A 110,618-nucleotide genomic window follows, 5' to 3' on the forward strand; every position below is an offset into this window, starting at 1 on the left:
CGATCCAGATGCTTCAACGCCGTGCGGAGCTGATCAATGACCAGCCGCAAGCGTTGGAGGATGACGCGACAATGGGCGACGCACGCGTCGGCAACGCCGGGCGCGACGATCAGCGGCGTGGATCGCAACTGTTCCAACAGGGTGTCCGCGGTCCAGCGCCGGACCTTGGTGCGCTTGAGCAGCTTGGCCACGGTCTCGGGCCTCACGGTCCTGGCCCGCGCCGGCGTCGGGATCAGATCCCACAGGTCAAGAATCCAGAGGCTGGCCCAGTCTTCGGCCAGATCGATGACCTGGGGAAAATACCGCCAAAGCTGATGCCGGAACCGATTGGCCAGTCGATTGCGCTCGGCCGAGAGGTCCTCGGTCATCCTGGACCATTCTCGCAGTTCGATGATGGTCGGATGCATCGGTTCCAGCAGTCGGTAAGCCTGCCGATCGGTCCGCAGGGCGTCCGCGAGCACCAGGGCGTCGCGCCGATCATCCTTGGCGCCGGCGACCGTGAACCGGTCACGGAAGCGGTCGAGTTGCTTGGGGTTGAGGGCATAGACTTGGAAGCCCGCCTCCATGAGGCTCTCCACGACCGGTCCGTGCGGAACCTCGATGCCGATCGCCACACGGCCCGGTTCGACGGCCGCAGTGCGCCTGATCCACTCCACAAGCTCGGCCAAGCCATCGCCGCTGTGGACGAAGCCCTTGTACCCGAGCTTGCCGCCCTCGGGATCGAGGGCGAAGGCATAGTGCGTGACGGACGCCCAATCGACGCCGACGTAAGTTGCTATTCCATCTGTCATCACCTTCTCCGTTCCAGGTCGGGCGGCCGTAATCCTCGCCGGCCCTGTTCTGGCGCTCGAAGGCGCAAACTCCCCACGGGGCGTCGATCACGGCCAATCCGTCGGGGCACACGTCCCCTCTGGGCGCTCGAAGGCGCAGGATCGCCAGGTGACTCCCGACAGATCAGCCCGTGGGACGATCCTAGACGCGCCCGCGAGGAGCGTCATGAGTGGAACAGGGATCGCCCGACCTGCACAAGCCTGACGCCAATGCCAATCATGACGATCCTCGCCGGCGCGGAAGGTCGGGGAGACCGGCCGGTCCGGCGGCGCAGCCGCTTCACCCTGGCGCGCGCGAGGGCGGAGCCCTTAGCTCTGCAAGCCCGACGAACCGTGCATTCCGTCGTCAAAGTCGACCGCTAAGAACCGGAGCTTATCGGTCACTGGCCACGATACCCAGTTGCAGCGAGGAAGGAGCCTGAAGAAGGCGGCGCCCATCCTGCGGTGCGGGATGACCGCGGCGGAGTGACTGGGATCGGTGACCCGTCGACTAAGCGACCGGGCGTCATCAGACGACGTCTGCGCAGACGGTGCTGAGAACCGTAAGACCAACACCGCGGGCCTGCGTGTTTTCCCTGCGGCATCTTTCGGTTCGAATCGACCCGAACGAGGAGATGCATCATGGGACAGACCCATTCGCCCCTGCCACGGACGATCAAGAAACCGGAACTGCGCCAGATGGTGCCGCTCGCAGACAGCACCATCTGGGAGATGGAGCAGCGCGGGGAGTTCCCCAGACGCTTCCGGCTGACGCCGCGATGCGTGGTCTGGGATCTGTCGGAGGTGCAGACCTGGCTGGAGAAACGCCGCCGCACCCCCGTCACGCCGGCCAAGGCTCCGGATGTGCGCCTGCGCCGATCACGCCCCGTCCACGACGGGCCGGGCGCCTCCCGACCGCACCTGTAAGCCGCGCCTCGCTTTAGAAAACGGCGAGCGGATTATCGACTGCTTCAGCCGGGGATGGCGGAGGCAAGGGGGACGGGACACGGGCTTCCAGGGCCGATAATTGATTTCTTCACCCCCGCGAGCTATATGTCGTCCCGAGGCCAGATCGGTTGAAACAGCCTCACCCGCCTCTTCGGAGGTCCACGCGTGAGCGAGATAGGGATTTCGATCCCGGAAGCGGCTACCGAGTGACTTCTGATAAGGGCGCCTCCGGGCGCCCTTATCTTTTCCGGTGGAACTTCAGCTTTTCGCCCTTCAGCGTCTTGTCGATCAGAACGGCGAAGCGAACCTTGCTCATGTGCGCAATAGCGAGCGCCTGCGCCGGCTCCGGGCTGTAGGCGCTTTCCACGAAGAGCTTGAGATCGACGCCCGCGTCGGCGCCGCGCTTGACCCGGAAGAAAACCCTGTAGTCCCCTGCTCCGCCGTCGTTGCGCACACCGATCCGCAGGAAGTTCGCCTCCGGGGTCTGATAGACGTGCGCCGTCGGCAGACCCTTCAGGATATGCGGGAGCGCCTGCGACAGCCCATAGCGGATCGGACAGAAGACGCGCCGCCTCGGACCATCCCAGACCGCGACCGCAGTTTCGTCGTGCTGGGCGGCGTCGAAGGTTTCACTGAAGCAGTGGTTGCTAAACCGGACATCGATCTTCACGCCGTTCGGACGCGACTGGGTGGCCATCTCCAGCACGAAGGGCTCGAGATGGTCGAACGCGAGCGTCTGCCCCGCGACTTCCAGCGGCGGAAAATACGGCCCGGCCATGGCCTACAGTCCCAACAGGTCCGGCGACCGCTTGCGCAGTCCCGGCCGGACGGCCGTGCGCTTGGTGGCGGCAGCCTTATCCCGCGCGTCGATCATGTCCTTGTCCCTGCATTTTCTGCTGGCATCCCGACGCATTTCAAAATTTCGGATCAAAACGCGGTGCGCTGACCTCTGACACGGTCAGAACCGGCGTGTAGGCGCGGCCCGCTTCCCAGGCGTCCACGGCGTTCGACCATTCCTGCGCCATGTGGCGGCGCTGGGTCTCGAACTCCGCCTTGTTGTAGACGCCTCGCGAAGATCGCTCTTCGTGAGCGAGCCCTTTCTCGATCCAGTCCGAGTTGAAGCCCATCTCGTGCAGCAGGGTCGAGGCCGTCCGCCGCAGGTCGTGCACGGTGAAGGGCTCGAGCGGAAGGTTACCCTTTCCGGCCCTTTCAGCGATCGCACTGGTGACGCGGTTGAAAGTCGCCCGCGACATCGGCGCATCGGCGTCATAGCGCGACGGCAGGATGTATTTCGAGTTGCCGGCGCAGGTCTTCAGAGCGACCAGGATGTCGAGCATCTGGGTGGAGAGGTAGACGTTGTGAGGGCGTGAGCGCTTCATGCGCGCAGCCGGGATCGACCAGACCGCATTGTCGAAATCCACCTCGGTCCACACCCCGTCCTGAAGTTCGCTCTTCCGAACCATGCTGAGGAGGATGAACTTCAAGCCGAGCCTGATGGTCGGCAGGGTCGCGACCTCACCCAGGAGCATCAGCATGATCCGGATTTCGGCTGGGGTGAGTGAGCGATCGCGCGGCCGGAAGGTGGCGATCGAAGCCGGACCCACGTCATCCGCAGGATTGTCGATCTTCTCGCCGTGGAGGATGGCCCAGCCGTAGATTTGTTTGACGATATCCCGGACATGGATCGCCGTGGCGGGCGCCCCGCGATCCACAATCGCCTTGCAGTGGGCCCGCAGATCGTCGGGTGTGATCTCGCTCAGCAGGCGGTTCTTCCACTTCGGCAGGATGTCCCGATTGAAAATCGCCCGGCGCATGTCGCGGGTGCTGTCCGCCATCGGCGCGCGGTCCATCCAGCCCTGGGCGACCTGTGCGAAATCGTGAGCTTCCTTCAGGCGACGTTTGGCGCGCTGCTTTTCAACCGCGGGCGACACCCCGTCCGCGATCGCCTTCTTCACCTCGATCAGCCGCTCACGGGCTTGGGCCAGCGTCAATCCGGCGCTGCCGTAACGCCCGAGCGTCAAGGTCTCTCGACGGCCGTTGAACCGATAGTCGTAGCGGAATGAGATTGCGCCGCCCGTCGAGACATAGACGTACATGCCGTCCCTGTCGGTACTCTTGTAAGCCCTTGCTTTCGGTCGCAAATTCTTCAGCGCAGTGTCGGTAAGCACGGTATAATCGCCTCTCTCCGTCGGTCCTCGAAATCGGTCCCGCCAAGACGGCTTTTTCTCATTCATCTCAATGACTTGCTGGAAATGAATACCGTCAGACCGCGGCCCGATGTCAGGACGGTATGAGCCCGAGTCCGCCAGATCAATGCAGCGGCGTACCGTCGGCCAGTCCGACAAAACGAAAAAAGACCCTCCGAATGGCTCCGAAGGGTCTCGACAGAATTCACAATGTTGTCAGGCCTTTAGAGGCCGCTTCGGAAGCGATACCGAATGCTGCCGAAGGGTCGGGACTATTCCCACTCGATCGTTCCCGGCGGCTTGGACGTCACGTCGTAGACGACGCGGTTCACGCCGCGGACTTCGTTGATGATGCGGGTGGCGGTTTTGGCCAGGACGTCCCAGGGGAACTGGTAGAAGTCGGCGGTCATGCCGTCGGTGGAGGTGACGGCGCGCAGGGCCAGGACTTTTTCGTAGGTGCGGGCGTCGCCCATGACGCCGACGGTCTTGACCGGCAGCAGGACGGCGAAGGCCTGCCAGATGTCGTCATAGAGGCCGGCCTTGCGGATTTCCTCCAGATAGATGGCGTCGGCGTCTTGCAGAGTGGCGACGGCGTCGGGGGTGATCTCGCCGGGAATGCGGATGGCCAGGCCCGGTCCGGGGAACGGGTGGCGGCCCACGAAGGCGTCGGTCAGGCCCAGTTCACGGCCCAGGGCGCGGACCTCGTCCTTGAACAGTTCGCGAAGCGGCTCGACCAGCTTCAGCTTCATATAGTCCGGCAGGCCGCCGACATTGTGGTGGCTCTTGATGACGTGGGCCTTGCCGCTGGACGAGGACACGCTCTCGATCACGTCGGGATACAGGGTGCCCTGGGCCAGGAATTCGGCGCCGTCGATCTTGGCGGACTCACGGTCGAAGATCTCGATGAAGACGCGGCCGATGGTCTTGCGCTTGGTCTCGGGGTCCGACTGACCGGCCAGTTCCCCGAGGAATTCCTTCGCCGCATCCACGTGGATCAGGGGGATGTTGTAGTGCTCGCGGAACAGGGTCGTAACCTGTTTGGCCTCGTCTTTCCGCAGCAGGCCGGTGTCGACGAAGACGCAGGTCAGTTGGTCGCCGATGGCCTCATGGATCAGCACGGCGGCGACCGACGAATCCACGCCGCCCGACAGACCGCAGATCACCTTGGCGTCGCCGACCTGTTCGCGGATCTGGGCGATCTTTTCATCACGATAGGCCGCCATGGTCCAGTCGCCCTTCAGGCCCGCGATGCCGTGGGTGAAGTTCTTCAGCATCTGATGGCCGCGCGGGGTGTGCATCACCTCGGGGTGGAACTGGACGCCATAGAAGCGGCGCGCTTCATCGGCGATCACCGCATAGGGCGAACCCTCAGACGAGGCGACGACGTCAAAGCCCTGCGGAATGGCGACGATCTTGTCGCCATGGCTCATCCAGACGGTTTCCTCTTCGCCGACGGGCGCCAGGTCCGCCAGCAGGGGCGAGGCCTTCTGGACCGTGATCTCGGCGCGGCCGAACTCACGGGTATGGCCGCCCTCGACCTTGCCGCCCAGTTGTTCGCACATGGTCATCTCGCCGTAGCAGATGCCCAGCACCGGCACGCCCGCCTCGAACACGGACTGGGGCGCGCGGGGGCTGCCTTCCTCGTGCACGCTTTCGGGGCCGCCCGACAGGATGATGGCCGCCGGGTTCATGGCCGCCAGGGCGGCCTCGGCCTTCTGAAAGGGGTGGATTTCGCAATAGACGCTGGCCTCGCGCAGGCGTCGCGCAATCAGCTGGGTCACCTGGCTGCCGAAATCGACGATGAGGACCTTCTGGTGGTCTTTGGGTGCGGTCATGGCGTGATCGAATCCGGGGCGGGAAGTTGCGCGGGGTCTTGGCCGGGTAAGGCCGAAAGTTCAAGGGCGGCGAGGCCGTCGACCTCAAGCACCTCGATCAGGCGGTCCAGCGCGATGGCCAGATTCTGATCGACGTGATGCAGGGTGGAGGTCCAGTCCTCCAGCGCCTTCAACTCGGCGCGGCCGTCCGACACGCCGCGAAGGGCGATCAGAGGCAGGCCGAAGATCTGGGCGGCGCGGACCAGGGCCCAGGTCTCCATGTCCACCATCTCGGCGTCGATGGCGTCATAGGCGGAGCCGGACACGACGTTCCCGCCGGTCGACAGGCGCGCGACCGGCACGCCGGGAATGGGGCACGGCAGGGGCAGGACCGCAGGCTGGCCCAGCAGCGGCGTCACCCCTTTGGGAAAGCCCAACGGGCTGGTGTCCATGTCGCGATAGGCGACGGAAGAGGCCTGATAGACCACGGCGTGCTCCAGCACCCGCGATCCACACGACCCCAGCGACACGATCAGGTCCGGCAGGTCGCCCGCCGCCTCCAGCCGCGCCAGGGCGGCGCTCAGCACCACCGCCCCCTCGACCGGACCGATGCCGGTCATCAGGGGCTGGATGCGGGCGCGCAGGTCTTCGCCGTACTCAGCCGGGGCCGCCATGACGCACAGGACCGAGACGTCGCCGTATCGCTCCTGGCGCCCAGCACTCACGCCGTGCGCTCGTAAACGGCGGCGAAGAAGCCGTCGGTGTCAGCCGAAAGGGGCGACAGCCGCAGACGCGCGCCATCGGTCAGTTCGTTGAACCTGGCGCGCGCCGCGTCGGTCAGTTGCCCCGCCGACAGCAGTTCGGCGACGGCGACAGGCCGAAAATCAGTGTTGGCGGCCTCGAAGGCGTCCACGCTGGCCTCGTTCTCACGCGCCAGCATCGAGCAGGTGACATAGACCAAACGCCCGCCCGGCTTCACCAGCTTGGCGGCCTGACCCAGGATGCGGACCTGCAGGCCGTGCAGCTTCTCAACCTCTTCCGCCGTCAGACGCCAGGCGTCCTCGGGGCGGCGACGCCAGGTGCCGGACCCAGAGCAGGGCGCATCGACGAACACCAGATCAGCCTGCCCGTTCAGGTCCTCCAGACCGCCGCCGTTCTGACCGATCAGAACCAGATCCGCCTCGACGCCTGCGCGTTGCAGACGGGGGCGGATGTTCTCCAGACGCTTGTTCACGACATCAGACGCGACCAGCTTGCCTTGCGCGCCCATGGCCTGGGCCAGACCCAGGGTCTTGCCGCCGCCGCCCGCGCAGTAGTCCACCACCGTCGTGCCGGGTTCAGCGCCCGCCAGCCAGCAGACGACCTGACTGCCTTCGTCCTGAATCTCGAACTTGCCGGCCTTGAAACCTTCCAGCGCCTGGATGTTGGGCGGCGGCTCGGACGGCACGCGCAGGCCCCATTCGGACCAGGGCGTCCGCGAAACGTCCAGACCGGCCTCGCGCAGTTCGACCTCGACCTCCTCCACCGTGGCGACCGCGCCGTTGACGCGCAGGTCGATGGGCGCGCGCGGCGCCATCAGGGCATGAGCTTCGTCGGCCCAGCGCTCGCCGAAGATGGCCTTGAAATCCTCGACCACGAACTCGGGCAGACCGGCGGCGACCCAGCCGGGCAGTTCGCCCTGCCCTGCCGTGATGCGGCTGCGCTCCTGTTTCGACAGCGGACGCGGGCCATAGCCGTCGCCTGCGTGCAGGACTTCGATCTCCTCCAGCGGCAGGCCGTCGATGGCGTGCAGCGAACCGATGACCAGGGCGCGGCCATCCTCGCGTCCGCCCATGATCCATGACAGACGGCCGCGCGCGCGCAGCACCTTGTAGACGCGGTCGGCGATGGCGCGCCGGTCCTTGGACCCGGCGTAGCGGTTTGCGCCGCCCCAGGCTTTCAGGACGGCTTCAGCCGGTTGGCGACCCTGGGCGATGGAGTCCAGGATGGAGGCGGCGGCGGCGAGACGGGCGGCTGGGGTCACTCAGATCTTTCAGACGAACAGGGCCGCAATGACCATCACTAGTCCCGCAAGCGAGACCAGCCAGACCAGCGACCGGACATAGGGCACGCCAAGGGCGTAGAGCGGCACATAGACGACGCGCGCCCAGAAATAGAGGGCCGTCCCCCACGCGGTCAGAACGCCGTGCGCTCCGGCCACATGGGCGATCAGCACTGCGCCGATGAACAGCGGCAGGGTTTCATACAGGTTGGCCTGCGCGCGCTCGAGGCGACCCGTCAGCGGTTTTCTCGCCTCCGGCGTCGTGTCTCGTGCGCCCGCATTCCATTTCGAACCGAACTCGACCGTCCGCGCCGCTGCGGGCAGCATCACCTGAACCAGCGCCAGAAGCAGCGTCAGAGTCAGATAGGTCAGTTCGGTCGTCATGGCCTTATCCCTGTCTGTAGTTCGGCGCCTCGCGCGTGATCATCACGTCGTGGACGTGGCTTTCCCGCAGGCCCGCGCCGGTGATGCGCACGAAGCGCGCCCGGTTCTGGAAGTCGAGGATGTTGGCGCCGCCGACATAGCCCATCGAGGCGCGCAGCCCCCCGACCAACTGGTGCAGCACTGGTGCGATCGGTCCCTTGTAGGCGGTCTGGCCCTCGATGCCTTCCGGCACCAATTTTTCGGACGAAACTTCCTTCTGGAAGTAGCGGTCCGCCGATCCGCGCGCCATGGCGCCGACCGAACCCATGCCGCGATACGACTTGTAGGACCGGCCCTGGTACAGGAAGACCTCGCCAGGGCTTTCGTCGGTTCCGGCGAACATCGAACCCATCATGGCCACCGAGGCACCCGCTGCGATGGCCTTGGCCAGATCGCCCGAGTATTTGATGCCGCCGTCGGCGATGACCGGCGCACCGCTGTCGCGGGCCGCGCGGGCGGCGTCCATCACGGCGGTCAGCTGCGGCACGCCCACGCCCGCGACGATGCGGGTGGTGCAGATGCTGCCCGGACCGATGCCCACCTTCACCGCATCGGCGCCCGCGTCGATCAGGGCGCGCGTCGCGTCATAGGTGGCCACATTGCCGGCGATGATCTGGATGCGGTTGCTTTCGCGCTTGATGCGCTCAACCACCGCCGCCACCGAGGCGGAGTGTCCGTGGGCGGTGTCGATCACCACCACGTCCGCGCCCGCTTCGGCCAGGGCCATGGCGCGTTCGAAACCGGCGTCGCCGACGGTCGATGCGGCGCCGACCAACAGGCGGCCCTGCTCATCCTTGGCGGCGTTCGGGAAGGCCTGGGCCTTCTCGATGTCCTTCATGGTGATCAGGCCGACCGCGCGGTAGTCCTCGTCGACCACGATGACGCGTTCGATCTTGCGGGTGCGCAGCAGCTCGCGCGCCTCTTCACGGCTGGCGCCTTCGCGCACCGTGATCAGGTCGCCCGTCGTCATCAGCGAAGCCGCCGTGACGTTCAGATCGTTCTCGAACCGCATGTCGCGGTGGGTCAGCATGCCGACCAGCTTGCCGGTGTCGGGATCGACGACGGGGAAGCCGGTGATCTTCTTGGCGGCGACGATCTGGCGGACCTCGCCCAGGGTGGTCTTGGGCCCGACCGTAACCGGATTGACCACCATCCCGCTTTCATAGCGTTTGACGGCGCGGACCTGATCGGCCTGCTCCTCGATGGTCATGTTCCGGTGCAGAACGCCCAGACCGCCGGACTGGGCCATGGCGATGGCCAGGCGGCTTTCCGTCACTGTGTCCATGGCGGACGACAGCAGCGGGATGTTCAGTTTGATGTCGCGCGTCAGCTGGGTCGAGACATCGACTTCGGCTGGCATGAACTCGGACGGACCGGGTTCGAGCAAAACATCGTCGAAGGTGAGTCCTTCGCGTATCTCCATGGGGGAGTCTCCGTTTTGCGGGCCGCGTATAACGGTCTGCGGGGGGCGACCGCAAGGGCTGGCGGGCCACATCTTCCACCTTTCGCGATCACGCTTGGCGACAGATTGCTGAAACCGCGCGGGCGTCGGCATGGTCGTGCCTGTTTCCACCGCCAAACCTCAGCCTATGGCGCGGATAGAAAAATCCGGTTTGCAACTCATTCGCAGGACCACCATTCTAACGCCATGGTCGGCGTCATCCTCAGCACCGCGCGCAAACTGGCTTTGAAGATCGCCAGCTATGGCGTCATGCATCTGGTCGTGGCGATCCTGGTGGCCTTCGCCATCACCCGCGACTGGCGGCTGGCACTGGCGGTCGGGGTGGTTGAGCCGATTTTCCAGACCATCGCCTATTCGATCCACGACCGGGTCTGGCACCGGGTCGAGCGCCGCCGACTGGCCTCCGGCATCGAAGAGGCGACCGAGGCCTTCACCGCCCGCCTCGACATCATGTCGCCCGCGGAGCAGCAGCGGTCCCATGACGCCCATCGCGGTCACAGCCACGCCCTGCCCCGCTCGCTCAAACAGGTGGCGCTGAAGACCGTCACCTATGGCGTCATGCATTTCGCCGTCGCGGTGACGGTGGCCTTCGCCCTGACGCGCGACATCACCACGGCCCTGGCCATCGGCATGATCGAGCCCTTGGTGCAGACCGTCTTCTTCACCCTGCACGACCGGATCTGGACCCGCATCGAGGCCCGCCGCGCCCGCGAACAGGCGGCCGCCGCCTGATCGTCCTATGGCGTGCCCCTTGACGACTGGCGAAAGAGGCCTGAAAACTGACAACTGTTCAATTCAGCGAGCCATTCATGCGCAACCTGTCGATCGCCGCCCTCGTCCTGCTGACCGCAGCCGCCTGCAGCCAGTCTCCTGCCGAAAGCGCGCCGGTTGACGCCTCCGCTGCGGCCGTCCCCATCGAAGCCGCCCCCGCGCCTGCCCCGGCTCAACCGACGCCAAAGGCCGCCGCAAAACGGGCGGAGCCGATCGCCGTGTTCGAACGGTCCGAGCCCACCCGCGCCAGCATGGACCTGATCAGCGAAGGGGAACTTCTGCGCGTCGTCTTCCGCGCCGCGCCGCCTCGCAACAGCGCCCTGACGCCCGGCGATTGCGAACTTCAGGCGGTCGGGCCTCAGGACTCAGACGATGTCATCACCGCGCGTCTCGTGCCGTTCGACGGCGATCAGAACGTGCTGACCGCCGCCAATATCGGCCCCAATCCCCCGATCATTCAGGTTCGCGTGGGACCGGAAGGTATCTTCGTCACCGACAGCGACGCAGCCTCGCGCTTCTGCGGTCTGGGTTCGGACATCGACGGCTTCTACCGCCGCACCGGCGACGACGACTGATCCGCCTGCCCCAGGCCTAAAGCCGCCACGCAATATCCGCCCCGTGCGGTTGGCTGATCGCCAACCGCCGGGTTTCGCCGCCCGGCCAGAAGGTCAGGTCCAGCGCAGGCCTGCGGTCCACGCTGCCCGACGCCGCCTCGAAACTCAGCCAGGCCAGCGGCGCATCCTGCGTCGCCCGCGCGCCGACCCTGGCCAGATGATCACGGATGCGCGCCTGCGCCTGGGGCGGAAAATACTGATAGGCGATGGTGTGCATCACCACCCGGCACACGCCCGGTTCAGGCTCGACCGCCAGCGTCGCCTCCAGCCAGTCGGCGGCATCGGCCTGCGCGATCGGCGCCGGGTCAGCCGCCGCCAGCTGCAACGCCGCCTCCAGCCGCGCCAGCCGCTCCCGCTGATCGGCCCAGACGTAGGCGCTCAGCCGTTCACGCGTCGCCGGGTCGCGCATGTCCAGCGGATTGCGGTCAACCGCCGCGCGCCGCACCACCCGCACCTCGGCCTGCGGCGGGGACGCTCCCGTCCACACGGGCGTCAGGCGCACGGGCGAACCCGCCGCGCCCGCTTCCGTCTGGCCCAGCCTGAAGGAATACCGATCCAGCACCGTGTTCAGTCCGGCGCTGGCCCCCATCTCATAAATCGCGAACGGCAGGCGTAACTGATCCGCCAGCACCAGCAAACCCGCCATCAGGGCCGCCGACCGCCCGACCTCATTGGTCTGCGGCGGTCCGTCCAGCCACGGCGAAAGAAACCCGGCCTGTTCGACTAAAGCCCGCGCCACGACAGTCCAGACAGTCTCGTCATCCGGCGCATCTTGCGGCGGATAGATCGTCGTCAACTCCGGCGCCCGGCCCGACCGCGCCAGCGCATGCAGCCCGCCCATCAGCCTCAACGGCAGAGCGTCGTCCTGATGCGACGGCGCACCGGGCCAGTTCAGCACCCGCCGCCCGATCTCGCCCTCGTCCGTCAGACGTTCTCCGACCAGGCGACAGAGCCGCCCCGTAAACGGCGCCCCCGCTGCGGTGCAGATCACCGCCTGATCCAGAAACGCCTGTCGGACGACAGCCTCAGTCATCGTTTATTCAGCGCCACTAGGAAGACTTCGGCGCTGTTCTTACGGCTCGATTCCGGCTTGACGTATTTCACCGTCTCGAACTCGTCGCGCAACCGCGCCAGAACCCCGCCCGCGTCGCCGCCCTGGAAGTTCTTGGAGACGAAGTTTCCGCCCGGACGCAGGGTCCGAATGGCGAAGTCAGCCGCGATCTCGATCAGGGCGATGATCTTCAGGTGGTCCGTCTGGCGGTGGCCGACGGTGTTGTGCGCCATGTCCGACAGCACCAGATCAGGCGGACCGCCGATGGCGTCCAGCAGTTGCTGGTCCACGCCCGGATGGGTGAAATCGGCCTGGATCACCGTGGCGCCCGGCACCGGCTCGATCATCAGCAGGTCCACGCCCGCCACCGCCGCCGCGCCGCGATCAACCGCGACCTGCAGCCAACCGCCCGGCGCCGCGCCCAGGTCGATGACCCGTGATCCGCGCTTGATCAGGTGGAACCGGTCGTCGATCTCGATCAGCTTGAAGGCCGCGCGCGAACGCCAGCCCTCCGCCCGCGCACGCTCCGACCACTTGTCCGAAAGCTGGCGTTTGATCCACTGCTGGCTCGACATCGACTTGGTGTCGGCCGTCTTCATTTTCGTGCCCATGCTGCGTCCGGCGGCGGTCCCACCCGTGGGCGGCCGCACCATCCGTCTGCGTTCTTGAGGCTTTTCGTCTTCACTCATCGTTCCCACATAGCCCCGACACGCGTTGCGGGCTATGTCCCGCCTCAAATCAACCCCCAAAAGGACGACCGAAATGGCCGAAACCCTGACCTTCACCCTGGACACCGGCGACGGCGAAGCCCGCGATGTGGTCATCAAGCTGCGCCCCGACCTGGCCCCCGGCCACGTCGAACGCATCACCGAACTGGCCAAGGAAGGCTTCTACGACGGCGTTGTCTTCCACCGCGTGATCCCGGGCTTCATGGCCCAGGGCGGCGACCCCACCGGCACCGGCACCTCGGGCTCCAAGAAGCCGAACCTGAAGCAGGAATTCTCGGCCGAGCCCCACGTCCGCGGCGTCTGCTCGATGGCCCGCACCTCCGATCCGAACAGCGCCAACTCGCAGTTCTTCATCTGCTTCGACGACGCCCGTTTCCTGGACAAGCAATACACCGTCTGGGGTCAGGTCGAGTCGGGCATGGAGCACATCGACGCCCTGCCCAAGGGTGAGCCGCCGCGCGCACCGGGCAAGATCGTCAAGGCGACCGTCGCCTAAACACAATCTTGACGCCCTTCGCCGTTTCCTTTCAGTTGCATGCTGTAGAGGTGCGTCGGGGGGCGTCATTTGCGCGTACTACTGGTCATCGAACCTTCCGGCGGCGGCTCTGGCCGCCACGTCATCGACCTGGCCCGGGCCTTGGTTCAGCGCGGACACGAAGTCTCCCTGATCTATTCGCCGACCCGCGCTGAGCCGCGCTTCGAGGCCGAGGTCGCCGCCCTTCCCCTTCATGCCCTGCACCGCCTTCCGATGCGTCGGGCGTGCGGCCTGTGGGACATCGGCGCCTTTCTCAGGCTTCGCAGCCTGATCCTCAAGATCGGGCCGTTCGACCTCATTCATGGCCACAGTTCGAAGGCCGGCGCCCTGGCACGGCTCGCGGCCCCCTTCGGCGCCGCGCGGGTCTATACCCCGCACGCCCTGGTCACCCTGAACCGTGAAAAACGTTTCCGTCGCCTGTTCGGTCTGATCGAAAGCCTCTTGGCCCGCACCTCCAGCGACGCCGTGATCACCGTCTCGGCGGAAGAAGCCGCCACGGCCCGACGCTGGAAGTTTCCCGATAACCGCCTCTACATGATCCCCAATGGCGTCGATCTGCCTGACCCAGCCGACCGCCAGGCCGTCCGCGCCGCCCTGAACCTGCCGGATGACGCGGTCGTCGCGGGCTTCATCGGCCGCTTCGTCGATCAGAAGGACCCGGTGCGCTTCGCCGCCGCCGTCCGCATCGCCGCCGGGCGCGATCCCCGCATCCGGGGCCTTATGATCGGCGGCGGACCGTTGCTGGATCAGGCGCGCGCGGCGGGCGGCGACGCGGTTCGGCTGCTGACCGATCATGACGCCCGCGCCCTGCTGCCCGCGCTGGACATGCTGGTGACGCCAAGCCGTTTCGAGGCCCTGCCCTATGTCGTGCTGGAGGCGGCCCTGTCAGGCCTGCCCCTGCTCAGCACCGCCTACGGCGGCGCGAATGCTGTTCTTGAGGCCGGCGCCCAGGGCCAGGCCCTGCCCCTCGACGCCTCTGCGGAACAGTTCGCCGACGCCATCATCGACTGGGCCGACCGCCCGCGACAACCCGTCAGCCCCGCCTTCGTCCAGGCCTTCTCGATCGGGCGGATGGCGGACGAAACAATCGCCGTCTATCGCAAGGCCTTCACCGTGCGCCACCTTGCCGGGGCCTGAGACGGTCTATCTGAACGGGCGCTTCCTGGCCCAACCAGTCAGCGGCGTACAGCGCTATGGGCGTGAGATCGTGCGCGCCCTGGATCGCCGCCCGAACGCCGCCGACTATATGCTGCTGGCGCCCGGCGACGCCGCCTCGTTTGACCTGACGTCCATCCCCATACGCCGCCTGCCCGGCTCGGGGCACGTCTGGGAACAGACTGTGCTGGCCCATGCCGCCCGGCGCGGCCCGTTGCTCAGTCTTGGCGGCGCAGGCCCACTGCTTCACCCGCGCCAGACGGTGGTGATCCACGACGCCGCCGTCTTTCGCCACCCTGAGCATTTCCGCCCCGGATACGCCCGCCTTCATCGTATGCTGGGTCGTGCGTTGGCCCGGCGCGCGAGATTGGCGACAGTCTCTCATTTCTCTCGCGCCGAGTTGTCCGTCGTGCTGGGAACGCCAGCCGGCGCCATCGCCCTGGCCCCCAATGGCGCGGACCATTTCGCCCGCCTAACGCCGGACCTGCAGGCTCCGGCGCGGCTCGGGCTCGAAGGCCATCCCTTCTTCGTGGCCCTGGGCAATCTGGCGCCCAACAAGAACATTCCGGTGATGACCCGCGCTCTGGACCGCCTGGCCGATCCGGACGTGCGGCTGGTTCTGGTCGGGGGCCAGGACGACAAGGTGTTCCGCCGCCTTCACGCCGACGATCCTCGCATCATCTTCGCCGGACGGCTGGGCGACGCCGCCGTCGCCGGTCTGCTGCGACAGGCCCGCGCCCTGATCTTCCCCAGCCTGTATGAAGGGTTCGGCATTCCCCCGCTTGAGGCCTTCGCACAGGGATGCCCGGTCCTGGCTTCAAACACTCCCGCCGTGCACGAAGTCTGCGCTGGCGCCGCCCTGTATTTCGCCCCGCACGACGACGCCGCCCTGGCCGCCCTGATGAGCGCCAGCATGGCTATTCCTCCCGATCCGCAATGGCGCGCCATCGCCCGCCAACGCGTCGCCGCCTACAGTTGGGACGAGTCCGCCGCCGTTCTGGACGCCCTGGTCAGAACCTCGCGATAGAGGGCCAGATGCGCCTCAATCACCGCTGCCTCAGTCCACCGCGGCGGCGTGCGGCTGTTGATCATCGCGCCGAACCGCCAGTCCTCGCGTCCATCCAGCGCCCGCTGCATCGCCTCGGCCAGACCCGCCACATCGCCAGGGTCGACCTGCATCACAAACGGCGCATCCCCCGCCGCTTCCGGCAGGCCGCCGATGTGTGAGACGATCAGCCCCCGCCCCTGCGCCACGGCCTCCGCCGCCGACCGCCCGAACGGTTCACCCCACTGGGCAGGCGTCACAACCACATCGACTGATCGGTAAAACCCCTCCGCCTCGACCTGCCCCAGCCAGTCGATGCGCGGTTCATCGAACCGCTGCTTCAGGTCCGCGACATAGGCCGCAGCGCCACGCCCTGCGATCTTCAGCCGCCAGCCGTGGCCCAGCCGCATCGCCGCCTGCAACAGAATCTCGACACCCTTCTCTGGCTCGATCCGCCCGATGAAGCCGAACACCAGTTCCGGCGCCTGATCGAACCCCGGACGGGGCGACGCCTTCACCGTCGTTACGGCATTGCCGATCACCCGGCCCGGCACGCCCTTGAAATAGGCTTGCGCCTCATGCGCCCCGGCCAGACTGGCGCTGACGGCGACCCAAGCCTGCGCGCGTTGCGACGCCCGTTTCTTGTTTGTCGTCAGCAGCACGCAGTCATCGCAACGCCGACCGCACCTGCGTCCCTGTCGGAACATCGCCGCCCGCGCGCACATCAGCGAATAGTCTCGCACCGTCTGCACCACGGGCCGGCCTGCGCTTCTGGCCGCCCGCGTCACAGAGGTTCCAAACCCTGTCGTCACCTGGGCATGGACCAGGTCGGGCTGCGCCTGCCGGATCACCTCGGCCACTGCGCCGTCCATCGTCCGCCCGAACGCCTCTATGGCGTGCCAGCCCCGCCGCAAAACCGCCGACCGCGCGGCGCCGTCATAGGGCCAGTACAGGTTCCGCATCGGCGCGCGCCACACCGTCTCGGCGCCCTTACGCTCTATGCCGGCCGTCCCGTCCGCCTTCAGCGCCAGCACCATCACATCAACGCCTGCGACCGCCAGTCCATGCGCCAGCTGCGCCACGCTGCGTTCGGCCCCGCCCTCGTTGTCCGGCGGATACAGGGTGTTGACCAGCAGCACCCTCATGGCGCGCGCCGCCGAAACGCCAGCGCCGCCGTCAGACAGGCGACGAAAATGAAACTGGCCCCCTGCGTCAGATCCTCGCTGCTCATCATGACCAGAACGAACACAGCCAGGGGCGCGAACACATCCAGCTTCAGCGCCGAGCGGACATGCAGCGCCAGCAGGGCCGCAGCCGCGACCACGCCCACCGTCCTGGCCATGAACAGATAGCCGTTATGGCTGACCGTCAGCCCGCGAAACGGCCCCAACTCCTGCGGCGAGGACCAGCCCACGCCCAGCGGATGGTTGGCGATGAACCCCAATGCCCGCACCCAGGTCTCAACCCGCCCGCCGATGTTCTCATCCAGGGTCGACGCATCGAACCGCGCTGCAAACCGCGCGATATCAACCACCCCGCCTATGACCTGATCGACCAAAGCGGCGCCCGCCAGCAGACAGGTCAGGATCAAAAACTCCAACGGATTTCGCCCGTCGGCCCGTCTCGCCCGGATCAAAACCCAGACCAGCATCGCCAGCGCCGCCGCCAGCGTCCCGCCCCGCGACAGGGTGCAGACAAAGCCCGCCAGCACCATGCCGGCGCCGACATAGGCCAGCAACCGCCGCTCCATCGTTGTCGCCGAAGCCGCCAGGCAGGCCGGAACCGCCAGACCGATAAGGGCCATCGCGGCGTTTGGATGTTCGGCCACCGTCGTGATTCGCGCCTGCGCCGCCGCCGTCGTCAGGGCTGCGCGCGGCGACGCCAGCCCGATCGCCTCCAGCCCGCCGCGCCCCATGATCTCCAGCAACCCATAGGTCGCCAGATGACAGGCCGCGCCCGCCGTCATCGCCAGAAAGAACAACCGCCTGCGTCGTCGGTCCGCGACCACCGCATGGGCCGCCGCCGTCGCCGCCACAGCCGCCGCAATCCAGCGGGACCAGAAGACGACATCGGGCAGATTCGGCGTCTGGCCGATCCTCACCATCTGCAGCATGGGGGTCAGCAGCAAGACCACGACGGACGCCGCACAGAACCCCCTCAGCCCCCGTCCCAACCGTCGCCATCGCGCCACGATCATCGGCAAGGCGAACACCAGACCCAGGTCCGACAGACGCGGCGAACTGAGATGGCCGGGCGCCAGGAAGATCGGCAGGGTCACGCCAAATCCCAACAGCGCCAGCGCCGCCCGCTCGTGCAGTCTGGACAGCTCCTCCACCGTCACGGGCGGGGCCAGGGCGCGGAACCGCCCCTTGCGCAGCACCCTCACCGCGCTTCGCAAAACTCGACCTCCGGATCGAAGCCCAAGCCGTCGATCACCCCCGCCAGCAGCACCCCCGCCTTGCGCCATTGCCCCCGCACAGCCAGCCCCGCCGCCATTCGGACCCGCGATGCGGCATAGCGCGCCGCCGACGCTCGCCCCTCGTGCCGCCGCTTGGTCAGGATCACGTTGCGGGTCAGCAGGCGATGCAGCCTGATCCGCCCCGGCTCAGTCTCATGCGCAAGGCTCAGCGCCCCCGGCGCCGCCCGCACATGCACGGCCCGGCTGTCGCCCACGACAAACCCCGGCCGATCCTTCGACAGCCGCAACGTATATTCCGTATCGTCGCCCCAGATGAACATGGGCGCCAGCGGCAGGCCACGCGCCAGCACCTGATCGCGCGACGCCAGCAACGACACGAACGTCGCCTGCCGCGTCGCCATCAGCCCCAGATCCAGATGCTCGCCCCAGGCCGCATACCCCAGATCATTCAGCCGCCCATCCACCTCGGCCACATTAGTCAGGGCTCCCTGCGGCGTCCGCACCGTCGAACACAGGAAGGCCGCCTCGACGCCCCGCGCCGCCAACGCCTGCTCCGCCGCCAACAACCGCTCCAATCCCTGCGGATCGGGCAGGACATCGTCGTCCATCAGCCAGACCCGGTCCGCCCCGCCCTGCACCGCCGCCCGAACGCCCGCGCTGAAACCGCCCGCCCCGCCGGTGTTCCGATCCAGCCTCAGCACCGTGATCCGGTCGCCCCATGCGGCCAGCCGTTCGGCCGTTCCGTCGTCGCTGGCGTTGTCCACCACCAGCACCCGGTCACAGGCCCGCGTCTGCGCCATCAAGGCCTGCAGACACTGCTCCAGCAGCACCCGCCGGTTCCACGTCACCACCACGGCCCAAACCCCGCCGCTCATGCCGCCGTCCGCTCCAGCGCCGGAGCCAGCTCCTTGTCCACCAGGCTCAGCGCCCGCCCGACCGCCTGATCCATGTTGTAATACCGATAATCGGCCAGCCTTCCGGCGAACCAGACCCGCCCCGCCAGCGCCTGCGCCATCTGCCTGTATGTCGCCGCCAGCGCCCGGCTGTCTGGTGAGGGCACGGGGTAATAGGGCTCCGTCACGCCCGGCTGGTGCGCCATCGAATATTCGGTCAGCAGCGCCGTCGTCGTCCCTCGTTCTCCGCTCAGATGGCGGAAGTCGGTGATGCGGGTGAAGTCGAACTCGTTGGGATAGTTGACGGTCCCAACCGGCTGGCCATCCGCCGCCTCAACCACCTGATGTTCGAACCGCAGACTGCGGTACGGCAAGGCGCCCGCCGACGCTCCGAAATACTCATCCAGCGGCCCGCAATAGATCATGCGCTCGAACCGCGCCGCCTCGACGTCCGTGTGCTCGGTCTGCAGCGACACATGGATGTTCGGATGATCGACCATTCGCTGGAACAGGGCCGCATAGCCGTCGCGCGGCATGGCCTGATAGCGGTCGGCGAAATAGCGGTCGTCGCGGCTGACCACCACCGGCACCCGCGCGGTGACCGAGGCGTCCAGCGCGTCAGGCCCCACGCCCCACTGTTTTGTGGTGTAGTTCACGAACACCCGGTCATGGACATAGTCCGCCAGGAACTTCAGATCGGCGTCGTCCGCCTCATGCCGCAGCGTGTCGATGCTGGGCCGCGCGCCGAACCCGTACCGCTGGATCAGTTTTTCCGACAGCCGCTCGGCCATTCGCGCCGGGAAAAGGGCCGCCATCGAATCCAGATTGAACGGCACGGGAACCAGACGCCCGTCCACATGGGCCAGCACGCGGTGGAAGTACGGTCGCCACTCGGTGAACCGGCTCAAGAATGTGAAGATGCGCGCACTGTTGGTGTGGAAGATGTGCGGCCCATAGGCGTGGACCAGATGGCCGCCCTCGTCGCGCCGGTCCCATGCGTTGCCGCCCAGATGCCCGCGCCGGTCGATCAGCAGCACGGTCTGACCGAAATCCTCCGCCAGACGCCGCGACGCCGTCGCCCCGGTGAAGCCCGCGCCCACGATCAACCAGTCATACCGCTGCGGCATCATTCCCCCGCAGTCCAGACTTCAGATGCGTCCAGTGCGCCCGCAGGCACAGGACGCAGGCCGCGACCACCGCCGCCTCGCCGATCACCCGCGCCCAGGCCATGCCCATTGCTCCAGCGTGCGGCGCCATCACGGCGGCGGCGATCAGGGTGACCCCGCACCCGATCCCGACCACGATGGCGAAGGCTCGATCCATCCGCAGCGGCGTCATCAACTGCGGCCCCAGCACCTGACTGACGGCGACCAACGGCAGGATCAGCGCCAGCACCCTCAACACCTCCGCCGCCGGGGCGAAGGCGACGCCGAACAGCAGACGGACCGCCAACGGCGCGCACAGGATGACGACCAAGGCCCCCGCTCCCGCCACGCCCGGCGTCAGGATCAGGCTCCATCGTGTGGTGCGATAGGCGGCGTCGGGATCATCGCGCATCAGGCCGCTGATCCTCGGCCCGACCAGTCCCGCCAAGGGCCGCAGGAAGGAGGTCGCCGCCAGCACCAGCCGGTCCGCCACGCCATAAAGAGCCGCCTGAGCCGGTCCCGCCAGCGCCGCCACCACATAGGCCGACGCCCCCGTATAGGCCACGATCAGCCCCCGGCTGACGAACAGGGCCAGATCACCGCGCAGCACCGCCAAAACCTCTCGCGCCGTGGGCCAGATCGGGCGCGCCTGGCGGATCATCAGCACCGCCCCCGCCGCGATCCCGCCGCCCAGCCCCAGCGCCTGCACCGCCAGCGCCCCGCCAACCGACACGCCGGTCCAGCACAGAATCACCGCCATGGCAGCACCCTGCCCCAGCATCTCCGCCGTCGCCGCCACGCCGGGCCTCCGTACGCCCTGAAAGAACCACAGCACGCTTGACCCCTGCGCCACGCCCAGCGCCAGCGCGCCAGCAATTGCGCCCGGATCGCCCCTCACCACCGGATTAATCAGGGCCAGCAGTCCGCCCAACAGCAGCCCGATCGGCGCCAGCCACAGCCGTGCGCCCAACACCCGACCGACCACGCGCCCGCGCTCAGTCACCTTCGCCTGCGCGATGTCACGCGGTCCCGACAGGCCGAACCCGTATTCAACCACCGCCGAAACCATCAGGGCCAGCGACAGGCCCGCTGCATAATGACCGAACGCCTCCAGCCCCAGCCGACGCGTCAGAACCGGGTACAGCAGCAGGGGCGCGATCAGGCGAAAGACATGCGCGGCGTAAACCAGCGCCGCCTCCGTCAGCCCCCGCGCTGACAGCAGCCCATGCCGCCCGTCCCCCAACCTCGCCCCCACAAGATCAACCCAGGCGCGATGTTAAGCACGTTGGAATGGTCGCGAAAATAGCAAAGCTGGGAAGCCCCAGGGTGCGGACGATGACGATGGCGGTGATCGCCAGTAAAAATTCTCCCCCCTTGCAGCGCCTCAGACGAAACGCCCGTCAGCCCAGCGTGCGGCGAAGTATCCGCCGGTCGCCGAAACAGCCGTCAGCACCGTGCCCCACGCCATGTCCACAAGCGTCAACTTCGTGCTCCACGTCGCCAGAGTCGCCTGATTGGTCAGGTCGTAGGTCGCATAACAGACGAACCCCAGCACCGCCCCGGTGATGGCCGCCCGCGACCAGTTTCCATCCTTCAGCGCGGGCGCAATCGCCAGGAAGACCGTCCCCGCAATGGAGATCAGATAAAAGGCCGCCGCCGCCCCCATGTCCGGCTTGTCCGCCAGCATGGGCCCGATGATCGGGCGATAGAAGCGGTCGGTCATGGTGGTCAGCCACACCGCGTCCATCACCGCAAAGGTCAGGCCCGCGCCCAGATAGGCGGCGACATATTGGATCATGGTGATCTCTCCCGACAGCCTGTGCGTCAAAAGACATACGGCCGAACGCCAGTTTCGGATGCATCGCAGTTGTCGTCATCAGCCCTTGCCCCTTAGATCGCTTCCAGACTAAGAGCGGTCCGACGCCGCAATATTCATCAGACGGTGAAAAGGGAGACCGATGGGAAAGATCTACGCTGACGTCACGTCCGCGCTCGAAGGGGTGACCTTCGACGGGATGATGGTCATGTCGGGGGGCTTCGGCCTGTGCGGCATTCCGGAGAACCTGATCGCGGGCCTACGCGATTCCGGGGTGAAGGGCCTGACGGTCGTTTCGAACAATGCCGGCGTGGACGGCTTCGGCCTGGGCCAGCTGCTGGGCACCCGCCAGATCGCCAAGATGATCTCGTCCTACGTCGGCGAGAACAAGGAGTTCGAGCGTCAGTATCTGGCCGGCGAGCTGGAGCTGGAGTTCAACCCGCAGGGCACCCTGGCCGAGCGCATCCGCGCAGGCGGCGCAGGCATTCCGGCCTTCTTCACCGCCACTGGCGTGGGCACCCTGGTCGCCGAAGGCAAGGAGGTGCGCGAGTTCGACGGCCGCAAATACGTCATGGAGACCGGCCTGGTCGCCGACCTGTCGATCATCAAGGCCTGGAAGGCTGACGAGCGCGGCAATCTGGTCTTCCGCAAGACCGCCCGCAACTTCAACCCGATGATGGCCACGGCCGGCAAGGTCACCATCGTCGAGGTCGAGGAGATCGTCCCCGTCGGCTCCATCGACCCGGACCAGATCCACACGCCAGGCGTCTATGTTGACCGTCTGATCCAGACCGTGTCCGAAAAGCGCATCGAACAGCGCACTGTCCGTCAGCGGGAGGCTTAATCCAATGGCTCGTACTCGCGAACAACTGGCTGAACGCGCCGCCAAGGAGCTTCAGGACGGCTTCTATGTGAACCTGGGCATCGGCATCCCGACCCTGGTGGCCAACTACATCCCGCAAGGCATGACCGTCACCCTGCAGTCGGAAAATGGCATGCTGGGCATGGGCCCCTTCCCCTATGAGGGCGAAGAAGACCCCGACCTGATCAACGCCGGCAAGCAGACGATCACGGAAATCCCCGAGTCGTCGTATTTCAGCAGCGCCGACAGCTTCGCCATGATCCGCGGCGGGCACATCAACCTGTCGATCCTGGGCGCGATGGAGGTGGCCGAAAACGGCGACATCGCCAACTGGATGATCCCCGGCAAACTGGTGAAAGGCATGGGCGGCGCCATGGATCTGGTCGCGGGCGTCAAGCGCGTGGTCGTGGTCATGGAGCACGCCAACAAGCACGGCCAGTCCAAGGTGCTGAAATCCTGCACCCTGCCGCTGACCGGCACGGGCGTCGTCAGCCGCATCATCACCGACCTTGCGACGTTTGACGTCAAGCCGGACGGCGGCGGTCTGGAGTTGATCGAACTGGCCGAAGGCGTCACCCTGGACGAGGTCGCGGCCAAGACCGAGGCGACCTATTCGGTGGCCGCCGGACTGCAATAGCCCGCACAGAAAAACGTCCCCTCAAGCCTGGCCTGAGGGGACGAAACTGTTCCGCCTATTTCGCCGACTGGATCGTCCAGTCGGCGATTTGCGTATTGATGTCCCGCGTCGCCGTATCGAAGGCGTCGACGATGGCCGAGACGCGGTTCTCGGCGGCGGGTTGCGTCACAGTGAAGACCCGCTCGATGGTGCGTCCCTGCCCCTGCGTGGACCGCAGCAGGCCGCGCGCAGAGATCACCACGTCAGGCGCCGCGCCGGGCGCCGAATAGCGCGCCTCGAACGTCGAAATCGACACCTGCAGCACCAGAGGCGACGCCCCCGGCTCGCGGCGGTCCAGCACGCGGATGCGGTCCGCGCGGGTGGCGAAGGCCGCTTTCAGGCTTTCATCGAACAGGGTCGAGGCGGGCGAGACCCAGCGCGCGCCGCCGATGTAGGCTGTCTCCGTGCCCGTCACGCCCAGGATGCGGTCGCTGCCGCTGGCGGTCGGGAATTCGATGCGACGGATCGCGACCGTGGTCGTGGACGGGTTGTCGCCCACAGCGGGCAGCTCCGCCGGCAGGCCGAAGCGATAGGTCTGGACCGGCGGCGGCGTCTTCAGCACCTGACACCCGCCCAGCGCCCCGACGACGCCGACGACGGCGCCCAGTTGAAGGATACGACGATGGATCACGGCTGTACCTCCAGCTCTTTGGATTGCGGGCGTCCGATGAAGTCACGCGGACTGGTGCGGACGTCGTCGATCAGCGACTGCAGCGAACGCGTCGCGTCCTGCAGTTCCTCGATGGTGCCGCGCAGTTGCGGCAGGGTCGAGGTCGAGAAGTCGCCCAGCGGCTGCTCCAGACCCGAAATGGTCCGGTTGGCCGAGGCGATGGCGGTGCGCGCCTCGCCCGTCGCCTGATTGATGTTGGCGATGGCCTGGCGACCGTCGGTGTTGATGATCTGGCGCGTATCGACCGCCAGGCCCTGATACTCCTTGACCGCCGCATTGGCGTTGGTCACCGCCTCTTCCAGCTGCTGGAAGATGGCCTTGCGGGCCTCAAGCTCGGTCGTCAGGGCCTCGACATTCTTCACGCTGGTGGAGAAACTGCGGATGTTGTCGTCCGACATGACCCGGTTGATCCGGTTCAGCGCATCCACCGTCTGGGCCAGCACCGTGCCCGACCCGCTCAGCAGTTCGGCGATGGGCGACGGCTGGCTTTGCAACACCGGCACCACATTGTCCGGATACTGGTCCTTCAGCAGGGCGCTGTCAGGCGCGCCAGCGGTGATCTGGATGTAGTTCAGGCCGGTGATGCCCTGCGGCTCCAGTTGCGCGCGCGAGGTCACGCGCACCGGCGTCGTGGCGTCGACCCGCACGCGGGCCACCACCTGGTCGCCGCGCTTGGTGTCGATGTGCAGGTCGGTGACCTCGCCGACGCGGATGCCGTTGAAATGCACCTCGCCGCCTTCGGACAGGCCGTTCACCGGCCCGTAGAAGACGATGTCATACAGGTCGTAGTCGCTGTTGAACTGCAGCCGGGCCAGCCAGATGGTGAACACCGCCAGCGCCGCCAACAGGGCGATGGTGGCGATGCCGACCGCCGCGTAATGTGCGTCTCGTTCCATAATCGGCTCTCCTCAGGCCGCCGTCTTGGTGGCTGCGCGACCGCGCGGCCCCAGGAAGTATTCCTTGATCCACGGGTGGTCAGAGCGTTCCAGCTCCTGCACCGTGGCCTTGGCCACGACCTTCTTGTCCGCCAGAACCGCCACCTTGTCGCAGATGGCGTACAGCGTATCGAGGTCGTGGGTGATCATGAACACCGACAGGCCCAGATCGTTCGCCAACTGACGGATCAGATCGTCGAACGCCGCAGCCCCGATGGGGTCCAGCCCCGCCGTCGGTTCATCCAGAAAGACCAGTTCCGGGTCCAGCGCCAGCGCCCGCGCCAGCCCTGCCCGCTTCTTCATCCCGCCCGACAGTTCGGCGGGTTTCAGGTGGTGGTGCTCAGGCTTCAGCCCCACCATGGCGATCTTCAGCTCAGCCAGTTCATAGATGACCGACTTGGGCAGTTTGGTGTGCTCGACCAGCGGCGACGCCACATTCTCCAGCACGCTCAGCGACGAGAACAGGGCGCCCTGCTGGAACAGGATGCCGGTGCGCCGCTCGATGTCGGCCGCCTGTACGTCGGTCAGGGTCGCGCGGTCATAGCCCAGCACCTTGACCGTGCCGCCCTCGGGTTCTTTCAGGCCGATGATGGTGTTCAGCAGCACGGTCTTGCCCGCGCCCGAACCGCCGACCACGCCCAGCACCTCCCCCCGCACCAGGTCCAGGTCCAGGTTTTCGTGGATCACCCGCTCGCCGAACTGGCTCAGCAGGCCACGCACCTCGATCAGGGTCTCGGGCTTGCCGGTCGAAGCCGCCGACGTCTTGGTCACGTCGGTCATATGTTCAGCTCCAGGAAGATCAGGGCGAAGATGGCGTCCAGCAGGATGATGGCGAAGATCGCCTGCACCACCGCCGCCGTCACCCGCCGCCCCAAGCTTTCGACATCGCCGGCGACCGACATGCCCTGACGGCAGCCGATGGCGGCGATCACCAGGGCGAACACCGGCGCCTTTACCAGTCCGACCATCATGTGCTGGGACATGCCGCCGACCTCGACCAGCCGCTGGAAGAAGAAGGCCGGGCCCAGGTTCAGCGTGGACCAGCAGACGACCAGCCCGCCCATCAGCCCGCCGATCATGCCCAGGAAGGTCAGCAGCGGCAGCATCACCACCAGGGCCGCCAGACGCGGCACCACCAGGGCCTGGAACGGATTGACGCCCATCACCTGCATGGCGTCGACTTCCTGGTTCATCCGCATGGAGCCGATCTCGGCCGCAAAGGCGGATGCTGACCGGCCCGCCAGCAGGACCGAGGCGATCACCACCGCGAACTCTCGGAACATGGCCACGCCGATCAACTGAACCGCAAACACCTGGGCGCCGAAGTCGGCCAGCAGGTCCACGCCGATGAAGGCCACCACAGCGCCGATGAAGAAGTTCGTCACCATGACGATGGGAATGGCGTCCAGTCCCGCCCGCTCGCCCTGACTGAACCAGGCCGGCCAGCGGATTGCGCCGGGGTGTTTGGCGGCCTCGACCACCGCCGTCATCAGCCGCCCCAGGAAGGACAGCGACAGCATGGCCTCGGCGCCGAAATCATAGACCCCGCGGCCGACCTTAGCGAAGCCGCGGGTGAAGGCGTTGGGGCGCTGGGGCGCAGGCGCGCTCTTGCGCTCCAGCACCTCGATCATCTCATAGATGCGTCCGGCCTCGGGCCGTTCCTTCCAGACGCCCTTGGGCAGCCGCCCGCTGGACGCCTGCACCAGCGCCAGGGCGCCCGCCGTGTCAAACCGGCCCAGTTCGCTGGTGTCGATGCTTTTGATTGTGCGGCCGTCCAGATCGCGTCCCAGGTCGCGCGGCAGCTTGCCCAACGCCGTCGTGGTCCAGTCGCCCGTCAGACGCAGCTTCGCCCCGCCGTCGGCCGCATCCACGATTTCATATTGAGCCTGACTCATTTGGCCCCGGACGGCAGAACAACAGAAGTATGGCTGGCCATAGACGCCCCCCACGGACCGCAAGAAATTTCAGACGACAGTCCTGCGGCGCTAATGCGCATGCGCACAGGCTTAGTCAACGCGCGATGACATTCGCGCGGCGCTTTCACCGGAAACTGTGTCGGGACAACGCCCCTCATGCCGACCTCATACCGCCACGCTGGCGCTGAGCACAAACGCGGTCGGACGAATTTCGTTCTCTCATCAACCCATTCGACGTCGCACAGCCGTCAGGTCCTCAACGAAAATCCGTCGCGCCTCCGCTTTCGCCGCCTCATCCGGCAACCGCAGAAGATAGGACGGATGGACGGTCAGAACGGCCGTCGATCCGTCGTCCAAAGCTATCGGCGCGCCCCGCTCCTGCATCACAGCCGGTTTTCGCCCCAGCATGGCCAGACCCGCCGTCGCGCCCAGCGCCAGCACCACACGCGGCCGCACCAGCCGCCGCTCGGCGTCCAGCCACCAGCGGCAGGCCTGAACCTCGCCCGCGTTGGGCGTCTTGTGCAGGCGCCGCTTGCCGCGCGGCTCATGTTTGAAATGCTTCACTGCATTGGTCAGATAGACGTTGGCCCGGTCGATGCCCGCCTCCTCCAACGCCGCATCCAGCACCTGTCCCGCCGGGCCGACGAAGGGTCGTCCCGCCAGGTCCTCATGATCACCCGGCTGTTCGCCCACGATCATCAGCCGCGCCGCCCTCGGCCCCTCGCCGCACACGCCCTGCGTCGCATCCCGGTGCAGCGGGCAGCGGCGGCATCCCTGCACCCCGCGCGCGACCGCCTCCAGGCTGTCAGGCGTGACATCGCCCGGTCGATCCAGATGCAGATCAGGCGCGACGGCCTTTGCAAACCGCGCATTCGGCTGGGGCGCAGGCGCCGCCACCATCGCCTCGGTCCGCGCCCGCGACGCCGCCACCAGTTCGGGGATCAGCGCCGCCTCGGGCAAGTTCTTCCAATAGGACTTGGCCATTTCCCCCTGCATCGTCTTCACGCTCAGACGCGCCGGGTTGAAGGTGGAGGCGTAATAGGTCTTCCAGAATTCCTCGATCTCGTCCGCGCGCGGCGCCATGTCGCGCGTCGCAGGCGGCCCGAACCGCAGATGCTCGCCGTCCCAGAAGACGCTGCCGTCCGGCGTCAGGATCGACCAGTGCATGGTCGTGAAGCGTCGCTGGAAGAAGCCCGCCGTTTTCTCCACCACTCGGTGCGCCGGTTCGAACCAGGCCGCCCACGCCTCGCCCCGATCATCGTGAACCTGACGAAAGCGGACGAAGGCCTTCATCTTGTGCGCGGCCCTACTGACGTTCTTGGCCCGCTCCATCGCATCGGCCACGTCCCGGTCCGAGATCACCTTCAGCAGGTCCGGCTCATCGCCCAGCCGCCACAGCAGCCGATACAGGAGGTCGAACCGGTCGGTCGAGCGATGCAGGATCACCTCCTTCGCCAAATCGACAAACGCCGCGGGAACGCGAAACTCGGCCTGCCTGCCCGTCCGCTGGCCGCACGGTTCAGACCTCGCGGGCTCGGCTCGATCAAACAGCCCGCCCTGCGCCGCCGACGTCGCCCCCTGAACCACAAACCGCGCCGCCCCCGGCGCCACGCCCGCCAGCCGAAAGTCCCGCGCGGCCTTTCGCCATCCGTCGAAATCCGTCTCTGACGCCAGCACCGCGACCGCCATCAGAACAGGCTCAACTGTTCCGGTGTGCGGCTGGTCACACGCGCCCGCAGGTCCGCTGCATCGGTCAGTCCGCCGGGCGTCCAGTCCAGCGTGGTGATGAAAGGCCGCACCTTGGCCACCGACCGCGTCAGCCGCCCCACGTCCTCCAATCGCAGCGTCCGATACCGCCTGACCGACACGATCCGGTCCACCGCCTTCACGCCCAGGCCAGGAACCCGCAGCAGCATCTCGCGCGGCGCCCGGTTCACATCGACGGGGAATTGCTCGCGCTTGTTCAACGCCCAGGCCAGTTTCGGATCGACCGCCAGATCCAGCATCCCGCCCGACGCCCCCTCGCCGATCTCCGGCGCGGAAAATCCATAGAACCGCATCAGCCAGTCGGCTTGATACAGCCGGTGCTCGCGCATCAGCGGCGGCTTGGACAACGGCAGGATCGAGCTGGAATCCGGGATCGGGCTGAAGGCTGAATAATAGACCCGTCGCAAACCATAACCGCCGTACAGGGACGCGCTGCGATCCAGGATTTCAGTGTCCGGCGCCCCATCGGCGCCCACGATCAACTGTGTGCTCTGGCCGCCGGGCGCGAACTTCGGCGGCTTGATCCTGTCGCGCCTGGCGGGCTTGGCCGCCTCGACGCCCAGCCGCACCTGCCCCATAGCCTTCTTGATGACCCCGACATCCTTCTGGGGCGCCAACCGCGCCAAGGCTTCATCGCGCGGCAGTTCGATATTGGCCGACAGACGGTCCGCATAAAGGCCCGCCATCTCCACCAGTTTCGGGTCCGCCTCGGGGATCAGCTTCAGGTGAATATAGCCCCGGAAATCATGGACTTCGCGCAGGGTTTTGGCCACCAGGACCAGTTGCTCCATCGTATAGTCGCCCGACCGAATGATGCCGGAGGACAGGAACAACCCCTCGATATAGTTGCGTTTGTAAAAGTTCAGGGTCAGGTCCACGACCTCGTCGACATCGAACCGCGCCCGCTCCACATTCGACGACGCCCGGTTGATGCAATAGGCGCAGTCGTAGATGCAGAAGTTGGTCAGCAGCACCTTCAACAGGCTGATGCACCGCCCGTCCGGCGTATAGGCGTGGCAGATGCCCATGCCCTCGGTCGAGCCGATCCCCTTGCCCCCGACCGAGTCCCGCTTAGACGTGCCTGACGACGAGCAGGAGGCGTCGTATTTCGCCGCGTCGGCCAGAACAGACAGCTTGTGACGAAGGTCGAGACGGGCCATTCGTTCACTATATGTTCTTATCGCATCGTCCGTCCAGCGTAGCCGTGACGCCAGACATCCGTGCTTAGCGCAGCAGGTCCAGCAGCGAGGTGTTGCGCAACGAATTCACCACCTGGGCCGAGGCCTGAATGGCGACCTGCGCCATCTGCAGGTCGGTGATGGCCTGCGCCGGATCATAGCCCGACTTGTCCTGCATCAGCTTCTTCAGCGAGATTTCTTGCGCCTCGTGGGCGTCAAGCGCGGCCTCGACGTGGTTCTGCATCAGACCGTTCTTGGCCGTCTGGTTGGTCACGCCCTCGTTGGCCTTGTCCAGCTCCTTCATCGCCGCCTGCAGAAAGGCCTCAACCTCTCCGCTTGGCTTGCCCGCGATCGAACCGGCCCCGGCGGGGGTGTAGATCACCCCATTCATCGTGACGGGATCGCCGTTCTGATAGGCCTGGATGTTGCGGAACACGTCCGCCAGCGCCCCGCCCAGATCACTGGCCAAAAAGCCCGTCTCGATGGTGGTCGTTTCGTTGATGCGCGACTTCTGCTTCAGCGTGTCATTGGCGAAGGTCGCCGCGGACGAGGGCGCCGCCGCCAGATCCGCCATCGTCCTGGCCGTCGCGGGTGGCGCATCGCCCTGCCCGCCGCCGAACAGATAGGTTCCCTGATGTTGGGCGTTCAACCCGCCCTGCACCGTCTGATACTGCAGGCTGAGTTCCGCCATCAGATTGTCCACGCGGCCCGCCGCCAGGCTGTTGGCGATGGCGTCGCGCGCGCCCTTGCCGCCATCGGCGATGCGGGTCATGGCCAGGTCCTGCGCGTCCAGCCGCGCCGACGCCGCCTTGCCCGCCGTGATGAAGCCGGTCAGCCGCTCCTGCGTCGAGGTCAGGCTGGTCAGAGACTCGGCGCCCCGGCCATAGCCGGACATGTCGGTGGCGATCTTCTCGCTGGCGATCCGCTCCTGCGCCTGCTGCGCACGGTTCTGGGCGCTCATCAGGTTCAGAAGCGCCGACTGATAGTTTCCGAAGGTTGCGACGCGGGTCATCTCAGGATTCCGATCAGAACATCATACATGTCCTTGCTCGCCTGGATCAGGCGGGCGGAGGCGTTATAGGCTTGCTGGAAGGTGGTCATATTGACCAGCTCTTCGTCCATGTTCACCCCTTCGGAGGCGGTGCGACGGCTGGTCGCCTCCTTGGACAGGGCGCTGGCGGTTTCGGCGCGGCTCTTGGCGGCGGACGCCCGCCCGCCGACGTCGCCCGCAAAGTCGGCGGCATAGGCCGACAGAGTCTTTACCCCGCCGCCGTTTCCGCCTGCGGCGGCAAAGTTCACATTGGTCTTGCCCGCATCGGCCAGCAGCAGGCCGCCGCGACCGTCGCTCTTGCTCAGGGCGGGGGCTCCCGCCGCCGCTGACAGGTTCAACTGCGCCAGCGCCAGCTTATTGGGGTCCTGCTGAATGTCGCTGCGCACCGAATAGCCGACCGCGCGCGTCGCCCCTGTGCCGCCCAGGCCGAACAGCTGGGACATCGACAGGCCCGACGGGCTCTGGATCGTACCGTCCTGCACCACGCTCATTGTCTGGGCGCCGGGGTTGTAGGGCTTGAAGGCCAACGTCCCGCTCGCATCCAGGCTGAAGGCGCCATAACGGCCCACGCCATTGATCGGGTCGTTCAGCGCCGTCAGCATCTCGGCCATCGTGCCCGCGCCCGTCGGCACGGCGACGGTTACGTCGCGCAGGCGCGATCCGTTGTCGTCATTGAAGCGGAAGGTCAGGTTCTGGCCCGGCGTGAACCCGTGCCGGGAACTCAGCGTCAGCCCTGTCTCATAGAAGCTGGGCGTCGCCGACGTGACCAGATCATTCAGCCCGAACCAGTGCGAGAAGCCGCGCCCTCCCTTGTTGCTGGGCGCGCTGGCGTCATCGGCGATGGCGACGCCGTTGCCGCCCGCCCCTTGCAGCCGCAGCGCGCCGTCGGCGAAGCTGGCCGCGCCCGTCCCACCCAGTTGGGCGTTCAGAACATTGAGGAAGGTCGTCGGGTCCGCCGCCTGACCATTGATCGTCATGGTCCCGCCCGAAAAGACGATCTCGGCCGAGGCCTGGACCACCCCCGCGCTGTCCACGGTCGAGATGGTGGTCCGTCCGGTGAAGCCCGCCAGCGCATTCTCCAGCGACTGGCCGGTGTTGCGCCCCGACAGTATGGCGGGCGCGGGCACGCTGGTGTTGGCGTTGTGCGCGCGGTTCAACTCGTCCGCCAGTTTCGCCGTCAGTTCGCCCAGCCGCGCCGCCGCCGCTGGCGCATCCTTGTCCCGCAACTCCACCAGACCGCGCAGTTCGCCCGAGGTTACGCCGTCCAGCACCGGCCAGCGCGTGCCGCTGGGTTCAGTGATCATGATGTCCGAAAAGGCCGTGGTGGCGTCCACCGTGCCCGCCGCCTGATAGGACAGGGTCGCATGACCCTCTCCCACCAGCGTCATGCCCGTGCCGGTCCGCAGGGTCACGCCGCCGTTCGACCGCTGCTCGATCTTCACGTCCATATATTTGGACAGTTCGTTGATCAGGCTCTGCTGCGCGTTCTGGGCGCCCGTCACATCCTGGTTGGTCACCGATCCGGCGGCGATGGTCTTGTTCAGCTTGTCGATCTGCTCCAGCAGCGGATTGATCGTCTCGACCACCGACTGAATCCGGCTGTCCGCCTCCTGCCGCGTCGCCTGAATCTGGCGGGCGATGTTGGCGGCGTCGTCGAACATCGCCTGGGTCTTGTAGATCGTGTCCTGGCGCGCGGCGGACGAGGTCGGGCTTTCCGCCAGATTGGCGTAGCTGGCGAACAGCTTGTCGATCTGGGCGAAGAAGCTGGTGTTGCTGCTGGGATCGCCGAACTGGTTCTGGATCTGGTTGAACAGCTCCGAACGCACCCCGTGGCGCGCGGCGTCGGCGTTGGCGCTGAAGCTGGCCGCCTGCAGGAAGCGGTCAGTCGCCAGCCGCATCCGCGTGATGTCGACGCCGTCGCCATAACCCTTGGTCACCGACGCGCTCTGGTCGGCGATCTTGCGGACGTAACCGACCGTGTTGACGTTGGCGATATTGTCGGAGGTGACGCGCAACTGGGCCTGCGCGGTCTGCAGGCCCGACGTCGCGATGTTCATGATCGAGTTCAGCGACATTGACGCACTTCCTCCTGCCGACCCGGCAAGCGCTGCCCTGCTGCGCGCATTTCTTGCCCGGCCACGCGCCATCCCCGCTCGGCTTGAGCGTTGAATTCAAACAAGATCGCTGAATGGACAGCTGTCATGACCGGATAGGTGCGCAAGCCTCACGCCAACCGGCGCCGCTGTCGTTCAAACGGTTTCGACCGGCGCCGGGCGAGACCGGGCAAAAAACGGCGAATGCGCGGCAATAAACGACCCCCGCACGCAGAAACTGGCACAAAACCGGCTTCTTTTCATTGTTTTCATTGATCTATTTGTCATGGCCCAAGGCTTGCGAGGCTCGCACCGAAAAACCAGGCGCAGCAGACGCCGCCCCATTTTTGAAAAGCAGCCTGCACTTAAATGCCGACCGCCTCCGCCATGCTTGCACCTGTCGCTCCGGCCTCCGCCGGGGTCAGCTCGGCTGAGCCCGGCGTCCAGGCTGCGGACGCCAGCCTGTTTTCCTCCAAGATCGCCGACATCCTGCAAGGCTCCGGCGTCGATGGTCGCGCGGCCCGGGTCATCAACGCCCCCATGCAGGCCTTGGCGCAGGTGCAGATGGCGGATGCCGACGCCGCCACACGGCCGCCCTCCATCCCCCTCCCTGAGGCGCCGCACGACTGTCTGGATGATGGCCAGAACGACGCCCAGACCGCACCCGTCGTCGCCGACGCCCCCGTCGAAAACGACGCGCAGCCCTTCATCTTCATGGCGGCGGCGCCGATCCAGCTGATCGCCACGCCTGCTCAAGTCCAGGCAGAGGCGGCCGCTAAGGCCGCAGGGGCGCAGCCGACCCCGCAACAGATCGCGGCCATAACCAGCGGCGTCGCCAACGACGTCCAGCCGACCGCCGAAAAAACCGCCGCCGCTCTGGCCCTGCCCGCCGACCTTCTGGCCGCCTCTACGGATCAGGCCGAGATTGCGCCGCCCGCCATCGCCAAGGCGGCCTTAAAGGCGACCCAGGAGGCGACGACGGATCAGACTGCGGCGACCGAAGACGAGGCCTCGTCCAGCGACCGGACAACCGCAGACACCCTGGCCGCCGCGCTCAAGGGAGAGCCTGCCGCGCCGCGTCCCTTGCGCCACAACGACGCCTCCACCCCGCGCAACGCGGCTGTTTCTGACGCCTCCGCCCCGGCGAAGGACGACAGCCCCAACATCCAGAAGACGACCCTGGCCGACGCCGCGCCTGCGTCGTCCGGCGCCCGCACGCCCGCCACCGACAGCGCCCAACCGGCCGCACCCGCCCAGACCGCCGCCGCTTCGGCTCAGCCCGCGGCGCCCGCCGCGCCCGACGCCCAGCCGATGCAGCAGGCCGCCGCCGTCGAACGCAGCCTGTCCTTCTCGCGCCTGTCGCAGGCGACGATCGAAACGACGGCCCATCTCGCGGCCCAGATCGCCCGCAGCTTGGACGGCAAGTCGACCCGTTTCGACATGGTGCTGACGCCGCAAGACCTGGGCCGGGTCGATGTCAGTCTTGAAATCGGCGACGACGGCCAGCTGGCCGCCCGTCTGGCCTTCGACAATCCGGCCGCCGCCGCCGAACTGCGCGGCCGCGCCGACGAACTGCGCAGACAGCTTCAGGACGCCGGTTTCCAGCTTGCAGGCGACGCCCTGGACTTCAGTCACCGCGACCAGCCCCAGGGCGGCGACGCCTTTGACCGTCAGCAACAGCGCAATGCCCTGTTCGGCGGCGGCTCACGCCTGGCCCTGGCCGCCGACGTCCCCTCAATCCTGACGCCCGGCGTCTGGACCAATCTTTCACTGACGCCTGACCGCGTCGATATGAAGGTCTGACCCATGGTCACCGCCGTATCCGCCGACAACGCCGCCGGCCGCATCAACGGCAGCAACAAGATGCTGGCCTCGAACTTCGAGACCTTCCTGACGCTGCTGACCACCCAGATGAAGAACCAGGACCCGCTGTCGCCGCTGGATTCCAATCAGTTCACGGCCCAGCTGACCCAGATGGCCGGCGTCGAGCAGCAGCTGTTGACCAACGACCTGCTGACCAGTCTGCTGAAGGCCCAGGCTGCGGGCGGTCTGGACAACGCCTCCAACTATATCGGCAAGGAGGTCACCGCCGCCTGGACCGCGACCGAGTTCCGCGAAGGCAAGGCCAGCTGGGCCTATGAACTGGGCGCCAGCGCCGACAAGGTCAATCTGCAGATCGTGGACAGCAAGGGCGCCGTGGTCTGGGAAGGCCAGGGCCCGGACAAGGGCGCGGGCATCCATGACTTCACCTGGAACGGCGACCTCAAGGGCGGCGGCAAGGCCGACGACGGCGGCGTCTATACGCTGAAGGTGTCCGCCACCAATGAAAGCGGCGCCAAGGTCGACGCCCAGGCCCTGATCCGCGGCCGCGTGACCGGCGTGGAAATGTACAACGGCGAGCCCTTCCTTGTGATCGGCGACTCCATCCTTCCGCTCTCGACCGTGATCTCGCTGAACGAGATCAAGGCCAAGGCAGAGAACAAACCCGACGAACCGGAGAATCCGAACGTCCCAGACGAGGAGGCGGCCGCATGATGCGCTCCGCCGCCTTCCCGATGATATCTTTTTAAGGAGCGTTTCTCATGAGCCTCAACAGCGCTATGCTGGCCGGTGTGTCCGGCCTCGCCGCCAACTCTGCGGCCCTCGCCTCGATCTCGCAGAACATCGCCAATGTGAACACGGTCGGCTACAAGCGCACGGCCAGCGAGTTCCAGACCCTCGTCAACAGCCAGAGCGGCACCAGCGGCAGCTATTCGGCTGGCGGCGTGACCACCAACACCCGTCACTTCATCAGCCAGGAAGGCCAGCTTCAGCGCACGAACGAGAACACCGACCTGGCCATCGCCGGTCAGGGCTTTTTCGTTGTCACGGACAAGGCCGAGGGCGTCGCCTCCACCGACACCCATCTGTTCACCCGCGCCGGCGCCTTCCGCGTCGACAAGCAGGGCTATCTGAAAAACAGCGCCGGTCTGTACCTGCAGGGCTGGCCTGTCGACGCCAATGGCGAGATCTCTTCGGACCCGTCCGACCTGTCGCGACTGCGCTCGATCAACATCGGCTCGGTCGGCGGCACAGCTGAGCCTACGACCCGCGTCCAGATCAACGCCAACCTGCGCTCCAGCCAGGAGCCTTCGGCGGCGGCCAGCGCCCAGCCGTACAAGAGCGTCGCCGACACGGCTGTGCCGCCGGGCAGCCATGACCTGTCGGTCCGCTACACCCGCACGGGCGCCGACGCCTATGATGTCGAGCTCAAGTCCGGCACGCAGCGGATCAACGCCCAGGCGACCTATGATCCCGCCACCGGTGCCCTGACCAGCCTGACCGTCAACGGCCAGAACTCGGGCTCCGCCGCCGTGCTGGGCGCGCCGCCCAGCCAGATCCAGTTCACCCCCGCTTCTGGCGCGCCCTACACCGTCAACCTGGCCGACATCGGCCTGTCGACCAATATCGCCGCCAAGTCCAAGTACGACCCGTCCGTCAACTCGATGGCCATGTACAACGCCGACGCCAACAACCCGGCGGGCGTCAAACCCGACTTCAAGATGAACATCCCGGTTTCGGACTCCAAGGGCGGCCAGCGCAATCTGGAGATCCGCTTCCTGAAGAGCGACGAGCCGAACATCTGGTACGCCGAAATCGTCTCGGTTCCGGCGGATGACGTCATCACCGGCGATCCCTACGCCAACGGCCAGATCAAGACGGGCAAGATCGCCTTCACGCCATCCGGCCGTCTGGACATCGACACCATGAAGAACTGGCCCGCCGGGACCGGCCTGTTCGACGACCCCAGCCAGGCGACGCTGGACTTCGGCAAGTCCGATCCCAACAACCTGTCGATGGCCCCCGGCCAGGTGGCCTGGGCCGACGGCTTGGGCATCGCCGCCCAGACGGTCACCCTGGACCTTAACACCTCGGCAGGCGGGCTCAGCCAGCTGAACACCGCCTCCGTGGTGCAGTCGACCGTCACCAATGGCACGGCCTTCGGCAATCTGAGCGAAATCCGCATTGACGACAGCGGCTTCGTCACCGCCATCTTCGACAACGGCGTCATGCGCCGCATCGCCCAGGTCGCGGTCGCCACCTTCCCCAGCCCCGACAGCCTGCGCGAGGTTTCCGGCAACGCCTATGCTGTCAGCCTGCAGAGCGGCACCTTCAATCTGAAGAGCGCGGGCACCGGCGGCGCGGGCTCCATCGCCTCCCAGCAACTGGAGTCCTCGACCGTTGATCTGTCCGCGGAATTCACCGGCCTGATCACCACCCAGCGGGCCTATTCCGCCTCATCCAAAATCATCACCACGGCCGACGAAATGCTGGCCGAGCTCATCAACATCAAACGCTGATCCGCCAGTAACTAGTCGTTAGAGTCAATGAATCCCCACGTAAGCAAGGTTTACAGAGTCGTACGGGCGGGAACCGATTTTAGTCGTTCCTTCACCACGACCCTTAAATGGACCTTAGCCGGGCCGTTCTATCTTCGTGACAGTACGGTGTTGGTGAAAGAGGCATAAGCCCATGTTGCAAGAGCGACGCCTTAATAGCAAAGGCGAACAATACGTGGTCGGGCCGACGGGAACCCCCCTGACGCTTAAGGATCTGCCTCCGTCCAACACGGACCGGTGGGTGATCCGTCGCAAGGCCGAGGTCGTCGCCGCTGTCCGTGGCGGCCTGCTCAGCCTGGATGACGCCCTGGCGACCTATCGTTTGACGGCTGAAGAATTCCTGGCCTGGCAGAAGGCCATTGATAAATGGGGCATGCAGGGACTGCGCACGACGCGCATCCAGACCTACCGCTCCTGACCGCTTCTCCCCGAAGACCGATAAGGGCCGCACCTGGAAACGGGTGCGGCCCTTGTCATTTCCGGCATCGAATATGGTTCAGGCCTCGAAATCGCGCGGGTTCCACCCTAAATGGCGGCGATGACGCTCGTTGAAGACTTCTGTCCCGTTCCAGACATCGCCCGCACCGACATGGATGCGGCGATCGAGAGCGCGCGTGCGGCGGTTGGTTTGCCGCTGGGTTCGCGCGTGGTCGCGGCCATGTCGGGGGGGGTGGACTCCACCGTGGTCGCCGCCCTGTTGCACAAGGCGGGCTATGACGTGGTCGGCGTCACGCTTCAACTCTATGACCACGGTGCGGCGTTGAAGAAGAAGGGCGCCTGCTGCGCGGGCCAGGATATTCACGACGCGCGTCTGGCCGCCGACATGATCGGCATTCCTCACTATGTGCTGGATTACGAAAGCCGCTTCCGGGACGCCGTGATCGACCAGTTCGCCGACAGCTACCTTAAAGGTCAGACGCCGGTCCCCTGCATCCGCTGCAATCAGACGGTCAAGTTCCGCGATCTGCTGGATGTCGCCCGCGATCTGGGCGCCGAGGCGATGGCGACGGGCCACTACGTCCGCCGCGCCGAAATCGACGGGCGCAGCCAGATGCGCAAGGCCATCGACCATTCGCGTGACCAGTCCTACTTCCTGTTCGCCACCACGCGCGACCAGCTGGACTACCTGCGCTTCCCGCTGGCCGATCTGGAAAAGCCCCAGGTGCGCGGCGTCGCCGCCGAACTGGGCCTCAAGATCGCCGCCAAGCCCGACAGCCAGGACATCTGCTTCGTCCCTTCGGGCGACTATCGCACCCTGATCGATCGTCTGCGCCCGCAAGGCCGCGAGGCGGGCGAGATCGTGCATATGGACGGCCGCGTCCTGGGCAAGCACTCCGGCATCACCGACTACACCATCGGCCAACGCCGGGGTCTGAACGTCGCCGTGGGCGAGCCCCTGTTCGTCACCAAGCTTGAGCCTGAAACCCGCCGCGTCATCGTCGGCCCGCGCGAAGCCCTGCTGACCGCCTCGCTGACGCTGGAAGAGCTGAACTGGCTAGGCGACCACGACACCATCCACGCCGCCGCCGAAGCGGGCGCGCCGGTGCTGGCCCGTGTGCGGTCGACGCGCCAGCCCTCCCCCGCCCGTCTGGCCCTGATCGACGGCGATGTCTCGGTAGTCTTCGATGAAGGCGAAGAAGGCGTGGCCCCCGGCCAGGCCTGCGCCCTTTATGATCCGGTCGACACCGAGCGGGTTCTGGGCGGCGGCTTCATCCGCGACACGACGGCCGTCGCCGCCTGATCCGGCCCGCCGGCTTGGACATTTTGTCCCAAGTCCGCATTTGCACGGTCAAATCCGTCCGACGGTAAGCAGACCATAACCATGCCGCATCTAGGGCCATCCCCTCAGTTGGAGTGGAAGTCGGATGTCGCGCGAAGATATCGAACGCCGTACAGGGTTCATGGACCTGGGCCCCCGTTCGCCCGGTTACGCCGCGCAGGAGCCTCTGCTGCGCAAGGCCTTGCCCGACGCTCTCAACGCCTTCTACGACCGCATCCGCGCCACGCCGGAGACACGGAAATTCTTCCGGGACGAGGCCCATATCGGCGCGGCCAAGTCGGCGCAGGTCAGCCACTGGGACGCCATCGTCGAAGGCCGCGCCGACGAGGCCTATGGCCAGTCCGTCCGCGTCATCGGCAATGTCCACGCCCGCATCGGGCTGGAGCCGCGCTGGTACATCGGCGGCTACAGCCTGATCCTGAGCAAGCTTCTGACGGCCGTCACCACCCGCAAACGCAGGCTGTTCGACAAGCACCATGACCGCCGCACGGCCGAGGCGGCAGGCGAACTCAGCCGCCGCGTCATGCTGGACATGGACCTGGCCATCTCGACCTATCTTGAGGCGCTTCAGGCCGAACGCGACCGCGCCGAAGCCGCCAAGGCCGAGGCCGACGCCCGGCAGGCCCAGATTGTCTCCGTCCTCAGCCACGCCCTGAAGGGGCTGGCCGCAGGCGACCTGGGATCGACCATCACCATCCCGGTCGCGGATGATTATGTCGGGCTGAAGGACGACTTCAACGCCGCGGTCATCGCCCTGCGCGACGCCTTCACCGCCGTGACCGAAAGCGCCGCCTCCGTCAGCAGCGGCGCCACCGAACTGGCCAGCGCCTCCGACGACCTGGCCATGCGCACCGAGCGTCAGGCCGCCAGCGTCGAACGCACCTCGGCCAACACCGAACAGGTGGTGGATTCCGTCGAACAGACCGCCGTCGCCGCCAAGCAAAGCGTCGAGGCCGTCGGCGCCGTCCGCCGCGATGTCGAAAGCGGCATCGCCGTCGTCGCCGAGGCCGCCCAGGCCATGTCGGCCATCAGCGAGTCCTCAGGCAATGTCGGCGGCTTCGTCACCCTGATCGACGAAATCGCCTTCCAGACCAATCTTCTGGCCCTGAACGCCGGGGTCGAGGCGGCGCGGGCGGGCGATTCCGGCCGCGGCTTCGCCGTCGTCGCCTCCGAGGTTCGCGCCCTGGCCCAGCGGTCCGCCGCCGCCGCAGGTGAAATCCGCGCCGTCATCCTCCAGTCGTCCGAAGAAGTCTCACGCGGGGTGGATCTGGTTCAGCGCACGGGCGCCGCCCTGACCCGCATCGGCGAGCGGGTCGCCGACGTCGATGCTCTGGCGGGCGGCATGGCCGTCTCGGCCCGCGAGCAGGCCGACCGCCTGTCCGACGTCAAACGCGCCATCAGCCAGATCGACGAGATCACCCAGCAGAACGCCGCCATGACAGAAGAAGCCACCGCCGCCAGCCGTCAGCTGGCCACCGAGGCCGAAACCCTGATGCGCAGCGTGCGCCAGTTTCAGATCACGGCCTCAGCCGGGCGTTCAGGCCGCATCGCGGCCTAAACCTCAGACCCTGACAAATCAGCGGGCGTTCTGCGTCTCGCCCGCGCGCCACAGGCGATAGCGCACCTCGACGTCCTGCGGCGCATAGACCACCAGCGGCAGGCGGCTGTTGTAGCGGACCAGCGGCTGTTCAGGCGCGGCGACGAACACCTCGCGCTCGCTGTTGGCCGGGCATCCCATCAGCGTCCCCGCCATCGCGCCCAGCGCGGGCAGGACGTAATAGTCATAGCCCCAGCCTTCCGCCGTGCGCGTCTCGATCCGCCCGCCGAAGAAGTGGTTGTTGCAGTCGACGCGGGCCGTCTTGCCCACGATGATCTCGACCTTCAGCCCATCCTCATCCGCCTGTTGCGGCAGACGGATGACGTGGCGCGTCTGGCCCGCCGTCGCCGCCGGGAAGGCTTTCAGTTCGTCCGCGCCCTGCGGTCCGACACCCGGCCCCACTTGAGCAGAGGTCGTCCCGCAGGCGGCCAGAGTCATGGCGGCGGCGCAACTCAGGATGGTCAGGGGATATTTCATCACGGGCCTTTCAGGCGTTGAAGCGTCACCGTTCAAACGCGCCTTCCCGCCTCGCGTTCCTCACGCCAGAGCGAACACGCACAGCCGATGCCCGTCCGGGTCGTGCGCGACGAAGCCCCGCCCCTGCGCCATGTCTGCAGGCGGCGTCACGATCCGCGCTCCGCGATCCCACCAGTCGATGTGCAGATCGTCCACCGCCGCCGCGCCCTCCAGCCGGAACCCGACCTGAACCGCCGCACTGGCCCGCCCATCGATCCGCCGCCACAGGCTCAGCCGCCGCCCTGACGCCAGCACGAACAGCGCCCGGTCAGCGCCGGCCTGCACCGGGCGGCTGGCCAGCAGTCGTTCATAGAACCGCGCGCTGACCTCGGGGTCCGCCACGTCCAGCAGAATGTCATCCGTCTCGGTCATCAGCCCCTCCCGTCATTTCGACAGCAACAAAACTAGACCACGCTGCTGCCAGTTTCCGTCAGCATCGTTCAGCCGCCCGCCGCTTTTCCAGGTCTTCGTGATAGGTCTTCATCAGGGCCTGACGCCGCGCGGGATAGCGGTCCTGCCCCACCTGCGCCTCGACGATCCGGTCCGTGCGGAAACTGCGGAAATCCTGTCGCAGTTCGCACCAGGCCAGCAACAGGCGCACTCGGTCAAAGAAGGCCAGGGCGAACGGCCAGACCACCCGTTCCGACGCCGCCCCCGCCTCGTCGCGGTAACACAGGGTCAGCCGCCGCTCGGTGCGGATCGCCTTTCTTAGCAGGGCCGGATCGACCGTATCCGTCGGGAACGGCGCGCCCGGCACGACATACAGGGACGAACTGTCCATCTCATCCTTCAGGTCAGGCGGCAGCACCGCCCCGATCCGCGCCACCGCGCTCAGCGCCGCCTCCTTCAGCCGCCCGTCCGCCCGCTCCGCCACCCAGCGCGAGCCCAGCACCAGGGCCTCGATCTCTTCAGGCGTGAACATCAGCGGCGGCAGCATGAAACCGGGCCGCAGCACATAGCCCACCCCCGGCTCGCCCTCGATCGTCGCCCCCTGCGCCTGCAGACTGGCGATGTCGCGGTACAGGGTCCGCAGACTGACCCCCATCTCGTCCGCCAGCGCCCGCCCGCTGATCGGCCGCCTATGCCGCCGCAGGGCGTTCAACAGATCAAAAAGGCGCTCGGATCGGGACACATGGCGACATTAACAGACCTGCTGCCAGAAAGCGGCAGTAGTCCCCACCGCCATCGGACAGGAAACACCTTGGCCGCCCCTCAGAAGTTGTGACACTCTCGCGCGCAGAATGTCATACCTGCTCCATTCCAAGGTGACTGTGATCGCCGCATGTCTGGCCCTGACCGCCTGCGCCCACCGACCGACGCCCCTTCCATGCCCTCCACCATCGGCGACACAATGCAATCAGGGCTTTATCGCCCTGCATTTCGAACCAGAAATCGAGACATTCGCGCGTCCGTTCACTGCGGGCTTTGGGTATCTGACGCACGTCGCTGACCGTTGCGACCTCACCTTTGTGGCGATCACTGGCCTGCCCGACCCGGTTAAGCCCGACGGAGCTCCGCCGCTCGCCGTAAAACGGGCAGAACGTGTTCGCGACTTCCTGAGCGCATTCGGCATCCCCATCACCGAGTTCGAATACGGCGACGCCGAACAACAGGCCAAACCTGGCATCTCGTTCAACGCGACCTCCGCGCCAGGTCGCTAGCCCCCAATCGGCATCTCTGGGGTTGCCCTGCCGCGGCATATGGGTGTATCCGCCCGCCTCCGAAGACGACTAGAGACCCATGTTCACCCACTCCGTCACCATGAATGCGCCCAAGTGCTTGGACCGGCTGTCGGCCCAGGGCGAGGTCGTGTGCGTGGAGGGCGTGTAGGGAACAGTCGGTCAAACGACTTCGGTTTTCCAGCAACCCCTCTCGCCATCGGCCGGAGGGGTTTCTTGTATCTGCAAGCGACGTCTCCCCTGCGGTCTGCGAGGATCAGAAACAGAAAAAGGAGACGTCGGCCATGTCTGGCTATGACCTGATCGAAACCCCGGACCATGTGCCCATCAAGGCCTGGACCCGAGGCGTGCCCATCGAGGATGCGGCGCTGAAACAGCTGAAGAACGTGGCCTCGCTGCCGTTCATCCATAAGCATGTCGCGGTCATGCCCGACGTGCACTGGGGCATGGGGGCGACGGTGGGTTCCGTGATCCCGACCGTGGGGGCGATCATTCCCGCCGCCGTGGGCGTGGACATCGGCTGCGGCATGATGGCGGTGCGGACCTCGATCCGGGCCGAGCACCTGCCTGACGACCTGTCGGCCATCCGCTCCGCCATCGAGGCCGCCGTTCCGCACGGCCGCACCGACAACGGCGGGCGCAACGACAAGGGCGCCTGGGCGGCGGAGCCTCCGGCTTCGGCGGTCACTCGTTGGGCCGACCTGAAGGCGGGCTATGACGTCGTGGTGGAGCGCCACCCCAAGGCGGCGCACCCGCGCGGCTTCGGCCATCTGGGCACCCTGGGCACCGGCAACCATTTCATCGAGCTTTGCCTTGATGAGGCGGGCGATGTCTGGGTGATGCTGCACTCCGGTTCGCGCGGGGTCGGTAACCGTTTCGGGACTTATTTCATCGAACGGGCCAAGCATGAGATGCGCCGCTGGCACATCAACCTGCCGGATCAGGACCTGGCCTATTTCCCGGAAGGGACGGACGGCTTCATCGACTATGTCCGGGCGGTGTCGTGGGCGCAGAAATATGCGCGCGCCAACCGCGAGGTGATGATGGATCAGGTGCTTGGGGTGCTGAAGGCCGTCTGGCCGGATCTGGAGACGACGCAGGAAGCGGTGAACTGCCACCACAACTACGTCTCGAAGGAAAAGCACTTCGGCAAGGACGTCTTCCTGACCCGCAAGGGCGCGGTGTCGGCCAAGGACGGCGAACTGGGCATCATCCCCGGCTCGATGGGGGCGAAGTCCTTCATCGTGCGCGGCAAGGGCAATGCGGAAAGCTTCTGCACCTGCTCGCACGGCGCCGGTCGGACCATGAGCCGGACCGAGGCCAAACGCCGCTTCACGGTTGAGGACCACGTCCGCGCCACCGCTGGCGTCGAGTGCCGCAAGGACGCCGAAGTGATCGACGAAACCCCGATGGCCTATAAGGACATCGACGCGGTCATCGCGGCCCAGACCGACCTGATCGAGGTCGTGCACACCCTGCGTCAGGTGGTGTGCGTCAAGGGATGACGGGAGCCGGTTGCGTGCAGACGCGACCGGCTTTCGTCGTTTCAGCATTCCGAGTGCAAAACCCATTCACCCCAAAATGCTGCTCCGGGCAACGCCACCCTGTCGCCATCAAAACCTTATCGAGACCACCGCCGCAAAGGTTCTTTCGCCGCCAATATGGCGCTCTCGACATCCCCTATCTGGGCGTCGATGACGTGCTCAGGTCCGAACGGAACCTCCACGCCCAGCCACAGCCGGTCGTTCTCAGCTATGCTGTCCGGCTTGTTGTCGAGCACTCCAATATAGCGCCCATTCAGGGTCTCGCGAACAATGACCCACATCCGTTCAACGACGTCTTCGTCAGTCTCGTCGCCTGACACACCAATCTCAAATAGAAGCTTGGCGTAGTCGCCTATGGTCAGGGCGTTTCTGATCCTGAGATCGGGAAGCTCGAAACTACCCGGATAGGTCTGCTGTCGTTCTTCTGCGTTCAGCAGCCGCCAGCCATCTTCATCAAGGCTCGGCTCTCGCATGTCGCCCAAAAGCTAAGCCGCTTCCTTCGGCATCACGTCGCCCACCGTCGGGCGGTTTTCGGCCCTTGTCAGCTTGATGTCGCGGGGTTTGACGATTTCGCCGCAGCAGCCGCAGGCGATGCGGGGCGTCAGGGTCTGGCCGCAGGTCTTGTGGACCATGTCGATGCCGCTGTCGGCCTCGCCATAGACGTGCTTGTTGCCCCACCCGTGCAGGGTCACCAGCACCCCGTACAGGTCCTTGCCCTTGGCGGTCAGGACGTATTCGTTGCGCGGCGGGCGTTCGGAATAGAGATGCGGCTCCAGCACCCCGTGCTGCACCAGGCTTTTCAGACGCGCGGCCAGAACGTTGCGCGCCACGCCCAGATTGTCCTGCCACTGTTCGAACCGGGTCACGCCGTTGAAGGCGTCGCGGATGACCAGCAACGTCCACGGGTCGCCGATCACCTCTAGCGTTGCGGCGATAGAGCAGCTCTGGCGGCTATAGTCTGCGGTGCGTCCCATAGGGGTGAAAGTGACCCCGCGTCAGGGTTTTTGCAAGGGTTGCCAATCTGAACCCAGTAAGTCAGTCTTGTTTGGCAACGGACGTAGGCTCTCCCAGCACGGCGTCCTTGTTCCTTTGACTGGCGGAGGGTGCGGGTTCAAACCGCTCCTTCCGTTTTTTGTATTTGCCCGCTGTTTGACTTGCCTGCTCAGGACTGCGCGATGACGCCTCCCCAATCCCTCGACGCCATTCTGGCCTTCCAGACCCTTGAAGACGGCGCGCTGTCCGTCGCCGTGCCCGGACATTTCTCCAACGGCCCGAACAGCCTGCCGCCGGAAAAGGGCTTTCCCTTCGGCGGGCTTCTGGCCGCCCTCTGCGCGCAGGGGATGCGTGAGGGCCTGTCGCTGACCGCGCCCTTGCGATCTCTGTCGGTCCAATATCTGTCGGCGGCCAAGTTCGGAGAGCCCGTTTCATTCCGTCCCCGTCTGCTGCGCGGCGGCCGCAACGTCCTCTATGCCGCCATCGAGGCGGATCAGGACGGCCGCATGACCCATCACGCCACCGGCACCTATGGTCTGGACAGCGCGCCGCCGCCCGCATCGCCGCTGCACCGTGTCCCGCCTGCGCTAGACAGCCTGAACCCCGAGGCCCGCATCCACGGCCCGATGGCGCCCCATTTCTCCAGCCAGGTCGAATATCGCTTCGACGGCGGCCCCAACATCCTGGGCGGAAACGAGGGCAAGCCGGCGATCGAGCGCACCTGGATGCGAATGGCGGACGGCCGCGCCCTGGACGAGGCGGCCCTTTGCTTCCTGCTGGACGCCGTCTATCCGCCCGCCTGGACCATAACCCGCACGCCCGCGATGATGACTACGGTGGATTTCCGCATCGACATCCTGACCGATCCGACGCCCGAAAACGCACCCGACGGCTGGGCCTTCTTCGAGTTCAGCATGATCGATCTGGGTTTGGGCTGGACCGTCGATGACGCGGTCGCCTGGGGCGCGGACGGCACGCCTCTGGCCGTCGCCCGCCAGCGCCGCAAGCTGCTGCCGCAACGCAGCGCCTAAGGTCAGCCTCCATTCACCATTAGGGTCCATCGTCACGGCTTCCAGCGGAGAACCGGAATGATCGACCGTCTCATCGTGCGTTTCGCCGTGCTCGGCGTGGTCCTGGGCGCAGGCCTGCTGCTCCAGGGCTGCGTCGTCGGGGCGGTGGTCGGCGGAACCGCCGCCGTCGTGGGCGGCGCGGCCAAGGCCACAGGCGCGGTGGTCGGCGCAGGCGTCGACGCCGTCACCACCTCGGACGAGGAAACCCGCGCCCGCCGTGAGCGCGAACAGCGCGACTACGAGCGCGAGCAACGCCGCTGCGAACAGCGTCAGCGTCAGGGAAAGACGTGCTAGGCTGACCGCCATGACACCTCTTGTCCTGATCCCCGGCCTGGCCTGCACCGCCGAGATGTTCGCCCCTCAGGTCGCGGCGTTCAGCCCGCACAGGCCGGTCACCATCGCCTCGACTCTGGAGGGCGGCACAATGGCCCAAATGGCCGCCGCCATCCTGCGCGACGCCCCGCCCCGTTTCGCCCTGGGCGGCATTTCGATGGGCGGATACATCGCGTTCGAGATCATGCGGCAGGCGCCGGAACGTGTGGAGCGGCTGACGCTGCTGGACACCACGGCCCGTCCCGATGCGCCCGAACAGACCCAGCAGCGGCAGGCCCTGATCAAACGGGTTGCGGACGGCCAGCTTGAGACCGTCATGCGCGAGATATCGCCTCGCCTGCTGCACCCGCAGCACAAGAACAATCAGGCCCTTATCGACATTCAGGTCCGCATGGGCCTGCAGATCGGCGCTGAAGGCTTCGTGCGCCAGCAAAAGGCGATCATCGGCCGAGCGGATTCACGCCCCGATCTGCCTGGGATCCGCGTGCCCACACTGGTTCTGGTCGGGGACCGTGATCCCCTGACCCCGCCGATCCGTGCGCGAGAGATCGCCTCGGCCCTGCCGGGCGCGCATCTGGTCATCATCCCCGAATGCGGTCACGCCTCGACGCTGGAACAGCCGGAAGCCGTCAATACGGCTCTAGCGGACTGGCTGGCCGCCTAGAGGCTCAGCACGCACCGCTCGTTGATCGTCGGGCGCGCCACCTGAATGCGGCACAGACCCGGCCATTCGGGCTTCAGCTGCGCCACGAACCACAGGCACAGGTTCTCCAGGCTGGGCAGCTCCAGCCCTGGATGTTCGTTCAGCATCCCGTGGTCCAGCGTGTCCGCCGCCGCCTTCAGCGCCCTGTCCAGCGCGCCCAGGTCGGCTACCCAGCCATGCTCGACGTCCAGCACCTCTGAGCGCACCGTCGCCTCGACCGTGAAGGAATGGCCGTGGACGCGGCGATAGATGCTGCCCTCGGGTTCGTTGGGGAAGTGGTGGGCGGCGTCGAACGTCGCCTGTTTGATGATCTCGAAGACGGGCATTAGCGGACGCCGATGTATTTGTGGGTCTGGACGCTCAGGCGCCATTGGGGATGGGTCAGGCAGTATTCGATGGCGGCGGCGGTGTTGGCGACCTGATCCGGCCCGTCCATCGGCTGCAGCCAGAAACGTTCGAAATCCAGATGCTCGAACCGGTCGGGCATGGCCTTGTCCTGCGGAAAGACCAGTTTCAGCTCCTGCCCGCGCGTCTGGACCACGGGCGCATCCGCCTTGGGACTGACGCAGATCCAGTCGATGCCGTCGGGCGCCGCCAGGGTGCCGTTCGACTCTATCGCAATCTCAAATCTGCGCGCGTGCAGGGCCGCGATCAACGGCGGGTCCAACTGCAGCAGCGGCTCGCCTCCGGTGCAGACCACCAGCTTGGGATCGCCCTCGCGCCCCCGCCACAGCGACGCGACATGATCGGCCAGCAGGTCAGGCGTCGTGAACTTGCCGCCCCCGCCGCCGTCCGTGCCGACGAAATCAGTGTCGCAGAAGGTGCAGACGGCGTTGGCCCGGTCCTGCTCGCGTCCGCTCCACAGATTGCACCCGGCGAAGCGCAGGAAGACTGCGGGCCGACCCGCCTGCCCGCCCTCGCCCTGCACCGTCAGGAAGACTTCCTTAGCCGAATAGGTCATCGACCCGACGCCCACTCGTCATATCCCGCCGCCCGCAGTTCGCACGCCGGGCATTCGCCGCAGCCATAGCCCCAGGCGTGCCGGTGCGTCCGGTCGCCCTGATAGCAGGTGTGGCTGTCCTCGATGATCAGTTCGACCAGCGCCGCCCTGCCGATCTGCTGGGCCAGCTCCCAGGTCTGGGCTTTCGTCAGCCACATCAGCGGCGTTTCGATCACCACCGGCTTGTCCAGCCCCAGCGACAGCGCCCGCGCCATCGCCACCATCGTGTCGTGGCGGCAGTCGGGATAGCCGGAATAGTCCGTCTCGCACATGCCGCCGACCAGAACCTCCAGCCCGCGCCGGTCCGCCAGCGCCGCCGCCGCGACCAGGAAGATCAGGTTGCGTCCCGGCACGAAGGTCGTCGGCAGGCCGCGCGCATCCATCTCGATCTTGCGGTCGGCGGTCAGGGCGCTCTCGGCGATCCGGCCATATCCAGTCAGGTCCACCACATGATCGTCGCCCAGCCGGTCGGCGTACTGCGGCAGGGCCTTCGCCATGCTGTCGCGCACGGTCTGGCGCGCCTGCATCTCGACCGCATGGCGCTGGCCATAGTCGAAACCGACCGTCTCGACGCGCTGGAACCGCTCCAGCGCCCAGGCCAGGCAGGTCGCGCTGTCCTGGCCGCCCGAGAACAGGACCAAAGCCGCCGTCTGGAGCTGTTCGCGGGCCGTTTCGGGGGTCTTTTCCAGGGTGACGCTCATGACAAACCTGCGGTCGGCCGGTCGGCCGCGCGCATGCACAAAGGGATGAAGACCCTAGATGGGTCGGGCGGGCCTCATACACCACCCCTGCCCGGGGCGCAAAACACGCATTTTCCCTTATTGTCACCGGTAGTCATCGGGCCCAATTTTCAAACCAGCTTAACCAATCAGCAAATGGTTCAGCTCCACTATTCAGTCGAGTATGGAGTTCTGAGGCAGTATGCCCACCATCGAGACCCTTGCTGAGCGCCCTGAACCGGTCGCGCCGACGATCTACGGATCGGAGGTTCTTGCGCGTTTTGAGCGCGAGCCCGACACGCTTGTGATCCCTGTTCTCGAAGACGGCGTCCCCGTCGGTCTGGTCGAGCGCAGCGCCTTCCTTGAAAAAATGGCCAGCCGTCTGGGCCACGCCCTGTATGACGCCCGCCCCATCAGCAACGCCATGGACCCCGAGCCGGCGGTGGTCGAAGCCGACGTGCGGATCGAAACCTTCTGCGACGTCATGCTCAAGGGCGGCCCCTCCGCCCTGCTGCGCGGCTTCCTGATCACAAAGAACGGCCGCTATCACGGCGTCGGCACCGCCGCCTCGCTGCTGCAGGCCGTCAACAACCGTCAGCGCGAGCAGAACCGCGAACTGGCCGCCCAGGCCGCTGTTCTCAGCGACACCAAGACCCAGGCCCTGTCCGCCGCCCGCGCCAAGAGCCAGTTCCTGGGCATCATGAGCCACGAACTGCGCACGCCGATGAACGGCGTCCTGGCCGTCGCCGAACTGCTGCGCCGCCAGCCCCTGACCGAGACGGCCCAGGCCCATCTGCAGACCATTGTCGATTCCTCCGAAACCCTGCTGCGCATACTTCAGGACGCGCTGGACCTGGCCAAGGCCGAGGCGGGCGAGCTGGAGCTGCAATCCGCCCCCACGCCGCTGCGCGCCCTCATGGACGACATCCAGGCGATGTGGGAGCCGCGCGCCTCTCAGGACGGCGTCACGCTTCTGGTCGGCTATGAGGGCGACACCGAGCTGGTCGCCAATATCGACGGCGTCCGCCTGAAGCAGGTTTTCGCCAATCTGGTCGGCAACGCGCTGAAGTTCGCCCGCAACGGCGTGGTCGAGGCCCGCCTCAAGGCCTGGGTCGAAGGCAATCAGGTCCGCATGGAGGCCCGCGTCCGCGACGACGGGCCAGGCGTCGACATGGACCGCGTCGACACCCTGTTCGAGCCCTTCGTCCACGGCTCTGGCCCCGACGGCGCGGGCTTGGGCCTGTCGATCTGCCGTCAGGTGATCGAGCGCATGAACGGCCGCATCTGGGCCGAGAACAACCAGGGTCGCGGCGCCACCTTCGCCTTCGACCTCACCGCCGAACGCGCCTTTGTCGAGACGGAGGAGGAATCCAACGTCGCCGCCCTGTCCGATCTGCAACTTCAGTCGGCGCCGCACATCCTGATCGTCGATGACAACGCCACCAACCGCGTCGTGGCTCAGGCCCTGTGCGAAATGTTCGGCTGCAGCTCCGAATTGGCTGAGGACGGTCTCGAAGCCCTCGAAATGGTCCAGAAGCGCGCGTTCGACATGGTCCTGATGGACATCAAGATGCCGCGCATGGACGGCGTCCAGGCGACCCAGGCCATCCGCGCCCTGCCCGGCAAGCTGGGCCGCCTGCCCATCGTCGCCCTGACCGCCAACGCCGACCCCGACGACGCCAAACACTATCTGTCCATCGGCATGGCGGCCGTGGTCGAAAAGCCGATCAAGCCGGAACGCCTGCGCATGGCCATGAACGCGGCCCTGACCAGCACCGCCTCGTCGGAAGAGGATGGGGAAGCCGCAGACCCGGAAGACGCCTTACGAAGCGGCCGTCGCTTCGCCTGATCCTTCGGCCGGGCCTGAAACCGCCTCGTCGTCCTCATCGTCATAACCCACCAGACGCAGCGCCCGCGCCTTCTGGCCGTTGATCTCGGCCCAGCGCAGCAAGCCTTCCTCACGTCCGTGCGTGATCCAGACCTCGTCGGGTTTCAGTTCGGTGAAGGTGTCGGTCAGTTCGGTCCAGTCGGCATGGTCCGATATCACCAGCGGCAACTCCACACCCCTCTGCCGCGCTCTGGCCCGAACCCCCATCCAACCCGAAGCGAAGGCCGTCACCGGATCGGCGAACCGTCGCGCCCAACGGTCCTGAATGGCCGATGGCGGCGCAATCGCCACCTCTCCGCCCAGAGAGCCTTTGAGCAGGTCGCGCGTCGTCCGCAACGGCCCCAGATCCACCCCTTCGCGCTCATACAGCGCGTTCAGCCGCTCCATCGCCCCATGCACATATATGGGGCGATCCCATCCCGCCTCTCGCAACAGCTTGATGACCCGCTGCGCCTTGCCCAGCGCATAGGCGCCGACCAGATGCGCCCGCTCCGGGAATTGGCCCAGCGACCGCACCAGCCGCGCCACCTCCTCTTCAGCCAACGGATGGTTGAACACCGGCAGGCCGAACGTCGCCTCCGATATGAAGACATGGCACGGGATCGGCTCGAACAGGGCGCAGGTCGGGTCGCGACGGCGCTTGTAATCGCCCGACACCACCATGGTCAGCCCCTTCCACCGCACCTCGATCTGGGCCGAGCCCAGCACATGACCCGCCGGGATCAGCCGCAACTCCACCCCGTTCAGCGTCGTCCGCTCGCCATATTCGACCGCCTGTTCCCGCGCCGTGAAGTCGGCGCCATAGCGTTCAGCCATGATCGCCAGCGTCTGCCGTGTCGCCAGCACCGCACCATGCCCCGCCCGCGCATGATCCGAATGGCCGTGGGTCACGACCGCCCGATCCACCGGCCGCACCGGGTCGATGTAGAAGTCGCCCGGCGGACAATACAGGCCGGCAGGCGTGGGATGCAGCAGGTCTTCCGGGCGGATCATGACGAACCTAACGCTCTCGACGCCGTCTGGTCGCCCCTTCATACAGGAACAACCCAGGATCAGGCTGCATGAGTTGTTTCACCGTATGACCGAGACCTTCTCCACCACCATCCTGCCGCAACTGGCGTCAGGCGCGGCCCACACCCAGGCACTGGGCTTCCAGTTCGACGGCCTGCACGGCGGCGAGCCCCGCATCCATGTGCCGTGGCGCGAAGATCTGGTCGGCGATCCCGACACCGGCGTCCTGGCGAGCGGCCTGGTCACCACCATGCTCGACCATGTCGGCGGCCTCGCCGTCTGGGCCGTGATGGACGAGTTCCAGCCCATCGCCACTCTGGATCTGCGCATCGACTATATGCGCGCGGCCCGGCCGCGTGAGGATCTGAAGGCGCAGGGGCTCTGCTACCGCCTGACCCCCACCATCGCCTTCGTCCGCGCCTGGGCGTTCGAGACGGATCCTGCCGACCCGGTCGCCGCGGCCCAGGCCGCCTATGTGTTGAACAAGCCCCGTACGCGTTCGGAGACCAAGGCATGACCTACATTTTGGATCACCTGCCCTACGCCCGGTTCCTGAACCTGCAGACCCATATCAGCGGCGACGAACTGACCGTGGTCATGCCCTTTGCGGACAAACTGATCGGCAACCCCATGCTGCCGGCCCTGCACGGCGGCTCGACCGCCGCCCTGCTGGAGATGACCGCGATGGCCCAGGTGGCGCTGGCTTTCCCCGGCGCCCGCCTGCCGCGTCAGATCAACGGCACGGTCGCCTATCTGCGCACCGGCCGACCGCTGGACGTCTTCGCCCGCGCCAGCATCAGCCGCGCCGGACGTCGAATCGCCCATGTCCAGGCCGAGGCCTGGCAGGAGCAGCGCGGTCAGCCGATCGCCAGCCTGACCGCCCATTTCCTGCTGGACAACAACTCTTAGATGAAATCAGCGCGGCGTCACCACCAAGGATACGCGTCTACATTCCTATACAGCCTGCAGAGTGTGCCATTTTGAGAAACGTGGGGTTTAGATTCGCTGCGGCCCAAAAGGTTAACAAGTCACTACCAGACAAGGTTAATAGATGGTAAAGCTTCACTCGTTGTAAACCTTACACGGGGCTCCTCTCATGGACCGGACTGAAGTCGTCGCCAGCGTCGCCAGTGACCTGCACGCGACCGAGCATGCCATCGACGCCGCCATCACCCAGGCGACGACGCTGATTCAATCCTTCATCGGCGCCCGCACGGCGCTGTCGCTTTCGCCCGTCGCCGCCACGGCGTCGCAGGCCAAGGCCATGGAAACCATCGCGGCCCTCGCCGCCGCCCGCGAGTCGATCGTGGCCTGCCACGCAGAGCTTCAAAAAGACCACCGCCGTATGGGCTACGGCACCTATAATGTCGGGCCGGGCGGCAAGCCCGACGACTGGCTTGATCCAAAGCCCCGTGAAACCAAGGCTGAGCTCACGCACCTGCGCTCTGTCGCATGAAATTAATGTAAGGTTGCCGTTTTCTATTTCGGCTTAACCGACCACAGTTCATGGTCGCCCCCGCGATGATCACGGGGGCGACTATCCATGCTTAATATGCTGTATGCTCAGGTCGGTGCGGTTTTTGTCGTACTGATATGTGCGTTCGCCCTTCTTAAGGGGGACGAGCCTGAACGATTTGGGGCTGGCGCCTACTGCCTGCTTTGGATCGCTACTATTCTGATCCAGACCTACCTCGACGCAAATTGGACCAACTATGGCGTGTTCGCGCTGGACGTCCTATTTCTTTGCCTGCTGTGTAGTCTAGCTTGGAAAGCTCGACGCTCTTGGCCGGTGTGGGCGGCAGGGTTGCAACTCTTGTCGGTCATGAGCCACCTTTTGCTGCTGGTGGATGCGCGAATGCCATCCGCATCACTCTATACTGTTCTGAATTTAACAGGTTACGGCGTCCTAATCTGCATCGCCGTCGGCACCTTCTGGGCGTGGCAGGAGCGTAAGGCTTCGCGCGGCATTGAATAGGGATATTTTCCTAGCTATCCTGTCGGCGTCGCAATCGCGGAATCGCCGATGCCCCTGTCTCACGCCAAACTCTGGAAAGCTGTCGACGCCCTTGCTCGTCGCGAGGGTCTGACGCCGTCAGCTCTGGCTAGACGCGCTGGTCTGGACGCCACCAGCTTCAACCCATCCAAACGATTCAATGCGGGCGATCCCCCTCGCCCCCGCTGGCCGTCGACCGAGAGCGTGACCCTGATCCTGCAGGCGACCGGGGTGTCTCTGGCCGAGTTCGCGGAACTGGCCGAGGACGCCGTCCCCGTTCCCGCGACAATTCCCCTGCTGGGTTTGGCCAAGGCCGGTCAGGACGGCTTCTTCGACGATGCGGGCCTGCCTGTCGGCGACGGCTGGGACCAGACTGAACTCCCGCGCCCGCGCGACACCCTGTTCAGCCTCAAGATCACGGGCGATTCCATGTCACCCCTCTACCGCGAGGGCGACCGCGTCATCGTGGACCAGCAGGAGACGCGCGTGCGCCGCGGCGACCGGGTCGCGGTCCGCCTGACCACCGGCGAGACTGTGGCCAAGGAGTTGACCGGCCTGACGTCGCGCGCCGTCACCCTGTCCTCGATCAACCCCGAATATCCGCCCCGCATCGTGCCCCGCAGCGATATCGAATGGATGGCCCGCATCCTGTGGGTCAGCCAGTAAAAACCCCGCCCGGCGAACCGGACGGGGCTTTTATGCTCAAACGGCGAACCGTGAGCTGTGGCCGCCCGCGCGTTCGAAGCTGGAGGGGCAGGAAAGCCCGACCGCGCCGACAGCCGCCACTTTTGACCTTAGTTGGCCGTGACGTAGTGGGCGTTCACCCACCCGCCGCCAGCGATCTGAACCCACTCGCCCTGCGAGCCCACGACGGTGAAGGGTTGACCGGCCGACAGGCTGCCGGCCTGACGATAGTTGGCGCCGGGGCCGCTGCGGATGCGCAGATTGGAGGTGGCGCGGTACTGGCCGCCCTGCGAGGCGTTGGCCGCCGCGCGGGTGCGTTGCTGGTTGCAGCCGATGTAGGAACCGGCCGCTGCGCCGGCGCCGGCGCCGACCACTGTGCCGGCGGTGCGTTCATTGCGCGCCAGGTTAGAGCCGACCACGCCGCCGACCACCGCGCCGATCAGCGCGCCTGCCGTCTGACGACCGCCGGGGGCGTCGCAGTTGGTGATGCCGTTGGCCTGGGCCTGAGCCGCCATCGGGGCAGCGGTGACCAGTGCGGCCAGAGCCGCAGCCGTGGCCAGACCCGTATTCAGAAACTTGTTCGACATGGCTGTCTCCTGTCATCGCGTTGTCGATGAAGGTCACAATGCACAGCCCAACCTGAAGGCTCCCCCAGCCTCGCCGTTATTTTCGGTTCATGTTTGTTGAGACGGCAGCGAAGGGCGGCATGACGCCGCCCTTCTCAATCCTATTTCGCCAGTTCGCCGTTCGCGCCTGCCTCGATCAGCGCAATCGTCTGCGGCAGGCCATAGATGGCGGCGAACGAACCAAAGCGCGGCCCCTGCGACGCGCCCAGCAGCACTTCGTACAGCGCCCCGAACCAGGCCCGCAGCGGCTCGAAGGCGTGCTCCTTGCCCACAGCATAGACCTCGTTCTGGATCAGCTCGCCGTCCGTCGTATCGGCGGGCAAGGCCTTCAAACGCGCCGCCAAATCCAGCAGCGCCGCCTTCTCCTTGTCGTCCGGCAGGCGGTACGACTTGGAGGGCTTCACGAAGTCCTCGTAGTAGTTCAGCGCGTGGTCCATCAGCCGGTCCAGCAGCGGCTCGTTCTCAGGCGTCGCATTCGGCAGATATTTGGCGAAATAGGCCCACAGCTGCGCCTTGCTGGACGCATTGGCCACGCCCACCAGGTTCAGCAGCAGGGCGAACGACACCGGCGAGGTGTGGGTCGGCGGATCGCCGGCATGGATCGACCATACGGCGTTGTCGATCCGCTTGGCCGGCTCCTGCGTCTTGTAGCTTTCGATGAAGGCCAGATAGTCGTCGATCGCGCGCGGAATGACGTTGAAGTGCAACGACTTGGCCGACTTGGGCGACTGGAACATATACCACGACAGGCTCTCGGGCGTGCCGTAGCGCAGCCATTCGTCCATCGTCAGGCCGTTGCCCTTGGACTTCGAGATCTTCTTGCCCTCGATATCCAGGAACAGTTCATAGTTGAAGCCCTCCGGCGGCGTGCCGCCCAGGGCGCGGCAGACCTTGGAGCTTTCACGCACGCTCTCGATCAGGTCCTTGCCCGACATCTCGTAGTCGATGTCCAGCGCGACCCAGCGCATGGCCCAGTCGGGCTTCCATTGCAGCTTCACATGGCCGCCGGTGACCGGAACCTCGGTGCGGTTGCCCGGTTCGCCCGCCGGGTCTTCGAAGGTGATCGTCCCCTTCTCGACGTTGCGGTCCAGCGTCGGCACCTGCAGCACATGGCCGGTGATGGGGCTGACCGGCAGGAAGGGCGAATAGGTCGCGCGCCGCTCCTCGCCCAGCGTCGGCAGCATGATGGCCTGAACCGCGTCGAACCGCTCCAGCAGGGTCAGCAGGGTCGCGTCGAACCGCCCGGACCTGTAGGTCTCGGTCGAGGACATGAACTCATAGTCGAACCCGAAACTGTCCAGGAACGCCCGCAGGCGCGCATTGTTGTGCGCGCCGAAACTGTCATGCGTGCCGAACGGGTCGCGCACGCGCGTCAGCGACAGGTTCAGGTCTTCACGCAGCATCTCCGGGTTCGGCACGCCTTCCGGCACCTTGCGCAGGCCGTCCATGTCGTCGCTGAACGCGATCAGGCGCGTCTTCCAGTGATCGCCGGTCAGGGCGCGGAAGGCGTTGCGCACCATGGTCGTGCGCGCCACTTCGCCGAATGTGCCCATGTGCGGCAGGCCGGACGGGCCGTAACCCGTCTCCAGGATCACCGGGCGGCGCAGGGCCTCGAACTTGGCCAGGGCCTCGTCGGCCTTGCCCGCGTCGATCAGGGCCTTCGCCTCGGCGCGCTCGGCCTCCGCCAGCCGTTTCTTCAGCACATGGGCCAGAAGATTGCGGGCTTGCTCAAACGGCCAGGACTTGGCCTCGCGGGCGAGAGTTTCGAGGTTCTGTAGCATGGGCGGCGGTTTGCAGGCTGCAAACCGCGCGGTCAACCGTCTGCCGCCCATTGCTGGCGGGCTTTCAGCCCTTTGCGGCGGTGACGATGATCTCGACCAGATACTCCGGCGCCGCCAGCCTGCTTTCCCCCGTCGCGCGGGCGGGCGGATTGGCGGTGTCGACCCAGGCGTCCCAGACGCTGTTCATCGCCTCGAAATCAGCGATGTCGGCCAGCCAGATCTGGGCCATCAGGATCTTCGACTTGTCGCTGCCCGCCTCGGCCAGCAGGGCTTCGATCTCGGCCAGGGCGGTCTTGGTCTGGGCGATCACGTCATCGCCCGGTTCGCCCACCTGTCCCGACAGATAGATGGTGTCGCCATGGATCACCGCCTCGCTCATGCGGGCGCCGGGCTGGATGCGGGTGATCATGGAACAACTCCTGTCAGATGGTCGCCGCACTATCGGCATGGGCAGCCGCGTGTCTAGGACCGCCTTCCCTTGCGTGAAACCTACCGCCGCCCGCGCAGCGCCATCGCCACCACCGCCGCGCCTGCCGCCACGACAAAGGCGTCCTCAATCAGCCCGCTTCGGGTCTGGCCGATCCGCGCCATCGCCTGCTTGCGTCCCGCCAGCGTCAGATAGGCCAGCGGCACGGCAGTACCGATCGCCAGCCCCGCGCCCAACCGCTCACGCCCATGCGGCGCCAGGGCCGCTCCGGCGATGCCTGCGCTCATCACCCGCGCCAGCAGACCCAGGAACACGGTGCGGTCCGGGGCCGACTTCATCTTGTCGCCCAGCAGTTCGCCCACACCCATGAACAAGGCGCCGACCTTGAACAGCGGATGATCCAGCAGCACCAGCCGTCCCGGCGTGCCCTGATGCGCCAAGCGCGCCGCCGCAATCGCCGCCATGGGCGTCATGGATCGGGCGCTGGCCACGACGCCGATAAGGACTGAAGGCAGCAGGCTGAGGCTTTTCATCACACCTCAACCCCGTCGCGGGAAAGAGGTTCAGCCCCCCGCCGCCAGCACGTTGCGGATCGCCAGGCTGGAGTGGATGCGCGACACGCCGGGCAGGCGCGACAGCACGTCCTTGTGGATCACCTCATAGGCGGCGATGTCGGGGGCCACGGCTCGCACGATATAGTCCGCCTCCCCCGCCATCAGATAGCAGTCGCGGATTTCCGGATGGTTCCGAACAGCCGCCTCGAAGCGACGCATATGGTCGTCGGTCTGCTTCTCCAGCGTGATCTCGACATAAGCCACCACCCCGTCGTCGGCGTCATTGGCCAGGATGGCGGCATAGCCCCGGATCACCCCCCGCTCCTCCAGCCGACGCACCCGCCGCAGACAGGCGGACGGCGACAGCCCGACCTCGGACGCCAGGTCCGCATTACTGATCCGCCCGTCCGCGCGCAGGCGCTGCAGGATGCGTTGATCGACAGGATCGAGCAGGGTCACAATTTTCCGCCTTCTGACCGCAGATAATTGTGCAAACTCTCTATCAGCCGCCGATCATTGCGCAAACAGGCAGGATCATCGAACGACGCAAGGGTAACTTTGGGCCAAGACTAACTTGGAAGCGTCACATGCGGGTTCTGGTGCTTGGTTCAGGCGTCATCGGCGTCACCACCGCCTGGTATCTCAATCAGGCCGGGCATGAGGTGGTCGTGGTCGACCGCGAAAGCGGCCCGGCGCTGGAGACCAGCTTCGCCAATGCGGGCCAGGTCTCGCCCGGCTATTCCGCGCCGTGGGCCGCCCCCTCGATCCCGGTCAAGGCGATGAAATGGCTGCTGATGCGCCACGCGCCCCTGATCATCCGCCCGCAACTGGACATGGCCATGATCCGCTGGACCCTGGCCATGCTGCGCAACTGCACCCACGCCCGCTATGCGCTGAACAAGGGGCGGATGGTGCGCCTCGCCGAATACAGCCGCGACCAGCTGGACCTGCTGCGTCGCCAGACCGGCATCGCCTATGACGGACGCGAGCAAGGCACGCTGCAGCTGTTCCGCACCGAAAAACAGCTGGCCGACGTGCACAAGGACGTCGATGTCCTGCGCGCCCAGGGCGTCCCTTGCGAGGTTCTGGACCCCGCAGGATGCATCGCTGCAGAGCCGGGTCTGGCCGCGTCAGACGTCCCCTTCGTCGGCGGCCTGCGCCTGCCGAACGACGAGACGGGCGACTGCTTCCTGTTCACCAACGCCTTGGCGAAACTGGCGGCGCAACAGGGCGTGGTCTTCCACAATGGCGTCCAGATCCACGGCCTGACCGAAACCAACGGCCGCGTCGTGGGAGCCCGGACCAGCATCGGCGCGCTTCTGGCCGACGCCGTCGTGGTGGCGCTGGGCTCCTATTCGCCGCAGATGGTCGCGCCGCTGGGCCTGAAACTGCCGGTCTATCCGGTGAAGGGCTATTCGATCACGGCTCGGATCACCGACGCCGCCCGCGCGCCCGTCTCGACCGTCATGGACGAAAGCTACAAGGTCGCCATCACGCGCCTGGGCGACCGCATTCGCGTCGGCGGCATGGCCGAACTGTCCGGTTATAACAACAGTCTGCCACACCTGCGCCGCGAGACGCTGGAACAGTCGGTCGGCAGCCTGTTCCCCGACGGCGGCGATCTGAAGGGTGCCAGCTACTGGTCCGGCCTGCGCCCCATGACCCCCGACGGCACGCCCGTCATCGGCGCCACTGCGCTTCCCGGCCTCTATCTGAACACCGGCCACGGCACCCTGGGCTGGACCATGGCCTGCGGCTCCGCCCGCGTCCTGGCCGACACGCTGGGCGGTGCCAAGCCCGAGATCGAGACCCACGACCTGTCCCTGAACCGCTATGGATCATGGGCGGGTGCGTTTGCGCCGGGGTTTGGGTGAGAGGCTGAGACGATCTACCGACGTCTGCACGTCGAAAAGGACGTGGTGTCTCTTATCGACCCAAGGCGGACATGACCCTATTCTGCGGTGCTGGCGGTGGAACGATCCCAGCGAGCAACTAGCCAGAGATAGCCCGCGAAGACGGCTATGCCGAACGCCCCCAATCCGACCAGCAAACCAATAACTTGACCAGCCGGTGCGCTGGGCGGCTTCGGGACCGTTGCAGCCATCAGAGCCACAGCCAAGAAGCCGATCCCGCCGAGTATGGGCGTCACGATTAGCGCCACGTGCCGAGGAGCGTACCAGTTCGGCTGCTTATTAAGCCCCCACTGCATAGGCAGCTTGGCGTGGTGACGAAGGCGGCTGTTGGCTCGCACATACATCAACCCGGCCAAAGCGGCATAAACGGCAAGCGAAAAGATTGCTGTGGTATTCATAGTGGAGAGGTCACACAGCCTGACCATGTAATCAACATGACGCAGGCGTGTGTGGTCGTTTGCCGCATGACCCCTTCCCACCCTCCTCAGACATCCGACGTGTCCGCCTCGAGCAATCCTCGCCCCAAATCATAGCGCACCACGTCCGACGCCCGTATAGAGCGCCCGATGAAGACTGCTGATTTCGATTTCGACCTGCCCGAGGACCGCATCGCCCTGCGTCCGGCTGATCCGCGCGATTCTGCCCGCCTGCTGGTGGTTGATGGGGATGCGCTTCAGGATCGGATCATCCGCGACCTGCCCGACTTCCTGCGCCCGGGCGACGCCCTGGTGTTCAACGACACCCGTGTGATCCCCGCCCGCCTGTCGGGCGTGCGCCAGCGTCCGAACCCCGTGGTCGACGGGCCGGACGGCGACACCCTGACGGTCGAGGTCGAGGCCACGCTGCACCACCGCGACGCGCCCGACATCTGGTCCGCCTTCATGAAGCCGGGCAAGCGCATCAAGCCGGGCGACAGGATCAGGTTCGGCGCGCACGGTGACGCCGCCTGCGACCTGGGCCGTCTGGACGCCACCGTCACGGCCAAGGGCGACGACGGTCTAATCACGCTGAAATTCGACCTGTCCGGCCCGGTGCTGGACGACGCCATCCGCGATGTCGGGGTCATGCCCCTGCCGCCCTATATCGCCGCCAAACGGCCTGAGGACGACCGCGACCGCTCGGACTATCAGACCGTCTATGCCCAGCATGACGGATCGGTCGCCGCCCCCACGGCGGGCCTGCATTTCACCCCCGCCCTGCTGGACGCCATACGGGCGCGCGGCGTCTCGACCCACGCCGTGACCCTGCACGTCGGCGCCGGCACCTTCCTGCCGGTCAAGGCCGACGACCTGTCCGACCACAAGATGCACAGCGAATGGGGCGAGGTCTCAGGCAAAACCGCCGCCGCCCTGAACGCCGTCCACGCCTCTGGCGGCCGCATCATCTGCGTCGGCACCACCAGTTTGCGCCTGCTGGAAAGCGCCACCGCCGAGGACGGCGAGATCAAACCCTTCCACGGCGACACGGCCATCTTCATCACGCCGGGCTATCGGTTCCGCGCGGTCGATGTGCTGATGACTAACTTCCACCTGCCGAAATCCACCCTGTTCATGCTGGTCAGCGCCTTCGCCGGTCAGGCCGTGATGAAGGCCGCCTACGCCCACGCGATCGCGGACGGATATCGGTTCTATTCGTACGGCGACGGGTCGTTGCTGTTCCGGGCGTAATCCGCAGGAAGCGCGGAGCGAACGGCTGCGCCTGTGGCCAATCGCGCCTCAAACCCCTAAATCCTGTCTTCTGATGGAAACCCAGACGCCCGAACCTTACGATGACCTGCCTTCCAACCTGCGCGGCGGCCTGATCGCCATTGGCGAGGCCGCGCGTGATCTGCGCGATCCCTGGTGGATTTTCGGCGGCGCCGCCATGGCGCTTTACGGCCTGACCGATCTGCATGTCCCCGACATCGACGTCATGTGCAGCCCGCGCGACGCCCGCATCCTGCTGGCCGCATTGGGCGGTGATGTGGTGGTCGATCCGGGCGAGGGTCTGTTCCGCTCCGCCGTCTTCGGCCGCGCCCCGGACCAGTTGATCATGATCGAGGTCATGGCCGATCTGGAGGTGCGCGACGGCGCCGAATGGCGGCCCGCAGGCTTTACTTCGCGGCGTCAGGTCTTCATCGACGACACCCCCCTGTTCATCCCGGACGTCCGGGATCACATCGCCCTGTACCGCCTGTTCGGCCGCCCCAAGGATCTGGTGCGGGTCGAGCAGCTTGAACGACTGATCGCCTGAATGCCCTTCCCCTTTGTTATCTCCGCCACCGAGGGCCGCGCCCGCACCGGCGTCCTGAAAACCGCGCGCGGCGACATCCGCACGCCCGCCTTCATGCCCGTCGGCACCGCCGCCACGGTCAAGGCGATGACGGTGGATCAGGTCAAGGCCACGGGCGCCGACATCCTGTTGGGCAACACCTATCACCTGATGCTGCGCCCCGGTCCCGAGCGGATGGAGCGTCTGGGCGGGCTGCATAGGTTCATGGGCTGGGACAAGCCGATCCTGACCGACAGCGGCGGTTTCCAGGTCATGTCCCTGGCCGGGATTTCCAAGGTCAAGGAAGAGGCCGTCACCTTCTCCAGCCATATCGACGGCTCCAAACACGTCCTGACGCCGGAACGCTCCATCGAGATCCAGGCTGACCGCATCGGCGCCGACATCTCGATGCAGTTGGACCAGTGCGTGTCGTGGCCCGCCGAAAAACCCGCCGCGCAAAAGGCGATGGAGCTGTCGATCCGCTGGGGCGCCCGGTCCAAGGCCCGCTTCGGCGAGCGCGAACATCAGGCCCTGTTCGGCATCCAGCAGGGCTCGACCTTCGAGGATCTGCGTCGCCAATCGTCGGAACAGCTTCAGGAGATCGGCTTTGACGGCTACGCCATCGGCGGCCTGGCCGTGGGCGAAGGCCATCAGGCCATGTGCGAGGTGCTGGATTACGCGCCCGAGTTCCTGCCCAAGGACCGCCCCCGCTATCTGATGGGCGTGGGCAAGCCGGTCGATCTGGTCGAGGCGGTGTATCGCGGCGTGGACATGTTCGACTGCGTCCTGCCGACGCGCGCCGGGCGCCACGGTCAGGCCTGGACCTGGGACGGCCCGCTGAACCTGAAGAACGCCCGCTTCGCCGAGGATGAGGACCCGCTGGACCCGACCATCGACGGCCCGTCGTCGCAATATTCAAAAGCCTATCTGCACCACCTGATCCGCGCCGACGAAATCCTCGGCAAGGTGCTGCTCAGCTGGCACAACATCGCCTTCTATCAGGCCCTGACGGCGGCCATGCGGGCGGCGATTTCCGAGGGTCGTTTCGAACAGTTCCGCCGCGACTTCCACGTACGGCATACGTCGAACGGGTAGGCGCCCTTTCCTAAACCGTCATCCTCGGGCTTGACCCGAGGATCGAGCCAAGGTCGGGCTGTGCGTCACAGTCGTCGCACCTGCGGCGGCCCATCTGATCCTCGGGTCGAGCCCGAGGATGACGGATGACGGTAAGCCCTACTTCTTCGGTCGGAACCAGCTGGGCGATGCAGGCGGGTTGCAGTTGCGCTGCATGCCGATGCCTTTCAGGAAGGCGCGGCGCATCCGTCCGGCCTGAATGGCGGACTGGACGTGGCGGCTGTGCTGTTCGGCGCCGCTCAGGCGGCGGACCCAGCTGCGGCCCGGAATGAAGTCGGTTGTCGTGCCGCGAATGGCGTCCAGCGTGGCCTTGGCCGCCGCATCCGCCGCCTGTTCGCTGCGGTAGGAGCCGTCCTGGCTGGGCGGCTCGTCCGTATCGGGGCCGAGGGCCTCGTCCAGCCGTCCCACCTCGGCGGCGATAGTGGTGCAATGGGTCAGATTGCGCAGGTCATAGGGATTCGACTCCGCCTGCAGCAGCACCATCGGTATCGGCTGGGCGCGCAGGTTCAGGTCGTCCAGAGGCGCCGTCACCGCCGCGCCGAAACCGGCGCCGACCTGTTCGGCCCCGCCCATCGCGGACCGCCCGGCGTTGCAGCCGGCCAGGGTCGCAGCCGTCGCGACAAGAATTAGAATACGCTTCATGCGGCGCTTAAACCACGCCGTGAACGGCGATCAAAGCAGTTCAATAAGTCCCGCCGCAGCCACCGCCCAGGCAACCAGGCTGAAGATCAGGCCGATGGCCAGACCTATCGCCAGGCGAGATGCGCGGGGAGTTTCCTGCCGTGCCATGAACGTCCTTGATTCGCTTTTGCGTCCTTGCCGATGAGACTGCGATCTGCAGAGTTTTCCACAAGCGGAAAAACGCCGTGCCGCCGCATATTCGTCTCGAAACGGTAACGCAGAAAGAACCGCGTCGTTCCAGACGGGCTCAGGCTTTCAGATCACGCGCCATCAGCATGGCGCCTTCCAGCCCGGCGTTCTCCAAAGACGCCGCGGCCAGATAAGGGCCGTCGCCCATGATCACGGCCGAGCCATAGTTCGCCACCGACCGCCGCGCCGCCGCCTCGACCTGCGCCAGCATGCCCGGCGTGGACATGACGCCGCCGCCGAAAACGATGCGGTCCGGCGCCCAGGCGAACACCAGAGACGCGACCAGCTGGCCCAGATAATCGGCGACATGGCCCATCACCTCAGGCGCATCCTCCAGTCGCCGCCCTTGCAGACGCGCCTGCACCGCCGGGCCCGCCGCCATTCCCTCGATGCAGTCTCCGTGGAAGGGGCACAGGCCGGGCTGGGCGTCGCCCGCGGCCCGACGCACGAACAGATGCCCGATCTCGGGATGCAGCGCGCCTTTGAGGGTACGTCCCTCGACATAAAGACCGCCGCCGATTCCGGTGCCGACGGTGACATAGGCGACAGCCCGCGCGCCCCTGCCCGCCCCCAGCCGCGCCTCTGCGACGGCGGCGGCGTTGACGTCCGTATCCACGGCGAAGGGCGCATCCAGATGCTGGGCCAGCGCCTTCGCCAGATTGAAGCCCGTCCAGCCCGGCTTGGGCGTCGCCAGCATCAGTCCGTAGTCTGGCGAGCCGGGATCAACCACCAGCGGACCGAACCCCGCAATGGCGAACGCGGCGATCCCGCGCCCAGCGACAACCGCCGTCAGGCCCTGGACCACATCTTCGGGCTTTCCACTGGGAAAACGGCCTTCGTCCAGCACGGCGCCGTCCGAATCCTCAATCCGCCAGACGATCTTCGTCCCGCCCGTCTCAACCGCAAGGAAGGCTGACGGGCTCATGGCGGCTCCATGAAAAAGGAGGAATGGTACGTCCTCTCGGGCTCGAACCGAGGACCCTCTGATTAAAAGTCAGATGCTCTAACCAACTGAGCTAAGGACGCACCGCACGTCGTCCGGGACCGGCCCGAAACGTCGAAGGGCGCCTTCTGTTGCAATCCGCTCTTCCGGTCAAGCCCGCTCAAAGATACTCCTTGGGGATGAAACCACTTAATGGCCTGCGCATCCTCGAATTCGACGGTTTAGGCCCCGTGACCTTCGCCGGAATGATGCTGGCGGACCTGGGGGCGGAGGTGCTGCGGCTGACGCGTTCGGAATCAGCCGGGGCCGCTGTCTTTGATCAGGTCGGCGGGGCGGTGCTGCATCGCGGGCGGGCCGCTGCGCCGATCGATCTGAAGTCGCCGCAGGATCGCGAGCACATCCTGCAACTGGTCGACCACGCCGATGCGGTGATCGAGGGTTTCCGTCCGGGCGTCATGGAGCGGCTGGGCTATGGGCCGGACGTGCTGGCCGCCCGCAATCCACGCCTGGTCTTCGGACGGGTGACGGGCTGGGGTCAGGATGGGCCGCTGGCCAATGAAGTCGGCCATGACCTGAACTACATCGGGCTCAGCGGCGTGCTGCACGCCATGGGCGACGCGGACCGCCCGCCCAGCCCGCCGCTCAATCTGGTCGGCGACTATGGCGGCGGCGCCATGCTGCTGGTCACAGGGGTGCTGGCGGCTCTGATCGAGACAAAGACCACCGGGCGCGGACGGGTCGTCGACGCCGCGATGACCGACGGATCGGCCCTGCTGGGCGGCCTGTTCCAGGCCCTGCGCGGCCAGGGCATGTGGAGCGACCGGCGTGGCGCAAACCTGCTGGACGGGGGCGCGCCCTTCTATCGCTGCTACACCTGCCGGGACGGCGGCTTTGTCGCCGTGGCGGCGCTGGAACCGCGCTTCTATGCGGCCCTGCTGGCGGGACTTGAAATCGATCCGACCCAGGCCCCGCAGTATGACGTCTCCGGCTGGCCGGCCCAGCATGAGCGTTTCGCGGCCCTGTTCGCCACAAGGGATCGCGACGAGTGGGTCGCTCATTTCGCCCCGACCGAGGCCTGCGTGACACCGGTGCTCAGCCTGTCGGAAGCCCCCGCCCATCCGCACAATATGGCGCGGCAGACCTTCATCGACGGCCTGCCCGCCACGGCTCCACGCTTCGACGGGGAACGGCTCGAACCCGGCGGGTCGGCGAATCGCATCGATATTCAGACGGCTGTCGCCAACTGGAGATGACCAGACGCCTTTTCGTCGCTATGGAACAGCTATGACGTGGGGGCGTTGAACAAGGTCATGACCTTGGGGAGTCTTTATCGATGAGACGCATGACTATCGTTCTGGCCGTCGCGGCGCTGGGTGCGTCGGGACTTGCGAGCTGTGACGATTACCAGACGCGCTCAGACGACCGCGCCGAGGCGCCTGTGGTCGAAGAAGAGGTCCACGCCCCCGCAGCCGAAGAATCAGCCGCGCCTGTCGCCGCCCCGCACGTCGTCGATCCCACACCGACGCCCGCGCCGGAAACCCTGCCGCCAGCTGAGAAATCATCCGCCCAATCCGTCCAGCCGGACAGCGAAACCCTCTTCTACTGAGGCCGCCGACGCGACGCCTTTGATCAGGGCGGCGCATCATCGGCATGACTAGCGCGAAGCGCTGATGACCAAGGTTCAAGCTTGACGTTCAGACCCTCCCTGTTCCTCGTCGCCCTGGCCGCAGGGTCGGCGTGCGCCCTGCCTGCCTTCGCCGACCAGCAACGCGCCCAGATCCGCGGCGACATGGAGACCGAACTGCGTCGGGCGCTGGAGCGCGCGGTCGGAGAGGTGGACGACGCGCCGGACAGCCGGTTCGAGGCCCGCCGTCGGGCGCGCCGCGCCAGCGAATCCGCCACCGCCCTGCTTCGCTCGGAAGGCTATTATCAGTCCACGGTCGAGGATGTGGTCGAGGGTGACGACACCCCCACGGCCATCGTCTCGGTCCAGCCGGGCCGCCGTTTCCTGCTGACCGATCCGACCATCACCTGGACGGCCCCCGCGCCGGACGCGGAGTCCGCCGCCGACGCCAAGAACGCCATCGGCCTGAAGGCCGGCGATCCCGGTCGCGCGGTCGATGTCATCGCCGGCGAGGGCCGGCTGGTCGCCGCCCTCACCCGCGACGGCTATGCCGACGCCGTGGCCCAGCCGCGCCGCGTCGTGGTCGATCACGCGAGCTTCACCGTCGCGCCGGAATACCGCATCGATTCCGGCAAGCTGGTGCTGCTGAACGGCGTGCGGGTCGAATCGCGCGGGCGCACCAATCCGCAGTGGGCCGCCAATCTGGCGCCCTGGACCGAGGGCCAGCGCTACGACCCCGAACTGGTCGCCGAGCTTGAGCGCCGCCTGCTGGACACCGGCGTCTATGACGGCGTCAATGTCGGCCTGTCGCCGCTGGATCAGGTGACCGCCGAGGGCCTGCGCCCCGTCATCGTCAGCCTGCAGGACCGCCCCCGCCGCATTCTGGAGGCGGGCGCCACCTGGTCGACCGCCGAGGGCGTCGGCGTCGATGTCATCCAGACCCGCTACAACCGTTTCGGCCGCGCCGACACCCTGCGCCTCGAAGCGCGCCTGGCCGACATCAACAGCCGGATCGGCGCTGACCTGTCCCTGCCCCACTGGCGCAAGCCGGGCCGCACCCTGACACTCGGCGCGGGCGTGGTGAACGAAGACACCGACGCCTATCGCCGCGCCGCCCTGGTCCTGAACGCCGACCTGCGCCAGCGCATCGGCAAGACGTCCTTCTTCAGCTACGGCATCGGTCTGGACGCGGGCCACTATAACGAGAACCGCTACGACTATACGTCCCTGCCGCCCCAGCGGGTCTCTTTCGACCGCAATCTGGCGATCGTGACCGTGCGCACCAGCGCCTATCTGGACAACTCCAACGACCCGCTGAACCCGACCAAGGGCTGGCGTCTGGCCGCCTCGATCCAACCGACCGCCGTGGCGGGCGAGGATACGGTGCTGTTCATGCGCAGCGAAGGTCAGGCCACCGCCTATTACCCGGTTCAGAATGACGGCCGCACCGTGCTGGCCGGACGCCTGCGCGTCGGTTCCATCATCGGCGGCAACGAACTCAGCGTGCCTTCCGACCGTCTGTTCTACTCGGGCGGCGGCGGATCGGTGCGCGGCTATCAATATCAGGGCGTCAACCCGCAACTGCCCGACGGCACGCCGCGCGGGGGCATGTCGCTGTTCGAAACCTCGTTCGAGGTGCGCCGCGACGTGGGCGCCAGCTTCCAGGCCGTGGCCTTCCTCGACGCCGGCGCCATCGGCTTCCAGGAGACGCCGAACCTGAGCAACATGCGTTACGGCGCGGGTCTGGGCGTACGCTACAAGCTGCCGTTCGGCCCCGTGCGCGGCGACATCGCCCTGCCGCTGAACAAGCGCGACGGCGATCCTGACTTCCAGGTCTACATCAGCATCGGACAGGCGTTTTGACCGAGATCCCGCCCTCCGAGACTGCGCCGGTGCAGGACGAAACGCCCACGCCTTCCGCCACGCCGCCGAAGAAGCCCGCCCGCAAGCGCGGCTGGCCGCTTAAGAAGATCGGCGTCATCGCCGCCTGCGTTCTGGCGGGTCTGGTCGTCCTGCTGGGCGTCGCCCTGGTCGGCGTCCGCCATTACGTCGCCACCGACGGCGGGCGCGAACGCGTTTCTGGTCTGGTGCAGAATCTGAAGCTCAGCCGCTTCGGACGCCTGCACGTCTATGGGCTGAAGGGCGATGTGCTCAAGGACTTCTCGGTCGACCGTATCACGGTGACCGACAGCGAAGGCGTCTGGCTGGACGCCCGCAATCTGCGCATGAAATGGTCCTACACGGCCCTTCTCGGCCGTCGCCTGCACGCCCAGAACATCCAGGCGGATGTGATCCAGGTGATCCGCCGCCCCGTGCTGGAAGAGGCCAAGGACGAGCCGCCGGGCGGCCCTATGCCGATCTCGATCAAGATCGACAAATTCGCGACCAAGCTCGACCTGATGGAGGGCTTCTCCAAGGAATACGGCCGCTGGAGCCTGGCGGGCGACGCCAGCGTCCCGCGCACAGGCGCCAAGGTCGTGAACCTGAACGCCGACAGCCTGAACCGACCCGGCGACTATCTGCGTCTGGCCGCCTCCATCGGCGGCAAGCTCAGCGAGATGCGCGTCAACCTGCGCGCCAACGAGGCCCAAGGCGGACCGCTGGCGGGCGCGCTGGGCTATTCGCCTGACCAGCCGTTCTCGGCTGTCGCCGTGCTGAACGCCGACGTGGTTCACGCCAAGGTCCAGACCGGCCAGTTCACTCCCCTGATCGTCGACGGTCAGTTCACCGACAAGAAGGGCGCGCGCGTCTCCGGTTTCGCCGACTTCAGCGGCTCGGATCTGCTCGAGCCCTTCATTTCAAGAGTCGGCCGCACGGCCCGCTTCGGCTTCGCCATGGTCCCGACCGCAGACAAGGACCTGCAGGGCGTGGGCTGGCGTCTGATCTCGGACAACGTCAACTCGCACGCCAGCGGCGTCATCCGCACCAAGGACAACACCTCGCCCACCGGCATCAAGCTGGACATCGAGATCGCGTCGCTCAGCCGCATGGTCGGCGCCGAGGTCGCAGGTCCGACCGCCTATTCCGGCGTGTTCAAGGGCGGCGCCGACGCCTGGACCCTGACCGGACAGGCCAGCGTTCTGAACGCCGATCTGGCCTCCTACCGCGCCACCCGCATCGCCGGTCCGTTGAACCTTCAGGCCAAGGACGGGCGCTATGATCTGGACGGCGACGTCCGCGTCACCGGCGGCGCAGCGGAAGGCATCATCGGCGGTCTGCTAGGCGCGGCCCCGCGTCTGCAGATGCAGGCCGCCCGCATGAAGGACGGCGCCCTGCTGCTGAAAAAGGTCGATCTGCAGGGCCAGGGCCTGACCCTGACCGGCTCGGGTTCACGCAACCTGTTGGGCGGCATGAGCTTCAACGGCGACGCCCAACTGACCGACGCCGCCCGCGTCATGCCTGAGGCGCGCGGTGCCTTCGGCGGGCCGATCCGCGCCTCGTCCTTGGGCAAGGCCAAGGCCCCCTGGGTGCTCAGCTTCGACGGCCGCGGCCGCAATCTGACGCTGGGCATGGAAGAGCTGGACCGCCTGCTGGGCAAGACTCCGCGTCTGGAGCTGGCAGGCAAGCTGAACGGCAACCGCATTGAGGTCGATCGCGGCGAACTGACCGGCGCACAGGGCCGCGCCGGGGCCAAGGGTCTGATCGAAACAACCGGCCAGCTGCGTGTGGCGCTGGACTGGAATGCACGCGGTCCCTTCAACGCCGGTCCGGTCGAGATCGCGGGCGACATGAAGGGCAATGGCGCTCTGACGGGCACCCTGTCCCAGCCCCGCGCCGACCTGACCGCCGGCTTCGAGAAGATCACGGCGGGCGACCTGATCCTGACCAATGCCGATCTGATCCTCAGCTTCCGCAAGGGCGCAGACGCCTCCGACGGCCGCATCACTGTCACCAGCGGCTCCAACTATGGTCCCGCCCGCGCCGCCGGGAACTTCTTCCTGGGCGGCAAGCGCATCCGCCTGACCGACGTGGACGTGAACGCAGGCGGCGTGACGGCCCAGGGCGCCATCGCCCTGTCCGACAACATCCCCTCCAGCGCCGACATGACCTTCTCCGCCCGCGCCGGGGCCTTCCTGGCCTCAGGCGAAGCCAATGGACGCGTGCGCCTGACCGAAGGCGGCGGGTCCGACAGCGCGATTCTGGACGTCACCGGGCGTAATGTGCGGCTGGCCGGTCAGTCGTGGATGGTCCGCACCCTGGACCTGAAGGGACGCGGCACGCTGGACAATCTGCCCTTCACCCTGGCGCTGGACGTGGGCGGCGACAATCCGGCCCAGTTCAACGGCACGGGCGTCTATTCTCGCCAGAACACCGCCCATTCGCTCAGCCTGCGCGGCGGCGGACGGGTGCGCGACGTGGCCTTCACCACCCGCAGTCCGGCCTCGGTCACTCTGAACGGGGCGGAAAAGACGGCGCACCTGGACCTGGGCGTCGGCGGCGGCATCCTTCTGGCTGACCTGCGCCAGGACGCCCGCACGGCCTCCATCCAGGCCAATCTGACCAGCGTCGAACTGGGCTCCATCGCCCCAGACCTGCGCGGCACGGCGACGGGTCAGGTCAATGTGCGGGGCGCAGGCAATGACCTGTCCGGCACGGCCAACATCGCCCTGCAGAACGTGCGCAGCATCGACGCCCCGCGCGGTCTGGCGGTCAACGGCCGCGTGGACGCCACGCTGGCGGGCGACAGCCTCAGCATCAAGGCCTCCGCCGTGGATGAAGGCGCGGTCCAGGCCTCCGCCGACATCACCCTGCCGGTCGAAACCTCCGCCGCCCCCCTGCGTTTGGCCATCGCCAATACACGCGAAATGTCGGGCCGAGTTTCGATCAACGGCCAGATCCAGCCCATTTGGGACCTGTTCCTGGGTGGCGACCGCAGTCTGGCGGGCCAGGTCAACGGTCAGGCGACCATCGCCGGCACCCTGAAGGCTCCGCGCCTGAACGGACGGTTCGACCTGTCGCAGGGCAGCTATCGCGAGAACGCCATCGGCCTGCGTCTGGGCGACCTGACGCTGCGCACCAGCTTCGACGACACCACCGCCCAGATCCAGACCTTCACCGCCAATGACGGATCAGGCGGCACGGTTTCGGGCCAGGGGCGCATAGGCCTGCGCGAGGGCTCCGGCTCCAACGCTCAACTGACGCTGACCCGGTTCCGCGTCATCGACAACGACATCGCCCAGGCCCGCGCCTCGGGTCCGATCACGATCGTCCGCGGCGCTGACGGCAACATCCAGCTGGGCGGTCAGATCAATGTCGACGAGGCCAAGATCGAACCGGAAGTTCCCGGCTCCACCGGCATCGTCGCCATGGACGTGGTCGAGATCAACCGCCCCGGCGGCGATCCGGTCGAGAAGGAAGCGCGCGAGCGCGGCCCCCAGATCGGCATGGACATCGCCCTGCGCTCCACCGGCGGCAAGGTGCGGGTCAGCGGGCGCGGCCTGAACGTCATCCTCGACGTCAACGCCCGCGTTCGCGGCACCATCGCCCAGCCGCAGCTGACCGGCACGGCCAATGTGGTGCGCGGCGACTATGAGTTCGCGGGCAAGCGGTTCGTCTTCGACGACGACGGCCGCGTCACCCTGTCGACCGATCCCAAGCAGATCCGCCTGAACCTGAAGGCGGTGCGCGAGGACCCGGCCCTGACCGCCACCATCGACGTCACCGGCACGGCGGCGGAGCCGAAGATCGCCCTGACCTCCAGCCCCGCCCTGCCCCAGGACGAAATCCTGTCGCAGGTGCTGTTCGGCCGCTCGGCCTCGCAGTTGTCGCCCTTCGAGGCGGCGCAGCTGGCGGCGGGCGTGGCGTCTCTGGCGGGCGGCGGCGGGTTCGATGTGATCGGCAACCTGCGCGAACTGGCGGGCCTGGACCGCCTGTCCTTCGGCGGCGAGGCCTCGGCGGTCACCGTCTCAGGCGGTCGCTACATCACCGACAACGTCTATCTGGAGGTGATCGGCGGCGGCGAAGGCGGGGCTGCGGTCAAGGTCGAATGGCAGCCGCGCCGCAACATCGCCGTGGCGTCCAAGTTCGGCGGCCAGGGCGACACCAGCCTGTCGATCCGCTGGCGTCGCGAAAGCCGTGAGGCCGGTCAGCGCAACGACCGCCGACCGAACCGTCACTGATCGGGATTAAAGGACGTCGAGCACCCGCTCGACGGGCCTGCCGATCACGGCGCCCTTGGCCGTCTCGGCGATAGGGCGTTCGATCAGGATGGGCTGGGCGATGGCGGCCGCGATGATCGCCTCATCGTCCGCGCCTGCGTCCAACAGGGCCTTGGCGTCCGCCTCCTTTTTCCGAAGCAGGCCCGCCATCCCGACGCCGGTTCTGGCCGCCAGCCGCTCCAGCGTGGCGCGATCCCAGCCGGTCTTCAGATATTCGACGACTGTCGGCTCGACGCCCTTCTCACGCAACAGGGCGATGGCGTTGCGCGAGGTGCTGCATTTCGGATTGTGGAAGACAGTGGCGCTCACTCAAGGCTCCTGTTTCAGGCGTATCACGGCGACATACACCACCGCGCAGCCGACTTGCACCACTACGCTTTTCCTTAAAAATATTGGCCCAGAGCCGCCGATTTCAGCACGATATGATCCATTCCCACGTCAAACTGACGTGCATTCTTCCACTGTCCATCACCCGTGGCCTTCACCTTTGCCCGCCCCGCGTCTAGGGTCCGACCGATGCGGATTCTGATTTCTGACCAGGCCGTCCTCGATCACGTCGCCGCGCGGCGCGAGGCCATCATCGCCCGCACCATCGACTGGGCGAACATCAACTCCGGCAGCCGCAACGCCGCCGGGCTGAACACTATGCTGGATGTGCTGGAGGCCGAGGCCCGCCGTCTGCCGGCAACGGTCCAGCGCATACCGACCCAGGGCTCGACCACCGTCACCGACGACGGTTCGGTGCGCGAGGAAGCCCACGCCGACGCCCTGAAGATCACCGCCCGCCCCCAGGCGCCGATCCAGGTCGTGCTGACCGGCCACTACGACACCGTCTTTCCCGCCGACAGCCGGTTCCAGACCGTGACCACCCGCGCGGACGGCGCCCTGAACGGTCCCGGCGTCGCCGACATGAAGGGCGGGATCAGCGTGCTTCTGGCCGCGCTTGAGGCCTTCGAAACCCATCCCGAACGTCACGGCGTCGGCTGGACCGTGCTGCTCAGCCCCGATGAAGAGATCGGCTCGCCCGCCTCGGCGCCCCTGCTGGCGGAACTGGGCGCGCGCGGCCATGTCGGCCTGACCTATGAGCCCGCATTGGCGGACGGCACCCTGGCGGGCGCTCGCAAGGGCAGCGGCAACTATCATCTGATCGTCACCGGCCGCGCCGCCCATGCGGGCCGCGCCTTCGACGAGGGCCGCAATGCGGTGGCGGGCGCCGCCATCATCGCCGCAGCCCTGCATGGCCTGAACGGCCAGCATGAAGGCGTCACCGTCAATGTGGCCAAGATCGCGGGCGGCGGGGCCCTGAACGTCGTCGCCGACAACGCCGTGGTCCGCTTCAACGTGCGTGTGCCGGACAAGGCCGCCGCCGACTGGATCGACGCCCAGGTCCGCGCCATCGCCGCCGCGCCGCCGTTCGAGGGGCTGACGCTGGACCTGCACGGCGGTTTCACCCGCGCGCCCAAGCCGATGGACGCCGCCCAGACCGCCCTGTTCGAGGCCGTCAAGGAAGCGGGCGCCCTGCTGGGCCAGCCCATCGCCTGGAAACCGTCGGGCGGCGTCTGCGAGGGCAACAACCTGCACGCTGCAGGCCTGCCCAATATCGACACCCTGGGCGTCCGGGGCGGAGAGATTCACTCGGATCAGGAGTTCGCCTGGCCCGACAGCTTCGTCGAACGCGCCCAGCTCAGCGCCCTGATCCTGTGCAAGATCGCCTCGGGCGAGATTGACGCGGCCAAACTGAAATCCCTGCGGATGGAAACCCTCTGAATGCTTGTCGTCCGCCCCGCCGGTCCCGCTGATCTCGACCACCTGCTGGAACTGGCCATCCTGTCCGGTCCCGGCTTCACCAGCCTGACCGAAGACCCCGACGCCCTGTCCGAACGGCTGGAGCTCAGCCAGGCCAGCTTCCGCGGCCAGGTCGCGCCTCAAGAGGCCTGGTACACATTGATGCTGGAGGACGGCGACACCGGCGACATCGACGGCGTCGGGTCGGTCAAGGCGACGGTCGGCCTGAAACGTCCCTTCTTCTCGTTCCGCGTGGTGAACAATACGGCGTCTTCGCCGTCCATCGGGGTCAAACTGGATCACCAGACCCTGGTGCTGGTCAATGAATGCACCGGCTGGACCGAGGTGGGGTCGCTGTTCCTGAAGGCCGACCGGCGCAAGGGCGGCGCGGGGCGTCTGCTCAGCCAGTCGCGCTACATGCTGATCGGCGCCCAGCCCGAACTGTTCGCCGAGAATGTGCTGGCCGAACTGCGCGGCGTCTTCACGCCAGACGGCGCCTGCCCCTTCTGGGACCATGTGGCGCACAAATTCTTCCCGATGGAGTTCGACGACGCCGACCGGATGACCGGCTCCACCGACAAACAGTTCATCCTCGACCTGGCCCCGCGCCACCCGATCTACACCGAACTGCTGCCTGAACCGGCCCGCGCCGTGATCGGCAAGGTCCATCCGCAGGGCGTGCCCGCGATGGCCCTGCTGGAAAGCGAAGGGTTCCGGCCCAACGGTCTGGTGGACATTTTCGACGCCGGTCCCACGGTCTCTTGCGGCCGCGACAACATCCGCACCGTGCGCGATGCGCGTCAGTTGCGGCTGGAGATCACCGACCATGTCGAGGCCGAACTGCCCGCCCTGATCTCGACCGACAGCATCGCCGCCTTCCGCGCCGTGCGCGCCAAATGCGACATCGACGGCGAGATCGCCCGCCTGACCGCCGAAACCGCCGCCGCGCTGAAGATCAGAAACGGCGCAACGATCCGTGTGAAATCATGACCGTCTTCAAATCCATCGATCCCACGACCGAAGCCGTGAACTGGGAGGGCCAGGCCGCCAGCCCAGCCCAGGTCCAGTCCGCCGTCGACGCCGCCCGCGCCGCCTTCCCCGACTGGGCCGACCGTCCGCGCGCCGAGCGGATCGACGCCGTCAAACGCTATCAGGCCGTGCTGAAGGACCGCGCCCCCCAAATCGCCGAGGCCATCAGCCGCGAAACTGGCAAGCCGCTGTGGGAGACGAAAACCGAAGCCGCAGCCATGATCGGCAAGGTGGACATCTCGATCCGCGCCTATGACGAACGCACCGGCGAGCGCACCAGCGACACGGGCTTTGGCCGCGCCACCCTGCGCCACCGCCCGCATGGCGTGGCGGCGGTGCTTGGCCCGTTCAACTTCCCCGGCCATCTGCCCAACGGCCATATCGTCCCAGCTCTGCTGGCGGGCGACACGGTGGTTTTCAAACCCTCGGAAGAGACGCCCCTGGTCGGTCAGGTGATGGCCGAGGCCTTCGCCGCCGCCGACCTGCCGACCGGCGCGGTCAATGTGGTTCAGGGCGGGCGTGAGACAGGAGCGGCCCTGCTGGACGCCGGCATCGACGCCCTGATGTTCACCGGCTCGGGCGCGGCGGGCGCGCATTTCCGCAGGAAGTTCGCGGACGATCCCCACGTCATCCTGGCGCTGGAGCTGGGCGGCAACAATCCGCTGGTCGTCTGGGATGCGGCGGACGCACAGGCCGTGGCGGGCATCGCCGTTCAGTCCGCCTTCATCACCACCGGCCAGCGCTGCTCCTGCGCGCGCCGTCTGATCGTGCCGGAAGGCGCGCAAGGCGACGCCGTCATCGAGGCCGTCGCCGCCCTGTCCGACCGCCTGAACTTCGCCCCGTGGGACAGCGATCCCGAACCCTACGCCGGGCCGCTGATCTCCGCCCGCGCGGCGGAGGCGGCCCTGAAGGCGCTTCAAGAACGGATCGACATGGGCGCCAAGGTCATTCGCGCCTCGGGTCCTGTCGCCAACCTGCCCGGCGCCTTCGTCAAACCCGCCATCATCGACGTGACCGGCGTCGACGTGCCGGACGAAGAAATCTTCGCCCCCTTCCTGTCGGTCATCCGTGTCCCGACGTTCGAGGCCGCCATCACCGCCGCCAACGCCACCCGCTACGGCCTGTCCGCCGGTCTGGTCAGCGATGATCCGAAGACCTGGGACCACTTCATCCGCCGCATCCGTGCGGGCGTGGTCAACTTCAATCGTCCGACCACGGGCGCTGCGGGCGACATGCCCTTCGGCGGACTGGGCGCCAGCGGCAACCACCGCCCCAGCGCCTATTACGCCGCCGACTACTGCGCCTATCCGGTCGCCAGTTTCGAAGCCGATGCGGTCGCCAACATCGAAGGCGAGATCAAGGGGCTGCGATGAACACCGCTGTCGAAGCCAATGCCGACGGTCTGATCGGGCCGACCCACTCCTACGCGGGCCTGTCGCCGGGCAATCTGGCCTCCAGCCTGAACAAGGGCGAGGCGTCGAACCCGCGCGCGGCGGTGTTGCAGGGCCTCGACAAGATGAAGCTCCTGGCCGACCTGGGCCTGCCCCAGTTCGTCCTGCCCCCGCACGAACGGCCCAACATCCCCTTCTTGCGGTCGCTGGGCTTCTCCGGCACGGATGGACAGGTGCTGGAACGCGCATGGAGAAACGCGCCGTCCTTCGCCGCCGCCGCCTGTTCCGCCTCGCCCATGTGGGCCGCCAACGCCGCGACCGTGACGCCGTCCAGCGACGCCGCTGACGGACGGGTGCATTTCACCCCCGCCAACCTGCACACCAATCTGCACCGCAGTCTGGAGCATCAGCAGACGAAGCGGGCGCTGGACGCCCTGTTCCCGGACGCGACCCGGTTCGCCGTCCACGACGCCCTGCCCGCCGTCGCCCATCTGGCCGACGAGGGCGCCGCCAACCACGTCCGCCTGTGCGCCACGCACGGCGGTCGCGGGGTCAATCTGCTGGTCTGGGGTCGCGACGCCTTCGAGGCATGGGACGGCCCCTTCCCCGCCCGCCAGACGCGCCAGGCCTCCGAGGCCATCGTCCGCCGCCATGAGGCCGGACGCCCCGTCCTGGCCCAGCAGTCGCGCGCCGCCATCGCGGGCGGGACCTTCCATAACGACGTGGTCTGCGTCGGGGCGCTGGACACCCTGTTCTTCCACGAACTGGCGTTTGAGGACACGGACGCGACCAAGGCCGCCATCCGTCGCGCCGCCGACGGCCTGTTCGAACCCCAATTCGTCGAGGTCTCGAACGCCGATTTGCCCCTGGCCGACGCGATCTCAAGCTATCTGTTCAACTCCATGCTGATCCAGGTTCCGGGCGAAGACCGTCTGACCCTGATCTGCCCGACAGAAACCCGCGACAACGCGCGAAGCCATGCCGTCGCTGAACGGATCGCCAGGTCCAACGGCCCCATCGGCCGCGTCCAGTATGTCGATGTGCGCCAGTCGATGCGGAACGGCGGCGGCCCCGCCTGTCTGCGTCTGCGCGTCGTGCTGAACGAGGCGGAACTGGCGGCGACCAACCCCGCCATGCGCCTGACCGACGCCCTGCACGCGCGCCTGTCGGATTGGGCGAACCGCTGGTATCGCGACGAACTTCGCCCCGCTGATCTGGCCGATCCCAAGCTGCTGGATGAAAGCCGTGGCGCGCTGGACGAACTGACCGGCGTTCTGGACCTGGGCGCCGACTATTATCCGTTCCAGCGCCCCTGACGGTCAGGCGGCGAAACGCCCGCCGTTTTCGGCATAGGCCTGGGTGCCGTGAGTGATGACGTTGTCGGTCGGCAGTATGGTTTCAATGGCCAGATCATCCTGCCCCTTCAACGCGGCATAGACGGGACCAAAGTCCTTCAGCGTCACTTCCTTCAGCGCCTCGATGCTGTCGATGACGAAATAGACCTGCTGGAAGTCGTCGATCCGGTACAGGGTCCGCATCACCCGCTCCAGATCAAAGCCCAGGCGGTTCGGCGAGGCATCGTCCAGCGCAAACACGCTTTCCGTCGCCGACGACACGATGCCCGCGCCATAGATGCGAAGGCCGTCAGCCTCCTTCATCAGGCCGAACTCGACCGTGTACCAGTACAGACGCGCCAGATTCGGCAGCATGCCCAATGACGCCGCCCTTTGTCCGCCCTTGCCATAGGCTTCCATGTAGGCGGCGAAATCGGGATCAGTCAGCATCGGCACATGGCCAAAGACATCATGGAAGATGTCCGGCTCCTGCAGGTAATCCAGCTGATCCGGCTTCCTGATGAACTGACCCGACACGAAGCGGCGGTTGGCCAGATGGTCGAAGAACACCTCGTCCGGCACCAGCCCCGGCACGCAGACCACCGTCCAGCCGGTCAGGGCCTGGAGCTTGGGATTGATGACGTCGAAGTCGGGTATCCCGCCCGCGTTCAGGTCCAGCGCCTCCAGCCCCCGCAGAAAGGCCTGGCTGGCGCGGCCCGGCAGGATTTTCATCTGGCGGGCGTACAGGGTGTCCCAGGTCTGGTGCTCGACCTCGGTATAGGCGGCCCAGTTCTGCGGGATCGTCCAGTCGGCGGCGGCGCCTTCCGGGGGTTTTTCGAAGACGTGCTCGAAATCAGACATGGAGAGCGGTTCCTCTTTTGAGGGCATATAGCCATCCACCCCACTCGCTTCCAAGGGTCAGTGCAGTCGCATGTCCAGCGGTGCGTGATGCCCCTTGGCGTCAATGGTGAACCACCGCTGTTCGTCGGCGACGGTCAGTTGATCGGCGTCGTCCTCCAGCACGGCCTCGGCGGCATAGGCGACGAAACCGCCTGCGTCGCCTATGGCGAAGACGCGGTAGAAGGGCTGTTCCGGCGAGACGTCGCCCGTTTCGCCGACCGCCCCCGCATAGCCCGCATCAACGTCGATCACGACGCCGCGAAAGGCGTCGTCGCGGTGCCGAACGACCTGGCCGAGGCTGAAGCGCGTGGTGTGAATCTGGGTCATGATGACCTTCATACGCTCCGTGGGCTGAAGCGGACGCCCACAGGCCCGTTCATCTTCCTGACAGATTGGCTTGGCGCGGACGATTGCCTCGGGTTAGGTTCGACCCGACGGGCGCCGCTTTGGACCGCCCACATTGGATACGGCCCATGCCGGAGACCCACGGCGCGCCACGACGGCGCGACGAGCGGTCCCAGCCATCCCGCAATCGGGATGCGTCGGGTCGGGATGCGCCGCTCTTTGGCGCGCTCGATCTGGGGACCAACAATTGCAGACTGCTGATCGCGCGCCCGTTGCGTGAGGGCTTCCGCGTCGTCGACAGTTTCAGTCGCATTGTGCGGCTGGGCGAAGGCCTGTCCCTGACGGGGCGGCTGGACGACCGCGCGATGGACCGGGCCTATGACGCCCTGGCCCTGTGCGCCGAGCGGGTGGCGCGAAAGGGCGTCGATCCCTCCCGTCTCAGCGCCGTCGCCACCCAGGCCTGCCGCGCCGCCGCCAACGGGGCCGAGTTCATCGAACGCGTGCGCCTGGGCACCGGCCTGAAACTTCGCATCATCGACCCGGCGGAAGAGGCACGGCTGGCGGTCGAGGGCTGTCTGAACCTGATCGACCCCAAGGCGCAGGCCGCACTGGTCATCGACGTGGGCGGCGGATCGACAGAACTGGCCTGGCTGCTGCGCGAGAGCGAAGGCTTCACGACCACCGCCTGGATGTCGGCGCCTCTGGGCGTGGTCACCCTGGCCGAACGTCACCCCGAGCCCACAAACGCCGGTGAAGACTGGTACGAGGCCATGGTCGCCGATATGGGCCTGGCCATTGCGGCGGGTGGGATCGACCAGCCGGAAATCCGCGACCTGTTCGCCCAGAACCGGGGCCATCTGGTCGGCACGTCGGGCGCGATCACCAGCCTGGCGGGCATCCACCTGAAACTGCCGCGCTACAACCGTGACCGGGTCGACGGCCTGTGGATGACGCGCGCCGATTGCGAGGCGGCGGCTGACCGGCTGAAGGCCCTGGGCCCAGAAGGCCGCGCCAGGGAGGCCTGCATCGGTCCCGATCGCGCCGATCTGGTGGTGGCGGGCGCGGCGATCCTTGAGGCCATTCAACGCGCCTGGCCGTCCGAACGCGTGCGCGTCGCCGACCGGGGCCTGCGCGAAGGCCTGCTGCTGCAGCAGATGCGCGAAGCCAGCAAACCCGTCCGCCCCTCACGCCGTCGTCGGCGCAGACGGGGTCGCGGCGGCAAGGGCGCAGCGGCGACCGCCTAAGCGGCGGGCGCCGCCGTCGGCGAGGTCACGCGCACAGGCAGTTCAATATCGCAGATGGAGAAGTCTGCGCCCTTGGCCTGACGCGCGTGCTCCACGATGGCGGCGAAAGTCGCCGAGGTGGTGTTCAGCACCGCCGCCGACGGACGCGCCGTCACGGGCAGGTCCGACGCCACCCGCACCTGCGTCATCCGGTCCGGTCCTTCGACCATGCCGTCAGGATTGGGGCTGGATTTCAGCGCCCGCACCACGTCCAGACCGGACACCACCCGCCCCCAGACGGTGTAACGCTTGTCCAGCGAAGGATAGGCCTGACGCATCAGGAAGAACTGGCTGTTGGCGCTGTCATTGGCCTCGTCACGCGCCATGCCCGCGACGCCGGGGCAATAGAGGCCCCAGCCATGAACCTTGCGATCCGGCGTTCCCGCCATGGCCGCATCCGGCTGGGTCTCAACCGGCACGGAATCGACAAAGCCCAGAACCGATCCCATCGGGGTCGCAACCGGCGCGAACGGCATGTCCGGCCCGCGCCGGAAGGTGAACTCGGCCTTCAGGTCCGGGTAGTAGCTCTGGCCGTCGCCGGTGCCCAGCGGATCGCCCGTCTGGGCCATGAACCAGTCGATCACCCGGTGCCAGGTCAGATTGTCGTAGAAGCCGCGCGACGCCAGCAGGCGGATTCGCTCCACATGACCCGGCGCGATCTGGGGGGCCAGTTCGACCAGGATCTGGCCCTTGGTCGTTTCGATGACCAACAGGTTCTGCGGCGGGATCGTGCGCCATTCCGTCGGCACGGGCGGCGGCGGCGGGAACACCGGTTCGGCCTGCTGCGCCTCAACCGGCCGCGCCTGGGCCGCGCCGCTCAGCAGGGCCAGCACGGCCCCCGCCAACAGAATCCGTTTCATGCCCATGCCCCCGCCTTCATCGTGTTGATCAGCCCCCGCTGACTTCAGCCACGGGCTGAACGTCGCAGATGTTGAAGCTGGAGCCCTTGGCCGTGCGCGTCTCTTCGATGTGCTGGGCGAAGGCGGCGCTGGCAGTGTTCTGCACCCGCACGGTCGGACGCTGGGCTGCCGGGATGGCCGAGGCCATGCGCACATGAGTCATGGTGTCCGGGTCGGTCACCTTGCCGTCCTGGGCCTCCGAACCCGCCTTCAGACTGCGGACCACATCCAGGCCGGACACGATGCGGCCGAAGGCGGTGTAGATGCCGTTCAGGTTCGTGTTGGCGCCGGTCATCAGATAAAACTGGCTGTTGGCGCTGTCGGGCGAACTGGCGCGGGCCATGCCGAACACGCCGGGGCAGAACAGGCCGTTGGCGTCGACCTTGAAGTCCGACGTGATCATCATCTGGGCGTTCGGCTGGGTCTGGACCGGCAGGGTTCCCACCAGACCGACGATGCCCTGGCCCGCGTTCTCGACCTGGGTGAAGCCCGCGTCACGACCCCGGCGGAAGCTGAACTCGCCCTTCAGGTCCGGCAATTCGCTGCCGCCCTCGCCGGTGCCCTTGGGGTCGCCGGTCTGGGCCATGAAGTTCGGGATCACCCGGTGGAACTTCAGTCCGTCATAGAAGCCCTGATTGGCCAGGGTGCGGATGCGCTCCACATGGTTCGGCGCCGCCAGCGGCGACAGCTCCACCAAAACCCGGCCCTTGTTGGTGTCTATGACCAGCAGATTATCGGGATCGACCGTGCGCCAGTCGGCAGCCGAGGCCCCCGTCTGGCCCCCCGTCTGAGCCAGGGCCGGAGCCGACGCCACGCCGGACGCGAGAAGAGCGGCGGCGGCCGCCGCGATTACACCAAGACGCATTCCAGAGCTCATCCCTTGTTCTTGACCTTGGCCCGCACGCGTTCGGCGATGGCAGGGCTGACGAAACTGTCGATCGCGCCGTCCAGACGGGCGATTTCCTTGACCAGCCGTGAAGCAATGGCCTGATGCCGCGGATCAGCCATCAGGAACACCGTCTCGATGTCCTGATTGAGGCGCTGGTTCATGGCCGTCATCTGGAACTCGTATTCGAAATCGGCGACCGCGCGCAAACCCCGAATGATGACGCTGGCGTCCAGTTCTTCGGCGAAATGCATCAGCAGGGTCGAAAAGGGCTGGACCACGATGTCGCCGCCAAGCGGCGCAACCTCGGCCCGCAGCATCTCGACGCGCTCGGCGGTGGAGAAAAGCGGCCCCTTCTCATCATTCTGGGCCACGCCGATGACCAGCCGGTCCACCAGCTTCAGCGCCCGTTTGATGATGTCGGTATGGCCGTTCGTCACCGGATCGAAGGTGCCCGGATATAGACCGATACGCATGCGTTTCTCCCCAGCCTGTCGCCCGCTGTTGACCGCCACTTAGCAGGTGCGAAATGAGCGGCCTAGATCGTCTGACACGGGTTTGATCGCCAGAGGTCATTCAATCGGACCATCAGGGCGTCGGATGTGCTGAAGGAATGATCATCAATCGCCGCCACCGCACAGGACGGTGTGGCGCTGTTGCAGATGAAGGCGGCGTCGAAATCGGCCAGTTCACTTAAGTGGATCGGACGTGTCGCGCTGCTCCAGCCGACCTCTGCGGCGCCGCGTTGGAGCAGCCCCTGCCCCGTTCCGCCCAGCATCGGCGCCTCTGGCCAGACCAGAGCGTCGCCTTGAATGAAGCCGATATTCCAGATGCTGCCTTCGGATATCCGTCCGTCCGCATCAACAAACAGGGCGTCGTCGAAACCGGCCTGCGCCGCCAGACGCCGCGCGCGGGTAAGGCCCAGGGTCGCGGCGTGTTTCAGGTCCGGGACTTCGCGCGCATAGATCTGCGTCTTCAGCCGCAGGGGCTTGGTCAGGGCCGAGGCAGGCGGGGAAAGCGTGGTCAGGACACGCGGCTGAACCACCGCATCCGGCGACCGCAGGCTGATCGCCTCTGAAAACAGATTGACCCGCAGGCTGAACCGGCCCCCACGACCATCCAGGGCCTGTCGCATTCGCTCGCGCAACAAAGCCTGCGGCACGGCGACGCCGAACAACTCCACCGCCTCGGCCTCCAGACGCGCCAGATGCAGGTCCAGGCCCCGCACGCCCCCGTCCTCGACCTGCATGGAGGTGAAGGCGCCATAGTTGGACAGAACAAAATGGCTGAGGTCGTCGGCACGAGCGGGGCAGCCGTCGATCAGGATTTCCGACAACACGCTCGCTCCCCCTTTCCTGTCCTTCTCCCGTCGGGAGAAGGTGGCCCGCAGGGCCGGATGAGGGTTTTGCGTTGAGCCATCTCGCTTCAACGCCCCTCACCCTTTCGCGCCAGAACGACGACTACGCCGCCGTGCGCTCAAGCCCTCTCCCGGCGGGAGAGGGTTAGGCCTTAAGCTTCGCCGCCCTCTTCGCCGACAGCATCGGCTTCGTCATCGCCGCCGCTTTCGGGCAGACGTTCGACCGAGACGACCTTCTCGTCCTTGCCGGTGCGGAAGATGGTGACGCCCTGGCTGGAGCGGCCGACGATGCGGACCTGATCGATGCGGGTGCGGATCATCTGACCGCCCGAGGTGACCAGCAGCAGGTCGTCGGTCTCCTCGACCGGGAAGGCCGCCGCCAGGCGCGTGCCTGCGCGTCCACCCAGACCGTGCGCCGTCAGACCCTGACCGCCGCGACCCGTGCGGCGATATTCATAGGCCGACGACCGCTTGCCGAAGCCGGAGTCCGTGACCGTCAGGATGAACTGCTCAGCCGCGCCCAGCTCCGCGATCCGCTCGACCGACAGGACGGCGTCGGCAACTTCATCTTCGGCCTCGACCGGCGCTGCATCATCCTCGGCATCTGCGCCAGCCAGCGCCTTACGCATGGCGTTGGCGTGTTTGACGTAGGCCGAGCGTTCTTCCGGCGTCGCGTCCACGCGGCCCAGAATGGCCATGGAGATGACCTCGTCGCCGTCCTGCAAACGCACGCCCCGAACGCCGGTGGAATCACGGCCCTTGAACACGCGCACGTCGTCGGCCTTGAAGCGGATCGCGCGGCCCAGCGCCGTGGTCAGCAGCACGTCGTCGTCCGCCGTGCACAGGCCCACGCCGACCATCCGGTCCTCGCCTTCCAGCTTCATGGCGATCTTGCCCGCGCGGTTCACCGTGGCGAAGTCCGACAGCTTGTTGCGGCGCACGTCGCCCGTCGAGGTGGCGAACATGATGTCGTAGTCGCCCCAGGTCGCCTCGTCCTCAGGCAACGGCAGCACATTCATGATGCTGTCGCCCGGCTCGATGGGCAGCAGGTTCACAAAGGCCTTGCCGCGCGACTGCGGATTGCCCAGCGGCAGGCGCCAGGTCTTCAGCTTGTAGGCCTTGCCGTTGGTGGCGAAGAACAGGACCGGCGTGTGGGTCGAGGCGCTGAAGACGCTGGTGATCGCGTCCTCATCCTTCATCGACATGCCGCTGCGGCCCTTGCCGCCGCGATGCTGGGTCCGATAGGCGTTCAGGGCGACGCGTTTGACATAGCCGCTGTGTGTGACGGTGATGACCATGTCCTCGCGCGGGATCAGGTCTTCGTCCTCCATCTCGCCGTCGCCTTCACCGATCAGGGTGCGGCGCGGAACGGCGAACTTGTCCTTCACGTCGATCAGATCGTCGCGAATGATGGCCAGGACGTTCTTGCGGTCCGACAGGATGGTCAGATGGCCCTGGATCGTATCGGCCAGACTATGCGCCTCGCCGAAGATATCATCGCGACCCAGGCCGGTCAGGCGCGACAGGGTCAGGGCCAGGATGGCGCGGGCCTGTTCGTCGGTCAGGCGGATCTTGTCACCCTCGACGATGACTGTGCGGGGGTCGGCGATCAGCTCGACCAGAGCCATCATGTCGCCCACCGGCCAGGCCTTGGCCTGCAGACGCTCGCGCGCCTCGCTGGGGTCGGCCGACGAGCGGATGATGTGGATCACTTCGTCGATATTGGCGACGGCGACGGCCAGACCGACCAGCACATGGCCGCGGTCGCGGGCCTTGTTCAGCTCGAACTTGACGCGGCGGACCACCACCTCCTCACGGAAGTCGAGGAAGATCTGCAGCAGATCGCGCAGGCCCATCTGTTCCGGGCGACCGTGGTTCAGCGCCAGCATGTTGACGCCGAACGACGACTGCATGGCGGTATAGCGCCACAGCTGGTTCAGGATCACATCGCCCGAGGCGTCGCGCTTCAGCTCGATGACGATCCGCATGCCCTGACGGTCGGATTCGTCGCGAACATCGGAAATGCCTTCCAGACGCTTCTCGCGCACCATTTCGGCGATGCGTTCGATCAGGGTCTGTTTGTTGACCTGGAACGGCAGTTCCGTGACCACGATGGCTTCGCGGTCCTTGCGGATCTCCTCGACCGAGGCGCGGCCGCGCACGATGACCGAGCCGCGACCGTCGCGCAGGGCGTTGCGCGGCGCCGTGCGGCCCATGATCTCGCCGCCCGTCGGGAAGTCGGGACCGGGCACGATGTCCAGCAGGGCGTCGTCGGAAACGTTGGGATCGTCCAGCAGGGCCAGGGCCGCATCCACGACCTCGCCCAGGTTATGCGGCGGAATGTTCGTCGCCATGCCGACGGCGATGCCGCCCGCGCCATTGACCAGCAGGTTCGGAATCCGGCTCGGCAGAACGACCGGCTCCAGTTCCTTCTCGTCGTAGTTCGGCTGGAAATCGACGGTGTCCTTGTCGATGTCGGCCATCAGGGCCACAGCCGCCGGGGCCATCTTGGCCTCGGTGTAACGCATCGAGGCGGGCATATCGCCGTCGACCGAGCCGAAGTTGCCCTGGCCGTCGACCAGCATCAGACCCATCGAGAAGGGCTGCGCCATCCGCACCAGGGCCATATAGACCGAGGCGTCGCCGTGGGGGTGGAACCGGCCCAGCACGTCACCGACCACGCGGGCGCATTTCGAATAGCTGCGCTCCGGCGTCATGTTCAGGTCGTGCATCGAATACAGGATGCGACGGTGAACCGGCTTCAGGCCGTCACGGGCGTCAGGAAGCGCCCGCGAGACGATCACGCTCATGGCGTAGTCGAGGTACGAACGCTTCAGTTCGTCCTCAATCGTGATCGTGGAAATGTCGGAGCCGCCGCCTCCGCTGTTAATCGGGGTCGCGGCGTTTTCGTAGCTGTCGTCGGTCAATGAAGCGTGGCTTTATGCGGCCGGAATCGGAACGTGATCCGTTGTGACGATTTCTAGCATTCAAGGGGCTCGGTGGCAAAGCGACGTCGCCGTGAAAGCCCGTCTCTGAAAGGACTTTCCATATGCGTCTGCCCATGCTCGCCGCCGCCTTGGCCCTGACCGTGCCGATGGCCCCGCTCGCCGCCTGCGCCTCGACCGCCGACAGCCCTCATGCCCACGCCGAACGCGCGCCTGTCGGCACGACGGGTCAGGCCGTTCTGGTCAACGCCCAGGGCGCCAACATCGGCCATGTCGAACTGCGCCAGGGATCGACCGGCCTGCTGATCAAGATCGAGGCCTCGGGCCTGACGCCCGGCTGGCATGGCATCCACATCCACGCCACCGCCGCCTGTGAGGCGCCCTTCACCTCGTCCGGCGCCCACATCAATCACGGCGATCCGAAACAGCCCCACGGGCTTCTGAACCCCGCTGGTCCTGATGACGGCGACCTGCCCAATGTCTTCGCCGGTGCGGACGGCAAGGTGAACGCCGAGGTCTTCACCACCCGCGCCCGGATTTCGACCGAGGGTCCCGGCCAATGGCTGTGGGACGCCGACGGCTCGGCCATCATCATCCACGCCAACCCTGACGATCATAGCAGCCAGCCCATCGGCGGCGCGGGCGACCGCGTGGCCTGCGCGGCGCTGACGGCCAGCTAGAACCCCCTTTCATTGAAGGCGAGCGCGCCCGCTGGACTTCGGTTCAGCGGGCGTTTCTGTCCTGGAGCAGCCGCTGGATCAGTTCGGTCTGTTCCTGTTGGCGCGCGGTCAGGTGTTCGACCTTCTCCAGCAGGGCCATGATCTCGATCTCGGCCTTCAGGTTGACCTGATAGTCGTTGCCCGCATCCAGCCGGTCCTTCGACGCCTGCCGGTTCTGGCTCATCATGATGACCGGCGCCTGCACCGCCGCCAGCATCGACAGCACCAGATTCAGGAAGATGAAGGGATAGGGGTCGAACGCATCCTTGCGCAGGACGATGTTCAGCGCCGTCCAGACCAGCAGGAAGACGCCGAACGCGATGATGAAGGGCCAGGACCCGCCGAACGAGGCCACGCGGTCCGCCAGACGATCGCCGAAGCTCTGCTCCTGATCGAAGGTCTCATTGATGTCTTCGGTGATGGGGCGTCGCTCGGCGGCGCGGCGCACGACGCTGGCTTCATTGGCCTGCAGGTCTTTTGACGACTTTCCCAACCAGCGCCGGGATACGTGGTCGGGGTCCACAGGGATGTGGGACATGACAGCTCCTGATCTGCTCAGGAGACAGATCAAGCCTTGGCGGCCCCCGCGCGCAAGCCCCGTTCGGCCAGGGCCACCAGCACGACCCCGCCCATGGCGATGGCGGCGCCGGTCAGAATCTGCGGCGTCAGCACGTCGTTCATCAGGGTCCATCCGATCAGAATCGACACCACGGGCGTCGCCAGCAGATAGGGCGTCACCCGCCCCGCCTCGCGTCGCTGAACCAGCCAGAACAACAGTGTCGTGGCCAGAACAGACGACACCACCCCGGCCCAGATCAGCGAAACCCAGACCATCGGCGGCGCGGCGCGGATGGCGTCAATCTGATCATGCTCGAACACCAAGGAGCCGAACGCCAGCACCGGCAGGGTTCCCACCGCCAGCAGCCCCTGCATCTTCAGCGGCGGGATGGAGGTCGTGCGCCGCGCCACCACCGTCGCCAGCGCCCAGGCCGCGCCTGCGGAAATCCCCACCAGAATCGCGCGCCAGTCCTGCAGCGCGTGGGCGTCCAGCGTCATCCAGGCCACCCCGACAAAGGCGATGCCCATGCCGACCAGCGCGCCCCGGCTCAACCGCTCGCCCAAAATCAGGAAGGCAAACAGGGAGGTGAAGGGAATCCACAACTGGTTTGCTACGGTCACCGGGCTGATGTCCTGCGCCAGCCAATAGGCCGTATAGACCAGCCCATACTGGATCGGCCCGCCCACCAGCACGATGATCAGCAGGCTTTTCCAGTCGGGAAACGGCGGCCGCACAAAGGCGAACAGACAGGCGCTGGCGATGCCGAACCGGATCGCCCCGACCAGCAGCGGGCTGAGATGCTCGGTCGCCAGTTTGGCGCCCGCATTGTTCACCCCCCACACCACGATGATCGCCACAATGGCGGCGATCTCCAGACCGGTCAGGGCATGGGGCTTTGCAGGCGTCGGCTTCGGTGCGGGCTGGGCGGCGGTCATGTCGAACCGAATGCCACAGACGGCGCCCGGCCGCGCCTCACGTTCAATGAGCATTCCTTTCGCTGACCACCCTGCCCTTTCGGACCCGCAATGCTATGTCGCCGCATTCCTGAATCGAGAGGCCGCCTGATGAAGCCGTCATTCACCGCCGCTGCGAGCCTTCTGGCGCTGAGCCTTCTGTCCACCCCCGCCCTGGCCCAGACTCAGGCCCAGCCCCAGGTGGCGCAGGGCCCGCTGCTGGTGACCTCGCCCCAGCCCCTGCCCATCGACAACCGGCGTCCGCGCGTCTTTCTGGGCGGCAGCATCGACATGGGCGGCGCGCCGGACTGGCAGGCCGCCATGACGGCGGCCCTGTCCGACATGGATGTCGTCATCCTGAATCCGCGCCGTCCCGACTGGAACCCCGCCTGGCGACCCGACGCCGACGAACCCGAGTTCCGTCGCCAGGTCGAGTGGGAGCTGAACGCGCTTGAGGCCGCCGACGTCATCGTCATGTATTTCGCGCCCGGCACGCAAAGCCCCGTCAGCCTGCTGGAGATGGGCCTGCACGCGCGGGGCGGAAAACTGATCGTTCTGGCCCCCGACGGGTTCTGGCGAAAGGGCAATGTCGACATCACCTCAGCCGCCTATGGCGTGCGTCAGGTGGCGACGATGGACGAATTGACCGTCGCCGTCCGCGAAGCGCTGGCCGCAGCAGGCGCACGCAGCCGTTTCAACGCCCGGCCCTAGAACTCCGGCTTGGCCACCATCAGCCAATAGATGGCCAGCACCCCTGCAAAGGCGGGCCAGCCCAGACCGAACCACCAGCGGAACAGGCGGTGATAGGCGGGCGGCAACGGCGCGCCCTGCCCCGCCGCCCGCTCGGCCAGCTTCATCATCCGATACTGGATCCACACCACCGGCAACCAGCACACGCCGATCAGAACATACAGGCCGTAGGCCGCCAGCAGCCACGGACTGGTCAGCGACCAGCCCTGCAGATTGATCAGGCCCAGACCGCTGATCGGCTGGACCACCACGGCGCTGGCGGTGAAGACGAAATCGGCCAGAACGACGATCTTGCCGACATCCGCCACCGTCTTCGCATCCTTGGTCGCATGGGCGCGCAGCATGAAGAAGGCGATGCCCGCGCCGGTGCCGAACAGCACCGCGCCAGACAGGATGTGGATGATCTTCAGCAGGACATAGAGGCTCATCGGCGGGCGTCCGTGGCGGCGACGAACAGGCACAGGGCCATCATCGGCAAGACCTTCAGCCACGGCCCCAGCGGATCAATCCAATAGTGCGGCAGGCTCAGCGTCCCGGCGATCAGATAGCCGACCGTGGCCAGACACATGAAGACGGCCACCCGCGCCGTCCAGGGCCGCACGAACAGGGCCAGACCCAGCACCACGTCCAGCAGCGCGCCCCACCAGGCGACCGGCCCGGACCAGCCGCCGTAACCGCCCTCATGCAGTATGGCGACGGCGCCGTTCCAGCCGGGGCCGAAACTGATCAGGCCGGTCACCAGCCAGAACAACCCCAGGGTGGCGATGGCGACCGGACGAACGAACCACAGCCGCGCGTGCCAGACATCCTGGACCGAGGCCGGGGTCTCGGCCAGAAACCGCGAAAACCCGCGCGAGGCCACTCCCAACCGCTCGGCCCAACCGCTGTCATGGCCGGACACGTCGTGATCCATCTGCTTGATCGCCGTGGTGCGGATCGGCGACGACCAGCCCAGCCGCCCCAGCAGGTCGCCTACCGCCAATGCGGGCGCCGCCAAAGCACGCGGGACACGCACCACCGGCGCAGGCCTTAACCCCATCCAGCCGCGATACAGACGCACCGTCTGGGCCATGGTCACCGCCTCCGGTCCCGGCATGTCCAGCGTCTCGCGTGAGACGGCGCCGAGCTTCAGGGCCGCCACGACGGCGGCGCTGAGGTCGCCCAGAGGGATCGGGCGGAAGCTCTGATCGCCCCCCACCACCGGGATGATCAGCGGAAAGGCCGCCAACGCGCGGATCAGCCCCGTGCCGCCGAACGCCGCCCGATCCACCACCAGCGACGGCCGCAGGATCAGCCAGTCCAGACTGCTGGCCTGAACCAGACGTTCCGTCTCAGCCTTGGTCCGCGCATAGTCGGTGCCGGCCGCATCGTCTGCGCCCACGGCGGAGATATGGATCAGGCGCGACACGCCCACAGCCTCGCACGCCGCGATCAGGGCGCGGGGGCCGTCGACGTGGGCGGCGCGGGTGCTGTCGCCGCCGCCGTCCTGCAGCACGCCGACGCAGTTCACCACCGCCGAAACGCCCGCCAGCAACGGCGCCCAGGCCTCAGTCGTCGTCAGCCTGGAAAAGTCCGTCGCCACCCAGTCGAAGTCTGGCGCCCGGCGCGCGGGTTCAGCGATGCGGCGTGCACCCGCTCGCACGCTCCAGCCGTCAGCCGAAAGGGCCGCCGCCAGATGCGAGCCGATGAAGCCGTTGGCGCCCAGCACCAGAACCCGCCCGCTCATCCCAGCACCCGATCCGCCAAGTCTCGCCCCGCCGATGCGCCCGCCTCAGGCATGGCGCACCAGGCCTGACCGGGAAACCGGCGGCGACGGCGGGCGACGAAGTCATAGAAGAAATCGCGGATGAACCGCGGTACGATCCGCCCGACCACGGCGAGGCGCCACGGCATCGGCAGTCGCGCGGCGATGGCCAGAACGGCGTCGGTGCGCTCATGCGCGCGCCCGTCCTGAACCAGCAGCATGGTGTAGGGATCGTCAGGGTCTACGCCATAGTGGACCAACAGCGCCCGCCCCAGTTCGGACTGGGTCGGGGCCAGCCGGAAGACGCCAGTCCGATCCGCCTTCAGGATCTTGCGCGCCGAGCCGGAGCACAGCGCGCAATCTCCGTCGAACAAAACCAGAGGCCGGTCGTCCGGAAACGCAGGAACGGCGGGGTCGTCGCGATAACTGTACGCAGACCGCCCCACCGCCTGATGCCTCTTAGAACGGAATGTCGTCGTTCAGGTCGTAGCTTTCCTTGGGACCGCTGGGCTTGTTGGCGCCGCCGGTCGAGAAGCCCGACGAATAGTCGTCGTCGCCGCGACCACCGCCGCCGCCGCCGTAACCGCCGCCCGACGAACCGCCTTCCGAACGGCCGCCCAGCATGGTCAGTTCACCCTTGAAGCGGCTGACCACGATCTCGGTCGAGTATTTCTCGACGCCCTGCTGGTCGGTCCATTTGCGGGTCTGAAGCGCGCCCTCGATATAGACGGTCGAGCCCTTCTTCACATAGTTCTCAACGACCTTGACGATGTTGTCGTTGAAGATGACGACGCGGTGCCATTCGGTTTTTTCCTTGCGCTCGCCCGAGGACTTGTCGCGCCAGGTTTCCGAGGTCGCAATCGACAGGTTGGCGATGCGGTCGCCGTTCGGCATGGAGCGGATTTCCGGGTCGCGGCCCAGATTACCGACCAGAATGACCTTGTTGACTGATCCAGCCATGACTTCTTCCTTCTCGTGCGGGAGGCCGACCAGGTCGTGCGTCCCTTAATTCAGCCGGATGTCTTAGAGGCGCGGCGGATCACCGCCAGCCGCTTTCGTCACCAAGCCCGCCAAATCGGTGGATTAACCAAATGTTCCACCTTTGTTCACGCTACGCAAGTCCCTGCGCGCAACGTCGTTATGGCGCGACGGGCTCGGCCGCGACCGCCACGGGGCGGCCGGTCTCATCACGCTGGATCGCGCCCGGGATCGCCAGACGTCCGTCGCCCGTGCGCGCCATTGAGAAGAAGCGGCTGCCGGTCAGGGTCTTGGAGATCTTCACGCCCTCGCGGTCGATGAAGATGAAACGCCCCTGATAGGCGCCGGTCACCTCATTGTTCGACCCGCCCATGCGCAGGAAGCGCAGACGCATCTCCTCCAGACGCGCAGCGCACAACTCCAGCTGGGCCTGACCGTCCGCCAGCTTCTGCAGCTTGGGCGTGTTGGAGGTCGGCTCGGCGACATAATAGCAGACGCCCGGCTCGAACTTGAACTTGGGCTGGTTGCTGCACGCCCCCAGAAGGGCCGCGCCGACGATGGCGGTGACTGCTAGCGCGCGCATCAGTTCATCCCCGTGAATTGGCAGTTGCGGTCCTGTTCGGCCAGGGTGCGGAAACGGATGTTGTCGTTCGACTGTTCGACCCGGCGCGGCACCAGACGCAGGGTGGTGTCGCCCCAGCGGCCGTATTGCGCCTCGCCCGGACGGACGCAGGTTCCGGCGTACAGGGCCTGAACACAGGCGTTCAGGCTCATGCCCGTCGACAGGACGCGCCAGTCGTCGCCGGTATGGCGCAGGCACTGGGTGCCGCCGGAAGACGGCGCCGTCACCGGCTTAACCGGACGATCGGGCGACGGCAGGACTGTCGTGGGATCAGGTTCAACCGTCAGCACCGGCGGCGCCTCGGGCGGCGGCGCAAAGGATGCCGTCGGGGCGGCGGCCAGGGCGCCCGTGGCGTCCAGACCCACATCCAGCGCATCCGTGGCCAGACCGTTCTTCTGGGCGCAGGCCGCCAGGGTCGCCAAACCCACGAACTGGCCATTGACGAAGCAGCGCAGTTCGCGCGTCGGCTCCAGCGACGGGGCCTCGGCTAGATCGACGGTCAGGCCGCCGCGCGATGCAGGCGGCGCCTCGGGCGTCTTGTCGCCCCCGCCCGTAAAGATCAGAGCCAGCACAACGGCGGCGAGGATCACCACCGCCGCACCAATGGCGATGATGACGCGGTTGTCTTTCGGAAGGGCCATAGGGGGCTTTCGCGGTTGAGGCGTTCAATAACCCCGAGGGGGCGCCAGGCGTCAACCGCCAACGGGCGGCGTGAACCGGCTTTAGGCCAGCAGACGGTTCAGCGCCGCCTGATAACTGGCCTGCTGCGCCTGCTGGTAGGCGGTCGACGAGCCTTTGCCCGTCATGGTGTTGTTCGTGGACGTCTGCGGCCCCAGCGACCGGTAGGCCGACCGCACGATGGTCATGGCTGACGCCAGACTGTCGATGGCCGCCTTGATGCTGGCCGGATCATTCAGGTTCAAGGTGTTGGACAGGTTCAGGCCATAGGTCTTGGCCGACTTGTCGCCCGTCTTGCCGACGAACCCGGGCGTCAGACCCAGGGCCGCCAGCGCGTCCTTGCCCGCCGCCCCCGCCGAGATCACGGCCCCCTCCTTGTTGTCCGCCGCAACGATCTGCAGCCGCTGCACAGGCGGGTTCACCTTGGAATCGGTGATGACCGTCACCTTCAATTGGCGGTTCGAGGCGTTGGTGATCTTCTTGGCCAGGGTGTCCAGCGTGTCCTTGTCGTCGATGGTCACCGTCACCGCCCGGCCGCCGCCCGCTGGCGTGATGGTGAACTGATCCCCGGCCCGCGCCGAGGTCGCGACGGTCAGAAGCTTGGATTCCGACTGCATGACCTCGCCCTGCGGCAGGCCCAGCCGATCCAGAACGCTGGCGCCGCCGGATACGATGCTGATGGTGCTGGGCGTCGCCTGATCATTGTCGCCGCGCCAGGTCTGATTGTACTCGACCGCGCCCGTCTCCAGGTCCAGCCGCGCCAGATAGGCCCTGGTCGGATCGGTCTTGCCCGCGCCTGCGTCGCGGTGGGCGCCGGTGATCCAGATCTTGCCGTCCTTGACCACCACATCCGCAGCGGTGTCGTTTCCGTCACTGCCGAAATAGGTCAGCCGGTCGTCGCCAGAGGCCTGCAGGTCCAGCGACAGCGTGGCGACAAAGACGTCCGTGCCGCCTGCGTGGGCGTTGGTGACCGTGCCGATGTCCAGCGCCGGGTTGTCCGTCTGGCCCGCCAGAACCACCTTGCCGTTCTCGACGGCGATGCCCGAGATCTGACCGTTGGCCCGTCCCAGGTCGCGTGTGGCGGCCAGGGTCGGCACGCCTGCGGCGTCCAGTGTGAACTGACGCACGACAATACGCCCGCTCTCAACCCCGGCGGTGTAGATGTTGGAGCCTGACGTGGTCATGGCCTGGACGGAATCATCGCCCGTGGAACCGAACTGCAGCGTCGACAGGCTGACGCCCGTAACCGGCCCGATGACCGAGGTCTTCTGTTCCTTGAAGGTCTGGAGATAGGAGTCCCAGCCTCCGATCGCCGTCGTCCCCGGCATGGCCGACTGCGACCGACCGGCGACATAGACCACGCCGTCCGGGCCGAAACTGACCTGGGTCGCTTCATCGGCGGCCTTGGCCCCGCGACGCTGGGTCCACATCTCCTTGCCGGTGCTGTCGAACACAGTGACGAAGCTGTCGGCGGTCTTCGGGGAATCCCCGCTCTTGCCCGGCTCCAGCGCGCCGATGACGGAACCCGCCACCGCCACACGCCCGTCGTCCGCCACGGCGATGGAATAGCCGTTGGCCGTGGACGCCGCCCCCAGCAGACTGGTCTGCAGCAGGTTTCCCGCCGAATCGAACTTCATCAGGGCCACGTCGCGGGCGCCCTTGATCGGCTGGTTGGTTCCGCCGGACGTCAGGTCCGCCACCACCCACAACGCCCCGTCCGGTCCGACCGCGCTGGCGCGAATGGCGTCGACGCCTGCGGGAAGATTGGTCTGCCCTACCCGTCCATCGACCCAGAACGAGCCGTTGACGCCCGGCTGGGCCGCAGGCGCAGCGCCGCCGTCCACCTGGAACTTCAGAAGTTGGGCGGTTTTATTCGCGCCGACGCCCTGGGTCACATAGACGGCGTCAGATGTGTCCACGGCCTGGAAGCTGACGGTTTCGCCCGTGCCGCCCCGCACCTTCAGCGCCCATTGATCCGGCCCCGCAGGCAGGGTGATGCTCTTGTCGCCCGCCTTGATGACCTTGGGCTGGGCCGGGATCAACTCGCGCGCCATGCGGGTCTGAACCCCGGCGTCGCTCAGTTGGGTGTTGATGTAATCGACGACGTTTTCCATCGTCCGGGGCGTGTCGCCCATCTCGGACAGGTCGATGGCGATGGTTTTGGTGCTTGAGCCGGACTTCACGCCGATCGCGAACCGCACGTCCCCCTCAAACGCCTTTACCGGATCGCTCAGGGCGCCGTCATGGATGGGCTGGGTCACATAGGTGGTAGGGTCTTTTTCGATCGCGGCCCCGGTCTTCACCGTCGTCTGCGAGATGCCCTGGACCAGACGCACGTCCGAGAACGCCGCCGTCGACAAATAGGTCGAAAGCTCGGCCAGGCCTTCGGAAAAGCGGCGGGAAAGCTGGTCGGCCTCCAGATTGGTCAGGCCCTTGGCGCCGGCTCGGTCGGCCAGGGCGCTGAGGCTGTTCAGGCCCTGATAGAGGGCGAACAGCTTGCGGTAATCCGCCGATGCGCCCGCCATATCCAGGCTGACGGCGGATTCGTTGATCAGACGACGCCCGGCCAGGGCGGCGCGCACCATGTCGCTGGGCTTTGTCGTCGCCGCCGACGACGCCCACGGCGCGGTCGGCTGCGTCTTGGGTTTGGGCAGAGCGGGTCCGCCGGACGAATAGGGATTCGTCGCGCCGTACAGACCGAGCAGATAGCTGTTGTTGATCATCACACGGCTCCGCTTTTCTACAGTGCCGCAGTCCGTGATAACGAACCCTTAAGCCACGCCGTCAGCCCTTGAACAGCGACAGGATGATCTGCGGCGCCTGGTTGGCGATCGACAGGGCCTGAACACCCAGCTGCTGCTGGACCTGCAGGGCCTGCAAACGCGCGCTTTCCTTGGGCAGGTCCGCGTCCACCAGATTGCCGATGCCGACTTCCAGCGCGTCGGACAGCTTGCTGACATAGGTGGTGTGGCGTTCGATCTGCTTGGCCTGCGCGCCCAACTCCGCCAGATTGGCCGAGCTCGTGGCGATCGCCGTGTTGATCGCCGTCAGGGCCGCATCGGCCTTGGCCTTGTCCAGCAGATCAGGGCCCGGCGCTCCGCCCAGGCCCAGGCCGGTCAGGCTCATGTCCTGGCGCTTCATGGCGATGGTCTCGGCTCCATCCGCGCTGGCCAGGAAGTTGATCGGATCGGTTTCGGCGCCGTTGAGGATGTTGACGCCATCGAACACGGCGTTGTCCGCAAACGACTTGATCGACTTCAACAGCGCCTGGAACTCATCATTGTAGGACGTGCGCATCGCCAGGGTCGCGCTTTCGTCCGCAGCGGCCGTGGCCTTCTGCTTCAGCTCGATCAGCAGATCCGAAATCTGCTCCCCGGCGGCCAGGGATACGTCCGCAATCGAAGTGGCGCGTTTCAGGCTGGTGGTGACCGCCTCCAGCGAGCCCCTGTCCGCCCGTTGTCCCTGGGCGACGGCCCAGACAGCGGCGTTGTCCTTGGCGCCCTGAACCTTCAGGCCGGTGTTCACACGGCTTTGGGTGGCGGCCAACTGGTCGTTGGTGCGGTTCAGGTTCTGCAGCGCGATCAGCGCCGAGGTGTTGGTGTGGACGCTGGTGGTCATGGCTTCGAGCCCCGGACTTCTGTTAGCGTCAGCATTAACCATGAGTCGTGATCAGATGGTTAATGCCCCGGAAACCATAATTGCGCCCCCGGCAAGCCGACGGCGTTGATGAAAACCAGACGGACCTCCCCGCAGGCCCGGCTGTCGGCCCCTCCTAGGCCTTGGTGTCGACCACCTCGCCCCTGCGATAGACGGGGTCGCTGATCAGTTTTTCGACTTCTTCACGCGGCAACTGCCGGATCACCTCGCCCGTCACACGATCCAGGACCTTGTAAACGAACCGATTACCCCCGACGGCCTCAATGGTCAGACGATAGCGACCCGCGTCGCTATTGTCGTTTCGCGCCTGCGTCGGCTGATTGGCCGGTTGGGCGGGAACGGGCGGCGTGGTGATAGGCGGTACGCTCGTTACACTTGCGGCATTGTCTGTCATGGCTCCCGGCGCGGACGAATCCACGCTCCTCTACATGGCCGGAACGAACGACTGGGACGGCCACGCGGACCGCCCCAGTTTTTCATCTTAGCGGAACAGGCCGAGCAGGATCGAGCTCGACGAGTTGGCGATCGACAGCGCCTGCACACCCAGCTGCTGCTTGGTCTGCAATGCAGTCAGGCGGGCGCTTTCCTTGGCCAGATCGGCGTCGACCAGATTGCCGATGCCGGTTTCCAGCGAGTCCTGCAGCTTGTTGACGAAGGTCATCTGACGATCCAGCGACTTCGACTTGGTGCCGAGATCGGCAAGGGTCGAAGCGAAGCTGTTGATGGCCTTATCGACATTGGCCGCAGTACGGTCGGTCAGGGTGGCGAAATCATAAGCTCCCGCGCCCGTCGCCTTGGTGGGATCGGTTGCAGTTGCAGTGATCGCCTTCAGGTCGAACTTGCCGCCCGACGTGTTCGTCGTCACCTGGATCGCCGCCGCGTTGGCGTTAAACAGGTTGACGCCGTCGAACTTCGCGCCGCCCAGAGCCGAGCCGATCTCCTTAACAATGGAGTCGAAGTCGGCGTTTAGCTTGTTGGCCGTATCGCTGCCCGCAGCCGCATCCTGAATGGCGACTGCGAGGCCCTTCAGTTCGTTCAACGCGCTGGTCACCGTGTCGCCGGCCGCCAAGGCGACGTCGACGATGGATTGACCGCGTTGCAGCGACTGACGCACCGCGTCCTGGGCGCCCATTTCTGCACGCTGAGACGTGGCGATGGCGAAGATCGCGCCATTGTCCTTGGCCGAAGAGACCTTCAGGCCGGTGTTGACCCGGTTCTGCGTGGTCTCCAGCGCCTTGTTGGTGGCGTTCAGAGTTTGCAGGGCGACAAGAGCCCCGCCGTTCGTATTGATGCTGTTAGCCATTTTGGCTGTCCTTTTTCACTTCGTGAGGGCCGACGGCGTTTTGCCGAAGGGAGCATTTTGCTCAGGAAAGGTGATCGGACGGGGTTTTCACCCCGCCCACGGCGTTAACGGAACAGGCCGAGCAGGATTGAGCTCGACGAGTTGGCGATCGACAACGCCTGCACACCCAGCTGCTGCTTGGTCTGCAATGCGGTCAGGCGCGCGCTTTCCTTAGCCAGATCGGCGTCAACCAGGTTGCCGATGCCGGTTTCCAGCGAGTCCTGCAGCTTGCTGACGAAGGTCGCCTGACGATCCAGCGACTTGGACTTGGTGCCCAGGTCGGCCAGGGTCGAAGCGAAGCTGTTGATGGCCGTATCGACGTTGGCCGCCGTATAGGCGGTCTTCTTGGCGGCGTCGGTCGCTGCTGCCGACCAGACGTCATTGGCAGCCGTTCCGCCCAGAAGCAGGCTGGCGCCAGTCGCCGCACCGGCTGCAGCCTTCAGGTCGAATTTGCCACCGGAGGTGTTGGTCGTGACCTGGATCGCGTTCGTGTTCGCGGCGAACAGGTTGACGCCATCGAACTTCGCTCCGCCCAGCGCAGAGTGAACTTCCTTCATGATGGATTCAAAGTCCGCGACCAGCTTCTTGCCGTTTTCGCTGAAGCCGCCCGCGCCGTCACCGGCGTCGTCCTGAATGCTGACGGCAAGGCCCTTCAACTCTTTCAGGGCGCTGGTCACCGTGTCGCCGGCCGCCAAGGCGACGTCGACGATGGATTGACCGCGTTGCAGCGACTGACGCACCGCGTCCTGGGCGCCCATTTCTGCACGCTGAGACGTGGCGATGGCGAAGATCGCGCCATTGTCCTTGGCCGAAGAGACCTTCAGGCCGGTGTTGACCCGGTTCTGCGTGGTCTCCAGCGCCTTGTTGGTGGCGTTCAGAGTTTGCAGGGCGACAAGAGCCCCGCCGTTCGTATTGATGCTGTTAGCCATTTTGGCTGTCCTTTTTCACTTCGTGAGGGCCGACGGCGTTTTGCCGAAGGGAGCATTTTGCTCAGGTGGGTCGGAAGAATATTCCGAGCCGTAAACCTGGACCTTAAGCGTGTCCAAATCGTTGTTCTGCGTGGTTAATCGTCGATGAACCTCCTTTGCGGGCCGGCGGAATCCGCCGACCCGTTGCCGCAAGCGATAGATTTTCAAAAAGAACTCGGCAGATTTGACCCAGTGGTCAGCTGCGGAACAGGCTCAGCAGAATCTGGCTGGACGAGTTGGCGATAGACAGGGCCTGCACGCCCAGTTGCTGCTTGGTCTGCAGGGCGGTCAGGCGCGCGCTTTCCTTGGCCAGATCGGCGTCGACCAGGTTGCCGATGCCGGTCTCCATCGAGTCCTGCAGCTTGTTGACGAAGGTCAGTTGACGATCCAGCGACTTCGACTTGGTGCCCAAATCCGCCAGCGTGGACGAGAAGGAGGTGATCGCAGCCTCGACATTGGCCACCGAATAGTCAGTCAGCGCCGAGGGCGCTGTGCCGGTCGTTGCGTTCGCCTTGGCCGCCCAGGCGCCGGTGGCCTGATTGAAGGTTCCCGCCGCGCCGGCGGTTCCTGCAGCCGCGCCGAAGGCCAGACCGTCAGCCCCGGCATCGTCCGTAGCCAGCTTCAGGGTGAAGGTGTTGTTGGCCGCACCCGTATTGGTCGTGACCTTCAGGTCGGTCGTCTGCTTCTTGAAGACGTTGCCGCCATCGAAGTTGGCGTTGGCCAGGGCAGAGTGGATTTCCTTCACAATGGCTTCAAAGTCCGCCACCAGCTTCTTGCCGCTGTCGCCCAGCCCCGTGACGGCGCCCGCAGCGTCATAGGTCTTGGGGGCGTCGGCCAGGGCGACCGCGATCCCCTTCAGTTCATTCAGCGCAGCCGTCACCGTATCGCCCGCCGCCAGACCGACGTCGAGGATGGATTGACCGCGTTGCATGGACTGGCGCACCGCATCCTGAGCACCCATTTCGGCGCGCTGGGCAGTGGCGATGGCGAAGATGGCGCCGTTATCTTTGGCCGAGGAAACCTTCAGGCCGGTATTGACGCGCGTTTGTGTGACCTCGAGCGCCTTGTTGGTGGCGTTCAGGTTCTGCAAGGCGATGAGAGCGCCAGCGTTCACGTTGATGCTGTTAGCCATTTTGGCTGTCCTTTTTCACTTCTGTGTTTTTTCGACGCCGTTTTGGCGGTCGAGAGCATTTTGCTCCGCATCCACTGGAGCAAGGACGAGGCCAGTCTGACGCGTGCCTTTCCAACGAATTCATCACTGATTTTGTTGATTATTTCCCCTGGCCTCAGCGCCCAACTCGGCATTTCCCGCCCGGCATGGGGCAGAAAATGCCGGGCCGTTTTTGCCGCTAAGCTTGACCTGCCGGATCAGGGCTTCTTCGCGCGCAGCGCATTCGCGTTTCGCTCGGCCTCGAGCGTCTCCACCGCCAGACGACGCGCGCCGTCGCAGGCGACAATCTGGGCGCCGCGCTCGACATAGACGGCCTCAAGATCGCCCAGGGTGGGGTCAGGCGGCAGCACCGCCAGGGCGCAGGGCCGCATCGCCGCCTCCGGCAGGACCAGCCGCACCGGCGCAACCATCGAGATCGGGGGCGAGACGGCACAGTTCGCGGTCATGGCCGCGCAGACGCTCAGCGCGGCGGGCGTCCAGAGGGGTTTCGGCATCATCGGCGCTCCTGGCCTGGTCGACGGCGATGGCGGTCGTCCGCGCCGTCGCCGTCTGTTGTTGGTGAAACTGATCGAGGCGGCGGGTCTGTTGGACTGCAGCGGCGGTTTCCAGTCTGCGCGCCGCCGCCTCCAGACGACCGTGCTCGGCCTCAGCCTGCGCCGCCTCCAGCCGCCGCTGGGAGTGATTGAACGGATCCCAGCGGAACCCCGCCCCGCCCAGCAACAGCAGCCCGACCCCGAGAACGCCCGCCGCCGCAAACGCCCACCCCAGCGGCGTCAGCAATCGGAACATCCTCATGGGAACACCTTCCGATCCAGCTCGAAATGCGGTCCATCGCGCAGACTGGTCCAGTCGCCGCCCCAGACGATGGGGGTCTTCAAGTCCGCGGCCGCCACCTTGAACGCCTCGGCGATCCGGCCATACAGCGGCCAGTCCCAGCGCACCTGACCGTCGATCAGGGCCGCCACATCGACTGCATGGCCGGTCAGGTGACGCGACCTCTGGGTGCGGCTGGCGCCCGCCTTGACCAGCGCCGCCTGCCGCTCGGGCGTCCGCAGGCCCTCGGTGACCATGAAGTCGATGCAGGACCGCGCCAGCGCCGCCTCCACCACCGCGACCAGCGCCGGATGCACGCCCTTCAGCCGCGTGCGCGACCGGGTTGAAAGCCGAAAGCTCATAGCCGCCTTCCCCCCAGCCGAAGCCGGGCGTTGGCGATCAGGGCGACCAGTTGCTGGGCCGTCGGCGCGACCAGATACAGAACCAGGATCAGGGCCAGCAGACCCATCAGCCCATCCGCCACCTGGGGCAGGTTCTCCGGCGGCGTCCGCCCGACCGTCCGCATCAGCAAGGCCCACAGACCCGCGCTGACCAGAAAGGCGTACAGCCGCCGATACAGCCACCGGCCCTCGGCCAGGGGCGGCGCCTCATGGGGTTTTCTCATCCCTCATCCTCCTCGTTCATGCCGTCCACGGGGCGGCGTCCGTCCCAGCCGCTCTGGGCGCGCCAGTCGTCGTCGGACAGGCTGTCGGGAACCTCCCAGGCCTCGTCCTCCAGCACCTCGATCGGGCGCATCAGCGTCTTCAGGCGCCCGGTCATCCGACGGCCGTGATGCGAACCACGCCCCCGCCGCCTGCGCCGCCCGCGCCTGAGGTGTTCAGGCCTGCACCGCCCCCGCCGCCGCCCGCGCCGAAGATTGCGCCCTGTCGCGCCCGCGAAACCGCTGGCGCTGGCCGAAGCCCCGCCTCCTCCGCCGCCGCCGCCAGCCCAGGACAGGTTGGGAGAGGCCGAAGCCTGACCGCTGGCGCCGACAGACGCCCCGCCCGTTCCGCCTGCGGCCCGCAAGCCTGCATAGGCGCCTGCCCCGCCCGCACCGCCCGCCCGCTCGGCGTCCGCCGCGCTCAGTCCGCCGCCTGCGCCGCCGCCGCCCGGACCATCGGTGCACGTCGTCGCCGCGCCGGCGCCTGCCGTCGCCGTGATCGAGGATACGCCGCCCGCATTGGCCGACCGTGCGCCCAGACCGCCTGCGCCTGAGGCGCCCGCTGTGGCGGAGCCGCCGCCGCCCGCCGATCCGCCCGCTGCGCTCAGCAGGGTGACGCCGCTCAGGGCGACACGGCTGTCGGCGCCATTGCCGCCGTTCACACCTGCGCCGCTGGCCGCTGCGCCGCCGTTGCCGCCTGCGCCGACCGTCACCGCCAACCCGGCGCTCAGGGCCGATGCAGGCCAGCGTCCTTCGCTCAGGCCCCCGGCCCCGCCGCCCCCGCCGCCGAAGCGCGCCGTACCTGCAGCCCCCGCCATGCCGGAACCGCCCCCCGCCCCGCCGCCGACGCACACCGCCTCAACCCATCGCGCCCACACGGGCGGGACATAGCTGCCGTTTGCCGTGAAGACGGTCGTTTCACGCCGCGTCGCGCCCTGATCGAAGTCCACGCGCCCGGTCGCACGGTCCACGGCGAAGGCGCGCGTCCATGTCCCGCCGTCCGCGCTGACCTTCAGGCTGAAGTCATCATCCCCGACCAACCCCAATTCCGCCCGTCCGCCCCAACCGCTCTGGAACAGCAGGGACAACACGTCCGCCGCGCTCTGTTTGTTCAGGGTCATGCGCAGATCGCCGTCGCCGCCCGCCTCGACCTCCCGCGCGGTGAACAGCATCTTGCCCGCCTTGACCGCGACCGGATTGCCCGCATCCGCAGTGGCGCCGACGCCCAGACGCGACAGGTTCTGCACCTCGCCCAACAGGCCGCCCAGCGAACGCCACTCGCCGGGCGCGCGCACCAAGACCGACTGGGTGTCCAGCACCACCGCGACCAGGCCGACGGGCGCGGCGATCTGCGTCCAGCCGCCCGCCTCGAACCGCATCAGCGCCCCGGCTGCGCGCCCGACCCACGCGGCGCCCGTCGCGCCCGCAGGCAGGATGTAGAGCGCCCCGTCCGCCGCATCAGACGGCTGGGCCGCTGTCGTGGCGCTGGCCACCGCTGTCGCCGTCAGGGCGTCCAGCCGCGTCAGGGCCTCATTCAGGGTCACATGTTTCTGCATCTGCCCCGCCGCCAGATAAGGCAGGGCCAAACGCGCGCTGAAGTCGTCGCTCATTGGCTGATCTCCGTTGTCGTTGGAGATCAGTCTGTGCGCGCCCCGGACTCAGGCGCGCAGATTGCCCGACGCGCCAGTCAGCCTATTGTTTTACATGAAGATCGTTCGACCAGTTGCGCGCGCAGGCCCGTGCTTTCGCACCTATTTCAGTCATGCAGATAGACGACGCGGCGCAGCTTCTTGTCCGCCTGGACCGTCTCCAGATGCCTGTCATGATCGCCGCTGGCCTTGGCGTTGGCCTCAGAATCCTCGACCCAGTGGGTGGACTCGATATGTTTCTGCAACGCCCCTGCCGCCAGCAGCTGGCCAGGGAAGAAGGTGTCCACCACGTCGCCTGCGATCGGCACGGTTCCGGTCGCAGCATCCACCGCCATATAGGCCGCCATCCGCGCCAGGGTCGCAGGCGTCGCCTTGGCGCGCAGGCCCTGCCACATCAGCCACCCGCCCGTGCCCACTGTATAGACGGTGCCCACGATCGGCACCCAGGTCAGCAGGCCGTCCATGCCGACGCCGAACGGTCCAAAACCGATCACACGATCCGACAACTTCTTGATCCCCTCGACATTGGACCAGATGTTCTCGATATCGCTGATCGTGCGCTTGGCCATGTCGCGTCCCTAACGTCGCATTGGGATCAGCGTTCACAACGAAAGGCAATCCTTGATGTCCTTGCTGAAACTGGCGGCCAATCTGGCTGCGAGTGCGATCCTTGTGGGCCTGTCCGGGTTCGGCGTCGCCGCCCTGTCCGGCATCGGCCATCGTTGGGTGGACATTCTGGCCCAGTTCACGGCGCCGGTGCTGGTCGCCGCTGCCGTCTTCACCCTGATATGTCTGATCGTGCGCCTGTGGCCCGCCGCCGCCGTCGGGGTTCTGTCGTCGCTGGCGCTGCTGGTCGCCGTCTGGCCGCAACTGACGCCGATCAGGGGCGCGCCCCAGCCCGGCCAGCCCGTGATCCGGCTCTATTCCGCCAATCTGTGGGTCGAGAACACCAATGTTCAGGCCATGCGCCGCTCCATCGTCGCCGCCGATCCCGACATCATCGTGCTGGTCGAGTTCGGCGCAGCGCCCTCCGCCCATGTCGAAGAGCTTCTGACTGGATATCCCCATCGCGCCATCAACGGCCGTCTGGACCCGACCACCGGCGCCTCGCGTTCAGTGATCGCTTCGCGTTTCCCTATCACCCAGAAGCTGCCGTCCCGGCAGGACGGGCTTCAGGCCGTCGGCGCCGAGATCGAAACCCCGCTTGGCCCGCTCAATGTCTTCGGCGTCCACCTGACCCGCCCCTGGCCCTATCAATATCAGTGGGGCCAGATCACCCAGGTCATGGCCCTGACCGAGCGTCGCCTCGCCGCGCCCGATCATCCGGTCATCGTCGCAGGCGATTTCAACAGCGTCTCCAGCGCCCGCATCGGCAAACAGATTCAGGCGGACATGGGCCTGATCCCCGCGCCCGGCTGGCCCGGCACCTGGCCCAGCCAGGCCCCTGCCTTCATCAACATCAACATCGACCAGGTCTATCGCTCGCCCGACCTGGCCCTGCTCAGCCGTCGCATCGGCCAGCCGACGGGCTCGGATCACCGCCCGGTCATCACCGAGTTCACCCGCGCGGCGCGATAGGACGCTTAGACCTAATCAAAATTCAGCCTCGAACTGTCATTCCGGGACGTCCGAAGGACGAACCCGGAAGCCAGGAGGCGTGCGCCCAGCGTCCAACGCTTTCAGCAAAGCGACTACGCCCCTGGGTTCCGGGTTCTTCGCTCCGCTCAGCCCCGGAATGACGAATTAGGAGGTCGGCATACTGAAAATGTCGATAGAATGCTTAATTCGCGAGCAACCCCCGCAGACGGTCCTCATGGCCGTCCTCGGGGAAGTCGTCGGCGATCCAGCCCGCCTCAAATGCCTTCAGGACGCGCCCAGTCTCCGGCCCCGGCTTCACCCCCAGCTTGGCCAGCTCACGCCCGCCGACCGGCATCCTGGGCGCGGACCAGGCCTCGGCCAACTGCCGCAAGGCCTCGCCGTCGCCGCCCGTCGCGGCTTGCGCCAAACGCAGCCGATCCTGAAACGCGCGCTGGCCCAGTCGATAGATCGCCGCCCGCGCCGCGACCTCGCCCATGCCCGGCGAAACCGTCGGCCCGTCCGCGACAATGGCCGCCAGCCTGTCGCGCACGGCATTCGACAGGCGCAAAGCCCCCGCGATCCGCACCACCGTCGCCTCATCCGCCGGCAGCAGGGCCGCCAGCCGCAGGACCGGATCATCGCTCGGCCCGCACAGGGCCTCAAACACGGCCAGCGGCTGCACGTCCGGCAACACCTGCGCCAGCACCCCGCTGTCCTGCATCGCCCGGACGGACGGGCGCGGATCAGGCGCGGCCAGCAGCTTCAGCAACTCCTTGGACACCCGCTCGGCGGACAACTGGCCCATGCCGTCCTTCAGCGCCCCGCAGGCCGCCAGCCCGACCGCATCCGGCGCGCCCCGCCCGTACCAGGCGTAAAACCGGAAAAACCGCAGGATCCGCAGATAGTCTTCGCGAATGCGTGTCTCGGCCTCGCCGACGAAGACGATCCGCCCCGCCGCCGCATCCTCCAGCCCGCCGTCGGTCGGGTCGAAAACCGTCCCTTCGGCGTCGGCATACAGGGCGTTCAGCCGGAAATCCCGCCGCGCCGCATCCTCGGCCCAGTCCTCGGTGAAGGCCACCACCGCGCGCCGCCCGTCCGTCTCCACGTCGCGCCGCAGGGTCGTGATCTCATAGGGTTGGCGTTCCGACACGCCGGTCACCGTGCCATGCTCAACCCCGGTCGGCACGGCCTTCAGGCCCGCCGCCTTCAGGGCCGCAATCGTCTGTTCGGGCCGCAACCGCGTGGCGATGTCGATGTCGTCGACGCCCTGCCCCATCAGGCTGTTTCGCACGCAGCCGCCGACAAAACGCGCGCAGCCGGGACCGCCCGCCGCCTCCAGCGCCTTCATCACGGTCCGCGTCGCCGCCGCCGTCAGCCACGGCTGATCCGCCATCGAAACCGTCACGCCGCGTCCTCGTCCGCCGCGGCGTCCGGTTCGGCCTCGTCGCCGTACAGCCGGGCGTGCAGGCCTTTCAGGATGCTGGCCGTCACGCCCCAGATGTAGCGTTCGCCCCACGGCATCGCCCAGAACCAGCGCCGGAGCCCCGCGTCCATGTCGTAAAAGTCGCGACGATGGTTGGCGGCGTCCATCAGGAAGTCCCAGGGCGTTTCGAACACTTCCGCGACCTCGTCCGGCGACGGGGTCACCACCGGCGGCTTCCGCAGCCAGCCGATCACCGGCGTCACCAGAAATCCGGTCCCCGTCTCATAGGTGTCGGACAGGCCCAGAACCTCGACCGCGTCGCGTTTCAGCGCGACCTCTTCATCGGCCTCGCGCAGGGCGGCGTGAACCGCATTCTCTCCGGGGTCCAGACGACCGCCCGGAAAGGCGATCTGGCCCGTATGGCTGGCCAGGGTGTCGGCCCGCCGTGTCAGCAGCACAGTCGCCCCTTCCGGCCGCGCCACGATGGGGATCAAGACCGCCGCGGGACGCAAAGTCTTCACCGGCCGCTCGACCATCGGGTTCAGGTCGAAATCCGACCGCACGCCCTTGGCGTCGGGCCGCCACGTCTCAACCGGGGCCAGACGCTCGACCAGCCGTTCTCTAAGGGTGTCCAGGCTCACGACAGCGCCCCAAGGTCAAAGGCCTGACCGCCGGAGCGCACCACCAGCCGCCCATCGACCTCTTCGGCCATCTCGACCAGATCATAAAAGACCGGCCGTACGATCCGCGCCCACAGGTCGCGCCGAACATGCACGCGCGGCGCGGGTTCGCCGGTCGCCGCGTCGGTCTCGACCACGATGGGATCATCCGCCCCAGCCCGCACCTGATCACCGAGGTCAGTAGTGAAGACCAGATCGTCGCCGTCCCGCTGCATCGACACCGCACGGAACGGCAGGTCCTCGACCTCGATCCGCATCTTCTCGACCGGCGTGACCAGATGATAGCCGTCGGGGTCTTTTCTCAGCACCGTCGAGAACAGCCGCACCAGCGCCTCACGTCCGATGGGCGATCCCTCGTGCATCCACACCCCGTCCGCACGGATCAGTATGTCGATGTCGCCGCAGTGCGCGGGATTCCACAGATGCACCGGCGGCAGGCCGCGCCCCGGCGCCTGTTTCGCCGCCTCCGCGACGGCTTCCAGTCCGCTTTTCTCAGTCATGCCCTATGACTTAGGCGCGCCGGAGCGTTTCGTCACCGCCGCTCGCGCCGATCAGAGGGGAAACCGATAGCCGTATCGCTCCAGCGTCGCCTTGTGCTCAATCCAGGCGAAGCGGTTGTCCAGCACCCAGTCTCCGTCGATGATCAGCACGGCATGGGGCGCGCCTTTTTCATTGGTGACCCGCAGCACCGCCATCCGCTCCCCCGGAAACCCTGCCTGAAACAGGCGCGCCAGCTTGGTGAAGACATAGTCGTCACAGTCTCCGCGCTTCGATGAAGGCTCGACCGCAATCACGTCACGGCCGTATTGCTCTTCATCCGGCTGGAAGCTGAGTTCGCGGTTCACAGCCTGGTTGATGCGCTCCATCAACCGCTGCTCGGAGCCGGTCGCCGCCAGCACGCTGCAGACAAGGGCCATCCAGATCGCGATCGAAAACACGAACGCTCCCAGAATCCCAGCACCTCGCCGCCGCAACATCACGACCTCCAATCAGGGGATGCATCGTGCGGTGGCGCTTCGGGGACGGGTATCATCCATCCGGGTTAGGGATGACGGTTAATCTGGGGGAGACTGGCCTCAGAAGGCGATGGAGACGGCGCCCTGCACGGTCTCGACCTGAACGCCCAGCCACAGCAGGCGGCGCCGATCAACCGGTCCTGACAGAACGGCATCCGGCGCGGGCGCAAAGCCGAACCTGCCGAAATAGGGCGGGTCACCGACCAGCAGAATGCCGCCGATGCCCGCCGTCCGGGCATAGTCCACGCAGGCCTGCACCAGTTCGGCGCCCAGGCCGTCGCTGCGGCTGGCGGCGTCAACCGCGATCGGCCCCAGAAACAGGGCCTGGGTTTCCCCCACCATCACCGGCCACAGACGCACCGACCCGATGATCCGTCCGCTCTCGCGAACAACGAACCCCGCTGCCGCACGCGAGCCTTCGCGCAGCCGTTCCGCCGTCTTGGCGAAACGGCCCGGCCCGAAGGCGGCCATGACCAGCGCCTCCACGCCTTCGGCGTCAGCCGCAGTCTCGGCTTCAATGCGGCTGTGGGCCGCCGACAGGGCAAGGGCGTGCGACATCTGCGCTCCGGTGTGGGCGCGCGCACCTAGGACCAAAGCAGCGCCAAATCAAGGCGCGACCGCGATCAGCCCAGCTTGGAGAAGTCCGGCGCCCGCTTCTGGGTGAAGGCGGTGAAGGCCTCCATCGCCTCGGGGCTTTTCATCTGCGAGCCAAAGGCTTCGCCCTCACGCTGCATCAGAACCCACAACGCCTCAGCGTCGCGCATCAGGCGTTTGGTCTTGCGGATCGAGTTCGGCGCGCGCGCCGCGACCTTGGCCGCCAGTTCCGCCGCCGTCGCATCGACATCGCCCGCCGGAACCGCGCGGTTGGCCAATCCCCACGCAAGCGCCGTCCTGCCGTCGATGACCTCGCCCAGGGCGAACAGTTCGAACGCGCGCTGATGACCGATGGCCGCCGGCAGCAGCAGGCTGGACGCCGCCTCGGGCGCCAGGGCCAGATTGACGAAGGGCACCGACAGCAGGGCGTCGTCGGCCACCACCACCAGATCGCAATGCAGCAGCATGGTCAGGCCGATGCCGACCGCCCGCCCCTTCACCGCCGCCACCAGCGGCTTGTCCAGATCAGCCAGCGACTTCAGATAGCGGAACACCGACATGTCGAACGGCTTTTCGGTCTGCGAACCGATGGCGATGAAGTCGCCGATGTCATTGCCGGCAGAGAAGCTGTCGCCCTCGGCGCGCAGCAGCACCGCGCGAATGGCGTCATCGGCCTTGGCCCGCTCCATCGCGTCCGACAGGGCGGCGTACATCGCCTGGGTGATGGCGTTCTTCTT

Annotated in this window: 116 protein-coding genes and 1 tRNA gene (2 of these 117 running past the window's edge); 41 read left to right on the plus strand and 76 right to left on the minus strand. The window is 66.6% G+C overall.

Features of this window, described 5'->3' with window-relative positions; genetic code table 11:
* Positions 1–791, minus strand: the 5' portion of a protein-coding gene (locus KWG56_RS08735; protein ID WP_003167293.1) for an IS110 family RNA-guided transposase. Its footprint begins 457 nt before the window's first position; 791 of the gene's 1,248 nt are visible here — the first part of the coding sequence; its start codon is at positions 789–791; the stop codon falls past the left edge of the window.
* Between the two features lie 660 nt (positions 792–1,451).
* Here KWG56_RS08735 and KWG56_RS08740 point away from each other — a divergent pair.
* A complete protein-coding gene (locus KWG56_RS08740; RefSeq protein WP_008260373.1) occupies positions 1,452–1,736 on the plus strand; it encodes a helix-turn-helix transcriptional regulator in 285 nt (94 codons plus the stop codon).
* A 259-nt stretch (positions 1,737–1,995) separates the two neighbouring features.
* Here the strand turns inward: KWG56_RS08740 and KWG56_RS08745 are convergent, their stop codons facing one another.
* The 7 genes from KWG56_RS08745 to guaB all read right to left on the minus strand — a co-directional run bounded on the left by KWG56_RS08745 (position 1,996) and on the right by guaB (position 9,644).
* Entirely contained in the window at positions 1,996–2,535 is a 540-nt protein-coding gene (locus tag KWG56_RS08745; protein ID WP_008260164.1) for a hypothetical protein, read from the minus strand.
* A gap of 136 nt (positions 2,536–2,671) precedes the next feature.
* Positions 2,672–3,925, minus strand: coding sequence for a tyrosine-type recombinase/integrase (locus tag KWG56_RS08750; RefSeq protein WP_040349340.1), 1,254 nt, complete (start codon positions 3,923–3,925; stop codon positions 2,672–2,674).
* Between the two features lie 290 nt (positions 3,926–4,215).
* The gene (guaA, locus tag KWG56_RS08755; RefSeq protein ID WP_219354463.1) at positions 4,216–5,778 is read right to left on the minus strand and encodes a glutamine-hydrolyzing GMP synthase; all 1,563 of its coding nucleotides are present in this window, start codon (positions 5,776–5,778) and stop codon (positions 4,216–4,218) included.
* Positions 5,775–6,482 carry a 5'-methylthioadenosine/S-adenosylhomocysteine nucleosidase gene (locus KWG56_RS08760; RefSeq protein ID WP_244999709.1) on the minus strand — a complete coding sequence of 236 codons (708 nt, stop codon included), beginning with the start codon at positions 6,480–6,482 and terminating at the stop codon, positions 5,775–5,777. Before KWG56_RS08760 ends, guaA begins: the two co-directional genes overlap by 4 nt.
* A complete protein-coding gene (locus KWG56_RS08765; protein WP_219354464.1) occupies positions 6,479–7,780 on the minus strand; it encodes an RsmB/NOP family class I SAM-dependent RNA methyltransferase in 1,302 nt (433 codons plus the stop codon). Before KWG56_RS08765 ends, KWG56_RS08760 begins: the two co-directional genes overlap by 4 nt.
* 9 nt (positions 7,781–7,789) lie before the next feature.
* A complete protein-coding gene (locus KWG56_RS08770; protein WP_201099481.1) occupies positions 7,790–8,182 on the minus strand; it encodes an MAPEG family protein in 393 nt (130 codons plus the stop codon).
* A gap of 4 nt (positions 8,183–8,186) precedes the next feature.
* Entirely contained in the window at positions 8,187–9,644 is a 1,458-nt protein-coding gene (gene guaB, locus KWG56_RS08775; RefSeq protein WP_201099480.1) for an IMP dehydrogenase, read from the minus strand.
* A 225-nt stretch (positions 9,645–9,869) separates the two neighbouring features.
* On the opposite strand from guaB, the gene KWG56_RS08780 reads away from it, so the two are divergent.
* Both KWG56_RS08780 and KWG56_RS08785 read left to right on the plus strand, forming a co-directional pair.
* Positions 9,870–10,415, plus strand: coding sequence for a DUF2061 domain-containing protein (locus KWG56_RS08780; protein WP_219354465.1), 546 nt, complete (start codon positions 9,870–9,872; stop codon positions 10,413–10,415).
* A gap of 77 nt (positions 10,416–10,492) precedes the next feature.
* Positions 10,493–11,029, plus strand: a complete 537-nt coding sequence (locus tag KWG56_RS08785; RefSeq protein WP_219354466.1) for a hypothetical protein — start codon at positions 10,493–10,495, stop codon at positions 11,027–11,029.
* Between the two features lie 16 nt (positions 11,030–11,045).
* On the opposite strand, the gene KWG56_RS08790 is transcribed toward KWG56_RS08785, so the two are convergent.
* Both KWG56_RS08790 and KWG56_RS08795 read right to left on the minus strand, forming a co-directional pair.
* Positions 11,046–12,101 (minus strand): DUF2332 domain-containing protein, encoded by a 1,056-nt coding sequence (locus KWG56_RS08790; RefSeq protein WP_219354467.1) that lies wholly within the window; start codon positions 12,099–12,101, stop codon positions 11,046–11,048.
* Entirely contained in the window at positions 12,098–12,808 is a 711-nt protein-coding gene (locus KWG56_RS08795; protein WP_201099476.1) for an RlmE family RNA methyltransferase, read from the minus strand. The genes KWG56_RS08790 and KWG56_RS08795 overlap by 4 nt, the downstream gene beginning before the upstream one ends.
* A 73-nt stretch (positions 12,809–12,881) precedes the next feature.
* Between KWG56_RS08795 and KWG56_RS08800 the strand changes: the two genes are divergently transcribed.
* The 3 genes from KWG56_RS08800 (at position 12,882) to KWG56_RS08810 (ending at position 15,564) form a co-directional block, all read left to right on the plus strand.
* Positions 12,882–13,343: a peptidylprolyl isomerase gene (locus KWG56_RS08800; RefSeq protein ID WP_370874314.1), complete on the plus strand. Its 462-nt coding sequence runs from the start codon at positions 12,882–12,884 to the stop codon at positions 13,341–13,343.
* A 69-nt stretch (positions 13,344–13,412) separates the two neighbouring features.
* On the plus strand, positions 13,413–14,519 hold the full coding sequence (locus KWG56_RS08805) for a glycosyltransferase family 4 protein (RefSeq protein ID WP_219354468.1): 1,107 nt from the start codon (positions 13,413–13,415) through the stop codon (positions 14,517–14,519).
* Positions 14,506–15,564: a glycosyltransferase family 4 protein gene (locus KWG56_RS08810; RefSeq protein WP_219354469.1), complete on the plus strand. Its 1,059-nt coding sequence runs from the start codon at positions 14,506–14,508 to the stop codon at positions 15,562–15,564. Before KWG56_RS08805 ends, KWG56_RS08810 begins: the two co-directional genes overlap by 14 nt.
* On the opposite strand, the gene KWG56_RS08815 is transcribed toward KWG56_RS08810, so the two are convergent.
* The 6 genes from KWG56_RS08815 to KWG56_RS08840 form a co-directional block, all read right to left on the minus strand.
* Positions 15,507–16,727 (minus strand): glycosyltransferase, encoded by a 1,221-nt coding sequence (locus KWG56_RS08815; RefSeq protein WP_219354470.1) that lies wholly within the window; start codon positions 16,725–16,727, stop codon positions 15,507–15,509. The genes KWG56_RS08810 and KWG56_RS08815 overlap by 58 nt on opposite strands.
* A complete protein-coding gene (locus KWG56_RS08820; RefSeq protein WP_219354471.1) occupies positions 16,724–17,980 on the minus strand; it encodes an O-antigen ligase family protein in 1,257 nt (418 codons plus the stop codon). Before KWG56_RS08820 ends, KWG56_RS08815 begins: the two co-directional genes overlap by 4 nt.
* Positions 17,965–18,876 (minus strand): glycosyltransferase, encoded by a 912-nt coding sequence (locus KWG56_RS08825; RefSeq protein WP_219354472.1) that lies wholly within the window; start codon positions 18,874–18,876, stop codon positions 17,965–17,967. Before KWG56_RS08825 ends, KWG56_RS08820 begins: the two co-directional genes overlap by 16 nt.
* Positions 18,873–20,024 carry a UDP-galactopyranose mutase gene (glf, locus tag KWG56_RS08830; RefSeq protein WP_219373684.1) on the minus strand — a complete coding sequence of 384 codons (1,152 nt, stop codon included), beginning with the start codon at positions 20,022–20,024 and terminating at the stop codon, positions 18,873–18,875. The genes KWG56_RS08825 and glf overlap by 4 nt, the downstream gene beginning before the upstream one ends.
* Positions 20,005–21,282, minus strand: coding sequence for a lipopolysaccharide biosynthesis protein (locus KWG56_RS08835; RefSeq protein ID WP_219354474.1), 1,278 nt, complete (start codon positions 21,280–21,282; stop codon positions 20,005–20,007). The genes glf and KWG56_RS08835 overlap by 20 nt, the downstream gene beginning before the upstream one ends.
* 141 nt (positions 21,283–21,423) lie before the next feature.
* On the minus strand, positions 21,424–21,837 hold the full coding sequence (locus KWG56_RS08840; protein WP_219354475.1) for a DUF2177 family protein: 414 nt from the start codon (positions 21,835–21,837) through the stop codon (positions 21,424–21,426).
* 160 nt (positions 21,838–21,997) lie between these two features.
* Here KWG56_RS08840 and KWG56_RS08845 point away from each other — a divergent pair, with 160 nt between their 5' ends.
* Positions 21,998–22,699, plus strand: coding sequence for a CoA transferase subunit A (locus KWG56_RS08845; RefSeq protein ID WP_201099466.1), 702 nt, complete (start codon positions 21,998–22,000; stop codon positions 22,697–22,699).
* A gap of 4 nt (positions 22,700–22,703) precedes the next feature.
* The gene (locus KWG56_RS08850; protein ID WP_219354476.1) at positions 22,704–23,354 is read left to right on the plus strand and encodes a 3-oxoacid CoA-transferase subunit B; all 651 of its coding nucleotides are present in this window, start codon (positions 22,704–22,706) and stop codon (positions 23,352–23,354) included.
* A gap of 55 nt (positions 23,355–23,409) precedes the next feature.
* Here the strand turns inward: KWG56_RS08850 and KWG56_RS08855 are convergent, their stop codons facing one another.
* From KWG56_RS08855 to flgK, 8 genes are all read right to left on the minus strand, one after another.
* A complete protein-coding gene (locus KWG56_RS08855; protein WP_244999710.1) occupies positions 23,410–24,024 on the minus strand; it encodes an ABC-type transport auxiliary lipoprotein family protein in 615 nt (204 codons plus the stop codon).
* Positions 24,021–24,959, minus strand: coding sequence for an MlaD family protein (locus KWG56_RS08860; RefSeq protein ID WP_201099464.1), 939 nt, complete (start codon positions 24,957–24,959; stop codon positions 24,021–24,023). Before KWG56_RS08860 ends, KWG56_RS08855 begins: the two co-directional genes overlap by 4 nt.
* A gap of 12 nt (positions 24,960–24,971) precedes the next feature.
* Positions 24,972–25,778 carry an ABC transporter ATP-binding protein gene (locus KWG56_RS08865; protein ID WP_219354477.1) on the minus strand — a complete coding sequence of 269 codons (807 nt, stop codon included), beginning with the start codon at positions 25,776–25,778 and terminating at the stop codon, positions 24,972–24,974.
* Entirely contained in the window at positions 25,775–26,893 is a 1,119-nt protein-coding gene (locus tag KWG56_RS08870) for an MlaE family ABC transporter permease (RefSeq protein WP_219354478.1), read from the minus strand. The genes KWG56_RS08865 and KWG56_RS08870 overlap by 4 nt, the downstream gene beginning before the upstream one ends.
* A gap of 243 nt (positions 26,894–27,136) precedes the next feature.
* Positions 27,137–28,603, minus strand: coding sequence for a UdgX family uracil-DNA binding protein (locus KWG56_RS08875; RefSeq protein ID WP_219354479.1), 1,467 nt, complete (start codon positions 28,601–28,603; stop codon positions 27,137–27,139).
* Complete coding sequence (locus KWG56_RS08880; RefSeq protein WP_219354480.1) at positions 28,603–29,841, minus strand: putative DNA modification/repair radical SAM protein; 1,239 nt, start codon at positions 29,839–29,841, stop codon at positions 28,603–28,605. The genes KWG56_RS08875 and KWG56_RS08880 overlap by 1 nt, the downstream gene beginning before the upstream one ends.
* Positions 29,842–29,905: 64 nt before the next feature.
* Entirely contained in the window at positions 29,906–30,871 is a 966-nt protein-coding gene (locus KWG56_RS08885; RefSeq protein ID WP_219354481.1) for a flagellin, read from the minus strand.
* The gene (flgK, locus tag KWG56_RS08890; RefSeq protein WP_219354482.1) at positions 30,868–32,985 is read right to left on the minus strand and encodes a flagellar hook-associated protein FlgK; all 2,118 of its coding nucleotides are present in this window, start codon (positions 32,983–32,985) and stop codon (positions 30,868–30,870) included. Before flgK ends, KWG56_RS08885 begins: the two co-directional genes overlap by 4 nt.
* Positions 32,986–33,372: 387 nt before the next feature.
* Here flgK and KWG56_RS18775 point away from each other — a divergent pair, with 387 nt between their 5' ends.
* The 6 genes from KWG56_RS18775 (at position 33,373) to KWG56_RS08920 (ending at position 40,720) form a co-directional block, all read left to right on the plus strand.
* On the plus strand, positions 33,373–34,806 hold the full coding sequence (locus KWG56_RS18775) for a flagellar hook-length control protein FliK (protein WP_244999711.1): 1,434 nt from the start codon (positions 33,373–33,375) through the stop codon (positions 34,804–34,806).
* A 3-nt stretch (positions 34,807–34,809) separates the two neighbouring features.
* Positions 34,810–35,538: a flagellar hook assembly protein FlgD gene (locus KWG56_RS08900; RefSeq protein ID WP_201099456.1), complete on the plus strand. Its 729-nt coding sequence runs from the start codon at positions 34,810–34,812 to the stop codon at positions 35,536–35,538.
* Positions 35,539–35,585: 47 nt separating this feature from the next.
* A complete protein-coding gene (gene flgE, locus KWG56_RS08905) occupies positions 35,586–37,343 on the plus strand; it encodes a flagellar hook protein FlgE (protein WP_219354483.1) in 1,758 nt (585 codons plus the stop codon).
* Positions 37,344–37,515: 172 nt separating this feature from the next.
* Positions 37,516–37,800, plus strand: a complete 285-nt coding sequence (gene sciP, locus KWG56_RS08910) for a CtrA inhibitor SciP (RefSeq protein ID WP_201099454.1) — start codon at positions 37,516–37,518, stop codon at positions 37,798–37,800.
* A 111-nt stretch (positions 37,801–37,911) separates the two neighbouring features.
* Positions 37,912–39,123 carry a tRNA 2-thiouridine(34) synthase MnmA gene (gene mnmA / locus KWG56_RS08915; protein WP_219354484.1) on the plus strand — a complete coding sequence of 404 codons (1,212 nt, stop codon included), beginning with the start codon at positions 37,912–37,914 and terminating at the stop codon, positions 39,121–39,123.
* A gap of 124 nt (positions 39,124–39,247) precedes the next feature.
* Positions 39,248–40,720 carry a globin-coupled sensor protein gene (locus KWG56_RS08920; protein ID WP_219354485.1) on the plus strand — a complete coding sequence of 491 codons (1,473 nt, stop codon included), beginning with the start codon at positions 39,248–39,250 and terminating at the stop codon, positions 40,718–40,720.
* Positions 40,721–40,738: 18 nt separating this feature from the next.
* On the opposite strand, the gene eco is transcribed toward KWG56_RS08920, so the two are convergent.
* The 3 genes from eco to KWG56_RS08935 are packed head-to-tail and all read right to left on the minus strand — an operon-like array spanning position 40,739 to position 42,407.
* On the minus strand, positions 40,739–41,236 hold the full coding sequence (gene eco / locus KWG56_RS08925; RefSeq protein WP_219354486.1) for a serine protease inhibitor ecotin: 498 nt from the start codon (positions 41,234–41,236) through the stop codon (positions 40,739–40,741).
* Positions 41,237–41,296: 60 nt separating this feature from the next.
* Positions 41,297–41,647: a VOC family protein gene (locus KWG56_RS08930; protein WP_219354487.1), complete on the minus strand. Its 351-nt coding sequence runs from the start codon at positions 41,645–41,647 to the stop codon at positions 41,297–41,299.
* Positions 41,648–41,705: 58 nt separating this feature from the next.
* Positions 41,706–42,407: a helix-turn-helix transcriptional regulator gene (locus tag KWG56_RS08935; protein WP_219354488.1), complete on the minus strand. Its 702-nt coding sequence runs from the start codon at positions 42,405–42,407 to the stop codon at positions 41,706–41,708.
* 109 nt (positions 42,408–42,516) lie between these two features.
* On the opposite strand from KWG56_RS08935, the gene KWG56_RS08940 reads away from it, so the two are divergent.
* Entirely contained in the window at positions 42,517–42,936 is a 420-nt protein-coding gene (locus KWG56_RS08940) for a hypothetical protein (RefSeq protein ID WP_219354489.1), read from the plus strand.
* A gap of 302 nt (positions 42,937–43,238) precedes the next feature.
* Positions 43,239–44,459, plus strand: a complete 1,221-nt coding sequence (locus KWG56_RS08945) for an RtcB family protein (RefSeq protein ID WP_219354490.1) — start codon at positions 43,239–43,241, stop codon at positions 44,457–44,459.
* Between the two features lie 116 nt (positions 44,460–44,575).
* On the opposite strand, the gene KWG56_RS08950 is transcribed toward KWG56_RS08945, so the two are convergent.
* Together KWG56_RS08950 and KWG56_RS08955 are read right to left on the minus strand one after the other, a co-directional pair.
* The gene (locus tag KWG56_RS08950; RefSeq protein ID WP_219354491.1) at positions 44,576–44,980 is read right to left on the minus strand and encodes a hypothetical protein; all 405 of its coding nucleotides are present in this window, start codon (positions 44,978–44,980) and stop codon (positions 44,576–44,578) included.
* 3 nt (positions 44,981–44,983) lie between these two features.
* Positions 44,984–45,472, minus strand: a complete 489-nt coding sequence (locus KWG56_RS08955; RefSeq protein WP_201099446.1) for a winged helix-turn-helix transcriptional regulator — start codon at positions 45,470–45,472, stop codon at positions 44,984–44,986.
* A gap of 201 nt (positions 45,473–45,673) precedes the next feature.
* Between KWG56_RS08955 and KWG56_RS08960 the strand changes: the two genes are divergently transcribed.
* The 3 genes from KWG56_RS08960 to KWG56_RS08970 are packed head-to-tail and all read left to right on the plus strand — an operon-like array spanning position 45,674 to position 47,558.
* On the plus strand, positions 45,674–46,522 hold the full coding sequence (locus KWG56_RS08960) for a thioesterase family protein (protein WP_219354492.1): 849 nt from the start codon (positions 45,674–45,676) through the stop codon (positions 46,520–46,522).
* Positions 46,523–46,579: 57 nt separating this feature from the next.
* A complete protein-coding gene (locus KWG56_RS08965; protein ID WP_219354493.1) occupies positions 46,580–46,855 on the plus strand; it encodes a hypothetical protein in 276 nt (91 codons plus the stop codon).
* 10 nt (positions 46,856–46,865) lie between these two features.
* The gene (locus tag KWG56_RS08970; RefSeq protein ID WP_219354494.1) at positions 46,866–47,558 is read left to right on the plus strand and encodes an alpha/beta fold hydrolase; all 693 of its coding nucleotides are present in this window, start codon (positions 46,866–46,868) and stop codon (positions 47,556–47,558) included.
* Here KWG56_RS08970 and KWG56_RS08975 read toward each other — a convergent pair.
* From KWG56_RS08975 to queC, 3 genes are read right to left on the minus strand one after another with little or no spacing between them, the layout of a single operon-like run.
* Positions 47,555–47,923 (minus strand): 6-pyruvoyl trahydropterin synthase family protein, encoded by a 369-nt coding sequence (locus KWG56_RS08975; RefSeq protein WP_244999712.1) that lies wholly within the window; start codon positions 47,921–47,923, stop codon positions 47,555–47,557. The two genes, KWG56_RS08970 and KWG56_RS08975, sit on opposite strands and share 4 nt — an antisense overlap.
* On the minus strand, positions 47,923–48,558 hold the full coding sequence (gene queE, locus KWG56_RS08980) for a 7-carboxy-7-deazaguanine synthase (protein WP_219354496.1): 636 nt from the start codon (positions 48,556–48,558) through the stop codon (positions 47,923–47,925). The genes KWG56_RS08975 and queE overlap by 1 nt, the downstream gene beginning before the upstream one ends.
* Entirely contained in the window at positions 48,555–49,298 is a 744-nt protein-coding gene (gene queC, locus KWG56_RS08985) for a 7-cyano-7-deazaguanine synthase QueC (RefSeq protein ID WP_219354497.1), read from the minus strand. The genes queE and queC overlap by 4 nt, the downstream gene beginning before the upstream one ends.
* A gap of 220 nt (positions 49,299–49,518) precedes the next feature.
* Between queC and KWG56_RS08990 the strand changes: the two genes are divergently transcribed.
* A complete protein-coding gene (locus KWG56_RS08990; protein WP_219354498.1) occupies positions 49,519–51,165 on the plus strand; it encodes a response regulator in 1,647 nt (548 codons plus the stop codon).
* Here KWG56_RS08990 and KWG56_RS08995 read toward each other — a convergent pair.
* Positions 51,139–52,197: a ligase-associated DNA damage response exonuclease gene (locus KWG56_RS08995; RefSeq protein ID WP_219355251.1), complete on the minus strand. Its 1,059-nt coding sequence runs from the start codon at positions 52,195–52,197 to the stop codon at positions 51,139–51,141. The two genes, KWG56_RS08990 and KWG56_RS08995, sit on opposite strands and share 27 nt — an antisense overlap.
* An 85-nt stretch (positions 52,198–52,282) precedes the next feature.
* On the opposite strand from KWG56_RS08995, the gene KWG56_RS09000 reads away from it, so the two are divergent.
* From KWG56_RS09000 to KWG56_RS09020, 5 genes are all read left to right on the plus strand, one after another.
* Entirely contained in the window at positions 52,283–52,732 is a 450-nt protein-coding gene (locus KWG56_RS09000; protein WP_219354499.1) for a PaaI family thioesterase, read from the plus strand.
* A complete protein-coding gene (locus KWG56_RS09005) occupies positions 52,729–53,124 on the plus strand; it encodes a PaaI family thioesterase (protein ID WP_201099438.1) in 396 nt (131 codons plus the stop codon). The genes KWG56_RS09000 and KWG56_RS09005 overlap by 4 nt, the downstream gene beginning before the upstream one ends.
* A 187-nt stretch (positions 53,125–53,311) precedes the next feature.
* Positions 53,312–53,671, plus strand: coding sequence for a hypothetical protein (locus KWG56_RS09010; protein WP_201099437.1), 360 nt, complete (start codon positions 53,312–53,314; stop codon positions 53,669–53,671).
* Between the two features lie 87 nt (positions 53,672–53,758).
* A complete protein-coding gene (locus KWG56_RS09015) occupies positions 53,759–54,190 on the plus strand; it encodes a hypothetical protein (protein ID WP_219354500.1) in 432 nt (143 codons plus the stop codon).
* 48 nt (positions 54,191–54,238) lie between these two features.
* Positions 54,239–54,874 (plus strand): S24 family peptidase, encoded by a 636-nt coding sequence (locus KWG56_RS09020; protein ID WP_219354501.1) that lies wholly within the window; start codon positions 54,239–54,241, stop codon positions 54,872–54,874.
* Between the two features lie 128 nt (positions 54,875–55,002).
* On the opposite strand, the gene KWG56_RS09025 is transcribed toward KWG56_RS09020, so the two are convergent.
* The 5 genes from KWG56_RS09025 to KWG56_RS09045 all read right to left on the minus strand — a co-directional run bounded on the left by KWG56_RS09025 (position 55,003) and on the right by KWG56_RS09045 (position 58,739).
* Positions 55,003–55,479: an SH3 domain-containing protein gene (locus KWG56_RS09025; protein ID WP_201099434.1), complete on the minus strand. Its 477-nt coding sequence runs from the start codon at positions 55,477–55,479 to the stop codon at positions 55,003–55,005.
* Between the two features lie 140 nt (positions 55,480–55,619).
* A complete protein-coding gene (locus KWG56_RS09030; RefSeq protein ID WP_219354502.1) occupies positions 55,620–57,299 on the minus strand; it encodes a lysine--tRNA ligase in 1,680 nt (559 codons plus the stop codon).
* A 64-nt stretch (positions 57,300–57,363) separates the two neighbouring features.
* Complete coding sequence (locus tag KWG56_RS09035; RefSeq protein WP_201099432.1) at positions 57,364–57,708, minus strand: RidA family protein; 345 nt, start codon at positions 57,706–57,708, stop codon at positions 57,364–57,366.
* A gap of 80 nt (positions 57,709–57,788) precedes the next feature.
* A complete protein-coding gene (locus KWG56_RS09040; protein WP_219354503.1) occupies positions 57,789–58,259 on the minus strand; it encodes a hypothetical protein in 471 nt (156 codons plus the stop codon).
* A 30-nt stretch (positions 58,260–58,289) separates the two neighbouring features.
* Positions 58,290–58,739 (minus strand): Lrp/AsnC family transcriptional regulator, encoded by a 450-nt coding sequence (locus tag KWG56_RS09045; RefSeq protein ID WP_219354504.1) that lies wholly within the window; start codon positions 58,737–58,739, stop codon positions 58,290–58,292.
* Between the two features lie 128 nt (positions 58,740–58,867).
* Here KWG56_RS09045 and KWG56_RS09050 point away from each other — a divergent pair, with 128 nt between their 5' ends.
* Positions 58,868–60,154, plus strand: coding sequence for a D-amino acid dehydrogenase (locus KWG56_RS09050; protein WP_219354505.1), 1,287 nt, complete (start codon positions 58,868–58,870; stop codon positions 60,152–60,154).
* A gap of 77 nt (positions 60,155–60,231) precedes the next feature.
* Here KWG56_RS09050 and KWG56_RS09055 read toward each other — a convergent pair whose 3' ends face one another.
* Positions 60,232–60,591 (minus strand): hypothetical protein, encoded by a 360-nt coding sequence (locus KWG56_RS09055; RefSeq protein WP_219354506.1) that lies wholly within the window; start codon positions 60,589–60,591, stop codon positions 60,232–60,234.
* A gap of 168 nt (positions 60,592–60,759) precedes the next feature.
* Between KWG56_RS09055 and queA the strand changes: the two genes are divergently transcribed.
* The 3 genes from queA (at position 60,760) to tgt (ending at position 63,538) form a co-directional block, all read left to right on the plus strand.
* The gene (queA, locus tag KWG56_RS09060; protein WP_219354507.1) at positions 60,760–61,860 is read left to right on the plus strand and encodes a tRNA preQ1(34) S-adenosylmethionine ribosyltransferase-isomerase QueA; all 1,101 of its coding nucleotides are present in this window, start codon (positions 60,760–60,762) and stop codon (positions 61,858–61,860) included.
* 73 nt (positions 61,861–61,933) lie between these two features.
* Positions 61,934–62,425 (plus strand): hypothetical protein, encoded by a 492-nt coding sequence (locus tag KWG56_RS09065; RefSeq protein WP_236261216.1) that lies wholly within the window; start codon positions 61,934–61,936, stop codon positions 62,423–62,425.
* Positions 62,426–63,538 (plus strand): tRNA guanosine(34) transglycosylase Tgt, encoded by a 1,113-nt coding sequence (gene tgt / locus KWG56_RS09070; protein ID WP_219354508.1) that lies wholly within the window; start codon positions 62,426–62,428, stop codon positions 63,536–63,538.
* Between the two features lie 138 nt (positions 63,539–63,676).
* Here the strand turns inward: tgt and KWG56_RS09075 are convergent, their stop codons facing one another.
* The 3 genes from KWG56_RS09075 to KWG56_RS09085 form a co-directional block, all read right to left on the minus strand.
* Positions 63,677–64,219, minus strand: a complete 543-nt coding sequence (locus KWG56_RS09075) for a hypothetical protein (RefSeq protein ID WP_201099416.1) — start codon at positions 64,217–64,219, stop codon at positions 63,677–63,679.
* Positions 64,220–64,505: 286 nt separating this feature from the next.
* The gene (locus KWG56_RS09080; protein WP_219354509.1) at positions 64,506–65,372 is read right to left on the minus strand and encodes an ROK family protein; all 867 of its coding nucleotides are present in this window, start codon (positions 65,370–65,372) and stop codon (positions 64,506–64,508) included.
* 24 nt (positions 65,373–65,396) lie between these two features.
* Positions 65,397–65,473, minus strand: a tRNA-Lys gene (locus tag KWG56_RS09085).
* 96 nt (positions 65,474–65,569) lie between these two features.
* Between KWG56_RS09085 and KWG56_RS09090 the strand changes: the two genes are divergently transcribed.
* The 4 genes from KWG56_RS09090 to KWG56_RS09105 all read left to right on the plus strand — a co-directional run bounded on the left by KWG56_RS09090 (position 65,570) and on the right by KWG56_RS09105 (position 73,133).
* Positions 65,570–66,643, plus strand: a complete 1,074-nt coding sequence (locus KWG56_RS09090; protein WP_244999713.1) for a CaiB/BaiF CoA transferase family protein — start codon at positions 65,570–65,572, stop codon at positions 66,641–66,643.
* A gap of 80 nt (positions 66,644–66,723) precedes the next feature.
* A complete protein-coding gene (locus KWG56_RS09095; RefSeq protein WP_201099411.1) occupies positions 66,724–66,996 on the plus strand; it encodes a hypothetical protein in 273 nt (90 codons plus the stop codon).
* A gap of 81 nt (positions 66,997–67,077) precedes the next feature.
* The gene (locus tag KWG56_RS09100; protein WP_219354511.1) at positions 67,078–68,877 is read left to right on the plus strand and encodes an autotransporter assembly complex protein TamA; all 1,800 of its coding nucleotides are present in this window, start codon (positions 67,078–67,080) and stop codon (positions 68,875–68,877) included.
* Positions 68,874–73,133 carry a translocation/assembly module TamB domain-containing protein gene (locus KWG56_RS09105; protein ID WP_244999714.1) on the plus strand — a complete coding sequence of 1,420 codons (4,260 nt, stop codon included), beginning with the start codon at positions 68,874–68,876 and terminating at the stop codon, positions 73,131–73,133. Before KWG56_RS09100 ends, KWG56_RS09105 begins: the two co-directional genes overlap by 4 nt.
* 6 nt (positions 73,134–73,139) lie before the next feature.
* On the opposite strand, the gene arsC is transcribed toward KWG56_RS09105, so the two are convergent.
* Positions 73,140–73,481, minus strand: a complete 342-nt coding sequence (arsC, locus tag KWG56_RS09110; RefSeq protein WP_219354512.1) for an arsenate reductase (glutaredoxin) — start codon at positions 73,479–73,481, stop codon at positions 73,140–73,142.
* Positions 73,482–73,688: 207 nt separating this feature from the next.
* Here arsC and KWG56_RS09115 point away from each other — a divergent pair, with 207 nt between their 5' ends.
* From KWG56_RS09115 to astB, 4 genes are read left to right on the plus strand one after another with little or no spacing between them, the layout of a single operon-like run.
* Positions 73,689–74,939, plus strand: coding sequence for a hydrolase (locus KWG56_RS09115; RefSeq protein WP_219354513.1), 1,251 nt, complete (start codon positions 73,689–73,691; stop codon positions 74,937–74,939).
* Positions 74,940–75,947: an arginine N-succinyltransferase gene (locus KWG56_RS09120; protein WP_219354514.1), complete on the plus strand. Its 1,008-nt coding sequence runs from the start codon at positions 74,940–74,942 to the stop codon at positions 75,945–75,947. It abuts the gene before it with no gap.
* A complete protein-coding gene (astD, locus tag KWG56_RS09125; protein WP_219354515.1) occupies positions 75,944–77,359 on the plus strand; it encodes a succinylglutamate-semialdehyde dehydrogenase in 1,416 nt (471 codons plus the stop codon). The genes KWG56_RS09120 and astD overlap by 4 nt, the downstream gene beginning before the upstream one ends.
* Positions 77,356–78,693, plus strand: coding sequence for an N-succinylarginine dihydrolase (astB, locus tag KWG56_RS09130; protein ID WP_219354516.1), 1,338 nt, complete (start codon positions 77,356–77,358; stop codon positions 78,691–78,693). Before astD ends, astB begins: the two co-directional genes overlap by 4 nt.
* A 3-nt stretch (positions 78,694–78,696) precedes the next feature.
* Here the strand turns inward: astB and phhA are convergent, their stop codons facing one another.
* Positions 78,697–79,572 carry a phenylalanine 4-monooxygenase gene (phhA, locus tag KWG56_RS09135; RefSeq protein ID WP_219354517.1) on the minus strand — a complete coding sequence of 292 codons (876 nt, stop codon included), beginning with the start codon at positions 79,570–79,572 and terminating at the stop codon, positions 78,697–78,699.
* Between the two features lie 57 nt (positions 79,573–79,629).
* On the minus strand, positions 79,630–79,938 hold the full coding sequence (gene hspQ / locus KWG56_RS09140) for a heat shock protein HspQ (protein ID WP_219354518.1): 309 nt from the start codon (positions 79,936–79,938) through the stop codon (positions 79,630–79,632).
* A gap of 146 nt (positions 79,939–80,084) precedes the next feature.
* Here hspQ and KWG56_RS09145 point away from each other — a divergent pair, with 146 nt between their 5' ends.
* Entirely contained in the window at positions 80,085–81,200 is a 1,116-nt protein-coding gene (locus KWG56_RS09145) for a Ppx/GppA phosphatase family protein (protein ID WP_219354519.1), read from the plus strand.
* On the opposite strand, the gene KWG56_RS09150 is transcribed toward KWG56_RS09145, so the two are convergent.
* The 5 genes from KWG56_RS09150 to gyrA all read right to left on the minus strand — a co-directional run bounded on the left by KWG56_RS09150 (position 81,197) and on the right by gyrA (position 87,308).
* Complete coding sequence (locus tag KWG56_RS09150; RefSeq protein WP_219354520.1) at positions 81,197–82,105, minus strand: peptidylprolyl isomerase; 909 nt, start codon at positions 82,103–82,105, stop codon at positions 81,197–81,199. The two genes, KWG56_RS09145 and KWG56_RS09150, sit on opposite strands and share 4 nt — an antisense overlap.
* A gap of 22 nt (positions 82,106–82,127) precedes the next feature.
* Positions 82,128–83,003, minus strand: a complete 876-nt coding sequence (locus KWG56_RS09155) for a peptidylprolyl isomerase (protein WP_219354521.1) — start codon at positions 83,001–83,003, stop codon at positions 82,128–82,130.
* A gap of 8 nt (positions 83,004–83,011) precedes the next feature.
* Complete coding sequence (gene coaD, locus KWG56_RS09160) at positions 83,012–83,500, minus strand: pantetheine-phosphate adenylyltransferase (protein WP_201099381.1); 489 nt, start codon at positions 83,498–83,500, stop codon at positions 83,012–83,014.
* 62 nt (positions 83,501–83,562) lie between these two features.
* Positions 83,563–84,363, minus strand: a complete 801-nt coding sequence (locus KWG56_RS09165; RefSeq protein WP_244999446.1) for an aminotransferase class IV family protein — start codon at positions 84,361–84,363, stop codon at positions 83,563–83,565.
* A gap of 170 nt (positions 84,364–84,533) precedes the next feature.
* Positions 84,534–87,308: a DNA gyrase subunit A gene (gyrA, locus tag KWG56_RS09170; protein ID WP_219354522.1), complete on the minus strand. Its 2,775-nt coding sequence runs from the start codon at positions 87,306–87,308 to the stop codon at positions 84,534–84,536.
* Between the two features lie 122 nt (positions 87,309–87,430).
* Here gyrA and KWG56_RS09175 point away from each other — a divergent pair, with 122 nt between their 5' ends.
* Positions 87,431–88,006, plus strand: a complete 576-nt coding sequence (locus KWG56_RS09175; RefSeq protein WP_219354523.1) for a superoxide dismutase family protein — start codon at positions 87,431–87,433, stop codon at positions 88,004–88,006.
* 43 nt (positions 88,007–88,049) lie between these two features.
* On the opposite strand, the gene KWG56_RS09180 is transcribed toward KWG56_RS09175, so the two are convergent.
* Together KWG56_RS09180 and KWG56_RS09185 are read right to left on the minus strand one after the other, a co-directional pair.
* Positions 88,050–88,583, minus strand: a complete 534-nt coding sequence (locus KWG56_RS09180) for a DUF1003 domain-containing protein (protein ID WP_219354524.1) — start codon at positions 88,581–88,583, stop codon at positions 88,050–88,052.
* A 29-nt stretch (positions 88,584–88,612) separates the two neighbouring features.
* Positions 88,613–89,539: a DMT family transporter gene (locus KWG56_RS09185; RefSeq protein WP_201099507.1), complete on the minus strand. Its 927-nt coding sequence runs from the start codon at positions 89,537–89,539 to the stop codon at positions 88,613–88,615.
* Between the two features lie 129 nt (positions 89,540–89,668).
* On the opposite strand from KWG56_RS09185, the gene KWG56_RS09190 reads away from it, so the two are divergent.
* Complete coding sequence (locus KWG56_RS09190) at positions 89,669–90,268, plus strand: nucleoside 2-deoxyribosyltransferase domain-containing protein (RefSeq protein ID WP_219354525.1); 600 nt, start codon at positions 89,669–89,671, stop codon at positions 90,266–90,268.
* Here the strand turns inward: KWG56_RS09190 and KWG56_RS09195 are convergent.
* From KWG56_RS09195 to KWG56_RS09280, 18 genes are all read right to left on the minus strand, one after another.
* Positions 90,265–90,735, minus strand: a complete 471-nt coding sequence (locus tag KWG56_RS09195) for a DUF2269 family protein (protein WP_219354526.1) — start codon at positions 90,733–90,735, stop codon at positions 90,265–90,267. The two genes, KWG56_RS09190 and KWG56_RS09195, sit on opposite strands and share 4 nt — an antisense overlap.
* The gene (locus tag KWG56_RS09200; RefSeq protein WP_219354527.1) at positions 90,732–92,033 is read right to left on the minus strand and encodes an SDR family oxidoreductase; all 1,302 of its coding nucleotides are present in this window, start codon (positions 92,031–92,033) and stop codon (positions 90,732–90,734) included. The genes KWG56_RS09195 and KWG56_RS09200 overlap by 4 nt, the downstream gene beginning before the upstream one ends.
* Positions 92,030–92,425 carry a thiol-disulfide oxidoreductase DCC family protein gene (locus KWG56_RS09205; protein ID WP_244999447.1) on the minus strand — a complete coding sequence of 132 codons (396 nt, stop codon included), beginning with the start codon at positions 92,423–92,425 and terminating at the stop codon, positions 92,030–92,032. The genes KWG56_RS09200 and KWG56_RS09205 overlap by 4 nt, the downstream gene beginning before the upstream one ends.
* A gap of 85 nt (positions 92,426–92,510) precedes the next feature.
* On the minus strand, positions 92,511–93,011 hold the full coding sequence (gene ssb / locus KWG56_RS09210) for a single-stranded DNA-binding protein (protein ID WP_087119497.1): 501 nt from the start codon (positions 93,009–93,011) through the stop codon (positions 92,511–92,513).
* A 178-nt stretch (positions 93,012–93,189) separates the two neighbouring features.
* Positions 93,190–93,612: a hypothetical protein gene (locus KWG56_RS09215; protein WP_219354529.1), complete on the minus strand. Its 423-nt coding sequence runs from the start codon at positions 93,610–93,612 to the stop codon at positions 93,190–93,192.
* Entirely contained in the window at positions 93,612–94,292 is a 681-nt protein-coding gene (locus tag KWG56_RS09220; RefSeq protein ID WP_219354530.1) for a hypothetical protein, read from the minus strand. Before KWG56_RS09220 ends, KWG56_RS09215 begins: the two co-directional genes overlap by 1 nt.
* An 81-nt stretch (positions 94,293–94,373) precedes the next feature.
* Positions 94,374–97,052, minus strand: a complete 2,679-nt coding sequence (locus KWG56_RS09225; RefSeq protein WP_219354531.1) for an NHL repeat-containing protein — start codon at positions 97,050–97,052, stop codon at positions 94,374–94,376.
* Between the two features lie 61 nt (positions 97,053–97,113).
* On the minus strand, positions 97,114–97,947 hold the full coding sequence (locus KWG56_RS09230) for a flagellin (RefSeq protein WP_219354532.1): 834 nt from the start codon (positions 97,945–97,947) through the stop codon (positions 97,114–97,116).
* Positions 97,948–98,101: 154 nt separating this feature from the next.
* Positions 98,102–98,380, minus strand: coding sequence for a FlaG family protein (locus KWG56_RS09235; RefSeq protein WP_219354533.1), 279 nt, complete (start codon positions 98,378–98,380; stop codon positions 98,102–98,104).
* 87 nt (positions 98,381–98,467) lie between these two features.
* A complete protein-coding gene (locus KWG56_RS09240) occupies positions 98,468–99,289 on the minus strand; it encodes a flagellin (protein WP_219354534.1) in 822 nt (273 codons plus the stop codon).
* Between the two features lie 104 nt (positions 99,290–99,393).
* The gene (locus KWG56_RS09245) at positions 99,394–100,257 is read right to left on the minus strand and encodes a flagellin N-terminal helical domain-containing protein (protein ID WP_201099350.1); all 864 of its coding nucleotides are present in this window, start codon (positions 100,255–100,257) and stop codon (positions 99,394–99,396) included.
* A gap of 235 nt (positions 100,258–100,492) precedes the next feature.
* Complete coding sequence (locus tag KWG56_RS09250; protein ID WP_219354535.1) at positions 100,493–101,428, minus strand: flagellin; 936 nt, start codon at positions 101,426–101,428, stop codon at positions 100,493–100,495.
* Positions 101,429–101,664: 236 nt separating this feature from the next.
* On the minus strand, positions 101,665–101,838 hold the full coding sequence (locus KWG56_RS09255; RefSeq protein ID WP_219354536.1) for a hypothetical protein: 174 nt from the start codon (positions 101,836–101,838) through the stop codon (positions 101,665–101,667).
* Positions 101,804–102,262, minus strand: a complete 459-nt coding sequence (locus KWG56_RS09260) for a hypothetical protein (protein WP_219354537.1) — start codon at positions 102,260–102,262, stop codon at positions 101,804–101,806. The genes KWG56_RS09255 and KWG56_RS09260 overlap by 35 nt, the downstream gene beginning before the upstream one ends.
* Entirely contained in the window at positions 102,259–102,642 is a 384-nt protein-coding gene (locus KWG56_RS09265; protein ID WP_219354538.1) for a M15 family metallopeptidase, read from the minus strand. Before KWG56_RS09265 ends, KWG56_RS09260 begins: the two co-directional genes overlap by 4 nt.
* On the minus strand, positions 102,639–102,905 hold the full coding sequence (locus KWG56_RS09270; protein ID WP_219354539.1) for a hypothetical protein: 267 nt from the start codon (positions 102,903–102,905) through the stop codon (positions 102,639–102,641). Before KWG56_RS09270 ends, KWG56_RS09265 begins: the two co-directional genes overlap by 4 nt.
* Positions 102,902–104,551, minus strand: a complete 1,650-nt coding sequence (locus KWG56_RS18925; RefSeq protein ID WP_219354540.1) for a DUF2793 domain-containing protein — start codon at positions 104,549–104,551, stop codon at positions 102,902–102,904. The genes KWG56_RS09270 and KWG56_RS18925 overlap by 4 nt, the downstream gene beginning before the upstream one ends.
* A 146-nt stretch (positions 104,552–104,697) precedes the next feature.
* On the minus strand, positions 104,698–105,159 hold the full coding sequence (locus KWG56_RS09280) for a DUF4112 domain-containing protein (protein ID WP_219354541.1): 462 nt from the start codon (positions 105,157–105,159) through the stop codon (positions 104,698–104,700).
* Positions 105,160–105,214: 55 nt separating this feature from the next.
* On the opposite strand from KWG56_RS09280, the gene KWG56_RS09285 reads away from it, so the two are divergent.
* Positions 105,215–106,168, plus strand: coding sequence for an endonuclease/exonuclease/phosphatase family protein (locus KWG56_RS09285; RefSeq protein ID WP_219354542.1), 954 nt, complete (start codon positions 105,215–105,217; stop codon positions 106,166–106,168).
* 202 nt (positions 106,169–106,370) lie between these two features.
* Here KWG56_RS09285 and KWG56_RS09290 read toward each other — a convergent pair whose 3' ends face one another.
* The 6 genes from KWG56_RS09290 to KWG56_RS09315 form a co-directional block, all read right to left on the minus strand.
* Positions 106,371–107,573 (minus strand): CCA tRNA nucleotidyltransferase, encoded by a 1,203-nt coding sequence (locus KWG56_RS09290; RefSeq protein WP_373274048.1) that lies wholly within the window; start codon positions 107,571–107,573, stop codon positions 106,371–106,373.
* On the minus strand, positions 107,570–108,232 hold the full coding sequence (locus KWG56_RS09295) for a CoA pyrophosphatase (protein ID WP_219354543.1): 663 nt from the start codon (positions 108,230–108,232) through the stop codon (positions 107,570–107,572). The genes KWG56_RS09290 and KWG56_RS09295 overlap by 4 nt, the downstream gene beginning before the upstream one ends.
* Positions 108,229–108,771, minus strand: a complete 543-nt coding sequence (locus KWG56_RS09300) for a DUF1285 domain-containing protein (protein WP_219354544.1) — start codon at positions 108,769–108,771, stop codon at positions 108,229–108,231. Before KWG56_RS09300 ends, KWG56_RS09295 begins: the two co-directional genes overlap by 4 nt.
* 51 nt (positions 108,772–108,822) lie before the next feature.
* Positions 108,823–109,209 carry a transglutaminase-like cysteine peptidase gene (locus KWG56_RS09305; protein WP_219354545.1) on the minus strand — a complete coding sequence of 129 codons (387 nt, stop codon included), beginning with the start codon at positions 109,207–109,209 and terminating at the stop codon, positions 108,823–108,825.
* Between the two features lie 138 nt (positions 109,210–109,347).
* A complete protein-coding gene (locus KWG56_RS09310; protein WP_219354546.1) occupies positions 109,348–109,845 on the minus strand; it encodes a GNAT family N-acetyltransferase in 498 nt (165 codons plus the stop codon).
* Between the two features lie 65 nt (positions 109,846–109,910).
* Positions 109,911–110,618 carry the 3' portion of an enoyl-CoA hydratase gene (locus KWG56_RS09315; protein WP_219354547.1) on the minus strand. The gene runs 66 nt beyond the window's last position, so 708 of the gene's 774 nt are visible here — the last part of the coding sequence; the start codon falls outside the window, past its right edge; the stop codon is at positions 109,911–109,913.

The sequence above is a fragment of the Brevundimonas nasdae genome, assembly GCF_019395145.1.
GTDB lineage: Bacteria > Pseudomonadota > Alphaproteobacteria > Caulobacterales > Caulobacteraceae > Brevundimonas > Brevundimonas nasdae.

Excerpts from the sequence above, each read along its gene's own strand:
- KWG56_RS08740 (WP_008260373.1), top strand. The coding sequence starts at position 1,452 with ATGGGACAGACCCATTCGCCCCTGCCACGGACGATCAAGAAACCGGAA.
- KWG56_RS08745 (WP_008260164.1), bottom strand. The coding sequence starts at position 2,535 with ATGGCCGGGCCGTATTTTCCGCCGCTGGAAGTCGCGGGGCAGACGCTC.
- guaA (WP_219354463.1), bottom strand. The coding sequence starts at position 5,778 with ATGACCGCACCCAAAGACCACCAGAAGGTCCTCATCGTCGATTTCGGC.
- KWG56_RS08770 (WP_201099481.1), bottom strand. The coding sequence starts at position 8,182 with ATGACGACCGAACTGACCTATCTGACTCTGACGCTGCTTCTGGCGCTG.
- guaB (WP_201099480.1), bottom strand. The coding sequence starts at position 9,644 with ATGGAGATACGCGAAGGACTCACCTTCGACGATGTTTTGCTCGAACCC.
- KWG56_RS08780 (WP_219354465.1), top strand. The coding sequence starts at position 9,870 with ATGGTCGGCGTCATCCTCAGCACCGCGCGCAAACTGGCTTTGAAGATC.
- KWG56_RS08785 (WP_219354466.1), top strand. The coding sequence starts at position 10,493 with ATGCGCAACCTGTCGATCGCCGCCCTCGTCCTGCTGACCGCAGCCGCC.
- KWG56_RS08790 (WP_219354467.1), bottom strand. The coding sequence starts at position 12,101 with ATGACTGAGGCTGTCGTCCGACAGGCGTTTCTGGATCAGGCGGTGATC.
- KWG56_RS08795 (WP_201099476.1), bottom strand. The coding sequence starts at position 12,808 with ATGAGTGAAGACGAAAAGCCTCAAGAACGCAGACGGATGGTGCGGCCG.
- KWG56_RS08800 (WP_370874314.1), top strand. The coding sequence starts at position 12,882 with ATGGCCGAAACCCTGACCTTCACCCTGGACACCGGCGACGGCGAAGCC.
- KWG56_RS08815 (WP_219354470.1), bottom strand. The coding sequence starts at position 16,727 with ATGAGGGTGCTGCTGGTCAACACCCTGTATCCGCCGGACAACGAGGGC.
- KWG56_RS08825 (WP_219354472.1), bottom strand. The coding sequence starts at position 18,876 with ATGAGCGGCGGGGTTTGGGCCGTGGTGGTGACGTGGAACCGGCGGGTG.
- glf (WP_219373684.1), bottom strand. The coding sequence starts at position 20,024 with ATGATGCCGCAGCGGTATGACTGGTTGATCGTGGGCGCGGGCTTCACC.
- KWG56_RS08840 (WP_219354475.1), bottom strand. The coding sequence starts at position 21,837 with ATGATCCAATATGTCGCCGCCTATCTGGGCGCGGGCCTGACCTTTGCG.
- KWG56_RS08845 (WP_201099466.1), top strand. The coding sequence starts at position 21,998 with ATGGGAAAGATCTACGCTGACGTCACGTCCGCGCTCGAAGGGGTGACC.
- KWG56_RS08850 (WP_219354476.1), top strand. The coding sequence starts at position 22,704 with ATGGCTCGTACTCGCGAACAACTGGCTGAACGCGCCGCCAAGGAGCTT.
- KWG56_RS08860 (WP_201099464.1), bottom strand. The coding sequence starts at position 24,959 with ATGGAACGAGACGCACATTACGCGGCGGTCGGCATCGCCACCATCGCC.
- KWG56_RS08865 (WP_219354477.1), bottom strand. The coding sequence starts at position 25,778 with ATGACCGACGTGACCAAGACGTCGGCGGCTTCGACCGGCAAGCCCGAG.
- KWG56_RS08870 (WP_219354478.1), bottom strand. The coding sequence starts at position 26,893 with ATGAGTCAGGCTCAATATGAAATCGTGGATGCGGCCGACGGCGGGGCG.
- KWG56_RS08875 (WP_219354479.1), bottom strand. The coding sequence starts at position 28,603 with ATGGCGGTCGCGGTGCTGGCGTCAGAGACGGATTTCGACGGATGGCGA.
- KWG56_RS08880 (WP_219354480.1), bottom strand. The coding sequence starts at position 29,841 with ATGGCCCGTCTCGACCTTCGTCACAAGCTGTCTGTTCTGGCCGACGCG.
- KWG56_RS08885 (WP_219354481.1), bottom strand. The coding sequence starts at position 30,871 with ATGACCCGCGTCGCAACCTTCGGAAACTATCAGTCGGCGCTTCTGAAC.
- flgK (WP_219354482.1), bottom strand. The coding sequence starts at position 32,985 with ATGTCGCTGAACTCGATCATGAACATCGCGACGTCGGGCCTGCAGACC.
- KWG56_RS18775 (WP_244999711.1), top strand. The coding sequence starts at position 33,373 with ATGCCGACCGCCTCCGCCATGCTTGCACCTGTCGCTCCGGCCTCCGCC.
- KWG56_RS08900 (WP_201099456.1), top strand. The coding sequence starts at position 34,810 with ATGGTCACCGCCGTATCCGCCGACAACGCCGCCGGCCGCATCAACGGC.
- flgE (WP_219354483.1), top strand. The coding sequence starts at position 35,586 with ATGAGCCTCAACAGCGCTATGCTGGCCGGTGTGTCCGGCCTCGCCGCC.
- sciP (WP_201099454.1), top strand. The coding sequence starts at position 37,516 with ATGTTGCAAGAGCGACGCCTTAATAGCAAAGGCGAACAATACGTGGTC.
- mnmA (WP_219354484.1), top strand. The coding sequence starts at position 37,912 with ATGGCGGCGATGACGCTCGTTGAAGACTTCTGTCCCGTTCCAGACATC.
- KWG56_RS08920 (WP_219354485.1), top strand. The coding sequence starts at position 39,248 with ATGTCGCGCGAAGATATCGAACGCCGTACAGGGTTCATGGACCTGGGC.
- eco (WP_219354486.1), bottom strand. The coding sequence starts at position 41,236 with ATGAAATATCCCCTGACCATCCTGAGTTGCGCCGCCGCCATGACTCTG.
- KWG56_RS08930 (WP_219354487.1), bottom strand. The coding sequence starts at position 41,647 with ATGACCGAGACGGATGACATTCTGCTGGACGTGGCGGACCCCGAGGTC.
- KWG56_RS08940 (WP_219354489.1), top strand. The coding sequence starts at position 42,517 with ATGTCATACCTGCTCCATTCCAAGGTGACTGTGATCGCCGCATGTCTG.
- KWG56_RS08945 (WP_219354490.1), top strand. The coding sequence starts at position 43,239 with ATGTCTGGCTATGACCTGATCGAAACCCCGGACCATGTGCCCATCAAG.
- KWG56_RS08955 (WP_201099446.1), bottom strand. The coding sequence starts at position 45,472 with ATGGGACGCACCGCAGACTATAGCCGCCAGAGCTGCTCTATCGCCGCA.
- KWG56_RS08960 (WP_219354492.1), top strand. The coding sequence starts at position 45,674 with ATGACGCCTCCCCAATCCCTCGACGCCATTCTGGCCTTCCAGACCCTT.
- KWG56_RS08965 (WP_219354493.1), top strand. The coding sequence starts at position 46,580 with ATGATCGACCGTCTCATCGTGCGTTTCGCCGTGCTCGGCGTGGTCCTG.
- KWG56_RS08970 (WP_219354494.1), top strand. The coding sequence starts at position 46,866 with ATGACACCTCTTGTCCTGATCCCCGGCCTGGCCTGCACCGCCGAGATG.
- KWG56_RS08975 (WP_244999712.1), bottom strand. The coding sequence starts at position 47,923 with ATGCCCGTCTTCGAGATCATCAAACAGGCGACGTTCGACGCCGCCCAC.
- queE (WP_219354496.1), bottom strand. The coding sequence starts at position 48,558 with ATGACCTATTCGGCTAAGGAAGTCTTCCTGACGGTGCAGGGCGAGGGC.
- queC (WP_219354497.1), bottom strand. The coding sequence starts at position 49,298 with ATGAGCGTCACCCTGGAAAAGACCCCCGAAACGGCCCGCGAACAGCTC.
- KWG56_RS08990 (WP_219354498.1), top strand. The coding sequence starts at position 49,519 with ATGCCCACCATCGAGACCCTTGCTGAGCGCCCTGAACCGGTCGCGCCG.
- KWG56_RS08995 (WP_219355251.1), bottom strand. The coding sequence starts at position 52,197 with ATGATCCGCCCGGAAGACCTGCTGCATCCCACGCCTGCCGGCCTGTAT.
- KWG56_RS09000 (WP_219354499.1), top strand. The coding sequence starts at position 52,283 with ATGACCGAGACCTTCTCCACCACCATCCTGCCGCAACTGGCGTCAGGC.
- KWG56_RS09005 (WP_201099438.1), top strand. The coding sequence starts at position 52,729 with ATGACCTACATTTTGGATCACCTGCCCTACGCCCGGTTCCTGAACCTG.
- KWG56_RS09010 (WP_201099437.1), top strand. The coding sequence starts at position 53,312 with ATGGACCGGACTGAAGTCGTCGCCAGCGTCGCCAGTGACCTGCACGCG.
- KWG56_RS09015 (WP_219354500.1), top strand. The coding sequence starts at position 53,759 with ATGCTTAATATGCTGTATGCTCAGGTCGGTGCGGTTTTTGTCGTACTG.
- KWG56_RS09020 (WP_219354501.1), top strand. The coding sequence starts at position 54,239 with ATGCCCCTGTCTCACGCCAAACTCTGGAAAGCTGTCGACGCCCTTGCT.
- KWG56_RS09025 (WP_201099434.1), bottom strand. The coding sequence starts at position 55,479 with ATGTCGAACAAGTTTCTGAATACGGGTCTGGCCACGGCTGCGGCTCTG.
- KWG56_RS09030 (WP_219354502.1), bottom strand. The coding sequence starts at position 57,299 with ATGCTACAGAACCTCGAAACTCTCGCCCGCGAGGCCAAGTCCTGGCCG.
- KWG56_RS09035 (WP_201099432.1), bottom strand. The coding sequence starts at position 57,708 with ATGATCACCCGCATCCAGCCCGGCGCCCGCATGAGCGAGGCGGTGATC.
- KWG56_RS09040 (WP_219354503.1), bottom strand. The coding sequence starts at position 58,259 with ATGAAAAGCCTCAGCCTGCTGCCTTCAGTCCTTATCGGCGTCGTGGCC.
- KWG56_RS09050 (WP_219354505.1), top strand. The coding sequence starts at position 58,868 with ATGCGGGTTCTGGTGCTTGGTTCAGGCGTCATCGGCGTCACCACCGCC.
- KWG56_RS09055 (WP_219354506.1), bottom strand. The coding sequence starts at position 60,591 with ATGAATACCACAGCAATCTTTTCGCTTGCCGTTTATGCCGCTTTGGCC.
- queA (WP_219354507.1), top strand. The coding sequence starts at position 60,760 with ATGAAGACTGCTGATTTCGATTTCGACCTGCCCGAGGACCGCATCGCC.
- KWG56_RS09065 (WP_236261216.1), top strand. The coding sequence starts at position 61,934 with ATGGAAACCCAGACGCCCGAACCTTACGATGACCTGCCTTCCAACCTG.
- tgt (WP_219354508.1), top strand. The coding sequence starts at position 62,426 with ATGCCCTTCCCCTTTGTTATCTCCGCCACCGAGGGCCGCGCCCGCACC.
- KWG56_RS09075 (WP_201099416.1), bottom strand. The coding sequence starts at position 64,219 with ATGAAGCGTATTCTAATTCTTGTCGCGACGGCTGCGACCCTGGCCGGC.
- KWG56_RS09080 (WP_219354509.1), bottom strand. The coding sequence starts at position 65,372 with ATGAGCCCGTCAGCCTTCCTTGCGGTTGAGACGGGCGGGACGAAGATC.
- KWG56_RS09090 (WP_244999713.1), top strand. The coding sequence starts at position 65,570 with ATGAAACCACTTAATGGCCTGCGCATCCTCGAATTCGACGGTTTAGGC.
- KWG56_RS09095 (WP_201099411.1), top strand. The coding sequence starts at position 66,724 with ATGAGACGCATGACTATCGTTCTGGCCGTCGCGGCGCTGGGTGCGTCG.
- KWG56_RS09115 (WP_219354513.1), top strand. The coding sequence starts at position 73,689 with ATGCGGATTCTGATTTCTGACCAGGCCGTCCTCGATCACGTCGCCGCG.
- KWG56_RS09120 (WP_219354514.1), top strand. The coding sequence starts at position 74,940 with ATGCTTGTCGTCCGCCCCGCCGGTCCCGCTGATCTCGACCACCTGCTG.
- astD (WP_219354515.1), top strand. The coding sequence starts at position 75,944 with ATGACCGTCTTCAAATCCATCGATCCCACGACCGAAGCCGTGAACTGG.
- astB (WP_219354516.1), top strand. The coding sequence starts at position 77,356 with ATGAACACCGCTGTCGAAGCCAATGCCGACGGTCTGATCGGGCCGACC.
- phhA (WP_219354517.1), bottom strand. The coding sequence starts at position 79,572 with ATGTCTGATTTCGAGCACGTCTTCGAAAAACCCCCGGAAGGCGCCGCC.
- hspQ (WP_219354518.1), bottom strand. The coding sequence starts at position 79,938 with ATGACCCAGATTCACACCACGCGCTTCAGCCTCGGCCAGGTCGTTCGG.
- KWG56_RS09145 (WP_219354519.1), top strand. The coding sequence starts at position 80,085 with ATGCCGGAGACCCACGGCGCGCCACGACGGCGCGACGAGCGGTCCCAG.
- KWG56_RS09150 (WP_219354520.1), bottom strand. The coding sequence starts at position 82,105 with ATGGGCATGAAACGGATTCTGTTGGCGGGGGCCGTGCTGGCCCTGCTG.
- KWG56_RS09155 (WP_219354521.1), bottom strand. The coding sequence starts at position 83,003 with ATGCGTCTTGGTGTAATCGCGGCGGCCGCCGCCGCTCTTCTCGCGTCC.
- coaD (WP_201099381.1), bottom strand. The coding sequence starts at position 83,500 with ATGCGTATCGGTCTATATCCGGGCACCTTCGATCCGGTGACGAACGGC.
- KWG56_RS09175 (WP_219354523.1), top strand. The coding sequence starts at position 87,431 with ATGCGTCTGCCCATGCTCGCCGCCGCCTTGGCCCTGACCGTGCCGATG.
- KWG56_RS09180 (WP_219354524.1), bottom strand. The coding sequence starts at position 88,583 with ATGTCCCACATCCCTGTGGACCCCGACCACGTATCCCGGCGCTGGTTG.
- KWG56_RS09185 (WP_201099507.1), bottom strand. The coding sequence starts at position 89,539 with ATGACCGCCGCCCAGCCCGCACCGAAGCCGACGCCTGCAAAGCCCCAT.
- KWG56_RS09190 (WP_219354525.1), top strand. The coding sequence starts at position 89,669 with ATGAAGCCGTCATTCACCGCCGCTGCGAGCCTTCTGGCGCTGAGCCTT.
- KWG56_RS09195 (WP_219354526.1), bottom strand. The coding sequence starts at position 90,735 with ATGAGCCTCTATGTCCTGCTGAAGATCATCCACATCCTGTCTGGCGCG.
- KWG56_RS09200 (WP_219354527.1), bottom strand. The coding sequence starts at position 92,033 with ATGAGCGGGCGGGTTCTGGTGCTGGGCGCCAACGGCTTCATCGGCTCG.
- ssb (WP_087119497.1), bottom strand. The coding sequence starts at position 93,011 with ATGGCTGGATCAGTCAACAAGGTCATTCTGGTCGGTAATCTGGGCCGC.
- KWG56_RS09215 (WP_219354529.1), bottom strand. The coding sequence starts at position 93,612 with ATGCGCGCGCTAGCAGTCACCGCCATCGTCGGCGCGGCCCTTCTGGGG.
- KWG56_RS09220 (WP_219354530.1), bottom strand. The coding sequence starts at position 94,292 with ATGGCCCTTCCGAAAGACAACCGCGTCATCATCGCCATTGGTGCGGCG.
- KWG56_RS09225 (WP_219354531.1), bottom strand. The coding sequence starts at position 97,052 with ATGATCAACAACAGCTATCTGCTCGGTCTGTACGGCGCGACGAATCCC.
- KWG56_RS09230 (WP_219354532.1), bottom strand. The coding sequence starts at position 97,947 with ATGACCACCAGCGTCCACACCAACACCTCGGCGCTGATCGCGCTGCAG.
- KWG56_RS09235 (WP_219354533.1), bottom strand. The coding sequence starts at position 98,380 with ATGACAGACAATGCCGCAAGTGTAACGAGCGTACCGCCTATCACCACG.
- KWG56_RS09240 (WP_219354534.1), bottom strand. The coding sequence starts at position 99,289 with ATGGCTAACAGCATCAATACGAACGGCGGGGCTCTTGTCGCCCTGCAA.
- KWG56_RS09245 (WP_201099350.1), bottom strand. The coding sequence starts at position 100,257 with ATGGCTAACAGCATCAATACGAACGGCGGGGCTCTTGTCGCCCTGCAA.
- KWG56_RS09250 (WP_219354535.1), bottom strand. The coding sequence starts at position 101,428 with ATGGCTAACAGCATCAACGTGAACGCTGGCGCTCTCATCGCCTTGCAG.
- KWG56_RS09255 (WP_219354536.1), bottom strand. The coding sequence starts at position 101,838 with ATGCGGCCCTGCGCCCTGGCGGTGCTGCCGCCTGACCCCACCCTGGGC.
- KWG56_RS09260 (WP_219354537.1), bottom strand. The coding sequence starts at position 102,262 with ATGAGGATGTTCCGATTGCTGACGCCGCTGGGGTGGGCGTTTGCGGCG.
- KWG56_RS09265 (WP_219354538.1), bottom strand. The coding sequence starts at position 102,642 with ATGAGCTTTCGGCTTTCAACCCGGTCGCGCACGCGGCTGAAGGGCGTG.
- KWG56_RS09270 (WP_219354539.1), bottom strand. The coding sequence starts at position 102,905 with ATGAGAAAACCCCATGAGGCGCCGCCCCTGGCCGAGGGCCGGTGGCTG.
- KWG56_RS18925 (WP_219354540.1), bottom strand. The coding sequence starts at position 104,551 with ATGAGCGACGACTTCAGCGCGCGTTTGGCCCTGCCTTATCTGGCGGCG.
- KWG56_RS09280 (WP_219354541.1), bottom strand. The coding sequence starts at position 105,159 with ATGGCCAAGCGCACGATCAGCGATATCGAGAACATCTGGTCCAATGTC.
- KWG56_RS09285 (WP_219354542.1), top strand. The coding sequence starts at position 105,215 with ATGTCCTTGCTGAAACTGGCGGCCAATCTGGCTGCGAGTGCGATCCTT.
- KWG56_RS09300 (WP_219354544.1), bottom strand. The coding sequence starts at position 108,771 with ATGACTGAGAAAAGCGGACTGGAAGCCGTCGCGGAGGCGGCGAAACAG.
- KWG56_RS09310 (WP_219354546.1), bottom strand. The coding sequence starts at position 109,845 with ATGTCGCACGCCCTTGCCCTGTCGGCGGCCCACAGCCGCATTGAAGCC.